The following is a 115343-nucleotide window of genomic DNA, read 5'->3' on the forward strand; positions in this document are numbered from 1 at the left end:
GACGTTGGTTTCACTAAAACCAAACTCATCTTCAACCAATTCACAGACCTGCATTATTCTGGATTCATATACGGTTCCCCGTAACACCGGCGATAACTCAATTTTAATTTGCACGCCTGCATGATTCACGATCAGTCGCAATGCATCATTTTTATCTTCATAAGAACGAATAAAGTTGCTGCCGACCAGCTTGGTGCTTATTTCTTCAGCAATTTCATCAAGTGCCCTTTTTATCGCGGCTAATGCTGCGATGCGATTTAATGCTGGTAAAAACACGAGATCGATATCCACAGATAAACGAGGTAATTCCCGGATGAAAAGATTGATGGCTGTTCCACCTTTTAAGGCGAAGCAGTTATGCAGAGAGACCAATGGCAGAATTTGCAGCAGCAGTTGTACCTGCCGATAATAGATACTCGTTCTGTCCATCGATCACATCTCCTTTGGCACTGTAATGTTCCACTTATTATCAAGTCGGCCAGCTTTGGCAAGTTCACGTTTTCCGCTGCCAAAATCATATGCCTCCGGATGCAGGTGTTTAAGCCAGGCATGATTATGTCTTTCCGCCAGCCACATAAATAATCGCTTTGCTTTAATACTGGAGCAGGCTCGCAAAAGTGCGCCTATTTTACGCGGTGACAGCGTTGAGAGTCCTTGCATAAGTTGATCGGCATGTTCAAAGCTGATCGTTTTGGGTACGTCGTTTAACACTTCCAGCATGGCTTTTTCGGGTCCGGAATAGTGCAAGGCTGGCAAAGAGTCATGCCACACCTCTTCGCGGAGGAATTTCTTCTCATGCATGAGTGATTCTGGCCAGATTTTACGCGTACTGTGGTAATCAAAATGCGTATTGATGCCGAGTTTGTTTAACCAGGTCGGCATCGGCGCCGCCGAGTAGAGCTGAACACTGGCTAACTTGCCACGCGACTGATAGTGCGCCAAACCGTCTAACTCCAGAGCGGTTAATCCGCCGACATGAACCGGATGTTCCTGCATTCTTTGCAACGAAGTCACCACGCCTTTCCACAGTAGAGGTGCAGGTTCACGCATATAAACACCGGGTTTAAGCGATATCAACGTGCCGCTCTTCACTGCATTATCAATGAAGTGCGGGTTTAATTCGTTCTCCTGCAGCCATGTTTTCGTCGCGATTAAGCCAGCAGGAATCAAGCTTCTCAGCCGCTTTCTACTTTCAGCATTCAGCATAAGCCACCCGTTTGCGAATCATGTAACTGGCGGCGATTATTGCCGTCGATATGAAATAATATAAACCAATGATACAAAAAAGTTTATCATTTTACGATTCAACGGCAATCATCGCCGTTAATACGGAATATTTTAAACTTAATGAACAGCCTTATTCCGCCACGCGCAGTGCCATAACTTAACGGTCTTGTTCGTGCTATGTTCAGGATATATCCTGTATTTTTCCTTGTTGAGAATCCCTGCCTGATGACTAACGCGCGCTTGCTCTCGGTTGAAAATCTCTCGCTGCACACTCACGATCAGCGCTTGCTGGTGGATAACATCTCTTTTCATCTCGATCGCAAGGAAATCCTGGCGTTAGTTGGCGAATCGGGATCTGGCAAAACCTTGACCTCGCTGGCGCTGATGAGTTTGTTGCCGGCGGGCGTGCAGCAGAGTGGCGGCCGCGTGGTGTTCAATGGCGAGCCGCTGGATGCGCGCACAACCCAGCAATTGCGTGGTTGCCGCATCGCCACGGTGTTTCAGGAGCCGATGACCAGCATGAATCCCACGCTGCGTATTGGTGAACAGATTGCCGAAGTGCTGGTGCGGCATCGTCAGTTTGGCTGGAAACAGGCGCAGCAGGAAGCGATAGCGCTGCTGGATCGCGTCGGCATCGTCAATCCGGCGCAGCGCGCGCGGCAGTATATCCATCAGCTGTCGGGTGGCATGCGGCAACGGGTGATGATCGCCAGCGCCATCAGCGGTCAACCGGAGTTATTGATTGCCGATGAGCCGACCACCGCGCTGGACGTTACTATTCAGGCGCAGATTCTGGCACTGTTGCAGGAGTTGCAGCAGGAGATGGGCATGGGGATCTTGTTGATCACCCACGATCTCTCGGTGGTGGCGCGCTACGCCGACCGCGTCTGCGTGATGCAGCAAGGGCAGCTGGTTGAGCAGGGCGCGGTGCTGAGTACGCTCGGCGCGCCAACGCATCCTTACACGCGCAAATTGATTGCTGCTTCGGCAGCGCAAATCCCCGAGGCGACTGCGCCGGTTGCCCAGCCGCCGCTGCTGGTGCTGCGCGACATCAGTAAAAGCTATCCGCTGCCGCGCCGCATGCCGCTGTGGCCGGCCAAACGGCAAAGCGTGTTGCATCCGGCGAATCTGTCGATTGCGCAGGGCGAAATTGTCGGACTGATTGGCGAATCCGGCTCCGGTAAAACCACATTGGGCAGCGCGGCGATTGGCCTGATTACGGCGGATGGCGGCGAAGTGCATTTTCAGGGGCAGCATTTGCAAGGACGTCAGCTGCATAGCTTACGTCGCCACACGCAGATTATTTTCCAGGATCCTTATGCCAGCCTGAATCCGAAAATCCCGGTTGGTGAGCAGATCGCCGAACCGCTGCGAGTCTGGCAACTGCGCAAAGGCGCGGCGGTGGATGCGCGAGTCAAAGAGCTGCTGGCGTTGGTGGGATTGAAAGCCGAACATGCCACCCGTCTGCCGGGCGCGTTCTCGGGCGGCCAGCGTCAGCGTATTGCCATTGCACGCGCGCTGGCGATGGAGCCGAAGCTGCTGGTGGCGGATGAAGCGGTAGCGGCGCTGGATTTATCGGTGCGCGGGCAGATTCTGGCGCTGTTTAATACGCTGCGCCACAAGCTGGGATTATCGGTGCTGTTTATCAGCCACGATCTCGGCGCGGTGCGTCAGTTGTGCGATCGCGTGGTGGTGATGTATCACGGCAGGATTGTGGAGTCCGGCGCGACCGCCAGCGTGATTAACCATCCACAGGACAATTACACCCGCCAACTGCTCGCCGCTGCGCCGGACGTGCAGCAGGCGCTGGCGCTGCGATCAGCTGCCGTGTAACAGCGGCAGTTCGTGGTGCTCGGCCCATTCGTGCCAGGAACCGACGTACACCGAAACATGGGGATAGCCCGCCAGTTTTAACGCCGCCAACACCGTGGCGGCGCGGGCACCACGATGGCAATAAACCTGCAACTTCGCGTTTTTACTCAGTCCTGCCGCCGCGGCGCGTGCGGCAATCTGCGGCGCTGATAAGAAATGGCCGTTGGCGATGACATCTTCCCAGAACAGTAGCTGAGAATGCGGAATCCGTCCCGCGCGCTGACAGCAGGCATGCGCAAAGCTGCCGTCAAACTCGCTGGGGCGACGGGCATCCACGTTGATCACCGCCACGCCATCTGCTGCCAACACCTGTTCCCGGCTGCACACCAGCTCGCGATTCCACGTGGGTGCGTTGGCTGCCGGTGGATGCGCCACGGTGCGGCTTAATCCCAATCCCGGCGCGAGTTCATAGCCTGCCGCAATCCACGCATCCACGCCGCCATCCAGAATCAGCGCATCATCACGCTTGAGTAGCCATGCGAACCAGGCGCCGCGCGGCGAACGCATGCCGACCTGCTGCTCGAAAAACACCGGCGTGGCGTTGGGATACGCGGTAAACATCGGCTGCAGCGCGGTGGCGGCTTCGGCTGCCATCACCGCTAAACCTGTCTCGCTGCAATCCTCAATAAAATAGTCGTAGACGTTACAGTGCTGCGCGCCAGGCAAGGTGGCGCGTTGCCAGTCGGCAAATTCGCGGACATCGATCAGCAGAAACGCTTCGCCGTGCGCCTGGCGCTGATGCAGTGAAAGCACATCAATGATCATGCAGAACTCCTGAAAACAGCGACTGCAACGAACCGAGCTCGTCGTGCTCGGCGGCCTGCAACACGCGGGCGGCGAGGGCGATATCAAACACGTTGAGGCCAAATGAGGAGAAATAGACGCTGTCATCGGGCTGTGGACGCCAGTGATCCAGCAGTAGCGCGGCGAGATCGGCCGCCACATCCTGCTCAGCAAACTCCCCGGCGCGGAACATCTGGAACAGGCTTTTGGCGCTGCGCTGGGAAAAATCGCCCCACGCATCCACCACCACCTTGCTGCTGGCTTTGATGGCGGCAAAACTTACTTCGTGACAACCGACCTGCAAAATGATCCTGCCGGGACGTACCGCTGCGGCGTCGACAATCGGCTGGTCGGCGCTGGTACAGGTCAGCACGGCGTCATAAGGCTGCGCCAGAGCGAGCGGCAGATCGGTTTCGATCTGCACTTCGCGCAACGCACTGAGTTTAAAAGGGGAGCGATTCCACACGCCAATCTGTTCCAGCTGCGGAAACAGCTGCTGCAGCATGCGTAGATGCGCCTGAGCATGTAAACCGGCGCCGAGCAGCAGCACGCGTTTTACCGGACGCGGTGCGGCCAGCTGTAACGCCAGTGCGCTCACCGCCGCAGTGCGCGCCGCGGTGAGTGCCCCGCTGGCCAGCAAGCCGCGCGGAATGCCGCTCTGCGCATCGTTAATCAGGGTCAAGGCTAGGGCGGCGGGCAACGCATCCGGTCGCTGTGGACGATGTGCCGTCCACTTCACGCCTGCGGCATTGTAGCTACCGCCGACGCGCGCCGGTAAGGCATACGCTTTACCGAGCGGCGTACCGAGATCGATGTGATTTTCGGCGGGCATCTGCGCTTCGCCAAGACGCATCAGCTGAATCACTGCTTTGACGTCTTCCAGCGCCAAAGCGATATCCCCGCCGCCTAATTGCGCGACGGTGGCTTCATCCAGTACACGCAACAAGGCTTCCATTACTGCTCCAGCAGGCGATCGGCGAAGGGATAGAGCGCCGGAGAACCGCCACAATGCACGAAGGTCACGCGCGATCCCTGCGGAATGCGCCCTTGCTCGACCAGCGAGAACAGGCCGTGCATCGCTTTACCGGTGTAAACCGGATCCAGCAGCACGCCTTCCAGTTGGGCGAGTTGATAGATGGCAGCGATGCCGCCGTCCGATGGCACGCCGTACGCCTGACCGACATAACCATCCTCAATCCAGATATCCTCCGGCTGCCACTGCTGCGGCCATTGCAGCAGATCGGCACAATCCTGCGCCATGCCGGCAATGCGTGGCTGGAACCAGTCGGCTTTGGCGCTGACGCTCACGCCAATCACCCGGGTATTAGGCCAATAGCGACGCGTGCCCACATGCAATCCCGCCAGTGTGCCGCCGGAACCGGTGGGCGCGACGATGAAATCGGGTGCGGGCGTCTGGCTGGGTGCCAGCTGCGCTGCTATCTCTTCCACTGCGCGTACATAACCCAATGCGCCGAGTGGTGTTGCGCCACCCAGCGGAATAATCATGGGGGTTTCACCTTGCGCGAGAGCCGCATCCGCGTGCGCCTGCATCGCACCTTCAATCTGGCTGAAATAGCCGTCGGGATCGAGGAACTGCACCTCGGCCCCGAACAGCTTATCCAGCAGCAGATTCCCCTGCCAGCTTGCGGGCGGATTGCCCCGCAGCACCAGCACCGGACGCATACCAAACTTGCGTGCGGCGGCAGCCACCATGCGGGCGTGGTTCGACTGATGCCCGCCGGTGGTGATCACCACATTCACGCCTGTTTTGCAGGCCTCCGCCATCAGATACTCCAGCTTGCGGACTTTGTTGCCGCCGCCGCCGAAGCCACTGTAGTCATCACGTTTGATCGTCAGCGTAATCCCAAGTGCCTCACTGAGCCGCGGCAGCGGCTCGTGAGGAGTGGGGAAGAAGCCGAGCGGAACGCGTTCAAACTCTTCTACTGATTTCATTATTTACAACCTTTATTTTTGTGTACTGCGGTGTTTCCCTGGTGTGGCGCGACCCGGCCAATGGCCGAATCATTGAATGCGTTGAGCCATAAGCTCATGGATTGCTGGAAGCGTTCGAGTCCCGCCAGCGTGACAAACTCATTGACGGCGTGCGCGTTGCCGCCGTGGCCTAATCCGCCAATCAGAAAGGCGGGCGCGACGGCCGCGAAAGCGTAGGCGGGCGCACAGCCCGGCGCCCACGGCCAGATTTGCGGTGCCGCACCCAGCGTTTGATAGCTGGCGATCAGGGCATCGATGCCGCTGGCGCTGCGGCTAAAGCGCACGCCGGGATAGCGATCAAACAGGTGCAGCTCGCTGCCGGCTAAATCGGGTTGTGCCAGCCGCTGCTGCACGTCGGCAATCATCGCGTCCTGATCGAAACCTGGCGGGATGCGAAACGCCAGTTCCGCGCTGGCACGGAACGGGATGACGCCGCGTCCGCCCGGCGGATCGCTGTGCAGTTCGGCCAGCGTTAACACCGCGCTGCCGAGCAGCGTTTGCAGGCAGCTCAGCGTATCGCCGGCGATCATCAGGCGCTGGCTGCGACGGAACTGCAGTTCGTCATCGATGCTGAATTCGGCGGCTAAGGTCGCCAATAATTGATTCGCCTCATCGTCCGTGGCGTGACACGCCAATACGCCGCTGTGTTCTGCTGGCGCGATGGCATCTAATGCCTGTACTAAACGCCAAGCCGGATTGGCGATCCAACCGGCATTGCTGGCATGAATCGCGGAGGACGGTCCGCCCCATGCGCCGCCGGTGACGCTGAGGCGTCCGCTGGCCAGTCCGGTAAAGCCGAGGTAGACGCGCGGTGCGCCGCCACCGTATTCGCACAGTGACGGAAACAGCACGGCTTCAGCGGGAGCAATCGGGCAAGGCTGTTGCGCCAGATAACGCCGCAGCGCGCCGCTGCCCACTTCCTCTTCGCCTTCGAGCAGGATTTCAATATTAAAATCGAGCTGCTGGCTCTGCTGCAGTTCACGTAGCAGAATCAGCAGGGCGGCGACCGGGCCTTTGTTGTTCTCTGCACCGCGTCCAACAAATACCGCGCCAACATCTTCCCAGTAACACACGCCACCGACAAACGGCGCCACATCCCAGCCGGCATCATCCGCAGGCATTACGTCATACATGTTGTACAGCACCACGGTTTTGCTGCTGCCGTTATCGATGCGTACATGGACCAGTGGCGGGACATCATCGGTTTGAGACGCCACCGGATAGACGATCGCGGCATTCAGCTGCGCCACCATCCACTGTTCCAGCCAGGCGGCCAACCCGCGCTGCGAGGATAACTGACCGGCCACGCTTGGCCAGTGCGTCAGTTCACTCAGCAGTTCAAGCGTGGCGTCAAGGCGACTCATAAACGAATCCTCGGGTTCAGCACCAGATAGAGCAGGTCGATCAGCAAATTGATCGCCACAAACACCACGGCGGCGAGCAACACAATCGCCTGCACCAGCGGGAAATCGCGGTTTTGAATCGCCTGAATCGCCAGACGACCAATGCCGGGCCAGGCAAAAATAATCTCGGTTACCAGTGCGCCGCCGAGCAGCGAGGCGAAATACATGCCTTGCACGGTGATCACCGGTATCAGTGCGTTACGCAAACCGTGGCGTACCACGATGCGCCAGGCGCTGAGCCCTTTGGCGCGCGCGGTGCGGATATAATCCTGTTGCAGCACATCCAGCAGGCTGGCGCGCGTCAGGCGTGCCACGGCGCTCATGTAAAACGCACCCAGACTGAGCGCCGGCATTACCAGCGCGGCGAAAGTGCCGTAACCGCTGGAGGGCAGCCACTGTAACTTCAGGCTGAACAGCAGAATCAGCAGCAGCCCGAGCCAGAACACCGGAATCGCCTGGCCGGAGAAGGCCAGCATACGGCATAACAAATCCCACAGGCTGTGCGGCCGCAGGGCGCTGATAATGCCGAGCAGCAGACCGAGCAGCGAACTCCATGCCAGCGCACTCACCGCCAGCAGCGCCGTCGCCGGCAGACGTTCGGCAATCAACGCTAATACCGGCTGGCTGTAGCGCAGCGATTCACCAAAATCCCCGTGCAGTACGCCGCCAAGATAGTGGCTGTATTGCCACAGCAGCGGACGATCAAAGCCCATGCTATGACGAAAAGTATCGATCTCCTGCTGGCTGGAGCCGGGCGGCATCATCAGCGCCGCCGGATCGCCCGTCATGTGCAGGCTAAAGAAAATCAGCAGCGACACGCCGAGCAGCACTAATACCGATTGGCCAAGGCGATTGAGCAGAATGTTCAGCATCTTAATCCAGCCTTGTGTGCGTGCGACGTAGCAGCGCATCGCCGAGCAGGTTGCAGCCAATCACCAGCGCCGCAATCACCAAACCGGGATAGAGCACCAGCCATTGCGACAGCAGCATGTAAGAGCGACCTTCGCCAATCAGGTTGCCCAGCGTTGGCGTGGGTGGCTGAATGCCCATGCCGAGAAAACCCACTGAGGCTTCGAGCACGATCAGGCGTGGGATATCCAGCGTTAGCAACACCACCAGCGGCGTCAGCAGATTAGGCAGGATATGCCGTAGCAGTATGCGCAGCGGCGAAAAGCCCATGGCGCGCACCGCCTGAATATATTCCAGTTCCCGAATCTCTAAGGTTTTGGCGCGCGCCACGCGGGCATAAATCGCCCAGCTGGTGCAGCCCATAATCACAATGATGTTGGTCAGTGACGCGCCCATCAGCGCAATCACCAGCAGAATCAACAGAATAAACGGTACCGCCAGCTGGATGTCGATCAGTCGCATGATCAGCGCATCAACCCAACCGCCGGCGTAACCGGCGATCATACCGAGCGCGACGCCAATCACCGCGCCAATCGCCGCCGCGACCAACACCACCAGCAGCGACAAGCGCGTGCCGGAGAGAATGCGCGCCAGCAGATCGCGGCCCAGTTGATCGGTGCCGAGCCAATGCGTAGCTTGCGCACCGGGCGAACCCGGCGGCAGGAACATCTCATTGAGATTGTTACTTAAGGCATCGGGCAACGGCAGCCACGGAGAGAGCAGCGCCGCGGCAATCACCACGATCAGCAAAAGGCTGCCGATCACCGCATCGCCGTAAATCAGGCGGCGCGGACGGCGCTGCAGCACGGTGCCCGGTGAAATCATTTCAGCCTCAGATCAAACAGCGGGATGCGGGCATCGACGCGGCCTTTGAAGTTGAGCGACGTGCTGTGCGCATACAAGGTATCTTCACGGTACAGCGGCAGCAGCGGCTGTTGTTCCGCGACGCGTTGCTGAATCTGCTCTAGCACTTTTTTGCGCGCAACGGGATCGACAATCTGACGGCTTTGGTCGAGCAGCTTATCCAGCTCTGCATCATGCACGGTGGAATAGGGCTCGCCGCTGCGCAGGATGGGGAACAGCGCGGCATCGGCATCCAGCGTCTGCGTGGATCCCCACGCCAGCATATACATCGGAGCCTGTTTCTGGGACGCGACCTGCTGGGTGTAAACCGACCATTCCGGCACCTCCAGCTCGGCTTTCACGCCAATGGCGGCTAAATCCTGCACGATGGCTTGCGCCACATCGGCGCTGGCAATATAGCGGCGCGGCGCCTGGAAGCGCAGGGTAAAGCCGTTTGCGTAACCGGCTGCAGCCAGCAGCGACTTGGCTTTCGCCACATCCTGCGCGGTGGCCGGAACCGCCAGATAACCAAAGTCATTGGCTCCGGCCATGGTGCCGGTTGGCGTGCCAAAGCCGTGCAGCAGCTGTTGGGTATAAGCCTGACGGTTCAACGCCAGCGAAAGCGCCTGACGGACGCGCACATCACTCAGCGGTTTCTCATCATCTTTAAGGCCGAGATAGATCGTCAGTCCGCCGCCTTTCACCTGTTCCAGTTCGACGTTGGGGCGATTTTTCAGCGCGGGCACTAAATCAGCAGGCACGCTTTCAATCAGCTGCACTTCACCGGTCAGCAGTGCGGTGAGGCGTGCGGTGGCTTCGGGAATCGGACGCCAGGTAACGCGATCAATCGCCGGTTTGCCGCGCCAGTAAGTTTCATTGGCGACCATCACCACTTTTTCATCCGGGATAAAGCTATCAAGCTTGTAAGCGCCGCTGCCTACCGGTTTGCGTGCGAACTCGCTGGCGCCGACTTTCTTCACGTACGCTGGCGGCACAATGTAAGCCGGGTAGCGGCTCATGCGCGTGGGCAGCAGAGGATCCGGGCCGTTGGTGTGGATCTGCACCTGATAGTCGTTGATCACGTCCACCGATTTGATGGTGCGGATATAGGAAATCGTCGGTGCGTGATTGGCGGGGTCTAAAATACGTTCGATGGAGAACTTCACCGCTTCGGCGTTCACCGGCTCGCCATCGGTAAATTTCACGCCCTGGCGCAGGGTAAATTGCCAGGTGGTGTCGTTAATCGCTTTCCACTCAGTGGCTAAGCCCGGCTGTAATGACATGTCATCGGCGCGGCGCACTAAGGTATCGAAGAGGTTGTCGACTAAGGTGGCAGATTCTTTAAGAAAGCCGGGATCCATCGCCGTGGCAGACGTGGGTTGGCCAATGGTCAATTCCGCTGCCTGTACGGCTGGCATCAGAGCAAATAGCAACGCGGTGGTGGCAAACTTCACTGCAGGTAATCTCATAACGTTTCCCAAAATTGCCAACGGCAAGGTAGTGAAAAGAGTGGATACTGCCAGAATCAAGACTGTGCTTATTTGTAATACATGATATATCCTATAATCTGGCAAGTTGGCAATAAAACATTAAAAATAACTTACCATTTGCGAAATTCAGTAGAAGGCCCTCAACGTATGATCGAAATGGATAAAGCGCAGCGCATGAGTTTGACCGCGCAGGTGGAATCGTCACTGCGCAGCGCGCTGATTGTTGGCAAGTTAAAACCTGGCGCACGGCTGGTGACGCGCGATTTGGCGGCTCAATTGGGTACCAGCATCACGCCGGTGCGTGAAGCCTTGTTGCGACTGGTTTCTGCCGGAGCATTAGACGCCACGCCAGCTGCGGCGTTTCTGGTCCCGGAAATGACGCGCCAGCGCTTTGATGAGATTACGCTGATTCGTAAGCAGCTTGAAGGTTTAGCGGTGAGGGCGGCGACGCCATTTTTGGGAAAAAAACAGATTTCCGAACTGAAAAAACTCTGCGCGCGCTTTATGCAAGCCAAACAAAGCGGTGATGCCGAGGCGGCGTTAGAAGCCAATCGCGCGTTCCGTTTTACGCTCTATGGCTATGCGCAAATGCCAACGCTGGAGGCACTGATCGAACAGCTTTGGGTGCAGATCGGTCCGTGCTTTAACTATCTCTATCCGCAGCCGGCCGAGGTGGTGAATGGGCATCATAACTATGATCACCTGCTGGAAGCGTTACAGGCCGGCGATGCGGTCACCAGTGAAAAGATATTGATGAAAGCGATTGATGATGGGGCTGCGATTTTGCATCAGCACTATTTCAATCAGTAAAAAGCAAAAGAGCGCGTGAACCTTGCCGCTACTAAGCGTGCAATTATTTGTAGCGGCGTAATGCATTGCGCATCTGATTAACCGCGCGGTCACCGCAATGACATAAAACCTTCATTTCCTTCCGCTAGCTTACCGCCATTCTGATTTCTGGATTGCGGATGCATGAGCCACCTTTCGCTTCACCACATCACTAAAGCCTGGGGCGAGAAAACCGCCCTGGACGACATCAGCTTCGACGCGGCAGAAGGCGCGTTTGTCGCGCTGCTCGGTCCATCGGGCTGCGGTAAATCGACGCTGCTGCGTACCATCGCCGGACTGGAAACAGCCGATCGCGGGGCGATCCACTTTAATCATGCCGATATCACCCATCTGCCGCCGTCGCAGCGCAAGCTATCGATGGTGTTTCAATCTTACGCGCTGTTTCCCCACCTCAACGTGCGCGAAAACCTGCTGTTTGGTTTGAAAGCGCGCGGCGAGGAGAAACTGTCGTTTGCTGCACGCCTGGATAATGTCAGCAAGCTAATGGAGCTGGATAAGCTGCTGGATCGTTTGCCATCGCAGCTCTCCGGCGGACAACAGCAGCGCGTGGCGCTGGGCCGTGCGGTGATCGCCAATAACACGCTGTGTTTAATGGATGAGCCGCTGTCGAACCTCGACGCCAGGCTGCGGCAAAGCATGCGCCGTGAAATCCGCGCGCTGCAGAAAAAACTCGGTTTGACCATGCTGTACGTCACGCACGATCAGACTGAAGCGATGAGCATGGCCGACAGCATTATCCTGCTCAACGATGGCCACATTGAACAGCACGGCACGCCAGACGATCTCTACAACAATCCCGCCAGCGTGTTTGCCGCACAGTTCATTGGCGCACCGCCGATGAACATCCTGCCGCTGCAGCGCAATGGCGCGCATCACTATCTGCTGCATCTCACCGCGCCGGTAGTGGAATACCGCGACGCGCCGCTGAGCCTTGGATTGCGTGCCGAAGATATCCAGCCGATCGCTGCAGAACAGGCGGCGCTGACCGCGCGGGTGATCGGTTCTGAATATATGGGCGCTGATACCTTGCTGGTGTGCCTGCTTGCTGGCATCAGCGAACCGCTGACCATTAAAGTGCCGGGCATGCAGCGCTTCACCGATGGCAGTGAGGTGGGATTGCAGTGGTCCGCCGCGCGGCAATATCTGTTTCATCGCGAGAGCGGTAAGCGCTGCGTGCCAGCCGAACAACAGATGTTTGCTTCACAGAAAAAATACGCCGTTTAACCGTTGTCATTTGCCCAAGGGAAAATCATGTCTGCGATTCGTTATTCACGTCTTTCTGCATTAGTTCTCGCCGTCACCACCTCAGCTTTTGCGGCTGAACCGGTCAAGCTGCAAATGTATTACCCGATCGCGGTGGGCGGCAAAGTAAGCCACACCGTAGATTCGCTGGTGGCGGATTTCCAGAAAGTGCATCCGGACGTGAGCATTCAGCCGGTGTATACCGGTGACTACGCCACCACCGTGACCAAAGCGCTGACCGCCTTTCGGGGTGGCAACGCGCCGCAGCTGGCAGTGATCGGTGATATCGAAGCGTATTCACTGATTGATGCCGGTGCGATTGTGGCGGCCAGCGATTTAGCGCAGGGCGAGGAAGGCAAAAAATGGATCGACGGTTTCTATCCGGCCTTTCTGCGTCACATTGACGGCAAAGTGTGGGGCGTACCGTTCCAGCGTTCAACCGTGGTGATGTACTGGAACAAACGGGCGTTTGAGAAAGCCGGTTTGAATGCCGATACGCCACCGGCCAACTGGCAGCAGGTGGTCGAGTTCAGTAAGAAACTCACGATCAAAGATGCCAACGGCGTCAGCCAATGGGGCATTGAGATTCCGTCCACGCCAAACGGTTACTGGAACTTCCAGGGTTTGTCCGCCACCAACGGCGGTCGTCTTGATAACGGCAAAGGTACAGCGGTGCACTTCAACACACCGGGCAACGTGGAAACGCTGCAGTGGCTGACCGATCTCGGCCAGAAAGAGGACGTGTCGCCAAAGGGTGCCATTGCGTGGGGCACCACGCCGCAGGACTTCATCAGCGGCAAAACTGCCATGATGGTGACCACCACCGGCAACCTGACCAACGTGCGTGATAACGCGAAATTCCCGTTCGGTGTGGCGATGCTGCCGGAGAAAACCCAGCGCGGCAGCCCAACCGGCGGCGGTAACCTGTATGTCTTCAAAAATGCCTCACCAGAACAGCAGAAAGCGGCGATGGAGTTTATCCGTTGGGTAACCTCACCCGAGCAGGCGGCGCGCTGGAGTATCGCCACCGGTTATGTAGCGACCTCTCCGGCGGCATGGGATACCACGGTGATGAAGGATTACGTTAAAGAGGTTCCTCAGGCATTGGTGGCGCGTGAACAGCTGAAGTATGCGCAGCCAGAACTCTCGACTTACAACAGCGTGCAGATTCAGGATGCGCTCAATCACGCGGTAGAAGCGGCGGTGACGCAGGCGAAAACGCCAGCCGAAGCGCTGGAAGACGCGCAGAAGCAAGCCGATCGTCTGCTGAAGTCTTATCAATAATGACGAGCACGATTCTCACCGTTGCGCCGGTTCGGCGGCCCCGGTTATGGTCGATGCAGCTGTATGGCTACCTGCTGATTTTACCGGCACTGAGTTTTTTACTGCTGTTTACGCACTATCCGGCGGTTGCGACCGTATGGGAAAGCCTGTTCAGCGCAGCACGTAACGGTCGTCCAGCCCATTTTGTTGGGCTGGATAACTATCTTGCGCTGCTGGATGACGACATCTTCATTCAGTCGCTGTGGAATAACCTGCTGTATGCGTTGATCACCATTCCGCTGGCGGTAACGCTGGCGCTGCTGATGGCGCTGGCGGTCAATCGTCACATGCGTGCCAATGCGCTGGTGCGCACTGCGTTCTTTATACCTTCGCTGCTGCCGATGATCGCCATCGCCAATCTGTGGCTGTTCTTCTACACGCCGCAGCTGGGTTTGCTGAATAAGCTGCTGGCGCTGTTTTCGCTGCCAGCGATGAACTGGCTCGGCGAACCGGGTAGCGCCTTGTACTGTTTGATGGCGGTATCGGTATGGCGCGAAGCGGGCTTCTTTATGATCTTTTATCTCGCCGCTTTGCAGCAGATCGATCCGCGCCTCAGCGAAGCCGCGCAGATAGAAGGGGCGTCGCGCCGCTATTTCTTCCGCCGCGTGCAGTGGCCGCTGCTGATGCCCACCACGCTGTTTGTGCTGATCAATGCCTCGATGAATGCGTTTCGCATCGTCGATCAGGTGATCGCGATGACCAACGGCGGGCCGAATAACAGCAGTAGCCTGCTGCTGTTCTACATCTATCGCACTGCCTTCAGCTTCTGGGATATGCCCGCCGCAGCGGCAATGACGGTGGTACTGCTAGTGATCCTCGCCGCGATTGCACTGCTTAAATTCAACCTGCTGGACAAGCGAGCCCATTACCAATGAAGCCGACAATCACGTTTGGTCGCCTGTGTCTGAATATGGGCATTGGGCTTGCCGCGTTGCTGTGGTTTTTACCGATTCTGGTGGCGATCTGGGTGGCGATTCATCCGGCATCCGATCAGGCGGGCTTTTCGCTTTTTTCGCCGCTGACCTTACAGAACTTCGTTAATGCCTGGCACGCCGCGCCCTTTGGTCGCTACTTCCTCAATACCAGCTTGCTGGTGCTGATGATTGTGGTGGTGCAGCTGATTCTGGCGACCATGGCCGCTTACGCGTTAGTGCGCTTCCGCCTGAAATTTTCCGGCGCGATCTTCGCGCTGATCCTGCTGCAGCTGATGATCAGCCCCGACGTGCTGATTCTGAATAACTACAAAACCATCGGCGCGCTGGGTTTCCGCGATACGCTGACCGGCATCGCGCTGCCGTATTTCTCCTCGGCCTTCGCCATCTTTCTGCTACGCCAGACCTTTAAAAGTATTCCGCTGGTATTGGAAGAGGCGGCGATTGTGGAAGGTGCCAGCCGCTTTTACATTCTGCGCAAGATTTACATCCCGCTGGCGAAGCCGATCTATGTGGCGTTTGCGCTGGTGTCGATCAGCTTCCACTGGAATGATTTCCTCTGGCCGCTGGTGATTACCGATTCGGTCAACGTGCGGCCGCTCACCGTGGGCCTGCAACTGTTCTCGGCGCCGGAGCAGGGCGTGCAATGGGCATTGATTGGCGCTGCTACGTTAATGACCACCTTGCCGCTGTTGGTGCTGTTCCTGATTTTCCAGCGTCAGTTTATTCAATCTTTTATGCGTGCTGGTATTCGCTAAGGAGTGCTTTTCGTGTCTTATCCGCATCCGCTGACTGAACTGCAGCGTGAACTGCTGGGCGATGTCGCCGAGCTCTATGCCTTGCCCGATGTGCGTTCCGCGTCGCTGAGCAGCACGCTGCGTTTTGGTTTGATTGCCGATCCGCAATATGCCGACATCGACGCCGATATGGCGAAAAATCTCTACTATCGTCACGCGCTGCATAAGCTGCCGCAGGCGATTGCGGTGTTGAATCAGCAGCCGCTGGATTTTGTCGTTACGCTGGGGGATTTAGTCGATCGCGACTGGAACAGCTACGCGGCGATATTGCCGATTTACGATCGCCTCGAACATCCACATGCGGTGGTGCTGGGTAATCACGATGCGCAGACCATCGCGCAGCATCTCAACGAAGCCGCTGCGCTACCCAAAAGCTATTACGCCTTTGGGCTGCAGGGCTGGCGTTTTATTGTTTATGACGGCAACGACATCAGCCTCTATTGCAACACGCAGAACGGTGACGATCGCAAGCAGGCGGAGGCGATGCTGGTGGACCTCACCGCGCGCCAGCAGCCGCAGGCGAAACCCTGGAACGGTGCGGTAGGAACGCAGCAACTGGCGTGGATTGAGCAGCAGTTGCAGCAAGCCCAGCAGCAAGGGGAGAAAGTGGTGGTGTTTGGGCATTATCCGCTGGCGCCGCATAACAGCCACAACTTACTCAACGGCAGCGCGCTGGCAGAGCTGCTTTCTAGTTACAACATACAATGCTGTTTCTCTGGGCACGATCATCGCGGCGGCTTTGCGCGCATCGGTCAAACAGGCTTCTATACGCTCAAAGGGATGCTGGATGGGGCAGAAGAGGTGCCGTTTGCGGTGGTTGAAATTGAGGGCGATGAAGTCATCGTGAAAGAATATGGTGTCGAGTCGCCATTTATGGCGACCACTCATGATGATGCCGGCATCTGCCCGCGCTGACGAAGAGTCGCAATCTCTTCGGCGCGTTGCAGCAACTGCTGCAAATCATCCTCATCGATATCCAGCACTTCACCGCTCTCCAGCGCCAGATGCAGATCTTCACGCGTAATCGCTACGTCGATCACCACAGGCGGCGCTTTGGTTTCCGCTGCCGCCAGCGGATGCGGGTAACGGCGTCCGGCGAGATTGTTAAACAGCAACGCCAGCAGCGCGAGACACACCGAGTTCAACAGCACCGGCGTCAGAATAAAGTGGTAACCCAGTTGCTGGACGCCGTTACCGCCCAAAATTGCGGTCAGCGCCACCGCGCCGCTCGGTGGATGCAAACAGCGCAGTTGAAACATCAACGCAATCGTCACACAGGCCGCGATGCCGCACGCCAGCGCGGGATGGGAAACCCACAGCGCGGTGGTGACGCCAACAACGCCCGCCACCAGATTGCCGCCGACAATTGACCACGGCTGCGCCAGCGGGCTGTTCGGCAGACCAAACAGCAATACCGCTGAAGCGCCCATCGGCGCGACAAACCACAGATTCACTTCACCGAGCAGCCAGTGGCTGGTCAGGCTGGTCATCATTAAACCCAATCCCGCGCCAATGCTGGCGATGACCATCTGCTTTCTGCCTCCCGGTAACGGATGAGGCCAAAGGCGGGCCAGAAAGGTGCGCACGGAGGTTATCCACGTCACCGATGGCTGATTTGTCATGAGGGAATCACTCTGTCATAAGAAAAAACGATGGGTGCGAATTGTCGCTGATCGATCCGCAGACAACAACCACATTGTTAGTGTGCTGTTATATCGTGGTAAGAGAAATGCTGATGATTGTCGCGAGGCTTAACCAACGCCTAAGGTTGCTGTATAGTCCGTTTTTTTTCGGAGGAACCATGCTGCCTAACTCATCCACACGCCTGAACAAATACATCAGCGAGAGCGGAATCTGCTCACGCCGCGATGCCGATCGTTACATCGAGCAAGGCAACGTTTTCATAAACGGTAAACGCGCTGCCGTCGGTGCGCAGGTGTTTGCAGGGGATGAAGTCAAGGTGAACGGGCAGCTGATTGAGCCGCGTGACGAAGAAGATTTAGTGCTGATTGCGCTGAACAAACCGGTTGGCATCATCACCACCATGGAAGAGGGTGAGCGTGACAACATTGGTGATTTCGTTAATCACAGCAAGCGCGTGTTCCCGATTGGTCGCCTGGATAAAGATTCGCAGGGACTGATTTTCCTCACCAACCACGGCGATCTGGTGAATAAAATCCTGCGTGCCGGAAATAACCACGAAAAAGAGTATGTGGTCACCGTTGATAAACCGATCACCGATGAATTTATTGCCGGAATGAGCGCGGGCGTACCGATGCTCGGCACCGTCACCAAAAAGTGCAAAGTTAAAAAAGAGTCGACCTTTGTCTTCCGCATCATTCTGGTTCAGGGGCTGAATCGTCAGATTCGTCGAATGACCAAGCACTTCGGCTTTGAAGTGACCAAGCTTGAACGTACGCGCATCATGAACGTCAGCCTGAAAGGGATTCCGCTCGGCGAGTGGCGCGATTTGACCGATGACGAGCTGATCGATCTTTTCAAACTGATTGAAGACTCATCATCCGAAGATCAAAAAACGCAGAAGACGCAGGGGAAAAAGAAACCCGCCAGCGTGGCGAAAAAGCCCGCGACGGTTGGCGCTAAACCGGGTGAGAAAGCGGGGGCAAAACCGGCTAATCGCCAGCGTTTCGCCCAGCCAGGTCGTAAGAAGAAAGGGCGTTAATTCTCTTTCCCCGCGCACAGCGCGCGGGGAAAAACCGTCACTTGTCGTTGCCAAACCCTTGCTTCTTTAGCGCGTCCAGCACGTGCGGGAAGTAAATCTTGTGATAATAACCGCTAACGCTTTCACTCCAGCTTTCGCCATCCTCACGTCCGGTATTTTTCCAGTGCTGCACCATCTCCTGATTGTAGGCAGCGATGTGTTGCTCCAGTCCATCACGTTGATAGCGCTCTTCATGACGGAAGGTGGCCAGCGGCAGACGCGGCTTCTGATGCGCAGGCTGATCGACATGGCCAATCACCACGCCCGCCACCGGGAAAGTATATTCCGGCAAATCCAGCAAGCGGATTAACGCCTGCGCATCGCGACGAATACCGCCAATCGGCACAATGCCCAAACCTTCTGCACGCGCTGCCGCCATGATAGAACCCAACGCAATACCCACATCGGTTGAGCCCGACACAATGCTTTCGATGCTCTGCTGCGCGATCTGCTCGCGGTCGATAGCGTACATCGCCAGACGCGATTTATGCATATCCAGCACCAGGGTAATAAACACCGGCGCTTTGGCAATCCACGGCTGACCGCCAGCAATCTGGGAGATTTGTGCCCGTCTTTCAGCATCGCGCGTCACCACCAAAGAGACCTGCTGCGAGTTCACCGAGGTTGGCGCGCGATACGCGGCCGAAATGATGCGATCCAGCACCGCATCCGCAACGGGAAGGTCGGTAAAACTGCGATCGCTTTTATGACTGGTGAAAATATCGATTAATGAACTCATGGATCCTCCTGATTGGGAGGCGAGAGCGTAGCAGAAGAGAGTGTGATGTGACTTAACCGTTGTTGCCGTGGCTAACTACTTCTTTTGAATAAGCAAAGTGCGGAATGGGATAAGCGATGAGACCGGTGCATAAAGCACCGGCTAAGCGACTCTGGCTTCAGCGACAGCCGGATGAACGCTGCGATCGGGTCCGCTCAGCATCACCGGTTTACCGGAACGTAATCCGCGCTGGAACTGGGTCATGCGTTCATGGCTGATCCCGGCACCGCACCACAACAGGTGATGATCGTGGCGGCTTTCTGAACTGTACAGCATCGGTTGTGAGGTTTGATCCACCTCGACGCAGAACCCTTGTCCGGTAAGGCGAATGGCTTCCAGCCACACTTCCGTTTCATCGCCGGTGCTGACCACTTCCAGTAACAGTGGCATCTGCTGCTGACGGGCTGAAGCGCGTTTTACACAGTCGCTGTGATGAACGATCGCTTCATGAAAGCGCGTTAACCTGCGTGATGCCCCGCGACGCGTATCATCACGCAGCCAGCGGTTGAGCGGTTTCATCAGCACATTGACGAAATCGTCGCTGCTGTAGTCGCCCGCCAGATTGCGCACAGTACGCGCCAGTTCTCGATCAGAGCCTAACTCCAGCTGACGTAATAGATCGCCGCGGCGTGCCACCCAACCAGACGAAGAGTAATCGAGCCCGCAGTGTCGACCTTGATAGATTTGCCACAGCGTGGCACCACCCGAGGTCAATGCCATCATGGCGAGCACTTCATCAACCTGATGTCGGCTCCAGTCCTTATTGACGTGATTCTCAGAAATTAATCCACCGCGCAACCAGCGACGTAAATTGGCGCGGTTGGCACCGGTAATGGCGCAAACGGTTTCAGTTGAATAAAAGTTCATTACGAGCCCTCAGATAGAGGGTGAATGGCCGTGGGTGCTAATCCAGGATGAGTGACCATCCTGAACCTTATCTGTATGGATTACCAGTATCTTTACGTAACTGTGCATAAAAAACCGACAAAGCGCAGCGGGAAAAAACGCACCGAAATAGTGCGGATTGGCTATTACCAATCGCCAGCTAGCCTAAGGAGAAAATAGCATTATGGATAAAAAATGGCTGTGATAATTTTTATTTCACACGCCAGATAACAGGCGTCACACAACATTATTTTATTGTTTCCAGGGATATTAAGAATGAAAAAGCACCGCCTGGCAGGTCTGTTATTGGCTTCTCTATCACTATTATCAGGAATGGCGCACGCCGAGGATCAACCGATTCCGTCGCTGGCGGGTAAACGCATTGGCATCACCGTCGCGGGTACCGATCACTACTGGGATTTGAAAGCTTATCAGGGACAAATCGATGAGGTGAAGCGCCTTGGCGGAACGCCGATTGCGCTGGATGGCGGGCGTAAAGAGTCGCAGCAAATTGCGCAGATTCAGACGCTTATTGCGCAAAAACCGGATGCCATCATTGAAACCCTCGGCACAGCGTCGGTGCTGGAACCCTGGCTGAAAAAAATACGCGAAGCGGGCATTCCTTTATTTACCGTTGATACCGCCAGCCCATCCAGTATTAACGTCACCACATCGGATAATTTTTATATTGGCGAACAGTTAGCATTAAAACTGGTAAACGATCTGCGCGGCGAAGGCAATATTTTGGTATTTAACGGTTTCTATGGCGTGCCGGTAGTAGCAATGCGCTACGACCAGTTAAAAGCCGTGCTGAAGTGGTATCCGAAAATTAAAATTATCCAACCTGAATTGCGCGATGTCATCCCGAATACCGTGCAGGATGCGTATGCGCAAATCAGTCAATTACTGAATAAATATCCGAAAGGTTCAGTGCAGGCGATTTGGGCGGCGTGGGATGTGCCGCAAATCGGCGCCACGCAGGCGGTAGACGCTGCCGGACGCAACGAAATCAAAACGTACGCGGTGGATGGCAGCCCGGATGTGGTGTCGCTGGTTAAAGATCCCAAATCCAGCGCGGCAGCGGTGGTGGCGCAGCAGCCGTATGTGATTGGCCAAACTGCGGTGCAGAACGTAGCGAAATACCTCGCTGGCGATCGTTCGCTGCCACCCGCAACCTATGTGCCGTCGATTCTGGTGACTAAAGAGAACGCTGCCGAAGCGCAGAAAACCCTGGGTCAAACGGATGGCAAATAACGCGCCACTACTGCAACTGCATGCCATTAGCAAAGCCTTTGATGGCGTGCCTGCGCTGCAATCGGTGTCGCTCAGCGTGCATGCCGGTGAAGTTCACGGCTTGATTGGCCATAACGGTGCGGGTAAATCGACGCTGATCAAAGTGTTAGGCGGCATTCACGCCGCCGATCGCGGCAGCATCGAGCTGGATGGCCAGCCGCTTACGCTCGCTACGCCCACGCAGGCGCAACGCCAGGGCATCGCCATCGTGCATCAGGAGCGATTGTTGCCCGGCTCGCTGACGGTGGCAGAAGCGCTGTGGCTCGGCAACGAACCGCGCTTAGCCGGTACGCCGTTTATCCTGCGACGTCGTATGCGCCAGCAGGCAGAGCAGCAGCTGCAGCTGCACTTTGGTTTGCAACTCGATCCTGATGCGTTGATCGCCACGCTGAGCGTGGCGGAGCAGCAACTGGTGCAAATCTGTCGCGTGCTGCAAAACGCGCCGCGCGTGGTGGTGCTGGATGAACCGACAGCCGCGCTGGCGCGCCATGAAGTGCATGCGCTGTTCCGGGTAATTGAACGCTTGCGCCAGCAGGGCATCGCGCTGCTTTATGTTTCGCACTATCTCGATGAAATTCAGGAGCTGTGCCAACGCGTCACGGTGCTACGTGATGGCAAAGACGTGGCGCAGTTCAACGCAGATCAGCTGTCACCGGCGGCACTGATCGCGGCGATGGTAGGCGACGCGCGCCATGAATTGGCACCGCGTCAGTCGCGCCGCGCCGGTGCGCAAGTACTGCAGGTTACTGCGCTCAGCGCGCCCGGCAGTTTTCACAGTGTGTCGTTCACCGGCCGACAAGGCGAAATCATCGGCATCACCGGCTTGTTAGGTTCCGGCGGTAAAGCGCTGATTCGCGCGCTGTTCGGGCTGGAAAACGGCGTCAGCGGCAAGGTTACGCTGGGCGAAGTGATCGGCGTGCCGGCTTCTCCACATGCCGCAGTGAAGCGCGGTATCGCCTTTGTACCGGAGGATCGCCGCGCCAACGGCGTCGCGTTAGATTTGTCATTGCGTGACAATGTCACCTTAACCACGGTGCAGCGCTTACTGCGCTGGGGCGGTGTTTCGCGTCAGGCGGAGAGCGAACTGGTGGCGAAGAACATTCAGCAACTGGATATTCGCACGCCGGGGCAGCTGGCGGCGCTGCGTCAGCTTTCGGGCGGCAACCAACAGAAAGTGGTGCTGGCCAAATGGTTAAACACCGGTGCGCGTCTGTATTTGCTGGATGAGCCCACGGTGGGCGTTGATATTGCGGCTAAGGCGGCGATTTATCACACATTGCAGCAGTTGGCTGATGACGGCGCCCTGATTCTGGTGTTCTCCACCGATTTACTCGAACTGCAAACGCTGGCCGATCGCATTATGGTGCTGGCGCGCGGCGAACATGTCGCCACGCTGGAGGCACAGCACACCAGCCATCAGGAAATTCTCTCCTGGGCTTCGGGCACCGGCGCGTTAACGGAGCGTGCTTCATGAGTGATGTTACCCAATCTGCACCGCTTGTAGCACCGCGCAGCGTGCGTGGTCAGCAGTGGCTGCAACACGTTTCGCTGCTGATTATTGTGCTGGTTTTAGCCGTCTTTGCCTGGCTGTCGCCGATTTTCCTTACGGTGATGAATCTCGGCAACGTGCTGCAGCAAACCGCGGTGGTTGGCACGCTGGCGCTGGGCTTAACGCTGGTTTTGAGCGGCGGCGGCTTGCAGGGCATTACCGGCGGCATTGATCTGTCGATTGCCGCCAACCTTGGCCTAAGTGCGGCGGTGTTTGCCAGCCAGCTCAACGCCGGTCAGCCCATCGCGATTGCCTTGCTGCTGACGCTGTTAACCGGTGCGGCTGTGGGTTTGTTTAACGCGCTGGCGATTGTCTGGCTGGGGATTTTGCCGCTGCTGGCAACGCTCACCAGCATGAATATCGCTATCGGCCTGGAAATGGTGCTGACCAGCAACGCCTCGGTGTCAGCCAGCAGCGATCTGCAAAATCTGTTGTTAAGCAACGGTCCGCTAGCGGTGTCGTGGCTGGGCTGGTCGTTTCTGCTGCTGGCGTTTGGCGTGATAGCCTTGAGCCGCCTGACGTCCTTTGGCCTGCGCTTGCAGGCGGTGGGCAGCCATCCGCAGGCGGCGAATGCGGCGGGCATCGGCGTTAAACGCTATCAGGGTTTGAGCTACGTGTTGTGTGGCGTCAGCGCGGCTATCGCGGCAATTGCGTCGGTGTCGCTACTAAGCGGCAGTTCGCCTGGCGCCAACGACAATCTGTTGATGGTGATCGCGGCGGCGCTATTGGGCGTGGTGTTTTCCCGTCGTCTGGTGCCGACACTTGGCGGCGCACTGATTAGCGCGCTATTTCTCAGCCTGATTGCCAACGGCTTTCAGCTGATCAATGTCTCAAGTTACTGGATAAACGGCGTCGAAGGCGTGTTGATCCTATTAGTGGTGGCGTTAACCGCGCTGTTACGTCGTCGCCAGTCAAGGAGAACGCAAGGTGTCTGATTCTTTGTTATCACCTGTCGCGCCACGCCCGCGCCAGACCGGCTGGCTGCGCGCCATCATCGTGCTGACCTTTGTAGCGCTGCTCGTGTTCTTTATTGTCGCGGCGCCCGCTTTTGCCACTGTCTCCAATATTCGCAGTGTGTTGCTCAATAACGTCGCGCCGCTGGCGATCGTCGCCCTGGCGATGACGTTGGTGACACGCATTGGCGCGATTGATCTCTCGGTGGGCACGGCGATCGATATTGCCTGTCTGGTTTTGGTGACACTGGTGCTGCATCAGGTCAGTTTGCCAGTGGCGCTGTTCGCGGCATTAATTGCCGCGCTGCTGGTTGGCGTGTTTAACGCCTTTTTGGTGACACAGTTGGGCGTGGAGCCGTTTCTCGCCACGCTTGGCACGCTGTTTATCGGACAAAGCGTGCAGCAGCTGTCGTCAAATGGCGGACAACCGGTTTATCTGCTGAGCCAGAAACTGCCCGATGGGTTTTCGGCGATAGGTCACGGCGCGCTGCTCGGCATTCCGCTGCCGTTGTGGCTATTGTTGCTGGTAGCGCTGGCGCTCTATCAGTTGCTGCATCGCAGCGCCACCGGCCGTTCATTGCGGGTGATGGGCGAGCAGTACAGCGTTGCGCAGCATTCGGGCGTGCCAGTGAAACGACTCACTGCGCTGGCGTTTATTCTCGCAGCGTTGATTGCCGGTATCGTCGGTTTGATTCTGGCGGCCAACGTCAAAGCCTGGGTGCCGCTGTCGGGCAATGCCTATCTGCTGAATGCGATTGGTGCCAGTTTTATTGGCGCCACCTTCGCGCCATCACGTCGGCCCAATGTGTTAGGCACGCTGCTTGGCGTGGTGCTGCTGAGCTTTATCGCCAACGGCTTGCTGCTGGTCGGCTGGAATTTTTACTGGCAACAGGTCGCCACCGGCGGATTAATTTTCATTGTGCTGGCCGTCGGGGCTCTGCGCGCGCGTCGTCACAGCTGAGAGAGGTCAAAGATGAGCCGGGCACCGTTTTTACTGTTTGGTTTTATGATGAATGTGCCGGGCCACATCTCTGCAGGATTGTGGCGGCATCCGCAGGATCAGGCTCATCGCTATACCGAACTGCGTTACTGGACCGATATTGCCCTACAGCTGGATCGCGCCGGGTTTGATGCGCTGTTCATCGCCGATACGTTGGGCCAGCTGGACGTGTGGCAAAACAAGCCGGACGCGGCGTTGCGTCTGGCGACACAAATGCCGGTTAACGATCCACTGTTGCTGGTTTCTGCAATGGCAGCGGTGACGCAACATCTGGGCTTTGGCATCACCGTTTCTACCACCTACGAACAGCCGTATCTGCTTGCGCGCAAATTCACCACGCTTGATCACCTGAGCAACGGGCGCATCGCCTGGAATGTGGTGACGTCAATGCTGGATTCAGCGGCACGTAATCTGGGGCTGACGCAGCAAATTCCGCACGATGAACGCTACGATCGCGCGCAGGAGTTTCTCGATATCACCGGCAAGCTGTGGGAAGGATCGTGGGAAGAGGACGCGGTGCGGCGCGATAAGCAAAACAGCGTGTATAGCGATCCGGCGAAAGTGCATGCTATCAAGCATGCCGGGCGCTGGTATCAGGTACCGGATGCGCACCTAAGCGAGCCCAGTCCGCAGCGCACGCCGGTGCTGTTTCAGGCGGGAACCTCCAGTCGCGGGGCGCAATTCGCTGCACGCAACGCGGAAGTGATATTTCTCGGCGGCGTTACGCCGCAGGCCATTGCTGCGGATATCCAACGCATTCGCCAGTTAGCCGCAGCAGAAGGGCGCCATGCGGCTTCGCTGCGTTTCGTCACAGCGATCACGGTGATCACCGCAGAGAGTGATGAAGCCGCGCAGACTAAATATCGCGATTATCAGCAGTACATCAGCGAAGAGGCCGCGCTGGCACTGTTCTCTGCGTGGACCGGTATCGACTGGTCACAGGAGGATTTGGATACGCCGCTGGCGTTTCGTGAAACCGATGCCTGTCGCTCAGCCTTAGCCAGCCTGACGCGCATTGACGATCAAAAACGCTGGACGCTGCGTGATGCGGCGCGCTACATCGGCATTGGCGGATTGCATCCGCTGCTGATCGGCGGCCCAGAGAGCATTGCCGATCAGCTGGAACAGTTTGCCGCGGAGTCGGGTGTTGATGGTTTCAATCTGGCGTTGGCGATTAGTCCCGGCAGCTTTGAGGATTTTATCCAGCATGTGATGCCGGTGCTGCGGAGCCGAGGGCTTATCCGCGAAACGCCTGCGCACGCCGTAACCTTGCGCGAACGGTTGTTTGGTCAGCCGCGACTCACGGCTGACCATCCAGCGGCACGTTTTCGCCACCGTTAACTCCAGGCATGGCGCGGCGGCGGGGTGCCATTGAGGTAATAATTGCCAACATGGTAATACTTCCAGCGCACCGGATCGTGCAAGGTGTGGGTGCGCGCGTTGCGCCAATGGCGATCGAGGTTGAACTCCTGCAGCGTTGAGCGCGTACCCGCCAGTTCGAACAGCTTATTACCTGCCAGAATAGCGATTTCGGTGGTTAACACTTTGGCTTCAGCGGTAGCAACCGTTGCTGCTGCAACCGTGCTTTCATCTGGTTGCTGCAGCGCCAGATCAATCGCTTCGCCAGCGCGCCACAGTAAGGCTTCAGCGGCGTGCAGGCGAATTTTCAAATCCCCGACTGCCGCCAGCGTAAAGTGATCATCGGATGCGCGCTCCTGGCCGCTATCAATCCACGGACGTGACCGCTCGCGCACAAAATGCAGCGTGTCTTCAACAGTGCCGCGAGCAATGCCCACATCCACCGCCGCCTGAATAATCTGCGAAATCGGACCGGCGGCAGTCGGGCGCTCAAACGCCTGATAAGCCGGGATCACGCGGGAAAGCGGGGCGCGCACGTTCTCCAGCAGCACGGTGCCCGATGCCGTGGTGCGCTGACCAAAGCTCGACCAATTGTTAATGATGGTCACGCCCGGCGTGTTGCGGTCTAGCACGATCAGATGCGCGCGATCCTGGTCGTCGAGCGCCACCGCGTGAATCCGATGCGCCAGCAGCGCGCCGGTGGCGTAGAATTTCTCGCCGTTGATCACAACGTCATCACCTTCACGCTGAAAACGCGTCTGGAAATCGGCGACGGTGCGCGAATTCTTCTCGGAGAAAGCGTTGCCCCAGCGCAAGCCAGCCAGCACTTCGCCTAGTAGTTCTTGTTTCTGCGCCTCGCTGCCATCCGCCACCAGATGCGCCACGCCGGCTAAATGGTTCTGCGGTAGCTGACCGAGCGCGGAATCTGCCGCCGAAATGATGGCGATGACTTTCGCCACCGTCACCCAGGATACGCCCGCGCCGCCATAAATTTTAGGGATCGCCATCGCCCACAAGCCACTTTGTGAGAACGCATCCAACTCGTTGAGCGGCAAGATGCCTTCGCGGTCGCGCAGTGCGGCGTCACGCGCAAAGTCTGTGGCCAGACGTTGAGCAATTTCAATGGCTTCGGCATCATCACGAATGATATGCGCCGGTTCAGCAGGTAAGGGAATGGGTGCTTCAGGCTGTTGGGAATTGACCTTCAGGATGTGGGTTTGGCTGAGCGACATGAGAACTCCCGATAATGACGATGTAGGGAAAATATCTTCTCATGCGCTCAGCGCGCGCCATATCTCAATTGCGGCTATGCAAAGTGAAAAATAGCGTTAACACAACGGTTTACTGCGCGACTTTCACCACGGTTTTACCGAAGTTTTTGCCTTTTAGCATATCGAAAAACGCCTGCGGGGCATTTTCCAGCCCGTCGATCATGTGCTCGCGGTAGTGGATTTTTTGCTGCTCCACCAGCGGCGTCATCGCTTTGAGGAATTCAGGATAACGATCGCCGTAATCCTGGAAGATGATAAAGCCCTGCATGCGAATACGACGTTTAAGAATGCCGCCCATGATTTGCGGGGTGCGATCCGGGCCCGGCGGTAATTCGCGGCTGCTGTAACCAGAAACCAGGCCACACACCGGCACGCGCGCTGCGGTGTTCAGCAACGGGAATACGGCATCAAACACTTTACCGCCAACGTTTTCGAAGTAGATATCAATGCCGTCCGGGCAGGCAGCCGCCAGTTGTTCCGCAAAGTCGTCACGATGGTGATCGATACAGGCGGAGAAACCGAGCTTCTCAATCGCATAACGACACTTCTCTTCACCCCCCGCAACGCCGACGACATGGCAGCCTTTGAGTTTGCCAAGCTGACCCACCGTTGCACCGACCGGGCCGGTAGCCGCCGCGACCACCAGGGTTTCACCCTGTTTTGGCTGGCCGATATCCATCAAGCCCATATAGGCCGTAAAGCCCGGCATACCGAGAATGCCCAGCGCCCAGGAAGGATGGGGCAGATCGCCCAATTTCGCCACGCCGTTTCCGTCCGAAACCGCATAGCTTTGCCAGCCGCTTTGCGCGAGGACCACATCGCCTTGCTGGAAATCCGCGTGTTTAGATTCCACCACTTCGCTCACCGTGCCGCCAACCATCGGTTGGTCGAGTTCAGCAGGTGCAGCATAAGATTTGCTGTCATCCATGCGCCCGCGCATATAGGGGTCAAGCGACAAATAGAGCGTGCGCAGCAGGATTTGGCCGTCCTTCACGTCAGGAATGGGCTGCTCCACCAGGCGGAAATTCTCTTTTACCGGTTCGCCATGCGGGCGTGAGGCTAATAGCCAAGCTTGATTACGTTGATTAGATTGCGACATTTTTACCTCTATTAGCGTTTCCACGTGAGGCAAGTGTAGACGAGGAAAAGGCATTAAGGCCGCCTGTGCAGAACTTAAGTGTTGCTATATGATAACGTTTTGGTAAAAATATAGACATTGTTATCATATACCAACAATAGAGGTTTTATGTTGCCTGGTTTGCAAGCAATAGGCGCTAAATGTCAGGAAAGGCGCAAGGCTAACCGTTGGACTCAAGCCGACGCTGCGACGCGTGCAGGCATTCATCGCACGGTTATTTCACAGATTGAAAATGGCCATTACGCGGGATCGTTGAAAGCATTTACTCTTTATTTGACGTCACTGGGATTGAAACTTTCAGCCATTGATTTCTCATTTCCACAGCTAGAAGACCTGGACACTTTATTTGATGAGGGTTGACCTCATCCTTGCATGAATTTTCAATATGTAACTTTTGAAGTTACTTGCTTTATCGGGAGGATTTGTCCTTCAGGTAAATTAATTATCTACATTATCTTAGTTTTCATAGCTGTAACTACCCGAATGTCTTCAAATAACAACTTCTGAGAAAGCACTTTATGGAACCTGGGCCATTTGTGTACCAGGTCACCATAAATGGTGACCCTAGGGGATTTATAGCGATGGTGATTCAAATTAATGCATTGATGCAGCAGCGCGGGTGTTGAGGCGACATCCCAAACCGCTGAACGAATGAGGGATTCCAGGGCGAGCCGCATGGATGCGGCGAGAGGCGGCGCTGAGCAGGAGCGAATCGGCGCCGGTCCGTCAGGAATCGTGAATGAGTGAAGGTACCGCGCAGCGGCGGATTGGGCTGGCGCAAGGCCCGGGAGTGCAGAGGGCGCGGCCAGGCGCCCTTTGCTCGGTCGCCGCACGGCAAAACTGAAACAATTTGAGCCTAGGGCGAACGAAAGTCGCTCAGTTTAATGTGAGGTATGCTCAGGCACGGGGCCCGTAGTGAGCCAGCGCACAAACCAAGCGTAAACTTTTCGACGCGAATTAATATAACACCATGAATTTTAACAATCATAGGGCATTTGCCTAAGCGGTATCGGGCAATGCCACATACACCTGGCCACACTCTGCTGCGTATACCTATAGCGATGCTTTTCTCCCTACAGGTGACGCATGACACAACAACAATACGTATTATCGCCCGATCATGACGCGCATATCGCCTCGGCTATCGGCAAGTTCTTCCGCCGCATCATTCCGATGCTGGCGCTGATGTTAATTGTGAACCAAATTGACCGGGCTAACATTGGCTTTGTAAAAGCCGAACTGCAAACGGATGCGGGTATTAGTGCGGCCGCCTTCGGCTTAGGCGCGGGGCTGTTCTTTATCGGCTATGCGCTGTTTGAAGTGCCGAGCAACATGATGCTGAAGAAACTCGGCGCACGCGTGTGGCTGACGCGCATCATGATTACGTGGGGCATGGTGGTGGTGCTTACCGGTTTTGTGAGTACGCCGCTGCATTTCTATCTGCTGCGTTTCCTGCTCGGCGTGGCGGAAGCCGGCTTCTTCCCTGGCGTGCTGTTCTATTTTCGTCAATGGGTGCCGAATGCGTGGCGAGGGCGAGCTACCGCGATGGTGTTGAGCGCCACCGCCAGCGCTTTTCTGTTCTCCGGTCCGCTCACCGGCGCCATTCTGATGATGCATGATGTTGGCGGGATCGCGGGCTGGAAATGGGTGATGTTTATGGAAGGCGGCGGATCGATGGTGATCGGCTTGCTGGCAGCCTTTGTGCTGGTATCCAAACCGCAAGGCGCGAAATGGTTGAGCGATGCCGAGAAACAGGCGCTGGCGCAGCAGTTAGCGCTGGAAGATGATGCGCGCGAAGAGCACGCGGTGAAACACGGCCGCTGGGGCTTGATCAGCGATCGCAGCCTTTTGTCTTACTGCCTGATCTTCTTCACCATGACCATGACCGGCTACACGTTAGTGTTCTGGCTGCCGCAAATCATTCAGCGTATTCAGGGCTTCAACAGCTTTGAAACCGGATTGCTGACCGCCGTGCCGTGGCTGTTCGCTATCGTCGCGCTGTTTCTGCTCGGCAAAGCCACCGACCGCTATCGCGATAAACTGGATAAAGGGCTCGGCATCGCCATGCTGATCGCCGCGTGCGGCACCTTTATGGCTACGCTGGGTACGCCGTGGTTTGGCTTTGTGGCGATGATTGTGGCCTGCATCGGATCCAAAGTGAGCGCGGCGTTCTTCTGGCCGATGCCGCAAAGTGAATTACCCGCCTCGATTGCCGCGCCCGGCATTGCGCTGATCAACTCGATTGGCAACCTCGGTGGCTTCTTTGCGCCCACGGTATTCGGCTACCTCGAAATGCACACCGGCAGCACCACCGGCGGACTTTACGCGCTAACCAGCGTGTCTGTGGTTACCGGACTCTATTTGCTGCTGCGTCGCAAACCTGTTCCACCCGCTTTCGGTCACACGGAGAGAAACCATGTCAGACAGTCCAGTCATTAAATCGATGCGCATCGTGCCGGTTGCCGGTTACGACAGCATGTTATTGAACATTGGCGGTGCCCATAACTGCTACTTCACGCGCATCATCGTGATATTGACCGATTCCGCCGGACATACCGGCGTTGGCGAAACGCCGTGTCATGCATCCACCTTGCAGTTGCTGGAACAGTTTCGCCCGCTGATAGAAGGTAGTTCGCTGCTGCGTCTCAACGCGACGCTGAGCCAGTTGTTCAGCAGCGAGGCTCGTCAGCAACAAACCTCGCACACCAACGACATTCATATCCCGCAGATGAATCCGGAGAAGTTTTATAACGCCGCCGCCGCCATTGAAGCGGCGCTGCTGGACCTGCAAGGCAAGCTGTTTAACCTGCCGGTAGCGGACCTGCTTGCCAGCGGTAAACAGCGTGACCGCATTCCGGTGCTCGGCTATTTGTTTTATATCGCCGATCGCAAGCGCACCAACATGCACTATCGATCGGGAGAGCATGAACAAGATGGCTGGTTCCGTCTGCGTCATGAAGCGGCGATGGACAGCGATGCCGTGGTGCGACTGGCCGAAGCGGCAGTTGAGCAATACGGCTTCCGCGACTTCAAGCTCAAAGGCGGCGTGCAGGCAGGTGAAGTGGAAGTGGCAACGGTGGAAGCGCTGCTGGCGCGCTTCCCTGAAGCACGCGTCACCGTCGATCCTAACGCCAGCTGGTCGCTGGATGAGGCGATTCGCTTTGGCAAGCAGCTGGCGGGAAAGGTGCCGTATCTGGAAGATCCTTGTGGCGCTGAACAAGGCTATTCCGGTCGGGAAACGCTGGCCGAGTTTCGCCGCGCCACCGGTGTGCCGGTCGCGACTAATATGATCGCCAACGACTGGCGCCAGCTGCATCATGCGCTGCAACTGAATGCCATTGATATTCCGCTCGCCGATCCGCACTTCTGGACGATGCGTAACGCCAACGTGGTGGCGCAGCTGTGCAACGAATGGGGGCTGACAACCGGCTGCCACTCCAATAACCATTTTGATATTTCGCTGGCGATGGTGGCGCACTTGGGTGCCGCCGCGCCTGGCGATCGTCAAACCGCCTTTGACACGCACTGGATTTGGCAGGATGGTCAGCAGCTTACGCGTCAACCGCCGCAAATCCGCGATGGTTATCTGGAGTTACCACCGGGGCCGGGATTGGGCATCGAGCTGGATATGGATCGCATCGAACAGGCGCATGCGCTATATAACGCGCTGCCGGATAAAAATCGCAACGATGCGCTGGGGATGCAGTTTTTGATCGATAACTGGCGCTATGACGCCAAACGTCCGTCATTGGTACGCTAAGGAAGCAGCATGAAGAACCTATTACGCGCGGCGACGCTTTTAGCATCGTTGGCCGCCAGCGCGCCGTTGCTGGCGCAGACTTTTGTCTACGTTTCAGAAGCCGATGATGGCACCATCGCGCGCTACGCGCTGAATGGGCAAACCGGTGCATTGCAACTATTAGGACGCACTCAGGTCGGCGGCAAAGTGATGCCGATGGCGTTGAGCGCCGATCATAAACATCTGTACGCCGCGATTCGCAGTAAACCGCTGCAACTGGTGAGCTGGAACATCGACAGCAAAACGGGCGATCTCAGCCCGTTGAATAGCGTATCCGCTGCGGCCAGCTATCCCTACATCAGCACGGATCCGCAGGGTCGTTTTCTGCTAGGCGCTTCCTATGATGGCGATGTGGTGCACGTTTATCGACTCAATAGCGACGGCAAGCTGATTGCGCCGCCGGTCGGGAGTTACAAAACCGGACATGCCGCGCACTCGGTGATTGTTGATGCGAGCGGCGAGCAGGCTTATGTCGGCAATCTCGGCACCGATCGCGTGCTGCAATTGAAACTGAGCGCCGAGGGCGAGCTTTCGGGGTTAGGCAACGGCTATGTTAAAACGGCGACAGAAAACGGACCGCGCCATTCGGTGTTGTCGCCGGATAATCGCTATCTCTACAACATCGGTGAAATGGGCGGCATCATTACGCAGTTTCGTCGTGAAGCCAGCGGTGAGCTGGTGAAAGTGGCGGAGACGCCAAATGCGGTAGCGGAAAAATATCAACTGCAACACGGCAAAGAGCGACCGCCGGGCTACAGCGACACCACGCCGCGCATCTGGGCGGCCGATATTCGTCTAACGCCGGATGGCCGTTTTCTCTATGTCAGCGAGCGGACCAGCAGCACCATCAGCGGATACCGGATTAACAAAGCAGACGGCAAACTGACGCTGATTGATAGCTGGCAAGTCGAGAAACAGCCGCGCGGCATCGCGATCACCGCTGACGGACGTTGGTTGATTGCCAGCGGCGAAAAGAGTGCGGTGACCGGCAGCTATGCCATTGATCAAGAAAGCGGGGCGCTAAAGCGCGTTGGCGAAGCACCGGCCGGCGGTGACGCCAATTGGGTGACGGTGGTGAGTTACAAATAATCCCTAAGGATTGCCATTAATGGCGACCAGGTGCGCCTTACAGTTGCTTATATTTCTCGTTAGTTAAAGTGTAGCGGTGGGCTGGCTGAATGATAATGCGCTCAAAGTCGCAAGCACTTGTGAGCGCGATTCATTAATATGACATACGTGACAATGTCACTGATTGGGGTAAGCAGAGTGCGACAAAGTCCCTCGACGATCGACCTTTCTTGCGGCTAACCACAACAGTGCGGTGACAATCCAGCCAATAATCCACGACACATCATTACCGGCAAAAATCCAGGTTAACGAACCGTGATGCAGTGGATTATCAATGAACGGCAACTGTACCAGCACGCCGCAGAAGTAGACAATTATGCCCGCCCAGTTCCAGCGACCGTAACGTCCGTTGGGCTGAGAGAGTGCCGGTACATCGACTTTACCTTTGGTGATCAGGTAGAAATCAGTCAGGCTGATTGCGCTCCACGGCACAAAAAAGGCCAGTAAAAACAGCAGGAAATGGGTGAATGATTTCAGGAAAGCGGGTTCGCTAATCAGCGCAATCACACAAGAAATCGTCACCATCAACACCACAAACAGAATGCGGCCGCCACGACTTAATGCGGTTTTCTGACGGAAGCCAGAAACGATGGTGGTGAGTGACATAAAGCTGCCGTAAGCATTCAGCGTGGTGAAAGTGATTTTGCCGAAGCAGATCGCAAAATAGATCACCATCGCCATCGTAGCGCTGCTGCCTAAACTGACAATATAGCCAACCTCGTTGCCAGAGAAAGCCTTACCGACAATCGCCGCGACAATTACACCCAACGTCATTGAAGCCTGCGTTCCTAAAACCGTGCCGAAGAAAACGCAGCTGAAAAGTTTTTTGGCTGAGACGTTAGCCGGTAAATAGCGCGAATAGTCAGAAACATACGGGCAAAATGCAATCTGCCATGACGACGACAACGAAACCGCAAGCAGGAAGTTAGCGACCGTGAAATGCTGGTTCTGCCACACCGCGGACAGATCATGGGTTGAGAGCAGCGTGATAAACAGGTAAACAAAGGCAAGCACGCCAATCACGCTGGCTACTTTACCGAGCTTGTGAATCACGCGATATCCCAGCACCGCGATGACGACGATAATCGCACTGAACAGGATCATGCCTGACGCATTGCTGGTATTAATCAGTTTGGCGAGCGCCTGTCCGGCCAACACCGTGCCGCTGGCAGAGAATCCGACATACATGATGCACACCAACACCAACGGAATTACCGCACCATATACGCCAAACTGCATGCGGCTGGTGATCATTTGCGGCAATCCGAGACGCGGTCCCTGAATGGCATGCAGTGACATGATCGCCGCGCCCACAACTTGCCCAACCAGCAAGCCGATGATCGACCACACCACATCGCCGCCCAACACCACGGCCAGCGCGCCGGTTACGATGGCGGTGATCTGCAAATTGCCACCAAACCACAAGGTGAACTGGCTGAAAGGATGTCCGTGGCGTTCGCTCGGAGGAATGTAATCAATGGATCGCGTTTCTGACAGGCGCTGTTTCTCTGCGCCGGCGTAATCTGCTGCAGGTGATTCGGCTGACATAGTTTCCTCGCTAAAACGGCTAAAGATGGGAAATTATTGTTAGTATGATGTGGCTTCTCTTGGTGGTACATGTATATACATGTAGCGATATTGTCATGCAGCATGGAAACTTACAATACGATCGGTCATTGGAAAATGTGATGACGCGGGCAAGGTTGGGAAGTTATGAAAGTGACAGAGCGGAGGATAAATGGGAGAACTTATATGATGTCGCTACGTGAATTCTGCAAAAAGAGCAGGGTGGAAGTTGCCGAGAATTCACGTAGCGCTGCCGGTTTTGTCGCCAGAAATTACTGATCTTTGCCCATAGTCCAGGGATTTGGCGCGGAATCATCTGCCTTATCCGCAGCAAAATCATCCAGTGAATCCAGATACAGTGCTTCAACCTCAGCGCGTGCCCAGGGTGTGCGGCGTAAAAACTTCAGGCTCGATTTAACGCTTGGATCGCTTTTGAAGCAGTTGATATTAATGAGCTTACCCAGTTCGGCCCAGCCATAATGGGCGACCAGCGCATTAATTTGCATCTCAAGCGTGACGCCGTGCAAGGGATCTTTGGAGCGATGATCGTTCATAGGAAATCCTTAAAATGTTGACGGCAAAGGTTACAAGAAAGCCACGTAAGCGGCAATGGTGCGATCTTCATTGCCGGTAAATGCTGTACACTTGTTGCCAGAAAATCACTATTGGACGGTACGCTATGAACGACAAGAAAATGATTTCCATCGATCAATTCAATCTCAGTGAACGCGTTGCAGTAGAAGAAGCGTTTAAGGGATTGATGGAGAAGTATCGCCAGCGCACTGGCAAAGAGCCGGATGCAAAGAAAGAGAAAGAGTTCACGGCGGAAGCCCGGCAGCAGATTATGACGACGAAACTGGCCAAAGAGAAAGCGCTGGCTGAAAAGGCAAAGAAAACGCCAACGCGCAGGAAGAAACCTGAATCGTTGAAAGAGAGCGAAGTCAGTGATTTCAACTGGAAGGCGTCGGTGATTAAAGGGCGCAGATAACGGCAACGTGCGTTCAACAATCCGTCGCCGGGATGATCGCGGGTTACGGATTGTTGGTGACGGAGGTGAAAGAAGGCAGGTGATGAGCGGATAATGGTTGAAGTGCGCAATGAGATACTTCATTTAACATAATATACATTATGCGCCCTTTGGTTGTTACTCCAAAGCGCTAATGTCGTACGGAACAATTCACAGATGTCGTCCCTGAACTAACCTTAGATCTCCTCAGGCTTAGCTCAGGATGCAGACTTTATGTTGGTGACTATGACAGATAAAGATCTATACCGGCTCGGCATCATCCAGCGCGTTCACGACCACACTCTGCTGCAGCGTGAAGCTGCTCGCCTTCTTGAACTTACCGTTCGTCAGGTGCAACGTGTTTTACGTCGTTACCGTGAACACGGCGCGGCGTCGGTTGTTTCTACCCGGCGCGGTCGTCCCGGCAATAACCGCATTCCCGAAGATTTACGCTGCGCTGCTTTGCAACTGATCCGGCAACACTATGCGGATTTTGGTCCGACGCTGGCCACAGAGAAGCTTCTTGAACGACACGGCATTCCGGTTTCCGTTGAGACAGTCCGTAACTGGATGATCTCTGACGGACTCTGGCGGCCACATTCACGGCGTCAGGTTCACATCTATCAGCCCCGACACCGGCGCGACTGCCTCGGCGAACTTGTTCAACTGGACGGCTCACATCATGCCTGGTTTGAGGAACGCGCGCCGAAGTGCTGCCTGCTCGTGTACATTGACGATGCCACTGGCCGCCTGATGCACCTTCGCTTTTGTGACTCTGAGTCTGCGTTTGATTATATGACGGCTACGCGTGAATACATTGATTTACATGGAAAACCTGTCGCATTCTACAGCGATAAGCACGCCGTATTTCGGGTCAACGGCACGGACGCGCGCCGCAGCGGAACCACGCAGTTTGGACGTGCGCTGCGCGATCTGAGCATTGAGCTTATCTGTGCCAACAGCAGCCAGGCCAAGGGACGCGTTGAGCGCGCTAACCAGACGTTGCAGGATCGGCTGGTCAAGGAGATGCGGCTGCATAACATCAGCTCCATTAGCGAGGCGAACCGCTGGGTTGCAGGTTTTATCGATGACTTTAACCGGCGTTTTTCGCGGCCGCCAAAGTATCCGAAGGATTTGCACCGTCCGGCTGATTTAGCGCCGGAAGAACTCGATGATATCTTTGCCTGGCAGGACCTGCGCAAGCTCTCAAAAGCGTTGACATTTCAGTATGATAAAATGATATACCTCATTGATCCAACAGATGAAAACACCCGGATCGCCGGCGAAAGAGTCACGGTCTACGAGTATCCGGACGGCAGAATCGCCTTCCGGTATGCACACAGGCTGCTGCGCTATCAGGTCTTTGATCGTCTTGCCTGTGTGGATCAGGGGGCGATCGTTGATAACAAGCGACTGGGCGCGGTTCTGAGGCTGGCACTGGAAAAGCAGGACGAACAGGAGGCCGAAGGTCAGCGTACACGAAGTAAAAAAATGCCGCGCAGGCGGCTCAGGAGCGTGCGCTTGAGGAGTTGCGGGCAATCAACCCCGTGCTGGTCAGCCCCGAAGACTTTGTTCCGAGCCTGAAGCGCTGACGTCTTTCCCCTGCCCGCCTAACCGCAGGCAGCGATAAGAGGTGAATGCATGAATGAATTTAAACCACTCGTCCTGCTGCGTGACCAGATGCGCGCCGACCTCATCGAAGCGTTTCTGGCACGGGATATCTCGCTGGCCGACGCCGCCGAATCGATGGAGCTGAGCCGCCGGCAATGCCGTCGCCCGGTTAAGCGGTATCGCGAAGATGGCCCGGAAGGACTGATTAACAGGCGTCGTGGTAAACCCGGTAACTATCAGCTGAAAGACGACCTGAAAGCTCAGGTGATAAAGCTTATCCGCACCCGCTGCCGCGGTATGAGCCCGACTGGCGCATGGCGATTACTCAATGCCGGTTTTGGTCTGAGCATCTCAAAGGAAACCGTCAGAAAACTGATGATTGCCGAAAATACGTGGGTAGCTCACCCCAGAAACACGCCCAGATAACCAGACTCTGTCCATGTAAAGAATGACACTTTAACTTAGCCAGATAGACGACATCTTAATAATGGATAGACATTGGTTGTAGTGGCTAAATTCAGATGTCCGCCTCGGAGATGCGGATGTTTTGTTGGACTGGTTATGTTGAGATCCTCAGATGCTGCCGGTACTTCACCGGGCTCATTGCACCTAATGAGATTTTAATACGCTCCTCGTTATACCAGCGTATGTACCTGTCCAGGAAGCACATAAAATTTTCCAGCGTTGCGCCCGCCCAGTTTCTACCGTAGTACATTTCATTTTTGACCCGCCCGAAGAAGCCTTCGCACGCTGCGTTATCCGATGAGCAACCTTTGCGCGACATGGACCTTATAAGTCCCGACGCGTTGATACGTCAAGCCAGCCCGGCCATCGATAATGACTGCCTCTGTCGCTGTGTATTACCGGCTTTTCATTTTCTCTGAGCGTATCCCGGACTGCTGGCACTGGCGAACCGCCGCCGTGGATTTTGCGCGGTAATCGGCAGCTTGTTCATGGCCTTGCTGAACTTGCTCTGGGCATCATTCGAAATAATTACGCCGACTTTGTTCCGACGCTCGCCTGCGAGAAGCTGGCCGAACTCCATGACGTTGTGCTGGCTAAAGAGACCGTGCGTCAGCTGATGGTTCGCGCCGGACTCTGGATCCCCCGGAAAATGCGTGCGCCGAGGATCCAGCAGCCGCGCTATCGTCGCGCCTGCGTTGGCGAGCTGATACAGATCGACGGCTGCGATCACCGCTGGTTTGAGGAACGCGGTCCTGCCTGCATGCTGCTGGTCTATAGTGATGATGCAACCAGCCAAATCATGGAGCTTCTGCTCGTCAAGACGCCTACCATTACCCTGACGGGAAAAAAGAACCCCGTCTAAACGGCATTGCTCTTCCCTGCTCCACTTACGATCGGCTTTCAGAGATTGATCAGGGCGCGGTCGTCGACAATAAGCGGCTTAGCAGAGCGCTTGAATTTACCCAACTGGTACAGGAAAACGGGATGATACCCACTCCCGGTCCGTGCCTGCCGGTGATGGTCCTTAACGCAGGAGCGCAAAGACTGCCGGTAATGCCGCACTGGAGCTGGCGGCGGATAAAGAGCGTGCGGCTAAAGTCCAGCTGGTTTTTTGAAGGATAACCGGAGAGAAAGCCTCTCCGGTTATTTCCTGAAACGGACTAAATCCTTCAGGGTGGCGTGTTCGAATTCGGGTAAAGCAGCAAAAATGCCATCACCTTTCATGTCATAAATTTGCTGAAAATAAAATTTTGCGCCATCAATTGCACCCAGAGCATAGAGCGCACGCGCAAGCGTCATTCGGGAAAGTATTTGGTTGAGTTGCGCTTCCCTGTCGAGGGCTTCTTTCGCCGCTTCAATTGCTTCTTGATAGCGCTGACACTGGATTAATATTGCGCCATAGCCGCTCATAATCCAGAAATAGATATCGTCATCTCGCAGATGCGCTTTGGCTAATTCAGCGGCTGCACCCCATGAACAGGCTGCAGCCTGATGCTCACCCAGCGAATCAAGTGAAATACCTCGATTCGCTAAATCGAAGGCTTTCTCATGCCAGTTTTTACGGTGGAACTCCATGTCATCACCTCATTTTGCGATAGGAACAGTATTGATATCCTATGCAGCATAAATGAGAGTGAAATAAAGTTCATAGTTACGCGAGAATATTTCCTTACCTGCTAACTTCGTGTCCGATTAAACCACCGATCGCCGCGCCACCCAATGTACCGAAGGTGCTACCACCGGTAAGTACCGCACCGCCTACCGCACCAACACCGGCACCAATCGCGGTATTCCTGCCACGATGCGACATGCCACAAGCGGTAACAGAAAACATGACCAGTACGACAATAGCAATATTACAGCTGCGTTTTAAAAGCATACAAAGCCTCACTGCCATGAATAGATGGCATGCAAAAGTGTTTATTTGATTGTTGTTAAAATACCCAATCTGTTGTGACTGGTACTGCTCGTCGGCGTGAATTTAAGGTGTTTTATGATGAGACGGAAGGTAAAAATTCTTATTTGCGGCTGGCACTAGCGAGGCGGCGAAAAAGTCGCCGCCTTGCACACGCTCCATCATGTCAGGAAGCCGCCCGCTTTACCCGTGCCACCGTTCTCACCATCGCCAATGTGGCAACAATCAGCAGTATGCCGCCGACCATCGACATGGCTTTGAAACCTAGATGTTTAAACATCATCAGGCCGACAATCCCGCCGATCAGGAAGGAAAATATCGTGGTCAGATGCGTCCACAGCTGACGTTTCTGGCCCGAGAGTTGTTTCGACGGATCGCGGCGGAACAGAGCGGCTAATACCGATGCCAGCGAAATTCCGGCATCGGTCAACGTGCCGGTAATATGGGTGGAGCGCACGCGACCATTGGATAACTGCGTAGAGGTTGAATTATGCACGCCCATCAGGAAGCCCAGAATGACAATAACTTCCCGGTTGTTGGCTGACGAATAAAAGAACATTTCAAACAGCGATAACGCTATTAAGGCCAGCCCTTCAACCCACAATATTTGGCAGAATATAATGCGATTGCCATTGGCTAATCCGCTGATCACCACCATTCTCGCCGTGACCGCACCACAAACAAAGGCAAACAGGATGGTGGCTAAAAAGGTGATATCACGGAAATTAACGTTCGATACTTCGCTGGATAATTGAGAGGTATTACCTGACATATGCGAGGGGAAAAAGCCAAACGCCCCCAAGGCGATTGCATTGAGCACGCCGGCGGCCGTGGCGAGCCACATTGCCAGATTCCTGTCCTCATCATGCGTTCGTGTGCGTTTAAGTTTAATCAGCATCAGATACCTCATTATTCTGAACCAGGGCCGAATAATAACCATAGAGCACTACGCAGCGTACATAACCAGGAAATCCCCGAATAAGACCCTGAGCAGATTAAAGAAAGTAAAAAAAATCAACGAGGCGGGATATATTTAAATTAATGTAAAGATTGGCACGTCATATAAAGGTCCCCATTTAGGATGCCCGCCTTTTCAGGAATTAACCGAATGATTTATTTTCATCGGGGCGACCACCACATTCACGCCTAAATCCTGCATACGCCGCAAAATAGGCACTGGCGTGCCCTGATTAACAATTACCACATCGAATTCACTCAGATGCGCAAAACGGTGCAGCGCCCGGCGTTCAAACTTGGTGTTATCCATCATCAGAATGCGCTTCTGCGCGGCATCAAACATCGCGCGTTTGGTCTCCACCGTTTCTGCGGATTGGTGGAACACTGCATCATCGATAATCGCTGACATGCTGACGAAAAACACGTCGGCGCGCAGGCTGGCAATTTCATCCCGCGTCATGCGGCCCATAAAAGCATTGCACCAGTGATAGAACTGCCCGCCGAGGCCCATCAAAGTGATATCGCGGCCATTGCGCAGCTCGTTCATGAGGGTCAGGGAATTGGTGATTACCGTTAGCGGCGCGCGCGCCGAGAGCAGCCGCGCCATCTGCTGCACGGTGGTGGAATCATCGAGGAAAATCGCCTGTCCCGGTTCGAGGTAGGTCGCGGCGACATCGGCAATCGCCTGTTTCTCCTCCAGCTGACGCGTGGCGCGATAGATATCGCTGGATTCAACCAGGCTGGTTGGCGTCGCAGACACCACGCCGCGCGATTTATGCAGCAGGCCACGCTCAACCATTTCGTCGATATCACGATGGGCGGTCATCAAACTGATGCCGAAGCGATCGGTGATGTCTTCGATGCGAATCGCCCCTTCTGCCATCACCGCTTCGGCGATTAACTGGCGACGGGCCAGTTGACGCGCCTGGCGGCTATCGCTGGGTAAGGTTTCGGCCATAAATACGCCAAGTGAAGAGTCCTGCGGGTTATGCGCCATATTTCATCCGGGAAAGTGAAGCGAGAAGCGTTTTCGGCACTCATTACAGCGTTTAATACGGATTTTGGCAAATTGCGACTAACGTTACACTGCGTGATAAATCGCGCCGCTACGAATACGTGCGTTTCAAAGGTGGTTGTTATAAAAAACGCACATAGCGTAGTGGCGCAATTTATTGCGCCACTTTTACTGCTTCAGAACAAACGGTGAAGCAAAGTTACCGGCGTTCTCTTTAGTGATCAGGATGCAGTCAAACAGCTGCTTCTCGGAGGCCGCACCGGTCTTACCGGTTTTCAGGAAGCTATCCGCCTGCTCTACCGCTTTCTGCGCGAACTGCGCCACCGGCTGCATCACAGTGTAGGCCAGCGTACCGGCTTTCACAGCGTCAACCGCATCCGGTGAACCGTCAAAACCGCCGACTTTGATCTGATTCAGCTTGCCAGCTTCTTTCAACGCAGCGATCGCGCCCAGCGCCATTTCGTCGTTGCCGCTGATCACGCCTTTGATGTTGGGATTGGCTTGCAGCAGTGACTGCATTTTGTTGAAGCCTTGTGTGCGATCCCAGTTAGCCACTTCCTGACCGACTTTCTTCAGCGTGGGATATTGCGACAGCACCGTATCAAAACCGTTGGCGCGGGTAGCGGCGTTATTATCCGACGGCGGGCCGACCAGCTCGACATAGTTCGCACTATCGCCCACCTGCTTCACCCACTCCATTGCGCCAACCGCCGCGCCCTGCGCGTTGTTAGAAACCAACTGCGCTTTGGCGAGCCCGCTCTGGTTCAGTTCGGCATTGATGATAAATACCGGAATATTGGCGGCGATGGCCTTTTTCACCGAGCCGACCGAACCATCGGCGTTCGCCGGATCGAGAATAATCGCCTTCGATTTATTGGTGATCGCCGTATCAATCAGCTGACTTTCGGTATTGGTATCGCCTTTGTGCGCACTGACTTTGGCGCTGTAGCCCAGCTTTTCCGCCGCTTTCTGCGCTACCTGGCCTTCCGTTAGCCAGTAAGGGTTGGAAGGATCGTTAACGATGATGGTCATTAACCCGTTATCTGCCCAGGTGGGTGCAGCAAAAGTGGTGATGGCCATAGCCGCAGCCGCGATGAAGAGACGTTTAGTGAACATAGTTGGTGCTCCGTTATTATTTGGGGTACAGGTTTTACGGATATCCGCGCGCTGCTGAAACAGCGCGCGTGAGTTAGCGAGCGCGTCGTCCGTATTGCAAGGTGTTGAGCAATACCGCCAGCACGATCACGGCACCAGTGAACACCGTCTGCCAGTAAGCAGAGACGCCGATAATCACCAGGCCATCAGAGAGAAAACCAATCACGAACGCGCCAAGCAGCGTGCCGCGCACGTTGCCGCGTCCACCGGTCAGGGCCGCGCCACCAATCACCACTGCCGCAATCGCAGTCAGTTCATAAGTGGTACCAGCGGTTGGGCCGGCCGAGGTGAGCTGTGAGGAGAGCACCAGCCCGGCGAGTGCCGCGCAGACGCCAGACAACACATAGACGCTGATTTTGATGCGCTTCACCGGCACACCCGACAGATCGGCCGCACGTTCGTTACCACCCGACGCGTACAGCCAGCGACCAAACGCTGAGCGGCTAAGCAGGAAACCACACGCCAGCGCCACCACGCCCAGCACCAGCACGCCAACCGGGATATTGAAGAGGCGATTAAAACCGAGCCAGTCGAAACCGGTATTCCCCAGCGCTTCGCTGCCGGAGAGTTTGTTGTAGGTCAGACCATTAGTGATCAGCAGCGCAATGCCGCGCGCCACATACATGGTGCCGAGCGTGGCGACGAAGGCCGGAACGCGGAACCAGGCGATCAGCACGCCGTTGACTAATCCCACCAGCGCGCCCACCACCAGCGTCAAAATCGCCACCGCCCACACTGGCAGATAGAGCACCACGCCGAGCGCTTCCAGGCTGATGCCCTGCATCATAAATCCGGCCATCACTCCAGCGAGACCCAGCGTAGAGCCCACCGATAAATCAATGCCGCCGTTGAGGATCACCAGCAGCATGCCGATCGCCGGCAAACCGAAGATCGCCACGTGCGACGCCATGGTGAGAAAGTTAGCGCCGGTAAAGTAGTTGGGCGACAACATGGAGAAGGTAGCGATAATCACCAGCAGCGCGATAAACGCGCGCCCTTCCAGCAGCAGACGCGCCACATTCAGCTGCTTGTCGTTTTTTTTCTTGTTGACCACCGGCGGCGTGTCCAGCGTTTGGGTTCTGTCAGTCATACTTTTTGCTCCACTTTTCATGTCATGCCACCAGAGACTCGCCTGAAGCGGCCATAATGCGTTCTTTACTGACGCTTGCGTCGAAGATGGCGGAGATGCGCCCTTTGCTCATCACCACAATGCGATGGGCAATACTCAGGCATTCGCCCACTTCCGAGGTGGTATACACCACCGCCAGCCCCTTTTTGGCGTTCTCCGCCAGCAGGCGAAACACTTCCGCTTTGGCGCCGATGTCGATGCCGCGGCTCGGCTCATCCAGAAGTATCACTTTGGGACGGGTGGCGAGCATTTTGCCGATCACCACTTTTTGTTGATTGCCGCCGGAGAGCGATCCAATCGCCGCATCGCCACCAGCGGTTTTCACCGTCACGTTACGAATGCTGTCGTTGACCAGCTGTTTTTCCCGGCTTCTGGAGAGCACCAGTCCGCGTACAAAGTCGCCGATGCTGGCGAGCGACAGGTTTTCTCCCACCGTCATGGTTTGTACCAGGCCATCGCGCTGCCGATCTTCCGGCACCAGCGCCAGCCCAATTTGAATGCGTTGTGAGATGGTTAGCGCGGAGATATCGGTGTCCTGCAGCAGAATGTGACCGCTGCTTTGTTGCAGACGTCCGGCGATGCACTCCAGCAGCTCGGTGCGCCCCGCGCCCATCAGCCCGTAAATGCAGACAATCTCCCCGGCTTGCACCGCCAGCGATAAGTTGTCCACCAGCCGAATACCGGTTTTACTTTTCACCGTCAGATCTTTCACCGTCAGCGCTGGCAGCCCGAAGTCGTAGCCCTGCGGCGGCGATCCCAGATCAAAGTGATCGCCCACCATGTTGCGCACGATCCATTCGAGATCGATCTCATCGCGTTTGGCATAGGCGGTCATCACGCCATCGCGCAGCACCACCGCCCGATCGGTAATCTCCAGCGCCTCCTCCAGATGATGTGAGATATAGACAATCGCCACGCCCTGGCTGGTTAAATCACGGATCACCTGAAATAGCACCGCCACTTCTGCCGCGCTCAGAGCCGAGGTCGGTTCATCCATGATCAGAATCTGCGAATTCACCGACAGCGCGCGGGCAATCTCCACAATCTGCTGCTGTCCCAGACGCAGGTTTTCCACCGGCGTCAGCGGATCGATCTCCTCCTCCAGCGCCGCCATCAGGTGCGCCGTCACGCGCGCCTCTTCGGCATAATCGACGCCGCCCGGCTTCATGATTTCGCGGCCCATAAAGATGTTGTCGCGCACGTTCATATTCGGCGCGAGATTCAGCTCCTGATGGATAATCGAGATGCCACAGTCACGCGCTTCGGTGGCGGATCGAAAGGTCTTCTCCTCGCCGTGTAACAAGATTTCCCCGGTTGTTGGCGTAATTACACCAGACAAAATTTTCATCAGCGTCGATTTACCCGCGCCGTTTTCACCAAACAGCGTGGTCACTTCGCCACGACGAATTTCGAAATTGACGCCCTTCAGCGCGTGCGTGGAGCCGTACACTTTGCTGACGTTGCGCGCTTGCAGGATCACTTCGCCTTTCAGCAAGGCGGGATTGAGGTTGAACGGTTTCATTTCACCTCCATGCTGACCGGCGTCACCATCCAGTTTTTCGCGTTGAGTAAGCGGAACACGCCAACCACCTGCACGGTTTTTCCCGGCAACGCATCACGATCCAGCTTGTCGAGCACCGCGCTTTTCATCGCACGATTGATGGCGGAACCGGCATTTTGATATTCGATTTGGTTCGTGAAATCACCGAACTGGATCTTGCCGTTAGCGTCACGCAGATCGGTGCCGGTAATCGCCGGACCGGTTTGCAACCGCACCTGCATATCACCTGCTAATCCATCGATTTTCAGCGGGAAGATGCCCATCTGCCCGGCTTGCACCACGCCGGAGAACTTGACGGCAAAGACCGGCAGCGGTGCGCCAACGCCATATTTCTGCACCGCTTCCTGCTGATTAGTTTGCAGCGCATCGGCTAACGTTTTGGCGTCTACTGCGCGTGATGCCACATCCTGCTGGATAGTCGGGAAGGTTTTCTGGCCGTAACTCTCGGGCGAGAAGCCTTGCTCCTGCGCATCTTCGGCGGAGCCAATTTTTACCACCTTGGTGTCGAGCGCCATCGCCGCGATCAGCGCAATCACCACCACGCCGAGGGTGGCGTAGCGCCGCACGCGCTTGCGGGAAATTTGCTGGGCCTGAATTGAGACATCGGACATAACGTGACCTCTCACTGACATCAGCTGCGATAATCGCGCCGATAATGTTATAAATGTGATAACTTGTGTGATGAGAATTGTGCTGATGTGACTAAATTGTCAACAGGTGACGCGCAATTTTTTCAGGAGAGCGATCTGGATCGCTTAATTGATGTCGACCCCATCACAAAGTGCAATAAACCCCGCCTTATCAGCCTGTTCGCCGTGTTATCTCATTTCTACCTGTAAGGTTTTGACGCCTGATTCGTGATCACAATCGCTATTTCAGGTGAAATTTATTGGTTTTATCGAAAAATAATACAGTTGATATGTTATCTCAGTGAGAAGTGGTGTAAGACATTATTTAGCAAATTCATCACAGCCCGTTAACACCTTTCGGTGTTGGCGGCGATGAATTTAACTCTTCTTCTTTCGGAGGTGTATGTGGACAGTGGCGATATCATTCTGGGTCTGGATTCCGGCACCTCGGTGGTTAAAGCGGTGGCGTTTGATCTGGAAGGCACGCAACTGGCATGCGCATCGGTGCGTAACCGTTATTACCGCAGCGAAGGCGGCGCAGCGCAGCAGTCAATGAGCCAAACCTGGCAGGATGCGGTCACAGCGATACGCAAACTGGGTGAACGCGTCGACAACCTGGCCGCGCGGGTGGTTGCCGTGGCCGTCACCGCACAAGGCGACGGCAGCTGGCTGGTGGGTGCCAACAATCAGCCGGTCGGCGATGCCTGGATCTGGCTGGATGCGCGTGCGGCACCAACGGTTGAAAAACTCAATCAGCACCCGTTAGCCGCCGCGCGCTTTCGCGCTACCGGCACCGGACTCAACACCTGTCAGCAGGGATCGCAGTTGGCGCACATGGATCACCTCTATCCCGAGCTGTTAGCTAACAGCGAAGTGGCGCTGCACTGCAAAGATTGGCTTTACCTCAATCTCACCGGCATCCGCGCCACTGATCCTTCTGAGGCCAGCTTTACCTTTGGCAACTTCCGCCACCAGCGCTATGACGATCAGGTGATTGCCGCGCTGGGGCTGGAACAGCATCGTCATCTGCTGCCGGAGATCATTGAAGGCACAGACGCCACGCATCCGTTAACCGCGGAAGCCGCGCAGGCCACCGGTTTACGGGCTGGCACGCCAATCTGCCTCGGCTATGTCGATATGGCGATGACCGCGCTTGGCGCTGGCGTGCACACCGGCGAAGCCAATACCGCCTGCTCGATTGTTGGCTCGACCGGCGTACATCTGCGCAGCGTCACCATTGGTGAGGTGTGGCTGAATCCGGCACAAACCGGCTACGTGATCCCGCTGCCGTGGCCGGGCTATGTCACGCAGGTGCAAACCAATATGGCATCAACGCTCAATCTTGACTGGCTACTGAATCTCGCCAGCGATCTGCTTAACAGCTTTGGCTGTGAAATCGATCATGCCCGTTTGGTGGGCCATATCGATCGCTGGCTCAACGCGGCGAAGCCCGGCAGCCTGCTTTATCACCCGTATATCTCGATTGCCGGTGAGCGCGGGCCGTTTGTTAATGCCGAGGCGCGCGCCAGCTTTACCGGCCTGAGTTACACCCACAATTTTGGCGATCTGGTGCGGGCGGTCATTGAAGGCATCGGTTTTGCGGCGCGCGATTGCTATCAGGCGATGGGCAGTTTGCCGGGAGAAATTCGTTTAACCGGCGGCGCGGTGCGTTCGAAGCCGTTACGCCAGATTTTATCTGCCTGCATTGGTGCGCCGGTGCGCATCAGCCAGCGCGACGAAGCCGGAGCGGCCGGTGCCGCGATGATGGCGGCGGTGGCGATTGGCGCGTATCCGTCGATGGAGAGCTGCGTCAAAACCTGGGTGATGCCGCTGCTGGATGCGCCCGAAGCGCCCGCGAGCGAACTGATGCAGCGCTATAACCAGCTGTTTCCCACCTATCAGCAGCTGCGTAACGATCTTCCTGCCGCCTGGCACGCGCTAAAACAGTTTTGAGGAGTAAATCATGAGTGAACACATGCTGGATCTGTTTGTGATTGGCGGCGGTATCAACGGTGCTGGTATCGCGCGTGACGCTGCCGGTCGCGGATTGTCGGTAATGATGTGTGAGAAAGATGACCTCGCGCAGGGCACCTCATCGCGCTCCGGCAAGCTGGTGCACGGCGGGCTGCGTTATCTGGAGTATTACGAGTTTCGGCTGGTGCGTGAGGCGCTGATCGAGCGCGAAGTGCTGCTCAACGCCGCGCCGCATATCATCTGGCCGATGCGGTTTGTCTTGCCGCACAGCCCAACCGATCGCCCGGCGTGGCTGGTGCGCCTCGGCCTGTTTCTTTATGACAACCTTGGCGGCCGTCAGAAACTGCCGGGCACGCGTTCGCTGGATTTACGCCGCGATCCTGAAGGTGCGCCGCTGCTGGACAGTTACAGTAAAGGATTCGAGTACTCCGATTGCTGGGTGGATGATGCGCGGCTGGTGACGCTGAATGCGCTGGATGCCGCCGAGCGCGGCGCCACCATTCTGCCGCGTACCCGCTGCGTAGCGGCGACACGTCATAACGGCAAGTGGGAAATCACCCTGCAGGATGCCAGCGGTACCTCACGCACCGTGTTTGCCAAAGTGTTGGTCAACGCCGCCGGACCGTGGGTGCTGGATATCGTTAATCAGGTGACACACACCAAAAGCAGTCGCAACGTGCGGCTGGTCAAAGGCTCGCACATCATCGTGCCGAAATTCTGGGAAGGTCAGCAGGCGTATCTGGTGCAGAACACCGACAAGCGGGTGATCTTTATCAACCCGTATGAAGGCGATAAAGCGCTGATCGGCACCACCGATATTCCGTGGCAAGGCAAAGCGGAAGCGGTCACCGCTGACGACAGCGAACAGCAATACCTGATCGACGTGGTGAATCGCTACTTCAAGGTGAAACTGCGCGCCAGTGATGTGATCACGCGCTTCTCCGGCGTGCGTCCGCTGTTTGATGACGGCAAAGGCAATCCGTCGGCGGTGACGCGTGATTACGTGTTTGACCTCGACGATCAACAAAATGCCCCGCTGCTGCATGTGTTTGGTGGCAAGATCACCACCTTCCGCAAGCTGGCTGAACATGCGATACAAAAACTGGCACCGTTCTTCCCCAACATGGGCGCGGACTGGACGCGGGGCGCCACCTTACCGGGCGGCGATATGCCACACGCCGATTTCGACAGTTTCTTAGAGCAGGTCAAAGCGCGCTGGCCGTGGCTACCGCAGGCGCTGCGTAAACACTATGCGCGGCTGTATGGCACGCGTATCGATAAGCTGATCGGTCATGCCAATGCGCTGGGCGATCTTGGCCGCCATTTTGGTGGGCAGCTGTACGAAGCCGAGGTGCGTTATCTGGTGGAAAACGAGTGGGCGCAGCAGGCCGAGGATGTGTTGTGGCGCCGCACCAAGCATAAGTTGCACCTCGATGACGCGCAGCAACAGGCTTTCACCCAGTGGTTCAACGCCACCTTTGCTGCTCCCGCGCCGCTGCGTGCGCATGCCGGATAAGAGGTGAATCATGCCGTTAACGCTGTCACTGAATACTAATCCGTTGGTGAACCGCTTTGCCGACCCGCAGGATTTGATTACCACCGTGGCGCAGCAGATCCGCATCCGTGATGTGCAGCTCACCCATGAATTTATCAATCCCGGCTGGCCTGCTGCGACCCTCACGCGCATGACGCGCAAGATGCAGCAGGCGCTACGCGCCACCGGCGTGCGCGTGACCTCCGGCATGACCGGACCCTATGGTCGCCTCAACCATTTTGGTCACCCTGATGTCGAAGTGCGCCGCTATTATGTTGACTGGTTTAAAATCTTCGCTGATATCACCGCCGAGCTGGGCGGCGACGCGGTAGGTTCGCAGTTCGCCATCTTTACCCAGCAGGATTTCAACGATGTTGCGCGCCGCGACGCACTGATCGACATTGCCATTGATTGCTGGGCCGACGTTGCCGAACACGCCAAAGCCGCCGGATTGAAATACCTGTTTTGGGAACCCATGAGCGTGGGCCGCGAGTTCGGCGAAACCATTCCGGCCTGTCTGGCGCTGCAGCAGCGTTTGAGTGCTGCCTCAATGGCGCTGCCGATGTGGATGATGGCGGATATCGATCACGGAGATGTCACTTCCGCCGATCCGCGCGATTACGATCCTTATGCGTGGGCCGAAGCGGTGCCGCGTTACTCGCCGATTATCCATATTAAACAGAGCATGCTGGATAAAGGCGGACACAGACCTTTTACATTGCAGTACAATGCCGGCGGTCGCATTCAGCCGCAGCCACTGCTGGACGCGCTGGCGCGCGGCGGGGCGCATGATAATGAGATCTGCCTTGAGCTGAGCTTTAAAGAGCGCGAGCCAACCGATAGCAACGTGGTGACGGAGATCGCCGAAAGCGTCGCCTTCTGGGCCGGGCATATTGATACCGGCGTGCAGGATCTGCATTTGGCGGAGTGAGGGCCGCGGTTTCCCCCTCACCCTAACCCTCTCCCGCAAGCGGGCGAGGGAACTGTGCGCGCGCGCACGCTGCTCGATCGGCCCCTTCTCCCACTTGTGGGAGAAGGTTGGGATGAGGGCTTAAGCGCACCATATAAACCAAAGGACAACCCATGAAACCGGCACCAACCTCGACTGAACGCGACGAATCTCTGGCGCTGCGCGCCGCATGGCTGCACTACGTCGGCGGTTTAACGCAGGCGGAAGTGGCGAAACGACTCGGGCTGCCGTCGGTGAAAACGCACCGCATGATTGCGCGCATGGTGGCGGAAGGCGCGGTGAAGGTGTCGATTGATGGCGATATCGTCGCCTGCGTCCAATTAGAAGATCGTCTGCGCGCGAAATTCGCGCTTAACTTCTGTCATGTCGCCCCCGATCTTGGCGAAGAAGGCTTGCCGGTGCGCGCGCTGGGCATGGCGGGCGCGGATTACCTGCGTAACCTGCTCACCGCGTCGCCTTCTACCACCTTGGGTCTGGGGCATGGCCGCACCCTTTCCGCCGCCATCCATCAATTGCCACGTATTGATGCGCCGCATATGCGCTTTGTCTCGCTGCTCGGCTGTTTAACCCGCAACTACGCGCTCAATCCTCACGACGTTATGCACCGCGTCGCCGAGAAAACCGGTGCGCAGGCCTACATGATGCCCGTGCCTTTCTTTGCCAATACCCAGGAAGATCGCCAAGTGTTACTGGCGCAGCGCGGCGTGAGCGAGGTGTTTGCCATGGCGGCGCAAAGTGAAGTCAAACTGGTGGGAATTGGCACCGTGGAACCCGCGGCTCAGCTGGTTGAAGCCGGCATGATTGATGAAGCGGAGATCAACGATATCTCCTCATCCGGCGCGGTCGGCGAGCTGCTGGGCCACTTCTTCGATGCCAACGGACAGATGATTCACACCAACTTAACGGCCCGCACGTTGTCGGTGGATCTCGATCTCTCGCATCGCGCAGAGATTGTCGCCCTGGCGGGCGGCGCCAGTAAGGTCGCCGCGATTCGCGCAGTGCTGGCCAGCGGTCTGGTGACCGGTTTGATCACGGATGAGGTCACCGCGCAGGCATTAGTGGATTGAAGTATAGTAATGAAATGTTCACTGTGTAGTACCAATAAGCGTAATTGGTACTACACAGTGAACATCTCTGACATTATGCGCCGTTGATAAAACCCTTCACACCAGGCTATGATGTTCCATATATAGTACATATAACGTTTATTGGTACCCTGTATGGAACAAGTCATGGCTTCTATCACTTCACCCACCTCACGCTATGCTCAGGAAGCGATTGCCCTATTAGCTTCCTTGATTCGTGCTGAACGTATCGAGAAGCAAATTCCAGTATCTGAGTTAGCAGAAAGAGCCGGTATTTCGCGTGGGACTTTACATCGCATTGAGCAAGGCGACGTGAAATGTCAGATTGGCAGTTATTTCGAGATTGCGGCCATATTGGGCATTCCCCTGTTTGATGCAGAGGTGAGTTTGCCATCATTGGTCAGTCATCGAAATCGTGTTGAAGAAAAGCTCAAGCTGTTACCCAAACACACCAGTAAAAAAAAGAGTAGCAGGAAGGTGAAGGATGACTTCTGAAGCGCGTTTTAGAGACGCTTACGTATGGATATGGCTGCCTGGTGAAACATCACCAGTGGTGGCGGGCAGGCTTGAGGCTGAAGGCGGTACGCTGCTTTTCAACTATGGTCGTAGTTATCTGCAGCGAGAAAACCGCATTCCGCTCAATCCCAATGAACTTCCTCTGCGGACTGGCGTTATTCCGCCGCTGAATGGGTTAAACATTGCGGGATGTATCCGTGACAGCGCACCTGATGCCTGGGGACGCCGTGTCATTATCAACCGTCGAATGGGACGGAAAGGCGCGAACGTCGATACCGGAATACTCGATGAGCTGACGTATCTCATTGAGTCCGGTTCAGATCGCATTGGTGCCCTGGATTTCCAGCACTCGGCAACGGAATACATTCCGCGCTCAACTGCAAATGTCACCCTTCCTGAATTACTGGAGTCGGCTGATCGGGTTGAAAAAGGCGTGCCGCTAACACCCGAACTGGATCAGGCGCTTTTCCATGGGACGTCGATCGGTGGCGCGCGGCCAAAAGCGCTGATCGAGGCCGAGGGAAAAAAATACATCGCGAAATTTTCTGCCAGTGCGGATATCTGGAACGTGGTGAAAGGCGAATTCCTGGCGATGCGGTTGGCGCAGTTGGCAGGATTGCATGTCGCTCCGGTGAAGCTAGTCAAAGCCGCCGGACGCGATGTGATCATGATTGAGCGCTTTGACCGCGAACATAAAGCCGATGGATGGACGCGAAAGGTGATGCTTTCGGCGCTGACCCTTTTTGAACTCGACGATATGCTGGCGCGCTATGCCAGCTACGAAACACTCGCTGAAATTATTCGTCAACGTTTTGCCGCGCCCAAAGAGACTTTGCTGGAGTTGTATAAACGGCTTTGCTTCAATATTCTCAGCGGCAACACCGATGACCATGCCCGCAATCATGCCGCCTTTTGGGATGGTAACAGCTTAAGTCTTACGCCTGCTTATGACATTTGCCCACAAGGTCGCGCTGGCAATGAAGCCTCGCAGGCAATGCTGATTAGTGGCAACAATAATTTGAGCCGCTTAAGCAGCTGCCTGGATGCAGCTCATCACTTTGCTTTGAGTCGCGCTGACGCGCATGCGCATTTCATGCTGATAAAAGCGTCGATTGAAACCTATTGGCATCATGTTTGTGATGAAGCCGATTTGAGCAAGGTGGATCGGGAAAGCTTGTGGCACAGGCAGTTCATCAATCCTTTTTCACTTGAATAGCTGATTGCGTGAGCTAGACCAAACTCACTTCCACGCCCTTCTCACGCAGCGCTTTTTGATAGCTCGCCTCCAGTTCGGCATCGGTGATCAGTTGGTTAAACGGCTGAAGCGGTGCCAGCGCAAACGGATGAATCTGGCCAAACTTTGAGGAATCCGTCAGCGCGATGGTGTGTGTAGGTTTTTCCATGATGGCGTTGACCACGTCACAGCGCAGCATATCGCGGCCGGTAAAGCCGGTGACTGCATCCCAGCCATCAATGCCGATAAACGCCTTATGGAAATTGAGGTGCTGAATACACAGACGCGTCAGCGGTCCCACCACCGATTCACTGCTTTTCTGGAACAGGCCGCCGAGGATGATCACATCGCCGCCCTTTTCGCGCAGCAATCCGGCGATGTAATGGCTCACGGTAATAATGGTGATGTCGTTGCGTTCACTCAATTCACGCGCCAGCAAGGCGTTAGTACTGCCGCCTTCGATAAACACCGTTTCACCGCTGTTCACCAGCGCCGCTGCGTATTCGGCCAATCGCTTTTTCACCGCGAAGCGGGTTTGCATACGCGCGCCAACATCATCACTTTCTGGCGCCACGGCGGAACCGTGCACGCGGCGCAGAAAGCCGCCTTTCTCCAGAAGATTGAGATCCTGACGCACCGTCACTTCTGAGACGCCGGTGGTGTGCGCCAGCTCATTTACGCTGACGCTGCCGCGCTCGCTGACCAATTGGATAATCTGCTGATGACGTGCGTTCATAACACCCGCTGCTGTGAAATTTTTGTCAAGCTTACCAGAAATTTAGCCCAATCCCAGACTGCGGCGACCATTGGCATTCAGCGCGTCGAGGGTGAAGCGATCGCGCCACTGCGTTTCATAATCCTCCTGCGGGAAATCGCCAGGCGACGCACCGCTGGCCAGCGCCTGCGCCACTTTCGTCGCGTAGGCGGCATTTTTCTCACACAGCGGTGCGGCGGGAATGTACATCACATTGCCCCAGCCTTGCTGATCCTCTACCGGCGCGACCGAGTGGATCACATCACAATGCCACCAAACCGCATCGCCCGCCTGCAGCGCGGGAATCGAACACAAGCCCTCAATCAGTTCCGGATGCCACTGCGCTGAAACCGGCAGCACTTTGCCCGGCGCAACGCCGCAAAGCTCATCTTCCGGTACATCTTTCAACAACGGACGCAGTAACAAATAGGCCATCGCTTCCGGCACCGGCACCACATGCAGCAAGCCCTGACCAATCTGCATATCCGACAGCGCGGTCCAGCCCTGGAAGGTACGGAATACCGAGCACTTGGTGGTAGTCCCCGATTGATACTCATTCACTTCAGTGCGATGCGCCGCATCCCAGGGATCGTATTGATCAAACTGGTTGGTGAAAATTTTGCTGAACACCTGTTGATACGCCGGCAGTAACCAACGCTCCAATGCGCCTGAATCAGTGTGCGCGCCAAGACCTTTGGAGGTGGTGCCCGGCAAGCGGCGACGAATACGATCGGGATAAATGATGCTGACGTCAGGATCAAACCAGCGCGAGCCGCGCGACTCAAACGTCCACAAGCGATTGAGGAAAGATTGCGTCTGGGCCATGGCATCGCTTTGGCGCGCGGACATCTGCGCATCGCTCCAGTAAATCGGATAGATTTCCGGACGTGACGCATCAAGATTGCCGAAGAAGTTATCGCCCGGCCCTTGGTAGACGTTGTCGAAATCATTGTCATCGAGGTATTTGAGCATTGATTCATCCCAGGCCAGCGCCTGATCGCGCGGGAATGTCTGCTTCACTACCACACAACCGCGTCGACGAATATGATCCTTCACCTCATCGGTGATACGTCCCGCCGCAATATCCTGCAGACTCACCTGCGGCCACGCGCTGCCGTTTTGCGCCTCTTCCGCGCGAGCGGCGGCAATTTCGCTGACGATTTTGCTTCTGACTTGTTCAAACAGACCTTCGACATCGCCGATCTGCTCTCTTAACACCCTTTTCATCAGGCGAACGTTATGTTTGAAATCATCAGGTTGTTGCAATGAAGTGAAAGTAGTATTCATGACATGCTCCGATTCGTTAACTTGCTAGTTTCATTCGAAACTAATATACTCTTCATTCATAACAAATGCGCAGCAATAAACAATCATGCAACCGCCGAATCCGGAGGTTGATCACATTAAGATCGAAGGATGGGTTTCAGGTGAAAGTGGCGGCATATTAAATGCCGCCACTGAAAGATCAGGATTGGGAGGTTTTCGGCAGCGCTTGCAGAATGGCATCCACGCACTGCTGCGCCGAGAGCAAGGCGCTATCAAGATGCAAATGATCGCGCTCCCAGGCTTGATATTCGCGCTGTTCAACTGCCTGCCAATCCGGCAGCTTCAAACCTTTAATATCGGAAGCGCGATTTTCGACGCGAAAGCGATGTTTGTTACGATCGGAACAGATTACTTCGACTTCCAGCAGCGGCGCACCGCTCAACAAGGCGATATCGCGATAAGCGTTGCGGATCAGTTGCAGGTCGTTAACCGAGTCGGTAATAACGGTAGAACCGAGCAGCAAATTGTCGCGCGCCAATCCGTAGATGACAAAATACCCTTCCGGCCCGATCGCTTTCTCGCTCTCTTCACCCGATCGCAACGCCTGTTCGATAGTATCGACGCGTAAATACACCGCGCCGATCTGCTGCGCTAATAAGCGCGCAATGGTGCTTTTGCCGGTGCCGGGTAATCCACTAAACGTGATGAGCATTAATTAATTCCTATTTTACATTGATGTTCAATCGTGATTAGCCTGACGGTGAATGCGATTTTTATTATCACTGCAGGCCAGGTTTCCTCTTTCCTGGCTGAACGTCCCAGTTGGCACGTTTGCAGCGCTGGATGCGTAAATAGCTTTCGTCACTAAATGTGTAAAACGGTAAGAGCCCCTTGCGCAATTAGTGAACGCACTCACAAGTCAGAAACAATTCATTAACCAACGTTTGATCTTTTCCCCGCCAGCTTTTATACCTTTTGAAAATTATTTCATGCATAAGAAATAATTTTCAAGGTCAACCCCGGCTCGTTTTTCCGCGTTTTGTCGTCACGGCTGAGCCATACACATTCAGCGTCAGTTCCGGGGAATAAACATGAAAAAAATCACTGTTCTACTCGCCAGTTTGTTCATGGCGGGCAGTTTCACCAGCATCACGCAAGCAGCGGATGCGCCTCAATTTCGCTGTAAACCCGGCGAAACTTACTACATGAACGTGATGGTGACAGGCGTAGAGTATTGGTTCCCGGTTTACGAAATGTTCAAGCAGGCTGCGCATCAGCTGGGCTGTAAGACCGTATACGGTGGCACACCCGCTTATGACGTTAACCAGCAACTCTCAAGCTTTGAACAAATCCTGGCACAAAAACCCGCCGGTATTTTTCTTCATCCGATGAATCCTGACCCCTTTATTGAGCCCATTAATCGTGCTGCTGAAATGGGCATTCCAGTGGTGACGTTTGCCGCCGATTCACCTAACAGTAAACGCGTTGCTTATATCACCTCAGACAATTTCCGTGAGGGTAAAGCCGCAGCCGACGAACTAGGGAAAGCAATGGGTAAAGGTGCCGAATTTGCGGTGCTGGAAAACCCCGGTCAGGATAATCACGATAGGCGTGTCACTGCGTTTATTAATGAGATGAAAACCGCCTTTCCTGACAGCAAATTAGTCGCACGCGCTGCGACGAATCAGGACCCTTCGAAAGCCTATAACGCCGTACTCTCAATGTTGCAGGCGAACCCCAATCTGAAAGGCATCTTTATGCCGGAAGCCAGCTCTGCGATTGGTGCTGCGCAGGCAGTGGCTGAAAACGGCGGCAAAGTGAAAGTGATGACCGTGGATGTCAACGCTAAGGTGCTGGATATGATTAAAAGCGGTCAGGTATTTGGCGCAATCAATCCAAATCAGGGCATCCAGGGCTATATGGGTTTTATGACCTTGTTCCTTGCTGCTCATCCTGAACTGATCGATCCGATGAATGACGCCAAACGCAACGGGACCAATCCTTTTGCCTTCCCAATCCTTGATAACGGTTATGCGGTGGTGACTAAAGACAACGCCGATGATTTCCGCTGGGATGCTTATCTGAAACGCCGCGGCACTAAAGGCATCAATGAGTAAGGCGACGATTATGACAGCACTATTGGAATTACGTGGCATCACTAAAAGTTTTGGCGCGGTACGGGCTTTACAGGGGGTAGATCTCACCCTCCGCGCGGGAGAAATTCATGCGCTGGCCGGAGAGAATGGCGCTGGAAAATCAACGTTGATGAACATTATTGATGGCATTTTGCGTCCAGATGGTGGCGAGATATTGCTTTGTGGCAAGGCCGTGACCATTCGCTCACCACGTGAAGCACAGAGTCTTGGCATTGGTCTGGTACATCAGGAAATTGCTCTTTGTCCTGATATCAGCATTTATGAAAACATTTGGATGGCGCATGCCGCTGGCCAGCGCGGCGTGCTCATGCCGCATAAAATACTACGTGAAAAAGCGCAGCAGGTGATGAATCGACTCGCGCCGATAGCGGTGACTAAAAAAGTGGGTGAACTTTCTCTCTCTCAGCAGCAACTGGTGGAGATCGCCAAAGCGCTGACGCTGGATTGTCGCCTGCTCATTCTGGATGAACCCACCGCCGCGCTAACCGAACCAGAGGCTCAAACGCTGTTTACGATTGTGCGCCAGTTGCAGGCGCAAGGTATTTCAGTGGTCTATATCAGCCATCGCATGGCAGAGATTTTTGCGCTATGCCAGCACGTCACCATTCTGCGCGATGGCCTTACGGTACACAGTTCATCGCTGCAAAACATGACGCCCGATGAAGTGATTACACGTTTGGTCGGACGAGAACTGTCGCAACTCTATCCTGATAAACGCCCAGTTAGCGCCGCTTCACCATTGCTTGAAGTGCGTGAGCTTGGCGATGGCAAACACTTCCACGATATCAATTTTGATTTGCGTCCCGGCGAAATCCTTGGCATTGGCGGTTTGATGGGGGCAGGACGCAGCGAAATTGCGCAGGGTATCTGCGGTTTACTGCCCATCAAACGTGGCGCAATCCGTATCAAGAGCAAAGCTGTGACATTGAGGGATTACGCCGCGAGTATTGCGCTGCGCATGGTCTATTTGTCGGAGGATCGCAAAGATGCCGGACTTTTTTTAACGATGCCGATCGAATGGAACATTTCGGCTCTGGATGTCAACGCAGTCAGTCATCATCGTTTGTTGATCAGTCCGCAGCTTGAGCGTCAGCAGGCAGAGGCGCTGGCAAAGCAAGTGAAACTCAAGCTTGCCAAATTAAGCGATCCGGTGTCGTCGCTATCAGGTGGGAATCAGCAGAAAGTCGCGCTAGCACGCGTATTATCGGTACAGCCGGAAATTGTATTTCTTGACGAACCAACACGTGGCGTGGATGTCAGCGCCAAGGCTGAGATCTACAGTATCCTCGCCAAACTGGCGGCCAGCGGTGTGGGTTTAATCGTGATTTCATCAGAGTTACCGGAACTCATTGGCCTGTGTGATCGCATCATCGTGATTCATGAAGGGCGCATGAGCGGAGAAGTGACCGGTGAGGCAATGAATGAAGAGAACCTGATGCGGCTAGCGGCTGGCATCATTCCAGAAGCGGAGGCTGTATGACAATGAATACCACCTTGCCTACACTGCAAAAATCGCGTTGGTCTCTTTTTGGCGGCATTCACAAACAGCGCGAAGTGGGACTGATTGCGATCATTGCACTGATCTTCATGGTGATGAGTTTCACTTCCCCCTACTTTCTCACCTGGGCCAACATGAAGGCGATGCTACTGTCGTTTTCAATTGAAGGCATTGTGGTGATTGGCATGACTATTCTGCTAATAGTTGGCGGTATCGACCTTTCGGTTGGCGCAGTGGTTTGTCTTTCAATGGTGGTCGCTGGGCAGCTATTTCTTAGCGGCGTGGATCCCTGGCTGGCTGGCGTAGGCGGCATTGCGGCGGCGGCGCTGACTGGCTTTTTAATGGGGCTGACGGTAACAAAAATCGGCCTCAGTCACTTTATCGCTTCGCTGGCGGCGATGGTTATCGTGCGCGGCCTGTGTATGATCGTCACTCAGGGAACGCCGCTATCATTATTTACCCTGCCCGTGAGTTTCAAATTTATCGGCCAGGGCGCTCTGTGGGGCGTTCCGTTCGTTATCCTGCTGTTCTTCGTGCTGGTCGCACTGTTCGACTTCTTGCTGCGTAAAGCCACGTTATTTCGCAAAGTGTTCTACACCGGCAGTAATGAACGTGCCGCCGCCTATTCCGGCATCAACATTAATCGCATCAAATTGTGGGTCACAGTACTGACCTCTACGCTGGCAGGACTCGCCGGCATTATTTATATGGCACGTCTTGGCTCTGCAACGCCAACCTTTGGTGTCGGTATGGAACTGAATGTCATTGCAGCGGCGGTCATTGGCGGCGCGAGTCTGAAAGGTGGCACTGGCTCAATTCTTGGCGCGGTGCTTGGTGTTGCATTGCTGTCGATCGTCACCAGCTCGCTAATATTAATCAACGTCTCCGTTTACTGGCAGGAGTTGATTAAAGGTTTGATTTTACTGGCCGCCGTCTCAATCGATCACTTACTGAATAAATACCGTGCTGCATAAGGAATTATCGCCCATGGAATTCGCTAATGAGCACCCTGCGTTTCATAGCGCGCGTCAGATTTACCAAGTTCTGGTGATGTATTACCTCGATGGCAAGAAACAGTCGGAGATTGCGGTTGAAACCGGCTTATCGGTTGCCAGTGTTAATCGTCTGATACGTCAGGGCAAGGAGAGCGGCATGGTGGAAATCACCATCAAATCCCCTTGGCTTTCAGCACATCAACTGGAGAGCGATCTGGCTGCCCTCGGTCAGTTGCAACAGGTGGTGGTGGCGCCGAACGTTGCACGCAGTGAGGATCATAGTCTGCAAATGGTCGGCGCAGCGGCGGCAGAATATTTGTTATCACGCTTAAAGGATGGCGATGTCATTGCTATTACTGGTGGCAAAGGTGTAAGTGCGCTGGTTGAAGCATTACAACCCTCACGTAAATACGATGTTCAAGTGGTACCCGCGCTGGGCTGCGTGCAAGGCAAACATTACACCGACGTCAATCATGTGGCCTCGGAAATGGCGGCGCGTCTTGGCGGACACGCATGGCAGATTCACGCCCCGCTTTTTACTGATTCTGCCGATGAACGCGACATGCTGATGGGCATTAGCGCCGTCGACCAGGTGCTGGATAAAGCGCGTAACGCCACGTTAGCGGTAGTGGGTTTAGGATCAATTCATAGCGACAACTCCAGCTACTACGATCTTAACCTCTCGGCGCGCCATGCTTCCTCCAGCATTGAAACCAGCGGTGCGCGCAGTGAACTGTTAGCCTGGCTGCTGGATGCTAACGGCCAACCGGCTCCGTTCGATGCCAACCGGCGTTTGGTTGGCCTGACGTTGCCTGAACTGCAACGCATTCCCTTCTCAATGGCGGTGGTGGCTGGTCGTGACAAAGTGGACCCGATTGACTGCGTGCTGCACGGTCAGTGGCTGAAAGGCATGGTCACTGATGAATCGACTGCGGCAGGCGTACTGGAATTGGCCCTGAGCCGAGGAGCATCTCATGGATAACATTAAAACCCGCGAACAACGTCTGAGCGCCCTGCGCCTGCGTTCATCGACACCGGTGTTGATTGTCGGCGGCGGCATCAACGGTATCAGTACGTTTCGTGAGCTGGCGTTACAGGGCATTCCGGCGATTCTGGTGGAAAAAGGCGACTGGTGTCAGGCCGCCAGCGGTGCGCTGTCGCGCATGATTCATGGCGGTTTGCGGTATCTGGAAACCGGTGAATTCACGCTGGTCAAAGAGTCGGTCACCGAGCGCGATCGCCTGCTGAAAAATGCGTCGCACTATGTTTTCCCCCTACGCACCACGGTGCCGATCGATAATCTCGCTGGCGGCTTAGTGAATGCTACCCGCCGTTTTCTACGCCTGAGCGATAAACCGACGCGGCGCGGGGCGTTGCTGATCAAAACCGGGCTTAGCCTGTATGACATTTACACCCGCCAATATGGATCGATGCCGAAGCATCAGGTGCGCAATGAAGCCGCCACGCGTGACCGCTGGCCAGGATTCGCGCCCTGGGTGAAATACAGCGCCAGCTATTACGATGCCTGGATCAGCGCGCCCGAGCGGCTGGGATTTGAGCTGATTGATGATGCCGAAAAAGCCTGTCCAGAGGCGCTGGCGCTCAATTATCTGCAGCTGGTCAGCGCCGAGGGCGAAACGGTTATTTTGCAGGATGCGTTGAGCGGTGAGCGATTTAGCCTGCAACCGCATGTGCTGGTGAATGCCGGTGGCGCATGGATCGACCAGCTTAACCAACGCATCACCTCCAACCGCGATCTGCCAAAGCTGATTGGCGGCACCAAAGGTTCGCATCTGATCCTCGATCATCCTGAATTGCTGCAGATGCTGGACGGCGAAATGGTCTATTTCGAAAACCAGGAAGGCCGCGTCTGCATCATGTTTCCGTGGTTTGGCAAGGTGCTGGTGGGTTCCACCGATATCCGCGTGGACGATCCCGATGCAGTGGTGTGCGAAGAGGAGGAAAAGAGTTATATCCTGGAGTCACTGCGCTTCGTCTTCCCGCATATCGAGGTGGCGGATTCCGCCATCGTTTACACCTTCTGCGGCGTACGTCCGCTGCCCGCCAGCGAGGCTAAACTCAACGGCCAAATCTCGCGCAATCACTCGTTAGTGGTGTTGCCAGCTGACGCCAATCGCGCCTGGAGCACGCTCTGTTTAGTCGGCGGCAAATGGACCACTTTCCGCCAGTTTGGTGAAGAGGCGGCAGATCGCGTGCTGCGGCTGCTCGGCGAAAAACGGCAGGTCTCCAGCGGTGATGTGCCGATTGGCGGCGGACGTGATTTCCCCAAACCTTCAGGACAAACCGCGTGGCTGGCGCAACTGGCGCAGCGTTATGGCGTGCCGCTACCGCGCGTGATGCAACTCGCCAAACGTTACGGCAGCCGCGCCCTGCCGCTGCTGGCGCTGATCCAGCAGCACGGCGAGCAAATGTTGCAGCATCACGCCGCCTACAGCGATGTCGAATTGCGGTATCTGATTGAGCACGAGCAGGTTTGTCAGCTGGAGGATTTGCTGGTGCGCCGCACCTCGCTGGCGATTTGCGGTGAACTTAGCGCGCCGCTGGTGCAGGAGATCGCGCAGATCATGGCCGCGACGCTCGGCTGGAGTGATAGCGAACGCACGCAGCAGCTGCAGCGCGGCTGCGCCAATTTGGCACGGTTGCACGGGCTTACCGGCCTTTACCCCACGGTTTTTCAGGAGGAAACACGACATGTTAGTAACCAATAAAGTGCGCATGCAGCGTCTGTTTCAGCACGGTAAATGTCTGGATGTCGCCATTGATCACGGTATCGCCAACGAGCCTGATTTTCTCATCGGACTGGAGAATATTGAGGGCGTGATGGATAACCTGATCGCCGCGCAGCCGGATGCGATTCAGGTCAACTATGGTCAGGCCGATCTGCTGCAGCGTGTGGCGGGACGCAAACCGGCGCTGGTGATGCGCACCGATGTGGGCAATGCCTACAACGCGGCGCGTCACCGGGAAATGTGGGCGGTGCTGCACAATCCGGATGAACCGATTCTTGCCGCGTTGCAGATGGACGCCGCCGCAGTGGTAGTGAATCTCTATCTGATCCCGGATGAACCGGGCATTTTCCGCATGTGCGTCGAAAATATTGGCCGCTTGCGCCAGGCTTGCGATCGCTACGCCATGCCGCTGATGATTGAGCCGCTGGTGATGGCCCCCGCCGGACAAGGCGCGGCTTACGGCTCACTCGGCGATGTCGAGAAAATTGTGCCGCTGGTGCGGCTGGCGCGTGAGTTAGGTGCCGATATCATCAAAGCCGATCCCACTGAGAACGTGGAAGATTTTCATCGCGTGGTGGAAGCGGCGCGCTGTCCCACGCTGGTGCGCGGCGGCGGCAAAGGTGAACTGGCTGGCGTGCTGACGAAAAGTGCTGCGCTGATGGCGCAAGGTGCCAGCGGGATGGTGTATGGCCGCAATGTTTATCAACACGATAATCCGTCACGCGTGGTGAAAGCGCTGATGGCGATTATTCATCAGGGCGCCAGCGGCGCGGACGCCCTGGAAATCTATCAGCAGGGTTGAGCCTTACCTGCACCGGCGCTTAAGCGGTGCGCCGTCTTCGCCAGTTGCACGGAGTCGGATATGAAGATTGTCGGTATTGATGCCGGAAACACCATGATCAAAGCGGTGCTGTTTGATCTCAGCGGTCGCGTATTGTCGGTGGCCGAGTGCGCGGGAGAAACCCATCGTCCGCAGGAAGGCTACGCCGAACGGCCGGTGGCGGATATCTGGCATGGCGTCAGCGATGCGGTGAGCCGTTGTCTGCAGCAGGCGGAGACGCCCGCCAGTGATGTGATTGCGGTTGGCGCGGCCGGTCACGGCAACGGTTTGTACGCGCTGGATAAGCATCAGCAGCCGCTGTTTGGTATTCAATCTATCGATCATCGAGCTTGTGACAAGGTGCACGCGCTGGAAATGAGCGGCGCGGATAAGCGCATCTACCAGATTTCGCTGCAAAAACCCTGGCCTGCGGCAACACCGGTATTGATCAGCTGGATTAAGCAACATCAACCCGAGCGCTGGGCGCAAATCGGACATTTATTGCTGGCGAAAGACGTTATCGCCCATTTTCTCAGCGGTGCGATTAGCGCTGATTTTTCAGATGCCGCCGGTGCCGGCTTAATTGATTATCGTGCGCGCAGCTACAGCCGTGAATTGATGGCGCTGTACGACATCGAAGAGGCGCTCGCCCTGCTGCCCGAACTGCGTGAATCCTGCGAGGTGGTTGGTTATGTCACAGAACGTGCATCCCAACTCACCGGATTACCGGCGGGCATTCCGGTGGTGGCGGGCATATTTGATGTGGTGGCCAGCGCCGTGGGTTCTGGCGTGGTGAACAGCGGTGAAGCCTCAATTGTCGCCGGTACGTGGAGCATCAATCAGGTGGTGGTAGATAAACCCGATTATCTGCGCCCGGTATTTATGAACTCCATTATTGAGTCCGACCGTTATATGGCGATTGAGGCCAGCGCCACCTCGGCGGCGAATCTCGACTGGTTCCTGCGCGAATTTGACGATGGTCGCGGCGGTCAGGGCGCGGCGCGCAGCAGCGATAGCGTGGCGCACGTGCAACCCAATGCCCAGCTACCGCTCTATCATCCTTATCTTTATTCCGGACGCAAATCGGAACCGGCCAAGGCCGGGTTTTATGGCTTAGGCGGCTGGCATACGCGCGCCGATATGCTGTTTGCGCTGTTTGAAGGCGTGACCTTTGCCCATCGGGCGCATATTGATCGCTTGCGTGCGGCAGGCATCCCTTTTACGCAGGCCATTTTGTCGGGCGGCGCGGCGCGCAGTTGCATCTGGCCGCAGATGTTTGCTGACGTGTTAGGCATACCGATTCGCGTGGCGGAGTGCAAAGAGACCGGCGCGCTGGGCGCCGCCTTGTGTGCCGGTGTGGGCGTCGGCGCGTGGCGCAATCTTGCCGAGGCCGCGCAGCAGGCGGTGCAGATCAATCCCGGCGAATTGTTGCCGCGAGCGGATCGCGTTGCGTTTCACGACGTACGTTATCGGGTGTTTAAAAAGCTGGAGCTGGCGATGCGCGAGATGTGGCAGGAAGCCAGTTGATTATTGTTTATTAACAATGCATTAGTTTTAAGGTCGTATAAAAAATGACAACCCCTGCGCAGTGATGTACACTTGAGCTATCAAAATGTTCAAATGAACATTGTTCAGGAGGTTGTTATGACAACTGCATCCCCATTCAATCACGGCAATGCCGCACGCGTCTTCGATCCCACGCTGATCCAGCACGCTCAGCAATCGTTTATGGATCAAATGGGCTTACCGCGTAATCCGCTGAAAGCGCACCAGTTGATCACCGAAGGTCTGGATGTCGGCATCGTTGAACGCGCGGCCACGGTGCTGAAAGCAACGCCGCTGGATGTGGCCCAGATGGTCTCTATCGATCGCAATACCTATCGCCGCCGCGAGAAAGCCGGATCGCAACTTTCGGTGGAGCAAGGTGCGCGCGTGTATCAGGTGTTCGAAATTCTGGATGCCGTATTGCAATTATTTGCCGGTGACGTTGACGCTGCCATGCACTGGATGTATCAACCTGCGTTGGCACTGGATGATGCATTGCCGATGGAGATGCTGAGCACGCCTGCGGGTTGTGATGCGGTGTTAACGCTGATTGGTCGCCTGGAACACGGAGTAATTGTGTAATGACGCAACGGAAGGAACCGGATGCTCCCTATCGGCTGTTTTATCGACTCGTGAAAGAAGAGTACGCCAGCGAGGCATTTAGCGGCGCTGGCGCTGAAAAATGGGGCGGACGCTGGAATCCGCCCGGTATTAAGACGGTGTATCTCAGCAGTTCAAAGGCGCTCGCCACGCTGGAACTGGTGGTGCATGCCGGTAAAGCGATGCTGGAGAAGAGCCGCTTTGTGATTTTTACTCTGCCGATCCCTGAGAGCGAAATCATGGCGCTGGACAGCAATAAACTGCCCGACGATTGGCAAAAGTATCAGCAGCAGGAAGAGACACAGGCGATTGGCGCTGCGTTCCTCGATGTGCAAGGCGGCTTTCCTTTGCTGTTAACGGTACCCAGCATTTTGACCGGCGAAGACAACGCCATTCTCAATCCCGACCATCCCGCCGCCTCAGCCCTATTTGCACAAGCCACGTCATCGCCCTTCGCGCTTGATCGTCGGATTAAAGGATGAAAAGGCTTACGCAGGATAGCCATTCATGGCGAGAGACCCATCAACGCGCCGGTTTCGCTAAAGCAAAAGCCGCCGTTAAATCGACACGTTGCCAGAATGACTGATCCGCACTGTTGCCAGACAGCGGATAACCGTTTGGCAGCGCGCTTTTCACCATCAGGCTACGAATCTGCGCATCAGACAGCTGCGGCAACGCGGTTTTCAGCAGGATCTCCGCGCCCTGCGGGACTTTAACAGGCGCGTTCTGCACATTGGCTTTTGGCAGGTTATAACTCATGGTGAAACGATAGAACTGCTTCATCGCCGGTGAGCGATACGGATCGTCCTTGCCATTGCTGCGCGCACACTCTGCCAGCGACGTGCCGCACTCTTTTTCCAGCGCAGCACGCAGCTGATCGCGCGCTTCGCTAAACAGTGCCTGATAGCGCGCATCATTGAGATAATTCGCCACGTTGCGCTGCGCTACCATGCGCGAACCCATCACATCCAGCGGGTAATGCACGCCCAACACTAAACGCGAATAACCGTAGCGTGCGCCGCGCGTCACCAATGCTTCAAAACGTTCCGGCACCATTTCGGCTAACAACAAGGCATCGGTATAACCGGTGTTGGTATGGCCGCTCGGGAAAGAGCCGCCGTCGGCGGTGTAACGCACGTTGTCTTTGACCACCACATCGTCCGGCACCAGATGAATGCTGTTGCCCGCGCGCAGGAACGGTCGCGGATAGTTAAAGTGCTTTTTCGCCGCGCTGGCGCTGACTTCACTTGCTTTGATCAGCGCGGCGGCTTTGCCGATCTCACCTTTGTCGTAAGCGGCGAGGAAGGCTTTGCCAAGGCGCGGACCAAGCGCATCAGAGAGGAAATAGAGATAGCTGATGGCTTCTGCATCGGCCAGGGCCTGATGACGCACATTTTGCGTGGCGTTCAGGTTGATGTGGGTGACGGTGGCCTGGCTGGCATCAAGTACGCTGGCGGGCAACGTGCTAAAGCCCGAAAGCAGAGCAATTCCGGCCTGCTGGTTCTCTTTCATTTTGAAATCGTAGCCGCTGTTTTTCAGCCACTGCGTATCAGCTTGTTTCGCGGTCTGTTTGACTTTTTCCAGTTGCTCGCGCGTCAACGTGCTGCTGTCACCTTGCAGCGCCTGACGTTCAGCCTGCAGCGATTGCTGTTCGAGATCGCTATAAGCGGAGGTGGAACCGGTGGAGGTTAAGCCTGCCAGCGCGGCCGCATCGGGCAGTGAAACCGCATGTGCCTGCTGTGCCAGCAGAATAACCGATGCAATCAGTGTGAAGCGGGTTTTCATTATTTTCCCCTGTTATCAAAATATTACCTTGCCGGGGAAACACGCTAGCACTCGGTTATGACAGATTTATTTCATTTAACGACACTGACTGGCACAGTTTTGTACGCAAATTTGTGCCAGCGAGCCGCAGCCGCCGTTATTGTCATTTTTACACTGTGATTGCTGCACATAGCAGTTTTGCTGACAGGCTGAAACATCGCACTTCGCGGCAATCGGCGTCAGCTGCACCACCGGTGCTTTTCGCTCCGGCTGCCATTGCGGTTGTGCCAGCACGCTGGCGCTGAACAGCAAGGTAAAAGCCATTATCCATTTCATGATTGAGTCCTCGCAGAACGGGTGTAATGAGTATGGCTGCTGAGGGGCCAATTACCATGCTGAAACAATCGATTCACTCTTTCACAGAAGCTGCTCTGCTGCAGTGCATGGGCGTGCGCCACTGTAGTGCAGAGCGGCAAGATCAGATGCTGCTTCGTTGATTTTAAATCAATGAGTTAGCCTCCATTCGGCCAACCCTCCAACCTGGTACAAAAGTTGCAGTCTTCAATGCATAGCAAAGGAGATGGATATGAAAGCGATTGTGATTGGCGCGGGCATTGGCGGTATGAGTGCTGCGATTGCGCTGGAGAAAGCGGGTTTTGACACCGCGGTGTTTGAAGCAGTGAAAGAGATGAAGCCGGTGGGTGCGGCGATCTCTATCTGGCCCAACGGCGTGAAATGTCTCAACGCGTTGGGCATGAAAGAGCCGCTGCGCGCACTGGGCGGCAACATGGCGTTTATGGCCTACAACGATGCGCACAGCGGCAGCACGCTCACCCGCTTCAGCATGAAACCGCTGGTGCAGCAGGTGGGGGAATATCCCTATCCGGTGGCGCGCGCCGAATTGCAGGCGATGCTGATCGATACCTACGGACGTTCGCGCATTAGCTTTGGTAAACGCGTCACGCAGGTTGAGCAAACCGAGCATGGCGTCACCGCATGGTTTGATGACGGTAGCCAGGCCGAAGGTGATTTTATGATTGCCGCCGATGGTACGCACTCGGTGATCCGCCACTATGTGCTGGGTGAAAGCGTGGAACGTCGTTACGCCGGTTACGTCAACTGGAACGGCCTGGTGACGATTGATGAAGCGATTGCGCCCGCCGATCAATGGACCACTTTTGTCGGTGAAGGCAAACGCGTGTCGCTGATGCCGGTTAGCGATAACCGCTTCTACTTCTTCTTTGATGTTCCGCTGCCAAAAGGCTTGCCGGAAGATCGCGCAACGTTGAAAAATGATCTCAAAGGCTACTTCAGCGGCTGGGCCGAACCGGTGCAGCGTCTGATTGAACGCCTCAATCCGGAAACCACCAACCGTGTGGAAATCCACGACATCGAACCGTTTAGCCGTTTTGTAAAAGGTCGCGTGGCGTTGCTGGGCGATGCCGCACACAGCACCACGCCGGATATCGGGCAAGGCGGTTGTGCGGCGATGGAAGATGCGGTGGTGCTGGCGCAGACGCTGGCGTCACACTCTTTAGGGATTGAGGATGCGTTGTTGCGCTATGAAGCCCGTCGTGTGGATCGCACCAAAGATTTGGTGTTGAAAGCCCGTAAGCGCTGCGATGTGACCCACGCTAAAGACGCGGAAGTGACGGCGGCGTGGTATGCAGATTTGAAAAACGAAACCGGCGAGCGCGTGCTTGCCGGCATGTGCGATACCATTGAAGGCGGTCCGCTGGGTTGAACCAGGTCGCCATCAATGGCGGTTCTACGACTCTAATCCACGATTTTTCAGCATAGGGCCGATCTCCGGCTCTTTGCCGCGCCACGCCAGCCACAGATGCTGCAAATCGGTGCTGTTACCGCGTGACAGAATATGTTCGCGGAACTGCTGACCGTTTTCACGTGTTAATCCACCACGTTCGACAAAGGCTTGATAGCCATCATCGGCGAGCATCTGCGTCCAGATATAGGCGTAATAACCGGCTGCATAGCCGCCGCCCCAGATATGGCGGAAATAGCTGGAGCGATAACGGGGCGGAACCGTCGGCAGCGCAATGTTTTCGGCGGCCAGCGCCTGCAGCTCGAAGTGGCTGACGTCCTGCGGATTGTCGTGCGTGGTCAGTGAATGCCACTGCAGATCCAGCAGCGCGGCGGCCAGCAGCTCGGTCATGTCGTAGCCTTTGTTGAACTTCGCGGCGCGCACCATCTTGTCACGCAGCTCAGCCGGCATCGCCTCTCCGGTTTTGTAATGGCGCGCATAGTTGGCAAACACCGCTTCGTTGCTGGCCCAATGCTCATTAATCTGCGACGGGAACTCGACAAAGTCGCGCGGCGTGGCGGTACCCGACAAGCTCGGATAGCGTTGCGTGGCGAACAAACCGTGCAGCGCATGACCAAACTCGTGGAACAGCGTGATCACTTCATCCCAGCTCAGCAGCGCCGGCTGGCCTGCCTGCGGCTTGGTGTAATTGCACACGTTGTAGATCACCGGTTTGGTGCCGAGCAGCGTGGTTTGGTCGACGAAATTACTCATCCACGCGCCGCCGCTTTTGTTATCACGCTTAAAGAAATCGGTGTAGAACAGCGCCAGCGGCGTGTCGTCGGCATCGAAAATCTCGTAGACGTTAACGTCCGGATGATAAACCGGCAGATCGTGGCGCTGGCTAAAGCGAATGCCAAACAGCTGGCTGGCCGACCAGAATACACCTTTTTCCAGCACGTTATTCAGCTCAAAGTACGGGCGGATTTGGCTCTCATCCAGCGCGTATTGGGCTTTACGCACCTGCTCGGCATAAAAACTCCAGTCCCAGGCGCGCAGCGGAAAACGGTGATGCGCGGCTTCAATGGCCTGCTGAATGTCGGCGGCTTCGCGTTTCGCGCGGGCCCGCGCGGCAGGGACAATATTGCGCATAAAGGCAAAAGCCGCCTCCGGCGTTTTCGCCATCTGATCCTGCATGCTCCATTCGGCATAGGTTTTGAAGCCGAGCAAACTCGCCTGCTGCGCGCGCAGTTGTGCCATGCGTAACACGATGTCGCGCGTGTCGTTATCATCGCCCTGCTCGCTGCGTGTTAGCGCCTGCTGGAACAGCGCTTCACGCGTGGCGCGCACTTCCAGCACCTGCAGCGCCGGTTGCTGCGTGGTGTTTTGCAGCGCAATCAGCCATTCGCCGTGCAAGCCGCGTGCTTCGGCCGCCGCTTTGGCATGCGCCAACTCTTCCTCACTTAATCCGGCCAGCGCCGCAACATTGCTCACCACGTAAGCACCGGCTTTGGTGGCCGCCAGCAACTTATTGCCGAAGCGGGTGCTGAGGCTCGCCAGCTCCTGATTGCAGGCGCGCAGCTGGGATTTATCCGCTTCGTTCAGGCTGGCACCGGCCAGCTGGAAATGCTGCCAGGTGACTTCCGCCAGACGCATCGCTTCGGCATCCGGGCACTGCGAACCGCGATGCTGGTAAACGGTATCGAGGCGAGCAAACAGCTGGCTGTTCAGGTAGATTTCATCATTGAGCGCGGTGAGTTGCGGGGTAATCAGTTCATCGATTTCCTGCAGGCGATCGCTGGTGTTGGCGGAAGTCATGGCACCAAACACCAGATTCACGCGCTTCAGCAACTGGCCGCTACGCTCCAGCGCCTCAAAGGTGTTGGCAAAGGTTGGCGCGTCAGGATTGCTGGCGATCGCCGCCACTTCGCGCCGTTTCTCTTCAATCCCCGCCTCCAGCGCCGGCAGAAAATCCTCTTCCTGAATCTGGTCAAATGGCGGGGTTTGATACGGCAAGGTGCTGGCGGTGAAAAACGGATTAGCTCGTGAATTCATTATCGCTCCTGATAATCAGCAACGCCGCACGGTGGCGGCGGGATGGTTCTATCCTGGCAGTTTCCTCGTCACTCAACAACTTATCGCCTGCTGCTGATAAACGCTGATGATTTCTCCCGCCACCGCGACGGCAATTTCCGCCGGTAACTTGCCCTTCACATCCGCCAAACCAATCGGGCAGCGCAAACGTGTGAGGGAATCTGCCGCAATGCCTTTGCCCTCTAAGCGATAGCGAAAGCGCTGGGCTTTAGTGGCAGAACCAATCACACCGGCATAGCGAAAATCGCCCCGGCGCAAGATCGCTTCGCTGAGCGCCAGATCGAGTGGATGATCGTGCGTCATCACCACAAAATAGCTGTCGGGCGCGGCTTCCTGCACGCAGTCAATCGGATCCTCAACCTGACGCACCGTCACGCCGGGCGGCACGGCGCGAAACTGCGCGGCGCGGCTGTCAATCCACGTGATGCGGCACGGCAAAGTGGCAAGCAGATTTACCAGCGCCTGGCCAACGTGACCTGCACCGTACACCTGGATTTCCGGCTGCTGCTGCATCAGCGGTTCAAACAGCAAAGTGGCGTGACCACCGCAGCATTGGCCGAGACGTGCAGCCAGCGCAAACTCTTCACTGCGCGGTTGAGTGCAGCGCTGCTGCAGCATCTCTCGCGCCTGAGCAATGCATTGATATTCGAGATGGCCGCCGCCAATGGTGAGAAAAGTGTCAGTGGCGCTGACCACCATTTTGCTACCGCGATCGCGCGGCACGGAGCCCCGCTCGCTGAGCACGGTAATCAGTACGCAGCTTTCGCGTTTTTCCCGCAGGCTGTGCAACACGCTGATCCAGTCATGATAAATCATGGTCCGCTCCTGATAAGCGCTGAATCCCCCAGAATACTCGCTCCGGCGTGGCGGGTGCGTCCAGCTGCGGATGGCGACGATAGTTATCAACGCTGGCAACCGCATCCTGCAATGCGCACCACACGGCGATGCCCAACATGAACGGCGGTTCGCCGACGGCTTTGGAGTGGAACACCGTGTCCTGCGGGTTTTTGCGGTTCTCAACCAGCGTGACGCGCAAATCACTGGGCACATCACTGATCGCCGGGATTTTGTAGCTGGCCGGGCCATCGGTGAGCAATTTGCCCTTGTCGTTCCACACCAGTTCTTCGCAGGTGAGCCAGCCCATGCCCTGCACAAAACCGCCCTCAACCTGGCCGATATCAATGGCCGGATTCAGCGACGCGCCCACGTCATGCAAAATGTCGGCGCGCAGCAAGCGGTATTCGCCAGTCAGCGTATCCACCAGCACTTCACAGCAGGCCGCGCCGTAGGAGAAGTAATAGAACGGTTTGCCGCGTCCGGCGGCGCGATCGTAATGGATGCCCGGCACTTTGTAGAAACCGGTGGCAGAAAGCGGCACCTGATTAAGCCACGCTTGCTGTGCAACCTGGGCGAAGGTGAAGTGCTTCTCGCCGACGCGCACGATACCGTTGCTGAAATGCACCGCGTCTGCCGCGCATTGATGTTGCTGACACAGCATCTCGGTAAGGCGATCGCGCAGGATTTGTGCGGCATTTTGCGCCGCTTTGCCGTTGAGATCGGCCCCGCTGGACGCTGCGGTTGGCGAGGTGTTGGGCACTTTGCCGGTATCGGTGGCGGTCACCTGAATCTGGCTGATATCAATCTGCAGCACTTCCGCCACAATCTGCGCCACTTTGGTGTTTAAGCCCTGGCCCATTTCGGTGCCGCCGTGATTGAGCTGCACCGTGCCATCGGTGTAAATCAAAATCAGCGCGCCGGCCTGATTGAGGAAGCTGGAGGTAAATGAGATGCCGAATTTCACTGGCGTCAGCGCCAGTCCGCGTTTCATAAAACGGTTGCTGGCGTTAAATGCGCTGATGTCACGACGCCGCGCGGCGTATTCGCTGCTGGTTTCTAATTGCTCCGTCATCTCATCCAGCAGATTGTCTTCCACCTGCTGGTGGTAATGGGTGATGTTGCGATCGGTTTTGCCGTAATAGTTACGTTTGCGCAGTTCGAGCGGATCTACTCCTACTTCGCGCGCAACGTGATCCATGATCTGCTCAATCGCCACCATGCCTTGCGGCCCGCCGAAGCCACGGTACGCGGTGTTCGAGGCGGTATGTGTGCGGCAGCGATAGCCGGTAATCAGTGCATCGCCGAGGTAATACGCGTTATCGGCGTGGAACATCGCACGATCGACAATCGATCCGCTGAGATCGAGTGAATAACCGCAGTTGCCGGCCAGATCGATCTTCACGCCGCAGAAGCGACCATTGTCATCGACGCCGACATCGTAGCGGACAAAAAACGGATGGCGTTTGCCGGTGATCTTCATATCGTCGCGGCGCGCCAGACGCATTTTTACCGGTTTACGCAGCTGACGCGCGGCGATGGCACACAAACACGCCACGCCTGCCGCCTGCGTCTCTTTGCCGCCAAAGCCACCGCCCATGCGCCGCATATCAATGGTGACTTTGTTCATGGTGATGCCCATCACTTCCGCCACCAGCTTCTGCACTTCGGTGGGATTTTGCGTCGAGGAGAACACCTGCAAGCTGTCATCTTCGCCGGGGATCACCAGCGCCGTCTGGGTTTCCAGATAGAAATGTTCCTGACCGCCGATGTGAAATTCGCCCTGAATACGGCGTGACGCCCGCGCCAGCGCAGCGTCAGCATCACCGCGTTGGTGAATGTGCGGTTGCTGTACAAAGAAACGCTGTTCCAGCGCTTCACGCACGTCGAGGACGGCCGGTAGCGCTTCGTACTCAACAATCGCCGCTGCGGCGCCGGCACGCGCCGCTTCCGGTGAATCAGCGGCGACGGCAATGACGATTTGACCGAAATATTCGATTGTGTCCTGCGCCAGCAGCGGATCGCCCGGTTCGAGCGGACCGACATCGTTGAGGCCCGGCACATCGCGCCACGTCAGCACGCTGACTACGCCCGGCACCGCGTAACATGGCTGCACATCCAGTTTGGTGATGCGCGCATGCGCATGCTCGCTCAGACGCGGACAGAGATGCAGCAATCCCGGCAGATCCGGCTTGTCGTCGATATACAGCGCTTCACCGGAGACATGCTTGTCGGCACTTTCATGTTTATTGCTGCGCCCGACGCCCGTTTGCATGTCGGTGGCAAACTGGGCTTTCAGCAGCGTTTCGTTCAGTTCCGGACGGTTATGAGACATAGCGCGATACCTCAGTAATGGTCAGCTCGCCAGACGCTTGTGCGTAGTAGCGGCGCAACAGATTGCGCGCCACCTGCAGGCGATAATCGGCGCTGGCGCGGAAGTCGCTTAGTGGCTGGAAATCCACACTTAGCGCGGCGCAGGCTTTTTCGATGGCGCTGAGATGCAGCGGCTGGCCCAGCAGTTGTGCTTCAGCCGCCAGCGCGCGTTTCGGCGTGGCGGCCATACCACCAAAGGCGAGCCGCGCTTCCACAATTACCCCTTCCGCGATGTGCAGATTGATAGCGGCGAAAACTGCGGAAATATCATCATCCAGCCGTTTAGCCACTTTCCACGCCGCAAAGTTGGGTGACACCGTCACTTTAGCGATGGTGATGCTGCGAATGAATTCACCCGGCAGCAAGACCGTTTGGCGATAGGCGGTAAAGAATTGATCGAGCGGGACTTCTCGCCTCTTTTCACCCTGCTGCAAAACCAGATGCGCATTTAAAGCCAGCAGCATCGGCGCGCAATCACCAATCGGCGATGCGTTACTAATGTTGCCGCCGAGCGTGCCCTGATTACGAATTTGCAATGAGGCAAAACGCTCCAGCATGCTGCTAAACGCTGGAATGTGCTGTGCTAAAAACTGATAGCAATGCTGCAATGAGGCGGCAGCACCGAGATAAAGATGCGTTTCATCTTCGTGGCAGACCTTCAACTCATCAATCTGCTCCAGCGCGATCAGCAGCGGCAAGCGCTGATATTGCTGAGTGATTTGCAGTGTCAGATCGGTACCGCCAGCCACCAGACGGGCTTCAGGATATTGCTGATAGAGCTCGGCGAGTTGCGCTACTGTTTTCGGCAGGTAGCAGCGGCTGCCCGCGGCTTCGATGATCTGTACTTCATTGTTGCTGAGCGCCTGTAAACGCTGCACTAGCGCGGGTGCATTAGCACGGAAGGCATCCGCATCAGGTTGTTCACACGCCTGCTGCGCCGCATCCATGATCGGACGATAGCCGGTGCAACGGCATAAATTACCCGCCAGCGCCTGTTCCGCCTGATGACGATCCCAGCCAGCGCTGTTTTTCTGCAGAGTAAACAGCGACATCACGAAACCCGGCGTGCAGTAGCCGCATTGCGAGCCGTGGCAATCCACCATCGCTTGCTGCACGCTGTGCAGTTCGCGGCCCTGCTTGAGATCTTCCACGGTAATCAATTGCTTGCCTTGCAGGCTGCTGACCAGCGTCAAACAGCTGTTCACCGCCTGATACTGCATCTGCCCATCGACGACTTTACCGAGCGTGACGGTGCAGGCACCGCAATCGCCAGACGCGCAGCCCTCTTTGGTACCGCGACGCTGCTGCTGGCCGCGCAGGTAGTTAAGCACGGTGAGATTGGGATCAAGCTCGCATTCGGTGATTAAACGATCGTTGAGTAAGAACTGGATCATGCGATTTGCTCCTCACTTTCGCGCTGCCAAACCGGTTTGCCGCTCACCCAGGTTTGCGCGATGTTGCGGTCGTCGCCAAGCGTCATCATTACAAACAGCCGCTCCCAGATGTCTTTGCTGTTGGCATTGCGCAGCTTCTGCAGCGGCGACACCGCCGCATCGAGTACCACGAAATCGGCCTCTTTGCCGGGATTGAAGTTGCCGATAACGTCATCCAGATCGAGCGCGTGCGCGCCGCCTAAGGTGGCGTGATAAAACGCTTCGCAAGCGCTGAGTTTGTATTGCTGTAGCTGGCCGACTTTGTAGGCTTCGCCCAGCGTTTGCAGCAGATTAAAGGTGGTGCCTGCGCCAACGTCGGTGCCAATGCCCATGCGCACGCCCTGCTGCCAGCAGCGTTTGATGTTGAATAATCCGCTGCCGAGGAACAGGTTTGAGGTCGGGCAGAAGGCAATTGATGAATCGGTGTCATGCAGGCATTGCCACTCTTGATCTTCCAGATGCAGGCAGTGCGCGAACACGCTGCGTTTGCCGGTAAGTTGGTGATGATGATAAACATCAAGATAGCCTGCGCGCTCCGGGAATAGCGCTTTTACCCAGGCGATCTCCTGCGGATTTTCACTTAGGTGCGTGTGCATCCAGACATCAGGAAACTCCTCGCGCAGCTGACGCACTTTATCCAGCAATTCCGGCGACGAGGTCGGTGCAAAGCGCGGGGTGAGCGCATAGCTCAGGCGACCGCGCTGATGCCAGCGCTCAATCAGTTCACGCGTATGCTGATAACTCTCTTCCGGCGTTTCGGTCAGGTATTCAGGCGCGTTGCGATCCATCATCACTTTGCCCGCGATCAGCCGCATATCCAGCTGCTGCGCGGCGCTGAACAGCGAGTCGACCGACTGCTTATGCACGGTGCCGAACACCAGCGCGGTGGTGGTGCCGTTCGACAGCAGCTGGTGCAGGAAGAACGCCGACATTTTTGCCGCGTGATCGGGACAGTGATATTGGCTCTCCACCGGGAAGGTATATTGGTTGAGCCACTCCAGCAGCTGTTCGCCAAAGGCGCCGATCATCTCGGTTTGCGGGTAATGAATATGGGTATCGATAAAGCCGGGCACGATCAGTTTACCGCGCAGATCGATGACGCGAGTGGGATCAACGCGCCCTTCCGCGATTTGCCAGCTTTCCAGGCTGACCACTTTGCCGTCACGCAGCGTTAATAAGCCATCTTCGAGATAGCGCGCATTGGCAGCGATGTCGTCTGGCTGCGCGGCCAGAGCGGTGAAATCAAAGAAGCTGGCGCGCAGCAGCGTTTCGGGTGCGTAAGGCATAATGGTTCCTTGGTGCTTTTTTATGAGTGCAGGTGATTGCCTTAAAGATAGATTGCAAAGCGCATGCCAATGCAAAGAACAAAAAATACTTTTTACTTTCAATATAATAGGTTGTTCTGATGCGTTTTTGTGTCAAGCTTGACGAGCAAACGTATGCGCAACCGGTTGCCTGCTATCGCAAACGGTTGCGATTTAACATTGCGGCGAGTTTTACTGCGCATGGCGTGATTATCGCCTGTTGAGATGCGTCTTTGTGGTGCGCCATTGCACTCGTAATGTGCAGGAAAAATCCTGCAACACGCTGCTTTGGGTTTTCATGAGCATGGGTTCGAGGTTAATGCTAAGGTGTGGCTGATAACCTGAAATCGTATAAGGAACAGTGAGATGATTATTTTTGTTACTGGCGCAACTGCTGGTTTTGGTCAAAGTATCACCCGCCGCTTCATTGCTACAGGTCACAAAGTGATCGCCAGCGGACGTCGCGCTGAGCGTTTAAAAGAGCTGAAAGATGAGTTGGGCGACAATCTGTATACCGTTCAGCTGGACGTGCGTAATCGCGCCGCCATCGATGAAGCGATCGCCTCCCTGCCCGCTGAATGGCGCAATATTGATGTGCTGGTTAACAATGCTGGCCTGGCGTTGGGTGTGGAACCGGCGCACAAAGCCAATATCGAAGACTGGGAAAATATGATCGACACCAACAACAAAGGTTTGGTGTACATGACGCGTGCGGTGCTGCCGGCAATGGTTGAACGCAATGTTGGTCATATCGTGAATATCGGTTCGATTGCCGGTAGCTGGCCTTATTTGGGTGGCAACGTGTATGGCGCGACCAAAGCGTTCGTGCGCCAGTTCAGCCTGAATCTGCGTACCGACCTGCACGGCACCGCGCTGCGCGTGACCGATATCGAGCCAGGTTTGGTGGGCGGCACCGAGTTCTCAAACGTGCGCTTCAAGGGCGATGACGATAAAGCGGGCCAGGTTTATGAAGGCACCACCGCGCTGACGGCGGAAGATGTCACCGAAGCGGTCTATTGGGTGACGACGCTGCCGAAGCACGTCAACATCAATACGCTGGAGATTATGCCGGTGACGCAAACCACCGCGGGACTGAAGGTGCATAAAGGTTAATCGCGGTTACACGCTGTTTGATCGAAATACCCGGGGCGACCATCCTATGAGGCGCTCCGGCGGCTTTTGCCGCGACGACCGCATCGGGATGTTTCCCCTGATCTCGCACGCCGGTGTGGCCGATGATTACGCGCGGCCCCAACCGGTTACGATAATCAACATGCCGCTCAAGGCGACCAGCGCGCCGACCCAATCCCACGTACTCAGTTTTACGCCATCCACCACGCGCAGCCAGATTAGCGCCGTCAGCACATATACGCCGCCATAGGCCGCATAAACGCGCCCGCTCGCGGCGGGATGCAACGTCAACAACCAGACAAACAGCGCCAGACTTGCCGCGGCTGGCACCAGCAGCCACGCCGTCATGCCCTTCTTCAACCACAGCCACGGCAGGAAACAGCCAACAATTTCCGCTATCGCAGTGATAAAAAACAGCAAGGCGGTTTTGACCAGCATAGAAAATCTCTCGCTAAGCTAAACAAAGCGCTCACCGCTGGTGAGCAAAGAAGCAGCGATGATATACTAGCGGCCATGGTTGTTACAGCCGCGATCCCGGCTGTGCTGGTGTTAACTGAAGGAAATGACGATGAAAAAACTGTTTTCCGCCCTGCTGGCTACCGTGGTGACGTCGAGCCTGTTAATGGCTGCGCCCATCGCTGCGGCCAAAACCGATCGCCTGATTATTGAAGATGGCAGCAGCGCCTCCAGTAATGAAGCCGCGCGCCAGAGCAAAGAGCAGTGGAACGATACCAAAAACCTGCGTAATAAGGTCAATACGCGCGTTGAGAAAGAGTTCGATAAAGCGGACAAAGCCTTTGATACCCGCGATTCCTGCGAAAAGAGCTACAACGTTAACGCCTATTGGGAACCGAATACGCTGCGCTGCCTCGACCGCCGCACCGGACGTCCAATTGCACCTTAATCGTTTATCACTGCTATAGTTTTGACAGGATTTCTGACCAAAGGAGTGAATGATGAAAAAACGTAATGCAGTTCTGCTGATGGCGATGTTGTCGCTGCCGCTATTGGCGCAAGCTTCTTGTGAAAGCGTCAAAGCGGACATCAGCAAAAAAATCATTAACAACGGCGTCGCCGAATCGGATTTCACGCTGGATATCGTGGCCAATGATCAAGCCGATCAGGTCGGCGGCCAGGTTGTGGGTCATTGTGAGAACGACACACAGAAAATCGTCTACAAGAAAAATGGCCGTGATGGTGACAGCACCGTGCCAGACAGCGCGGGCAGCTCTCAGGATACGCCAGCGCAGTAAACTTTCGGGCGGCTCTCTGGCCGCCCTGCTTTTACTCCACTTCCGGCCTTTGCCGCGGCATTATCCACGCCACCCACAACGTTAGCAGCGCAATCAGCAACGACACTACAAACACCCAATGTAAAGAACTGGCGATTTGTCCGGTCCAGTCATGCAATGTCGCCTCCGACAGCGCCTGACGGCTTTCAGGCGACATGATTTTCTGCATCGGATCGTCGGCCTGCGGCAGACGCAGCGACAAATTGAGGTTCAGCACCGCGCCCAATAACGCGGTACCAATCGCCGAACCGATCATGCGGCTAAACATAATTGAGGCGGTGCAAATGCCGCGAATGTCGTAATGCGCATGGTTCTGTACCGATACCAGAAACGTGGTGCTGGTCATGCCCATGCCGGTGCCAATCACAAAGGCGGTGAATCCGGCCTGCACGATTGAGCTGTCGCTGCGCAGTAGCAGCAGTAATGCGCTGCCCGCAATCAGCAGCAGCGCGCCCAACTGCGCGGTGAAGCGATAGGAGGTGATAAGCATCAACCTACCGCTCAATGTACTGGCCAGCGGCCAGCCAATCGACATCATCGCCAGTGCGCTGCCGGCCTGCAGCGGCGTGCCGCCGGTGATGCCCTGAATCCAGGTTGGTAGAAAGGCGCTGATGCCCATCATGCTGGCACCGATGATCAGGTTGCCAATGTTGCCAGCGACGATAAGCCGGCTGCGCCAGATTTCCAGCGGGAACAGCGGCGCATCAGCACGCTGTTCATGCTGTTTTAAACGCCAGGCAGCAATGACCGCCAGCAGCAGGAACGGCACCAGCCAGAAACCGAGCACTTCTGCCTGCAGCAGCGCGACCAGCAACGCCGTTACGCAGATCATCAGCCAGCAGCTGCCGGTGAGATTGAGCGTGGTGGCCTGATTTTGTTCGCGCGATGGAAGAAAACGCGCCAGCAGCAGCATGGCGATGGCGCCAATCGGCACGTTGACCCAGAAAATCACCGACCAGCTAAAGTGCTGCACCAGCCACGCGCCGCTCAGCGGACCAATGATTGCCGCCACGCCCCAGACGCTGGAGAGCCAGCCCTGGACGTTGGCGCGTTCGCGCGGCGAATAGACGTCCGCCACAATGGTGGACGTTAGCGGCATTATCGCCCCGGCACCTAACCCCTGAAAAGCGCGAAACAGGATCAGCCACGCCATGCTGTGGGCAAATCCGCACAGAATCGATCCCAGTAAAAAGAGCGAAACACCGATAAACAACAGCCGTTTGCGGCCCCACATATCTGCCAGTCGGCCATACAGCGGCACGCTAACGGCTTGCGTCAGTAGATAGATGGAAAATACCCAGCCAAACTGCGAAAAGCCGCCAAGATCGGCAATAATGGTCGGCATGGCGGTGGCTACGATGGTGACTTCAATCGCCGCCATAAACATAGCGAGCATGCAGCCGATAAGAATCCAGTGGCGATGTTCCGTGTTCAATTCTGCAGTTTCAGTCATACGTCTCCTTAATTTCTAACAAGGCTAGCTGAAAATTCACCAAACCAGTTTCCTCTACGTGCGCCCCATCTGTTACGACGTCACTTATTTCGATGAAAATTTTTTATTGTCGGATGATGCCTTATTCCACGCGGGTTAGATGGCGTTTTTTATTATTTCTATCTGTCTGATTTTGCCGCAAAAACTAGCGCTTATCGACAAGCATTGCTATAAGTCTAAGCGGTGCTTTCCAGATATTCACTGAAAAAGCATCTGATAACAGTCATTTTAACTGCAATTTAACGGGGTGAAGGATTTTCGTGTGTGTGCGTTTTAACACTGCGCCGTCATCCTGGGAATGACATTACCTATCGAACGATTTCTTGAATCAGGGAGACACTGGCTATGCAAAATGCATCGCTCGCCCGCCGCGCTGGGCTGGCTCTGCTCGCGATTGTTGCGGTGATTGCCCTGCTGGTTTGGGGGCTGGGGCTCAATACGCTGCGCGACCGGCGGGAAGATTTGGTTTATCTCGGGCAGCAGCATCTGTTTTTAGTGTTTTGGTCAATGTTCTTTGCGTTACTGGTGGGCATTCCCAGCGGCATCCTGCTTAGCCGTCCATTTGCTCGTCGCTGGGCAGAGTACGTGATGCAAATCTTCAACGTGGGTAACACGCTGCCTCCGCTGGCGGTATTGGCGCTCGCGATGGTGATTGTCGGTATCGGCGATCGTCCCGCGCTGATTGCCCTGTTCCTCGCCTCGCTGCTGCCGATTGTGCGTAATACTTTTGCCGGTTTAAGCGCGGTACCGCCGTCGCTGATTGAAGCCGCCAACGGTATAGGTATGACGAAGTTTCAGCGTTTGCGTCAGGTGGAAATTCCCAATGCGCTGCCGGTGATTCTGGCAGGCGTGCGCATCGCCACGGCGATTAACGTCGGTACCGCGCCATTGGCGTTTCTGATCGGTGCCAGCAGTTTTGGTGAGCTGATTTTCCCCGGCATCTACCTCAACGACTTCCCTACGCTGATCCTCGGCGCTGTGGCCACCGCGCTGGTTGCGCTGGTGCTCGACATGCTGCTCGCGGCATTGGGACGTTATCTCAGCCCGCACTCTGCGGCTTAACACAAGGAGATTTGTGATGGCCACTGCCAACAAACTGGCGCGCTGGGTTAAACGTACTGCGCTGGCACTCACCGCGACGCTGGCAATCAGCCAAAGCGCCGCGGCTGCAACACCGATTACCATGGCAACCAAGAGCTTTACGGAGCAGCACATCCTCTCCGCGATGACGGTGATCTGGTTGCAGAAGAAAGGTTTTCAGGTGATCCCCAAGACCAATATCGCCACCACTATTGGTCGTAACGCAATGATCAATAAACAGATTGATATGACATGGGAATACACCGGAACTTCGCTGATCATCTTTAACCACATCAATAAGCCGATGTCGACCGAAGACGCGTATAAAACGGTAAAACAGCTGGATGCGAAATTGGGCCTGGTGTGGCTTAATCCTGCACCGATGAACAATACCTATGCGTTTGCCATGCAACGCGATCGCGCAGAGAAAGAAGGCATCAACACCATGTCGCAACTGGTGGCGAAGCTGGAAGAGGTACGCAAGAACGATCCGGATCATAACTGGAAACTGGGTTTGGACCTGGAATTCTCAGGCCGCTCCGATGGTCTTAAGCCACTGCAGAAAGCCTACAACATGCCGCTCGATCGTCCGCAGATTCGCCAGATGGATCCCGGCTTGGTTTACAACGCGATTCGCGATGGCTTTGTTGATGCCGGTTTGATCTACACCACCGATGGCCGTGTGAAAGGGTTCGAACTCAAAGTGTTAGAAGATGATAAGCACTTCTTCCCAAGTTACAACGTCACGCCTGTCGTGCGCCAGGATGTGCTCGAGAGCCATCCGGGTTTGGATACGGCGCTTAATCAGCTCTCCGCGTTAATTAATGACGAAGCGATCACCGAGATGAATAAGCGTGTCGATATTGATCATCAGTCGCCGCAACAGGTGGCGCGTGATTTCCTTCAATCCAAGAACATGCTGTAAGGAGGCGCTGTGGATACCTTGCATTACATCATGAATAACTGGCACACCTTGATAACGCTCACCTGGCAACACACATGGCTGGTGCTGGTTGCGGTCGGTTTCGCCATTATCGTTGGCGTACCGCTGGGCATTTTGATTGTGCGCTTTAAGTGGCTGGCCACGCCGGTGCTCGGCATCGCCACCATTGTGTTAACCATTCCCACCATCGCGTTGTTTGGTTTGATGATTCCGCTGTTTTCTATGATCGGTCAGGGCATTGGCGCCCTTCCCGCCATTACCGCCGTGTTTCTCTACTCGCTGTTACCGATTGTGCGTAACACCCACACCGCGCTGGAGAATTTGTCTCCCGGACTGCGTGAAGCCGGTCGCGGGATTGGCATGACCTTCTGGCAGCGTCTGCGCTGGGTAGAAATTCCGATGGCGCTGCCAGTGATTTTTGGCGGTATTCGTACAGCGGTGGTGATGAATGTCGGCGTGATGGCGATTGCCGCCGTGATTGGTGCGGGCGGTTTGGGCCTGCAACTGCTCGACGGGATCAGCGGCAGCGATGTGCGCATGCTGATTGCCGGTGCCTTGATGATTTGTTTGCTCGCGATTGTGCTTGATTGGCTGCTGCACCGTTTGCAGTCGGCGCTGACTCCTAAGGGGATTCGATAATGATAAAACTTGAAAACCTGACGAAAACCTTTACGCAAAAGAACGGCACATCACTTAATGCCGTGGATAACGTCAGCCTTGAAGTGCCTGCCGGGGAAATGTGCGTGCTGCTCGGCCCATCGGGTTGTGGCAAAACCACCACCCTGAAGATGATTAACCGTTTGATTCCCTCCTCAAGCGGCAGGATTTTGATCAACGGTGAAGACACCAGCGGACAAGATACCGTCACCCTGCGCCGCAATATTGGCTATGTCATCCAGCAGATTGGTCTGTTCCCGAATATGACCATCGAGGAGAACATTACCGTGGTGCCGCGCATGTTGGGTTGGGATAAGAAGCGCTGCCGTGAACGCGCCACGGAATTGATGAGCATGGTGGCGCTCGATCCGACCAAGTTCCTGCATCGCTATCCGCGCGAAATGTCTGGCGGTCAACAGCAGCGTATTGGCGTGATTCGCGCGCTGGCTGCGGATCCACCGGTTTTGCTAATGGATGAACCTTTCGGTGCGGTCGACCCAATCAACCGTGAAGTGATTCAGAACGAATTCCTTGAGATGCAGCGCCAGTTAAAGAAGACCGTGATGCTGGTTAGCCACGATATTGATGAAGCGCTGAAGCTCGGCGACCGCATTGCGGTGTTTGGTCAGGGGAAAATTGTGCAGTGCGCCAGCCCGGATGAGCTGTTAGCCAAACCGGCGAACGACTTTGTTGGCTCCTTTGTCGGTCAGGACCGTACGCTGAAACGTTTGTTGCTGGTGCAGGCCGGCGATGTCACCGATCAGCAGCCCACCATCACCGTGCAGCGTAATACGCCACTGCAGGAGGCCTTCGCCACCATGGACGATAACGATATGCGTTCGGTGACGGTAGTTGATGAAGATGGCAAGCCACTGGGATTTGTGAAGCGGCGTGAAGCGCGCGGCGCTACTGGCCGCTGCGAAGAGATGCTGCATACCTTTAAAGTGACCGGCAAAGCGGAAGAAAACCTACGCGTGGTGCTGTCGAAGCTGTATGAGCACAACACGGTGTGGATGCCGATCGTCGATGAGGAAGGTCGTTATAGCGGCGAGATATCGCAGGATTACATTGCCGATTATCTCAGTTCTGGACGTACGCGCCGTCGGTTGAATCCATAAACCGCACAATGCTTGAAACGCAGGAAGAGGCGGCAGAGGAGTAAAGTGTCCCGCGCCATGGATGGCGCGGGCCAAGCCCCAGGGATGGTTTATGGCGTCTTTACGATCTGCCGCCTCTTCTTGCGTATGCACCCTGCACGTTAGTGCGACTCTTCAGCCGTTTTTGCCGCCACTGCTTCGCTGCGCTCTGAAGGCAGCACGACATTCAAAATAATCGCCAGTATCCCGCCGGTAGTCACCGCGTGACCAAACAGGTTGCTAATTAGCGTCGGGAACTGTTTCAGCACCTCAGGCACCGCTTCGACACCCAAACCGATACCAAACGACACGGCAACAATCAGCATCTCGCGACGGCCAAGCGGCGTTTGCGTCATCACGCGGATGCCGGCCGCCACCACGCTACCAAACATCACGATGGTCGCGCCGCCCAGTACCGGCGGTGGAATCTGCTGCAGCATGTAGCCAATCGCCGGGAACATACCGAGCAGCACCAGCATCACGCCGATCACCATGCCAACATAACGGCTGGCAACGCCGGTCATTTGGATGACGCCATTATTTTGCGCAAAAGTGGTGTTGGGAAAGGCAGAGAACACGGCGGCGAGCAAGCAGCTGATGCCATCGGCGAAAATACCGCCCTGCATGCGGCGCTCAAACGCTCCGCCTTCAATCGGCTGCTGCGACAACATGCAGTTCGCCGTGAGGTCGCCCACCGCTTCAATCACGGCTATCACCGATACCAGCGCGATGGGAATAAAGATGGTCCAGTCAAAGGCAAAACCAAAACGGAACAGCGCCGGCATTACCAGCCACGGCGTATCATCCATTGGCTTAAGGGTGAGATGGCCGGTTAACGCTGCGGCGATACAGCCCGCAGCAATGCCGGCCACCACCGCAACCAGCCGCGTCCAGCGATTTTGCGAACGGTTAAGTACGATAATCACCAGCAGCGTCAAGGCACCGAGCGCCAGATTGCCGGGCGCGCCAAAATCGCTGGCGTTATGGCCGCCAGCCCAATCGGTGATGCTGACTTTAATCAGGCTGATACCAATTAAGGTAATAACGGTGCCGGTAACCACCGGCGTCAACACTTTGCGTAATGGCGCGATGCAGCGGCTGATCAACATCGGAATCATCGCCGCCACCAGGTTGCAACCAAAGATCATCGCCATGATCTCTTCTGGCGAACCGCCGCGCGCTTTGACCATCAATCCGCCCGACAGAATCACCCCGAGAAAGGCAAAGCTGGTGCCCTGCAGGCAGATCATGCCTGCGCCAATGCCCATAAAGCGGCGCGCCTGCAGGAAAGTACCGAGACCGGAAACGAGCAGTGACATACTGATCAGATAAGGGATCCATGCCTGTAATCCCAACACGGAACCAATAATCAGCGGCGGCGTAATGATGCCCACTACGCTGGCCAGCACATGTTGCAGTGCGGCACAAAATGCAGGCAATGGACCGATGCGGTCATTCAGCCCATACAACAAACCTTTCTCATCTGATTGCGACATACAGGTGCTCCGGCAAGATATTCATCAGAGCTGCTGATGCATGAATCACGCCAGAACAAGGGGTTTATTAAAATTTGTAAGTAAGATATTGAATATTATGGCAATTAATTCAGTAAAGAGGAGGGCTGAACCTGAAATCTTAGATTCAGCCATTGATCATTTGCGGCCTTTTGTTTCATCAGGCCGCAGGCTTTGCACTGTTGTCGTGCGTAAAATTGTCATCGAGCAGTGAAATATCCAGATAACCACTCAGTTCCCGCTGTTCTGCGCGCGGCAGATAAGGCAACTCGCCTAATAAAGGTGCACCTAACTTGTTGCTCAAAACATCAATAATTTCAGCGTAATGCGCCAGACCGGGATTAATACGGTTGGCTACCCAACCCACGAGTCGCAATCCATCCTGCGCAATCGCCTCGGCGGTCAGTAAAGCGTGGCTGATGCAACCTTCTTTAATGCCGACTACCAACACAACGGGTAAATGTTCCTGCCGCACCCAGTGGGACAAAGGCTGTAAGTCGTTCATTAAACTGCGCCAGCCGCCGGTGCCTTCTACCACCACGCGCGCGGCGCGCTGCTGCAAATCGTTTAGACTGCGGCTGAGCAACGGATAATCTATACGCTGCGACGCGCTGGTGCTGATTTCATCCTCTTGTAAGGCGATAGGATTGACGGCGGAATAATCGAGAGCGAGACCTGAAGCCTGCTGTAATAACAGGGCATCTTTATTACGTAAGCCTTCAGATGTGAGTTGCGCGCTTTTGGCGACAGGTTTGAAGCCTGCGGCGCACAGATTCGCCTTGGCAAAGCACTGCAATAATGCGCGTGATACCACGGTTTTACCCACCGCGGTGTCGGTACCGGTGACAAAAAGCGTTTTCACCATTCTCCTCCTTCATTAAAGCGATGTGTAACGTGCGAAGGAGGCAGTTTAAGGAAATGTTTTCGCGGGCAGATTGCGTTAGGACAAACTTAAGGTGAGCTGTAATTATCCCTGCAACAGTTTTACCAATAAATGGCCGCTATAGAGCGCGTCTTTTATCAGTGCGGCGCCGCCAAAGGTGCCGGGATCGCTGAAAGCCGTTGGTGTGAGCTGGATTTTACTGCTGTATGCGGGCAAGGCTTGTTGTCGAATGGTACTGCTCACCGCAGGGAACAGCACATCGGCGGCCTGATTCAGCGGCGAACCGATAAGGATTTGTTGAGGATTAAAGATGTTTACCATCATCGCCAGCATGCGGCCAATATGATGTCCGACGCCCGCAATCACATCACGCGCCAGGCGATCGCCCTGCTGCGCGGCTGCGCATAAGCTCTCAATCGTCAACGGCGTCTGATGCAATACACTGTCCGGCTGCGACGGCAAACGCTGGGCGGTGAGAGTAAGCAGGCTTCCGATGCTGGCGACGGTTTCCAGACAGCCATTATTGCCGCAATAACACTGCTGGCCGTAAGGATCGATTTGCGTATGACCAATCTCCACCAGCGTACGACCATTTTTGTGCAGCAGTTGTCCGCCGCTGATCACGCCTGCGCCGACGGTTTCATCAATCACAATCTGAATCACATGTTGCGCGCCACTGGATGCGCCAAACAGCGCTTCGGCTAACGTCCAGGCGGAAATATCATGCTGCACGAACACCGGCAAACCGGTGCGCTGCGCCAGCGTTTCTCCCAGCGGCATATCCTGCACGTCATAACCCGGCATGCGATGGACCACGCCAGAAGCGGCGTTAATCAATCCCGGCAAAGTGATGGCGATGGCGGTCAAACGCTCCAGCTTGCTTTGATGGCGAATAAAGAAGTCATTCACTGTCTCGTGCAAGGTTTGTAGCAGTGGTTTGTCGGCGCTGGCGTGCAGCGGCAGGCGATCTTCCTGCAGCGCGCGGCTGCTGAGATCGCGCAACGTCAGCGTAATGAATCCGGGCTGAATGCGAACGGCGAGATAGTGCCAGGCGAGCGTATCGAGGATCAAACCAATCGCGGGACGACCGCGACTGCCTGGCTCCTGAAATTCAGTTTCCTGAACCAGATGGGCATCGAGCATTTCACGCACGATTTTGGTAATGCTGGCGGGGGCTAACTGGGCACGTTTAGAAAGCTCAATACGCGAAATCGGGCCGTAAAGGTCAATCAGTCGGTAAACCACACCAGCGTTGGTCTGTTTTATCTGATCAATATGACCAGGTTGACTGTACAGATTCACGCCCTGCTCCCATTATTTTCGCGCTTCTAAATAAACAGCAGCTATGGTGATGCAGATTGCCCTGCAGCGTCAAATATTTGATTAGAAATGTGATTTATCGCACATAAAGTTTGGGCCCTCATTCAACTGCGGACTCAATTCTCTGCATTTTGCAGCATCAGCGACATCATATTGCTCATTTGCGCCGTTGGTTCTCGCGTCGCTGACCAGACCAGCCAAACTTCAGAAATCGCGTCGCTCTCCTGCAACGGGATCCACACCACATCGGCCAGACGTGCACGGCTGAATGACGCCGGCAGAATCGACACGCCGAGTCCGGTCGCCACCAGACCAAGGATGGTCATCGCCTCGCCCACCTCCTGCGTAATAAAAGGTTTGATTTGATAGCGATGCAGCAGCGCCAGGATTTCACCGTACAACGCAGTGCCGCCTTGCGGATCGAAAAATACAAACGGCTCGTTGGCTAATGCCTGAATGGAAATCGACTCTGCATCGGCCAGCGGATGCGCCCAATGCACTACCGCGCATAGCGGCTCACGCAGTAACACGCGGTGCTGCAGATCGCTGGGCAGCGGCGTATTGCGCATCACACCGAGGTCGAGCCGATCGTCATGAAGTGGCGCAAGCTGCTGCCGCGTATTGTTCTCCTGCATCTGAATGTGCACTTCTGGCCAACGCTGACGGAATTGGTACAGCGCGTCAGAAACCAGACCGGTAAACGGCGCTGAGGAGGTAAAGCCGATGCGCAACTCGCCCTCCTGCCCGCTATGCACGCGTGCGGCGCGGCGGGTGGCCTGCTCCACCTGTAACAAAATGGCACGCGCATCCTGCAAAAACAGCGCGCCGGCGGGCGTGATCTGTACGCTGCGATTGGTGCGGGTAAACAGCTGGGCGCCAATTTCCTGCTCCAGTTGCTGGATCTGCTGACTCAGCGGCGGTTGCGAAATATTCAGGCGCTGCGCGGCGCGGCCAAAATGCAGTTCCTCCGCGACGGCAACGAAATAGCGTAAATGACGCAACTCAACATTCATACTTTAAACGTCTCATTTGAGATTATTAATATATTGTACAACCTATTCGCCCTTTCCTACAGTAACGGCATGATTGTTCAAACGAGGATGTTCCGTGAGTCGCTCTTCTCAGGCGGTGATACTCGATGAAGACGAGTTGTCCGTAAAGCCTGCTCCAGCTGCAGCCCCTTCAGAATGGATTGAACGCGGATCGCCGCAGTTTATGCGCGTGACGCTGGCGCTGTTCTCTGCCGGTCTTGCCACTTTCGCCCTGCTGTATTGCGTGCAGCCCATTTTGCCGGTGTTATCGCAACAGTTTGGTGTTTCTCCAGCGCAAAGCAGTATTTCTCTCTCGCTATCGACCGGCTTAATGGCATTGGGATTGCTGTTTACCGGGCCGCTGTCGGATGCGATTGGGCGTAAATCGGTGATGGTTACCGCGCTGTTGCTCGCGGCTATCTGTACCTTGATTTCCGCCACCATGAGCAGTTGGCAGGGGATTTTGCTGATGCGCGCGCTGATTGGCTTATCGCTGAGCGGGGTTGCGGCGGTTGGCATGACCTATCTGAGTGAAGAGATTCATCCACGCGTTATCGCCTTTTCCATGGGGCTGTACATCAGCGGTAACTCGATTGGCGGCATGAGCGGACGCCTGTTGACGGGCGTATTGACTGATTTCTTCTCGTGGCGCGTTGCGGTGGGCGTGATTGGCTGTTTCGCGTTGGCGGGCGCGCTGATGTTTTGGAAAATTCTGCCTGCGTCGCGTCATTTCCGTCCAGCTTCGCTGCGTCCGCGTAGTTTGCTGATCAACTTCCGTTTGCACTGGCGCGATAAAGGATTACCGCTGCTGTTCGCTGAGGGCTTCCTGCTGATGGGCGCGTTCGTCACGCTGTTCAACTACATCGGCTATCGCCTGCTGAGTGCGCCCTGGTCGCTGAGCCAGGCGGTGGTGGGATTGCTGTCGGTGGTCTATCTGACCGGCTCCTGGAGTTCACCGAAAGCCGGCGCGATGACCAGCCGCTTTGGACGCGGTCCGGTGATGATTGGCGCAACTGCGATTATGCTGACGGGATTGCTGCTGACGGCGTTTAACTCACTATGGCTGATTTTACCCGGCATGATGTTGTTCACCGCCGGATTCTTTGCGGCGCACTCCGTTGCCAGCGGCTGGATTGGCCCGCGTGCGCGTCGGGCTAAAGGCCAGGCATCGTCACTCTATCTGTTTAGCTATTACGTTGGATCCAGCGTGGCGGGTACATTGGGCGGCGTGTTCTGGCACAGCTATGGCTGGATGGGCGTTACGGCATTCATTAGCTTGCTATTATTAATGGCTTTGCTGGTCGGCTGGCGATTGCAGTGCCGGAAACTGTAATACCTTTCATCTGTTAAACGGGGCTAATGCGCCCCGTTCTCTCATCAAGTCCACGCCATCCGGTGATCTCACAGTCCCAGATAAAACAAAACGGCCATTCGTCGCTATAATTCATTCCATTCCAACAATAGTTAGACTTTTATTATTTCACAGCAATGAGGACGATAGATGGGACTCTATTATTACGTCGATAAGCAAGCCGGCTATAACGACAACCATGTAGTACATGCAACGGGATGCCCGTACTTACCCGCCGATGAGGCACGCCGTTTCCTTGGGACTTTCTACACGCCAAATGCCGCCATTCAGCAAGCGCGTAAATTTTATGCCAGCGCGCTGGGCTGCGAGCACTGCTGTCCGGTGGGGTTAAAAAAAAACATGACGACTCAAAATAGTGTGGCACTAAAACACATGGTGCGACTCTGATAATCATGATGTGAGAGTGGTCAGCAGACTTAACTCTTTTGTTAAGCAGCACTGCGGCGTTTCATAATAACTATAAATTTAAGTGTAATAATAACTGGACCTTAAGGCGCTCAAAGTGGCGTCAGGTCCAGTCGCCTCTATCTCCCCGTTTTTGATCTAGTTCGCGCTCGTATTGATGACAGAAAGCGTAAAAACGTAAGGCTATTAATTACGCCACTCTTGATAAAAAATATTCAGTAATAAAAGCCCGACAAACGGTTTCCCTCCGCTCATTAATGCTCCACAATAGCGGCAATTTGTGACTCCGGTCACTTTCTGGGGTGCTTTTTGCCCTCTCATTTGCCGTCTGACTGATTTGAACTCCATGCAATCTACTACTGTTTCACGTAAAACGGCCTGGCTACGCGTTGTACTGCTGGCTATTGCTGCTTTTGTCTTTAACACCACAGAATTCGTGCCTGTCGGTCTGCTGTCGGATATCGCCGCCAGCTATGACATGAAGACTGCCGATGTTGGCATTATGCTGACTATCTACGCGTGGGTTGTCGCGCTATTGTCTCTGCCGCTGATGTTGTTAACGCGCAATATTGAGCGCCGCCTGCTATTGGCCGTGTTGTTCATCGTGTTTGTTGCCAGCCATGTGCTGTCATCTTTGGCATGGGATTTCACCTCACTGGTTATCTCGCGCATCGGTATTGCCTTAGCGCACGCCGTGTTCTGGTCAATCACCGCTTCGCTGGCCATTCGCGTGGCGCCTGCAGGTAAGAAAACTCAGGCGTTGAGTATGCTGGCAACCGGTACCGCGCTGGCGATGGTGCTGGGCGTGCCGATTGGGCGTATCGTCGGTCAATATCTTGGCTGGCGCACTACTTTCGGCATGATCGGCTTGTCTGCTTTGGTGTTGCTGATTTTGCTGATGCGCATACTGCCGCGTCTGCCGAGCGAGCACACGGGTTCACTGAGCAGCGTTCCGATGCTATTCCGCCGTCCGGCGCTGGTGGCAATGTACGTACTGGTTACCGTGGTGGTGACGGCGCATTATACCGCTTACAGCTACATCGAACCGTTTATGCAGGTGGTGGCTAATGCCGATGATAATTTCACCACGCTGCTGTTACTGCTGTTTGGATCAGCGGGTATTCTCGGCAGCGTGCTGTTTAGTACGCTGGGCAATAGATTCCCTTCTGCGATGCTGATCGCTGCAATTGCGATGATCACACTAAGCATGGGCTTGCTGGTGTTTGCCGCAGTACGTCCCGCTGCAATCACCGTGCTGTGCATCGTTTGGGGCATGGCAATGATGATGATTGGTCTGGCGATGCAGGTGCGCGTTTTGGCGCTGGCACCGGATGCCACCGACGTCGCGATGTCCCTGTTCTCAGGTATCTACAACATCGGTATCGGCGCGGGTGCGCTACTGGGTAATCAGGTCAGTTTGCATATGCAAATGTCTGATGTCGGTAACGTCGGCGGCATTATTGGCCTTGCCGCACTGTTCTGGTGTATCGCTATCTTCCGCCGCTATCCTCAGCTGCGTTCAAACGGATAAGAAAAAAGGCTTCAGAAGGTTATCTTCTGAAGCCTTTTATTCACTTCCTGCGGAATGCTAAATTGCCCTCCGCTCAATTCTCTTAGTTATAAATTACTGCTGTGCCATTTAGCTTGTTGTTGCCAGAGGTCGAAGTGATGCGGAATGACTTTGCTCCGGCAGCACTGGCCTTTTCCGCTAGCTGATTCTCCAGCGATGTCAGGTTAGTGCTACCTGATGCGCTAACCACACCAATTTGTTGTTGATTCAGCGGCGCTTCGTTTACTAAGTCTGCAGCCATGCTACCAAACGCGATTGAAGACAATGCTACAGCGGCCAAAGTCAGTTTGATGCTTTTCATAATTTTGCTCTCTTAAACAGATGAATTGGGGTCGGTCGCGATTAAGTTAACAACCGTTAATTAAATGCTACTGCCGAATGGGTCCGCGCGTCAATTATTTTATTAACGGTCATTATTTTAATCGGAAGTGGCGTGATTATGGGCTTCCCAGCCCTTTTTGACTTATCCATTTGGGTGCTTTCGCCAGCCAAAAGCACAAACGGGCAATGACGAATAGACTCATTCCGGGCTGCGCTTGCATATTTATTTAATGATCGGTAATTTAATGGGGTGTTTTTACGCTTTGAGGTGCCCAATGACAGAAGTTATCGATGTGGTGAACAGGAAAACGCGCGGCCGTCCGAAAGTGTTTGATCGCAACGATGCCCTGGACAAGGCATTGATGTTGTTCTGGGCGCATGGCTATGAAGGCACTTCGTTGTCCGATTTGGTTAACGCTACCGGCGCTAAAGCCCCAACCCTTTATGCTGAGTTTGAAAATAAAGAAGGGTTATTCCGTGCGGCGATGCAGCGATACATTGAAACGTTCAGCGCGCAACGCAACGCCGTGCTAAATGATGATGCTTTAGACGTGAAAACGGCCATTGAAGCCTATTTTCGCGCAACCGCCGCATGCTTCACCGCATGTGATAAGCCTGCTGGCTGTTTCTTCATTTGTACCTCGAGCGCGCTCTCTTCCGGCTCAGAAGAAGTGGCGCAAATGCTGGCTCAGCAGCATCACGCGCAGGAATCAGCGTTAAAAGCATTTCTTGATACCCGGCAGCAGCGCGGCGAGTTACCGCAATGTGCCAATAGTGCAAGGTTAGCCCGCTACCTGGCGTGTTTACTGCAGGGCATGTCGGTGCGTGCGCGTGAAGGCGCTAATCGTGAGGACCTTGACCAGATCGTGGATACGCAGATGGCAATCTGGCCCGCTCTGGCGGGATATTGTGAATTGAGCACCAAATAAAATTCAGGCCGACTTCCGTGTCGGCCTAAAATTATTGCCTCCGTACAAATACTGAGGTGAGCGAGCGTTAAGGCAGGAAAAACATCGGTTTCAACGCTGCACTCACCGGACTGTTATCCGGATTCGATGGCATTAAATCCTTCATCGATGCCCACCAGCGCTGACACACTTCCGTTTTTGCCACTGCTTCCCAGCGCGCTTCAGACTCAATTTCCACGCTGGCAAACAGCAGATTGCGTTCAGCATCCAGCCAGATAGCGTAATTGTGCGCGCCATGCGCTTTTAGCGTCTCAGCCAGCTCCGGCCAAATTGGCGTATGACGGCGCAGATACTCATCGTGGCAGTGTGCATGCACCTGCATCACAAAGGCTTTACGCAACATCGCTGCGCTCCGCCTGCAGCGCGGCTTGCCACGGCTTAACGTTGAAGCGTTCACCCAGCGCGATCAGCTGCTCAGTGGTGATGCTTTGACGAATGCCGCCCATTGACAGCGCTTTTACCATCACTTCGGAGGATTTCTCCGCCGTATCGATCAGGCCGAAAGTCTCGTCAAGGTTTGGACCCGCGCCAAAGATGCCATGGAACGGCCACATCACAATGCTGTGATTTGCCATTGCGTCTGCCGTTGCCTGACCAATTCCATCGGTGCCGGGCACCATCCACGGCAGAATACCTACGCCATCCGGGAACACCACCAGACATTCGGTGCTGCCTTCCCATAACAGGCGTGTGAAGCGTGCGGAATCCAGATCGACCACATAGCTCAGCGCCATAAAGTTGGTGGCGTGGCAATGCATGATGACGCGATCAATGCCGTTTGAGACCTGCTTGCGCACGCTGTGCGACTGGAAGTGAGCTGCCAACTCTGATGTTGGCAGGCCACCGTTACTCAAACCCCAATGGATTTTGTATGACAAGCCTTTGTCATCCACCTGCAGCAGCGCCAGACAGTCGGCCGGGTCGAGCTGAACGTTACGGAAAAACTTCCCCGACCCGGTGACCAGGAACCAATCATTGGCCAGCGCTGGAGCAGGTTTGGTCAGCTCAATACAGCGCGGCTCGGCATAGAAATCACCGGCGAAATCATTAACTTCTTCCGGCAGTAAACGTAAGCTGACGTTGCCGCCATTACGCTCATCCCAGCCTTTCAACCACATGTCGCTGGTCGCTTTAACCATTCCCTGAACAAAAGCGGAAAAGAGGATATTTTGCATGGTGTGTACCTTAACGTTGACGCAGTGTTTGTTGTTCATAATGACGGACTTCGCTCAGCCAGCTGGCATCAGCAGGGACATCGTGGCGCAGACACCAGGCTTCCCACACCGCTTGCCACGGCAACGATTTTTGTTCTTCCAGCATCGCCAGGCGGCCGGTGTAATCCCCTTCGTTCTCCAGCTTGCGTAACTGGTCGGTAGGTTCCAGCAGAGCACGCAGCAGCGCTTTTTTGGCATTGCGTGTCCCAATTACCCACGCCGCGATGCGGTTGATCGACGCATCGAAGAAGTCGAGACCGATGTGCACCTTGTCGAACAATTTGTGGCGCGCGATCTCGGTAGCGATGGCCTGGGTTTCATCGTCGAGAATCACCACGTGATCGCTGTCCCAGCGCACCGGACGGCTTACGTGCAGCAGCAGGCGCGGCACATAGAGCATGGCCGTGGAAATTTTGTCGGAAATCACTTCGGTTGGATGGAAGTGGCCGGCGTCCAGAGTCAGCGCGGTCTGGCGGCTGCTGGCATAACCCAGGCAGAATTCATTGGAACCCACGGTGTAGCTCTCTGCGCCGATGCCAAACAGTTTGCTCTCTACCGCATCAATGTGGTGCGCAGGATTGAGTTTTTCACTGATCACTTCATCAAGCGCACTCGCCAGGCGTTGACGCGGTCCTAAACGATCGACGGTGAGATCTTTCATTCCGTCCGGCACCCAGATATTCATAACGGATGCGGTACCCAGTTGCTCACCAAAGTGTGCAGAGATACGACGGCTGGCCTTGCAGTGATCGATCCAGAACTGACGAATCCCTTTGTCGGCGTGTGACAAGGTAAAGCCATCGGCGCTCAGCGGATGGGAGAAACAGCTTGGATTAAAATCGAGGCCCAGCTTGTGCGTTTTGGCCCATTCCACCCAGTTGCTGAAGTGTTTCGGTTCAATCGCATCACGGTCGACCGGCTTATCGCTCTCCAGATAAATCGCATGCAGGTTGAGGCGTTTAGCACCCGGAATGAGTGACATCGCTTTTTCAACATCAGAGCGCAGCTCATCAGCATTACGGGCGCGTCCCGGATAGTTGCCGGTAGCCTGAATACCGCCGGTCAGTTCACCGTTCGGATTTTCGAAGCCGCGCACGTCATCACCTTGCCAGCAGTGCATCGAGACCGGAATGCCATCCAGCTGCGCCATTACCTGTTCCACATCCACACCGATGGCGGCGTAACGTTGTTTGGCCAGTTCGAAGGCCTGTTCAATCAGCTTAGTCATATGCAAGTTCCTTAGCAGGTTGGCTGAGCGCGGCAAAGCGTGCCTGATGGGCAGCGAAGGCGCTGTTGTTCAACGGTTCAAATTTTTCTAACGGGAAGTTTTGGCTAATGCAGCGGCGTAAATCGCTGACGTCACGCAGTTCGCCCAAAGCAATGAGCTGGCAGCCGACGTTGCCGAGCGTCGAGGCTTCAATCGGCCCCGCCAATACCGGCAGCTGACAGGCATCGGCACACAATTGATTTAACAGCGGGTTCTGACTGCCGCCGCCCACCACATGCAGTTGACGCAGCGGTGCCGCGCGCAGTGTGCCGAGTTCGCCAATAACCTGGCGATAGAGTAAGGCCAGACTGTCGAAGATGGTGCGAGCCAGCGCAGCCGGCGTCTGCGGTACGGGCATGTTCTGTTCGGCGCAGGCGTTTTGAATCTCCTGAACCATGCTGTCTGGATTGATAAAACGGCTGTGATTGGGGTTAACCAGCGTACGACAGGCGGGCTCTTTTGCGGCTTCTTTGATCAGCGAACAGAGATCGGTAATTTGCAGCTCAGTGCAGACACGTTGCAGCAGCCACAAACCCATAATGTTTTTCAGAACGCGATAGCCTTCTGCTCCACCTTCATTGGTTACGTTGGCATTGAGCGCCGCCGTGCTGACACAAGGCTGCAAGCTCTCAATCCCCATCAGTGACCAGGTTCCCGAGCTGAGATAAGCGGCATCATCCTGCATTAACGGGGTGGCCAAAACCGCGCTCGCCGTATCGTGAGTCGCAACCGCGATCACCGGAACGTGGTTGCCGCTGGCGCTGGTCCAGTTACCGACAGTGTTACCTGGCGATGTGGGTTTGCCGAACCACTTAGCCGGCACGCCAGCCCACGCAAGCAAATCGCTGTCCCATTCGCCGCTGTGAATATTGAGCAGTTGTGTGGTGGTGGCGTTGGTGTATTCCCAGTTCATCTGGCCGGTAAGGCGATAGTGCAGATAGTCAGGAATCATCAGCGCATACTGCACTTTTTCCTGCCAATCTGGTTGCTGCTGATGCAGTGCGTGCAGTTGATAAAGGGTGTTGAACGGTAAGAATTGAATGCCTGTGCGCTGATAGATTGCACCTTTGCCGAGATCGTTAATGGCCTGAGCCATGTGCCCTTCTGTGCGCTTATCGCGATAACTTACCGCCTCGCCGACGCGTTCACCGTTGGCATCCAGCAGCACCAAATCGACGCCCCAGGTATCTATGCCAATGCTGTCCGGCACAATGCCGTCATCATCAAGCTGGGCCAGCCCTAAACGAATCTCCTGCTCCAGTCGATCCAAATCCCAACAATCATAATCTGCACGGCGCACACGCTGATTGGTGAAGCGACGCACTTCGCGCAGGCTGATCTGCTGATTCGCTGAACTCCATTGTGCGAGCATCACGCGCCCGCTGGATGCGCCTAAATCAATGGCAACAATGTTACGCATACTCATGGCGTGTTCTTCCTGTAATGAGATGCCTACAGATTAGAAATCTCCGCTTTTTGCCACCTTCCCCTTACTGCCAGTGCGTAATAGTCACTGGCAGGCTGACAAAGAAGTTCGTGAGAAAGCTCACAGAACCACACAAGTGGCGAGATGTGAGCCTTGCCGCATTTCTGTCAATCGCCGGTGAGATCTTGAAAAATTAGCCATTTTCCTGCGTCACTAAGATGAAAATTCAAGGTAAGGTGCGGGGCGCCTGCGTAGACTCGGCAACGGTTGAGTTAATTAAGAGGCGAATCATGACCGTTCTACATAGCGCAGATTTCTTCCCTGAAGGGAATTACGCCATCGCCATCGAGCCGCGCGTGCCGCAGCAGGCATTTCCGGAGCACCATCATGATTTCCATGAAATTGTGTTGGTGGAACACGGTTCTGGCATTCATGTGTTTAACGGTCAGCCACAAGCTTTATCCGCAGGATGCGTGTGCTTTGTGCGCGATCACGATCGTCATCTTTATGAGCAAACGGAAAATTTGTGTCTGACCAACGTGTTGTATCGCAGTCCGGCGTCATTCCGTTTTCTCTCGGGTTTGCAGGCGCTCCTGCCGCGCGAAGAAGAGGATCACTACGCGTCGCACTGGCGCATCAATCACAAGGTGATGGCGCAGGCGCTGCAAATCGTTACGCAGATGAAGCAGCAAGATGTGTGGTCGCTGGAACGTCACGCACATCAGGAGCAACTTTTTCTGCAACTGCTGGTGTTGTTGCGCGAAGCGGCTCACAACGATCAATCACAGGATCAGGAAGCACGCTTACATCGGTTGCTCGACTGGCTCAATGAGCACTACAGTGAAGAGATTGTGTGGGATGCATTAGCCGATCGTTTTTCATTGTCGCTGCGCACTCTGCACCGCCAGATGAAGCAGCAAACCGGTAATACACCGCAGCGTTACCTTAATCGGCTTCGCCTGTTACAGGCGCGGCATTTACTGCGTCATAGCGATATGCGCATAACAGACATCGCCTACCAGTGTGGATTTGGTGACAGCAACCACTTCTCCACGCTGTTCCGGCGGGAATTTGGCTGTGCGCCCAGAGCGGAGCGCCAGCAGATGCTATAACTGGAGCGTTTCCTCATGTCGCTGATCTTAACGCGCGAAGACTATTTTCCGGCCACCAATCTGCCGATTGCGGTGGCCGAGCGCATGCCGCAGCCCTCCTTCCCTCCGCACCGTCATGAATTCAGTGAAATCGTTATCGTCTGGCGCGGTAACGGCCTGCATGTGTTGAACGATCGTCCATGGTTGATAACCTGCGGCGACGTTTTTTACATTCACGATAACGACTGCCACAGTTATGACAGCGTCAACGATCTGGCGCTGGATAACATTCTTTACTGCCGCGATCGCTTTCGCCTTGGCCTTGACTGGAACCAGTTGCTGCCGCCGCAAGAAGAGGATTCGCCAGGCTGCTGGCGTTTAACCACGCGCGGGATGGCGTTAGCGCGCGGCGTGATTAGCCAGTTGGAGCGCGAAAGCCGCAAAAGTGATTCGCTATCAATTCAACTCTCTGAAGCGCTGTTTTTGCAACTCGCGCTGATTTTACGCCGTCACGGCTATGCTGCCGATCGACCCTGGGCATTACCTGAGGGTGAACAATTGGATCTGCTGATGTCGGCGCTGCAAGGTGCCATCAGCCGTCCATTCGATTTGGCGGTGTTCTGCCAGCAGAATCAGTTAAGCGAGCGTGCGTTGAAGCAGCTTTTTCGCCAGCAAACCGGTATGACCGTGGGACACTATCTGCGGCAGCTACAGCTGTGTCAGGCGAAGTATCTGCTGCGGACGCAGGATTGCTTAATCAGTGAAGTGGCCGCGCGTTGCGGCTTCGATGACAGTAACTACTTTTCAGTGGTGTTTACGCGAGAAACTGGTTTAACGCCGAGCGCGTGGCGGCAGCGTTTCCTGCCGCATCGCGAACTCTCAGCTGAGAAAGTGAAAGCCTGACGCGCAGTAGCGGCGTCAGGCTTTACATCAGGCTGCCATGCCTAATCCAACAATGTTGGCAGCAATGATAATCACCACACAACCCAGTGACAGTACGCGAACCGGACGTTGACCCGCCGATTTCCACTCTTTCAGTACCAGACCAACCAAACCACCACACAGCACGTAGAGGCTCATATGCAGCATCCAGCTGATGAAGTCATACTGTGCTGGGATTTTGGCGTGTCCCCAGGCGTAGAAGAAGAACTGCAAATACCACATGGTGCCGCCCAGCACAGCAAACGCGATATTGGCCAGCAGCATTGGTTTGGCGACGGAGAAATCACGGCGTACAGAAATATCGGTTTTTACCGCCAGACGGATAAAGCAGTAAGCCAGATTGATTAACGCACCACCGCCCATAATCACCACATAGCTTGGCAACGCAACATAGAGTGGATTGATACCCAGATTGGCTGCAGCTTCATGCATCGGCTTGGCGGCATCCATCGCAAACGACATGCCGGCCGAGAAGATGCCGCACATCACGGCCAGAATCAGCCCTTTTTTCAGGTTGAACTCTTCGGCATTGATGCCCAGCGCCCGCTCTTTTAATAGACCGGCACGCGATACAATCCCCACGCCGATCAGCGCAACTAACACGCCGAGCAGCGTCATGCGTCCGCCGGGTGAGCTGAACAGCTCGACAAAGCGGCCTTGTAGTAGCGGCGTCATCAGGGTTCCCACCACTAACGTGATACCGATGGCAATACCAATGCCCATCGACATCCCGAGGTAGCGCATGGTCAAACCATAGTTGATGTTACCGATGCCCCACATGGCACCAAACAGAAATACCGGCATCAGTTGAGAGAAACTAAAGCTGCCGTAATACGCCCAGAAGTTCGGCAGTAATACCGCACTGACTGCCCAGGGAAGAATCAGCCACGACATAACGCCGCCTACCGACCACATCGTTTCCCAGGACCACTTTTTCACCTGCTTAAATGGAGCATAAAAACAGGCGGCACTGGCGGCACCCACCAGATGCCAGAAAATACCTGCAATGATGGCACTGTTCATTGTTATTCCTTCGTAAGGTTGAGGCCAACAGGAAACCGGCGGTTTCCCGATTACCGGCAGTCTACGGTGGGCAGCTTTTCGTCAGCCTTTGGATGGCTGCCGGAAAGCGGAGGTTGCTGGCAAAATTCGGTGGGTCGTCAACATAAGGATCACAAAATCGCATTCGCAGGCAGGTCACGGGGTGATTTTTATAAGTGGCTTATTCTTCAACATATTTTTCTATTATGCTGTGCCGATCAGCACAGTTTTTGATTCACTGCCACTGCAACAGTTAACATGGCAGTCACACAAAGCCGCGTACCAGACTTTCCCCGCAGGCGTTTAATCCGTATAACGTTGGGAAAATCATCAGGACGAAGGATTGAGATGAATACCAAAAGATTGCGGCTGTTGCTGTCACAATCGGTGAGCCGCGTGATGCTGGATGACATCCGGGCCATCGTGCCGGCGCAGGCGCTGAACGTCTTTATTAATGGATTAGATGAAGCACATTACGCCACGCTGGATTGCGTGCAGAGCGAGGAGAATTGCGCCCTGCTGGCTTCGGTGATTGTGGTGTGGCGACAGCTGGGTCACGTTCATGCGATTCATTATCAGAAAGGTGAGCATCTGCGTCAGGTTGACGACGCCACGCAATTCCAGCTGTTCAGTATGATGAAAACCCATCGCGCGATCGTGCAGATCGCTTAACTCTCGGGATGACTATGAAAATTGGACTGCTTTTCCCTATTGCCATCATCATTGCTGGCGTCAGTTTTTTGGCGTGGTTTATTGTCAGCGGCGCGGCGATGCCAGGTTCCTGACATTTTTTAACATACCTTAAATCACTACTAAGCCGCTGAAAGCGCGGCATTTCGCCAGGAATGCTGCGTCTGTCGTGTTGTTCTTCCCTTCTTTGCCATCCCTCAAGTTGCATTGGCAATAGCAAAAAGGTGCTATGCCCTGATCTGTTTCACTCTGCAATTCACAAATCTTTAACGAAACCGATCGCGGAGAACCTGCACATGACAACACACCATCAACATTATATTAATGGCGCGTTTGTTGCCGATCAGAACGACAAGTGGATAGAAGTGATTAACCCGGCAACTGAGGCATTACTTTCGCGCGTGCCGGAAGGCAGTAAACACGACGCCGCGCAGGCCATCGACGCTGCTGAAGTGGCGCAGCCGGATTGGGAAGCGCTCCCCGCCGTTGAACGCGGCAACTGGCTGCGCAAAATTGCCGCTGCTATTCGTCAGCGTGAACCAGAACTGACCGCCACTATCGTCGCCGAAGGCGGAAAAACCCAGGGTCTGGCGCAAACTGAAGTACTGTTTACCGCTGATTATCTTGAGTACATGGCCGAATGGGCACGCCGTTATGATGGCGAGATCGTTAATAGCGATCGTCCCAACGAAAACATCTTTGTGTTCAGGAAAGCGATTGGCGTCACCACCGGCATTCTGCCGTGGAACTTCCCCTTCTTCCTGATTGCACGTAAAGCCGCGCCCGCGCTGGTAACCGGCAATACCATTGTTATCAAGCCAAGTGAGCTGACGCCTAACAATGCGGCGATTTTTGCGCACATCATCCATGAAATTGGTCTGCCAAAAGGCGTGATCAACTTTGTTTACGGCTATGGGCCGGAGATTGGTCAGGAGCTGGCAGGCAACCCGAAAGTCGGCCTGGTCAGTCTGACCGGCAGCGTCAACGCCGGTATCGCCACCATGGAAGCTGCAGCGAAAAATGTCACCAAAGTATCACTGGAGCTGGGCGGAAAAGCGCCGGCCATCGTCATGGATGATGCCGATCTCGATCTGGCGGTTAAAGCGATTGTTAGCTCTCGCGTGATCAACACCGGACAGGTGTGTAACTGTGCTGAGCGCGTTTACGTGCAGGAAGGCATCTACGATCGCTTTATCAGTGCGCTGACTGCCGCCATGCAGCAGGTGAAATTGGGTAATCCGGCCGAGCAAAACGATATCGATATGGGCCCGCTAATTACTGCGGCCGCGCTGGAACGCGTTGAGCAGAAAGTGGCGAACGCGGTCGCGGATGGCGGCAAAGTAGTGCTGGGCGGGAAGCGTGCAGGCAGCAAAGGCTTCTATTTTGAGCCAACCATTATCACGGGCGTGCGTCAGGATATGGAGATCATGCAGCAGGAGATTTTTGGTCCGGTGCTGCCAGTAATGACCTTTAAAACCCTTGATGAAGCCATAGCGCTGGCGAATGACTGTGAATATGGTCTGACCTCATCGATTTACACTCAGAACCTCAACTCCGCGATGGTTGCCCTGCGTAAGTTAAAGTTTGGTGAAACCTATATCAACCGCGAGAACTTCGAAGCGATGCAAGGCTTCCATGCGGGCTGGCGTAAATCGGGCATTGGCGGCGCTGATGGCCGTCACGGTTTGGAAGAGTTCTTGCAGACGCACGTGGCGTATTTGCAGTTCTCGTAGATAGTGATCTCCAGAAGCCATGAACAGCGAAATGCTTGTTAGTAAGAAAGCATTTTTCTTCAGGATTGCTATTCGTGCGGGCACTGACACATCTGCTGCGTCACGGGCCGTCCTCGCGCCGCTAACGCGGTACCTTCGGCTTCCACGTTGTGCCAACGGACCGTTCGCGGATCGGCCATCCATGGCCGGCCCCGAACTGCCTCACGCATCCCTGCGTGAGGCTCCTGGCCCAACGTAAAAGCCTCAGCGCTGCGAATAGCCCTTTTGCCGCAGCAGACGCGCCAGCGCCTCTGGCAAATGAGCCCTTTTCAATAATACGCACTGAAGTTGATGAGCAGGCCGGGGCCGCTTTTGGGCCGGCAATCCGCAGCGCTGAACGAAGCGAGGAAGCCAGGAGAGCCCGCAGGACGCGGGCGAAAGGCGGAGCCGGGACAAGGACGTCCCGTCTCCGCCGGTCCGTCAGGCAGACGAGTGAAGTGAAGGTACCGCGCTAGCGGCGCGAGGACCGCCGGCCCAAAAGTGGCCCCGGCCAGCACACTCGCCGTTGCCTTAGCTGACAAGCATTACGCCATAAGTGGCGACCTGTAACCCTGAAACCTTTATAAAACCCGCTTCTGGCTGCGCAGCAGCGCCAGGCCGCTTAACACCGACATCGCCATCAGATAATAACCGGGCGCCAGACTGGTGCCGGTCACGCTAATCAACAGTGTACAAATCAGCGGGGCAAAGCCACCAAACACCGTAACCGCCACGTTATAGCTGATCGCCATGCCGCTGGCGCGCGTACCCATCGGGAACAGATCCGCCATCACCGACGGCACCGTTGAGAAGTAGATCGACTTCAGCAGCGCCATCCAGCACACCAGCAAAATCAACGTAGTCGGCGTGGTGTGATCAACCACCAGCTTAAACGCCGGATAGATGGTGACGATCAGCAAAACCAACGATCCCCACATCAGCGGCACGCGCCCCACCCGCTCGGCCCATAACCCCATAATGGGCGTGACCACCGTCAGAATAACGCCCGCCAACAAGGTAGCAGTAAACGCCACGCTGCCCGACAGGTGCAGATTTTTGGTAGCGTAAGTCGGCACATAGTTCAGCATGTAGTTCACCGCAGTCGAAATCACCATTAGGCCGATCGCCAACAGCATCAACTCCTTCTGGCGACCAAACAGACTTTTCAGCGGTGCGGCTTCCGGTTTGTGCTCAGCAAAGCTCGCCGGTTCATGTACGTGACGTCGGATATAGATCCCCAGCGGGCCAATCAGCAGGCCGAAGGCGAAGGGAATACGCCATCCCCAATCCTGAATCTGGCTTTCGCTGAGAATCTGCGTCAGTCCGAGTCCAAATGCCGACGCCATCAACGTACTGGCGCCCTGCGTGGCGAACTGCCAGCTGGCGATAAAGGCTTTGCGCTCCGGGAAGTGTTCAACCAGGAACGCCGTCGAGCTGCCAAATTCGCCCCCGGCGGAGAAACCCTGCACCAGACGCGCCAGCAAAATCAGCAGCGGTGCCATCAGGCCAATGCTGCTGTAGCTCGGCATAAAGGTGATGACCGCGCCGCCGAGCATCATCAGGTTGATCGATAACAGCAGCGCTTTTTTTCGACCGTGACGATCGGCATAGTTGCCCAGCACAATCGCGCCCAGCGGACGAATCAGGAATGACACACCAAAACTGCCAAAGGTCAGCAACATTGAAACCGACGGATCGCTGGTAGGAAAGAAAGCATGCGCAATGTAGCTGGCAAAAAAGCCGTACACGGCGATATCAAACCACTCCAGCGCGTTACCGATACAGGTCGCGAACAGCGTTTTGTGCAGATTGGGCTTCGCTGCGTTCAACGGCATCGTGGTATTTAATGTACTCATTGGCCACCTCCAACGTGCGCACGATGCTGCGCCACCAGTTCCGTTCCCTGCTCGCCGAGATCCCACAGCAGACGCGTCATAATCTGCAAACCTTCGCGGGCAATCGATTTCAACATATGCTCATTGACGCCATGCTGGCCGCAAGCTGGATACGAGTGCGGCACCCATAAGGTTGGCAAACCGAGAATGTCAGAGAACACGTCATTGGGCAGCGAACCGCCGAGGTTAGGCAGCAGCGCCGGTTTCTTGCCGCTGGTTTCCGCCATGCTGGTCAGCACCCAGTTGACCAGCGGATCGGTGGGATCAAGGCGTGTCGCGGGCGATCCGCGCATAAACTCCACGTCAACATAGCCAAAACCGTGCTGATGCAGATGGGCGCGCACATGCTGGGCGAGATTTTCCCAGTCGGTACCCACCACAAAACGCAGCTGACACACGGCGGTGGCGCTGCCCGGAATAGCATTCATTGGACGCGCCGGATTGCCGGTGAGAAACGACAACACTTCCAGCGTGTTCCAGCCATACAGGCGTTCGGTTGGCGTCAGTCCCGGCTCGCCCCAGTTCACGTCGATATCGGGATCGCCCGGCATGCCGCCCACATCGATATCGCCGAGAATATCGCGCACCTGCGGCGTCAAAGAGTTGGGTTTCAGCGCCTCAACCTGCAACACGCCCTGCGCGTTGACCAGCGAGGCGATGGCGTTGGCCAACTGCGTACCCGGATTGCTCAACAATCCGCCCCAGTTGCCGGAGTGATAGGCGTTGTCACGCGCGTTAACGGTCAAACGGAAATTAACCGCGCCGCGTGAGCCCAGGAACAGCGTTGGACGAACTGCATTGAGGCGCGGACCGTCTGAAGCAATAAACAGATCGGCTTGCAGCAGTTCGCCATGCTGCTGGCACAACTGCGCCAGCCCTGGCGAGCTGATCTCTTCACCCATCTCAAACAGTATTTTGCAGTTAAAGCCCAGGCTGCTGCCGCGCAACGCAAACACCTGCTCCAGCGCCGCCAGATTAACGCAGTGCTGGCCCTTATTATCCGCGCTGCCACGCGCATACCAGCGATCGCCCTCTTCAACCATCTGCCATGGTGATAAGCCGTCGCGCCAGTTTTCATCATCACCAAACACCACATCGCCGTGACCATAGCTGAGCAAGGTTGGCAGCATGGGATCTTCAATGCGTACCGCCACGAGGAACGGTCGATTAGCGGCTTCCGGGTTGTCGATGAAATGCAACGTGAAGCCCAGAGCGATCAGCTGCGGACCGATCTCATCCTGCAAATAGCGCTGTAATTCGTTGTCACGATCGTCGCGCTGGCTTTCGGTACGTTGCGCCACGCGACGCGCCAAAATTCGTTGAAACTCCCCGCTGTCAAAATAAGCGGTGGCTTGTTGAACCGCCTGTTGTGCTGTCATGTTTGCCCTGTCTTTTATTGTTTTGTCGTTAAGGCATCTTTGCGGAAACACTGCTTTGCCACAATTATCAATTTATCGAGTAAGATTTGCTTTTATAGCAAAGCTAGCCTGCCCGATTTCGAGGCATGCACCACCATGAGGCATCCGCATGTTAAGCAGTGAAATCCGCTATTTTCTCGCCGTCGCTAATACTGGCTCGCTCAGCGCCGCCAGCGAACAGCTGTTTGTGGCGGTGTCGGCGATCAGCCGGCAAATTCAGCGGCTGGAAAATCAGGTTGGCGTGCCGCTGTTTGCGCGTCACGCGCGCGGCATGGTGTTGAACGAAGCGGGGGAAATCTTTGCACATCACGTACGTAAGAATCTGCTGGATATGGAGTATGCGCTGGCGGAAATTAAGGGACTGAAAGCGGTGCGCCGCACGTTGATTCGCGTGGCCTGCACCGATGGGCTGGCGTTTACGCTGCTACCTCGTTTAATCGCAGATTTTCGCAATGACAATCCGGGCGTGCTGTTTGATGTGAAAGTCGCCAGCACGCAAGGCGTGGCGGAAGCGCTGCGCAACGGCGAGTGTGACGTGGCGCTGCAATTTAGTCTTCACGCTGAGCGCGGTGTGGAAGTGATGGGTTCATGGCCGGCACCGGTATTAATCGTGATGCACCAAACGCATCCGCTGGCCAACGCGCCGCAGGTCACGCTCGCCGATCTCAGTCACTATCCGCTGGCCTTGCCGCAGCAAAACACCACCGTGCGGCAACTGTTTGAGCTCGCCAGCCATATGAACGGCAGCCTGGTTGAGCCGGTGATGACCTGCGATACCTTTTCGATGTTGTTTCAATTCCTGCTGCGCACGCCGCAGGCGGTGACAATTTGCAGCGCCTTTACCGTGCTGCAGGAAGCGGAAACGCACGGTTTGATTTTGCGCTCGGTAGGCATCGATCAGCTGAGCCAGCGCACCTTGCAGCTGCAGACGCAATCAGGGCGACCTCGCAGTGCCGCCCTGAATGTGTTTCTCACCTTTTTGCTGCAACAGCTGGATGCGTTAGAGGAACCGCTGCGCCAGCGCTGGAAGCCGTGACTCAGTTCTTGATATCCACCGGGTAGAAGATGTGTTTACCGAACGGATCGACCTGATAACCACTCACCGATTTGCGTACCGGCTCGAAAATGGTTGAGTGAGCAATCATCACCGCTGGCATTTGGTCATGCATAATCTGCTGCGCTTGCTGATACAGCGCCACGCGTTTGTCGTGATTTTGCTCGGCGCGCGCTTCGGTAATGATCTTCTCAAACGGCTGATAACACCATTTTGACGAGTTGGAGCCGCCATTCGCCGAGGTGCAGCTGTAAAGCGGACCGAAGAAGTTATCCGGATCGCCGGTCGCCGTGGTCCAGCCCATCAGCGCCGCCTGATGCTCACCGCCTTTCACGCGCTTGAGGTATTCGCCCCACTCATAACTGACGATATTGGCTTTGATACCCACGTTGGCCCAGTCCGCCTGAATCATCTCCGCCATTCGTCGCGCGTTTGGATTATACGGTCGCTGTACCGGCATCGCCCACAGGGCGATTTCGGTGCCTGGCTTAATCCCCGCCTCCTGCAGCAGCGCTTTGGCTTTCTGCGGATCGTAGTCGTAATCCTTCAGATCTTTATCCGCACTCCACACGTCCGGCGGCAGGATGTTTTTCGCTACCGTGCCAGTACCTTTGAAGATGGCATCAATGATCGCCTGCTTATTGATCGCCATCGCCAGCGCCTGACGCACCTTGACGTTATCCAGCGGTGCTTTGGTGGTGTTGAACGACAGGAAACCGGTATTCAGGCCTGATTTCTGTTCCAGCGTTAAATCGGGATTGGTGCGCATCTTCTCCAGATCGGCCGGATTGGGGAACGGCATAATCTGGCATTCATTTTTCTCCAGCTTGGCATAACGCACCGAGGCGTCCGGCGTGATCGAGAAGACAATACGATCGAGCTTCGCCTTGCCCTGCCAGTATTCCGGGAAGGCTTTATAGAGAATGCGCGAATCTTTTTGATACTGCACCAGCTCAAACGGCCCGGTGCCAATCGGCTCCATATCGACCTTCTCCGGCGTGCCGGCTTTCAACATCTGGTCGGCGTATTCAGCCGAATGGATCGAGGCAAAATACCAGGCTAAGTCGGCGAGGAATGGCGCTTCAGCGTGAGCTAGGGTGATGCGCACGGTATTGTCATCGACCTTCTCAATGCTGGTGATCAGCTTCGCCAGCTCGAGGCTCTCGAAGTTGGCATAGTTACCGCCGGAGACATTGTGGTAGGGGTTTTTGGCATCCATCTGGCGCATAAACGAGAAGATTACGTCGTCGGCGTTAAAATCGCGCGACGGCTTAAATAGCTTGTTGCTCTGGAATTTCACCCCTTTGCGCAGATGGAAGGTGTAGACCTTACCATCCGGGCTGATATCCCAGCTCTCGGCAAGGCTCGGCACCAGTTCGGTGGTGCCGGGCGTGAAGTCCACCAGGCGGTTGAAAATCGGTACCGCGCTGGCATCGACGCTGGTTCCCGACGTGTACAACTGCGGGTTAAAGTTCTCTGGCGATCCTTCTGAACAGTACACCAGCGTTTTTGCCGAAACCCCGCCCGCGACCGCCAAGCCGATTGCAGTGAGAGTGAGATTTGCCATCATTTTTTTCATCATGATCCTCGCTTTTTATTGACTTCCATGAGTCTGCTTCGTTATGTAATGTTCATCTGATTAATAAATAACATGATTTAACCAGCACGCGTACTACAGACGCCGCAATGCTAATAAGGAATTGTGATGACAGACCAACTTGCCAGCCAATTGACCCAGCGTTTCTACCGTTATCTGGCGGTTTCCAGCCAGAGCGATGCCAAATCAACCACGCTGCCGAGTACGCCGTCCCAACATGCGATGGCAGAGTTACTGGCCAAGGAGCTGGACGAATTGGGTTTACAGGATATCGTGATTGACCAGCACGCCACGGTCACTGCGGTGAAACCCGGTAATCGCCCTGATGCGCCGCGTATCGGTTTTATCACCCATATTGATACCGTGGATGTTGGCCTGTCGCCGGATATCCACCCGCAAACCCTCAGGTTCACCGGGGAAGATCTGTGCCTTAACAGCACGCAGGACATCTGGCTGCGCGTGGCGGAACATCCGGAGATCAAACCTTATCTCGGGCAGGAGATTATCTTTAGCGACGGCACCAGCGTGCTGGGCGCCGATAACAAAGCAGCGGTGACGGTGGTGATGACGTTGCTGGAGAACCTGCGCGGCGATCACGGTGATATCGTGGTGGCGTTTGTGCCCGATGAAGAGATTGGCCTGCGTGGCGCAAAAGCACTGGATCTGGAGCAGCGCTTTAACGTCGATTTCGCCTGGACTATCGACTGCTGCGAGCTGGGTGAAGTGGTGTATGAAAACTTCAATGCCGCCGCCGCTGAGCTGGTGTTTACCGGCGTGCCGGCGCATCCGATGTCGGGCAAAGGCGTATTGGTCAATCCGCTACTGATGGCGCATGACTTCATCTCCCGCTTCGATCGCTTAAAAACCCCCGAACATACCGAAGGCCGCGAAGGTTATATCTGGTTCAACGATATGAATGCCAACGCCAGCCGCGCGGTGTTGAAAGCCTCGATTCGTGATTTCGATTTGCAGGGTTTTGATGCGAAGAAACAGCAACTGGTGGAAGTGGCCGATGAAATCGCCGCGCGTTATCCCACCGGCCATGTAGCGCTGACGATTAACGATACTTACAGCAATATCAGTAATGCAATTGGTGAAGATCGTCGTGCGATTGACCTGATTTTTGCCGCGTTAGAGCAAGTGGGCGTGGAACCCAAGGTGATCCCGATGCGCGGCGGCACCGACGGTGCAGCGCTGTCAGCGAAAGGGCTGCTGACGCCGAACTTCTTCACCGGCGCGCACAACTTCCATTCGCGTTTTGAGTTTTTGCCGGTTCCCTCGTTTGTGAAGTCGTATCAGGTGGCAGAAGCGTTGTGTTATTTAGCCGCGAAATAAAAAAAGGTCGCCATTCATGGCGACCTTTTTTAGGTTATTTGCTCGCTGAAACATCAATCCCAGGGAAGAATTTCGCCGCCAGCTTAGTGACGGTGCCATCGGCTTGCACCTTGGTGATTGCCGCATCCAGCTCTTGTTTCAATTTGTCATCGCCTTTACGCAGACCAAAACCGATACCGGTGCCGAGAATGGTGTCATCTTCTACCGGCTTGCCGGCAAAGGCGAAACCTTTACCCTGCGGCTTTTCGAGGAAGCCCGATTGACCGGCAGCTGACATCACCAGCGTGCCGTCAAGACGACCGGCAACCATGTCGTTGTAAACCTGGTTCTGATCCTGATAAGAGGTCACCGTAACGCCCTGCGCTTCCCAGTGTTTCTTGGCATAGGTTTCCTGGATCGAACCCTGCAGCACCCCGATGTTTTTCCCTTTCAGTGATTCGGCGGTTGGCAGCAGCTTCTCGCCCTCTTTCACGATTAACATGGTCGGAATGCGGTAGATCGGCTTAGTGAAGTCGATGCTTTTCGCCCGCGCTTCGGTGATGTTCATTGCGGAGTTAATGGCATCAAATTTTTTCGCCTGCAGCGCCGGAATCAACGCATCAAAGCTGCTTTCCACCCACTTACAGTCGAAGTTGCCTACCTGACAAATCGCTTTACCCAGTTCGATATCGAAACCTTCCAGTTCGCCCTGCGCGTTGCGGCTCTCAAAGGGCGGATACTGCGATTCCAGACCATAGCGTAAGGTTTCCTGCGCCAGCGCGTGCGCCGAAGTCAGCATGCCCAAAGCGACAAACAGTGCGTTCAATTTTTTCATTATATTTACCCCTAAGTTACCCTTTGACCTGGCAGAGCGCTTCTGCACCGGCCTGAAGTGTTGCGTCGTCTTTTGCGAATGACAGGCGAATTAATTTATTGTCAGTGCCGTCCATATAAAACGCCGACAGCGGAATGGTGGCCACACCGTGATCGACGATGAGACGTTTTACCATTTCGCTATCACTTTCGTCACTGAAATGTCCGTAGCTGGCCAACATAAAGAACGAACCCGCGCTCGGCAGCAGTTTAAACGGCGAATCCTCCATCAAGGTCAGCAGGCGATCGCGCTTCTCCTGATAGAACGGCGACAGCTGCAGATAGTTCTGCGGATTTTGCAGATAGTGAGCAAAACCGACCTGCATCGGCGTATCGGCGGCGTACATCATGAACTGATGGACTTTGACGATCTCTTCCATCAGCGCTGCCGGTGCCAGCGCATAACCCACGCGCCAGCCGGTGACATGGAAGGTTTTACCGAAGGAGGAAACCACCACGCTGCGCTGCGCCAGTTCCGGATGCGTTGCCATGCCGCAGTGCTTACGGCCATCAAACAGGATGTGTTCGTAGACTTCGTCAGACAGCACCACAATATCGGTGTTGCGCGTCAACGCGGCTAACTGATCCAGATCCGCAGCTGACAGCACCTGCGCGCTGGGATTGTGCGGCGTATTGATAATGATCATGCGGGTGCGCGGCGTAATGGTGGCGCGCAGTTCCTCCCAATTGATGGCGAAATCCGGCACCTGCAACTTCAGGCCAATTGGCGTAGCGCCCTGCAGACGGACCACCGGCGCGTAGCTGTCAAAAGCCGGTTCGAAGAAGATCACTTCATCGCCTGCGTGGACCAGCGCGGAAATCGCCATGTAAATGCCCTGGCTGGCGCTGCCGGTGATCAGCACTTCGCTGCCGGCATCATAGTGCTGGCCATACAGCGTGTGAACTTTCTCCGCCAGCGCTTCACGCAGCGACGGCAGGCCGGTCATTGAAGCGTATTGGTTATGACCGTCACGCATCGCCTGGCTGACCAGCTCAACCAGCTGGGGATCACACGGGAAGTTGGGTGCGCCTTGCGACAGGTTAATGGCTTTATGCTGCGCCGACAGCTGGCCAATGACGCTAAAAATCGTCGTGCCGACATCGGGCTGTTTGGAAGAGATGTTCACACTGCTGTTCAAGGTCATCGGTGCCTCGTAAGGTTGCATAACCACGTATCGAAAGTAGATTTCTATTCAACGGTGTGCGGCTTGAGTCGACAAGCGAATTGTTGTCATAATAGCCATGATTAAAAATCATAGCTTGAGGTTGTTATGTCCCGCTCTGCTCTGCCGCTCAATGCCATCCACGCGTTTCTGGTCACCGCGCGCCATCTCAATTTGACGCGTGCCGCCAGCGAGCTGTGCATCACCCAAGGCGCGGTGAGCCGTAAAATCGCCACGCTGGAGAGTTGGCTGGGCTTCGCGCTGTTTACCCGCCACGCCCGTGGTCTGCATCTCACCGAACAAGGTGCCGCGCTGCTGCCGGAATTGCAGCAAGGTTTCGCCATGCTGGTGAATGCCACAGAAAAAGCCAGCCGCAGCAACGCCTCGATTCGTCTGAAAGCGCCTACCTGCGCCATGCGCTGGCTGGTGCCGCGTCTGGTGGCGCTGGAACAGCAGCGGCCAGATATTCACGTAGCGTTGACCACCACACTCGATCATGGCTCACAGCTCGATAACTTTGACGCGGCGATTGTGTTTGGCCCGTCGCCAGCCGGTTCGATTTGCCTGTTTGAGGAGCGTTTAACGCCGGTGATGGCCAGCAGCGTCACGCCGCCCACGCAGATTGGCGAACTGGCGAAGTTTACTTTTCTGCATCCCACGCCGGATTCACGCGACTGGCAGCTTTGGCTGGCCGGGCTGGATGCCGCGTTGCCAATGGCGCGCAATCAGCATTTCGCCACCATGGATCTCGCGATCAGCGCTGCGATTCAGGGTTTTGGCGTCACGGTGGCGGATGTCACCTTGGTGCAGAACGATGTGGTGAATGGGCGACTGATTGCGCCGTTTGCCACCAGTGTGGCGACCGGCGCAAGCTACAGCCTGTTACAGCGGGCGGAAAAAGATGCGCCACCGTTCCTGCCGGAACTGGTGGCGTGGTTATCTGAGGTTTAGAACGAGACCCATTCGTCAGAGGCTGATTTCGGCTGTGCGAGGCCTGCGCCGGTCAACACCGGCCGACGCAGCGCGGTTGGCGATACCACGACCTTATTCACAGGCGCGCTGTCCGATAGACGGAATTTCGCCACCGAGGCCTGCAGCTCTTGCGTCTGGCGCTCCAGCGCGCTGGCAGCGGCAGAAACTTCCTCAACCAGCGAGGCGTTCTGCTGGGTGACGCTGTCCATCTCGGTGACGGCGGTACCGACCTGCGAAATCCCTTTGCTCTGCTCTTCTGACGCAGCAGCGATGTGCTTCATGATTTCATTCACATCCTGCACCGACTTAAGAATGTCGTGCATGGTGCTACCCGCGCTGCTCACCAGCGCCGACCCTTTTTCCACGCGCTGCACGGAATCTTCGATCAGTGTGGCGATCTCTTTCGCCGCACCGGCGCTGCGCTGCGCCAGATTGCGCACTTCACTGGCCACCACGGCAAAACCGCGGCCCTGTTCACCGGCGCGTGCGGCTTCTACCGCGGCGTTCAGCGCCAGGATGTTGGTCTGGAAAGCGATACTGTTAATCACGCTCGTGATCTCAGCGATCTTCTTCGAGCTGCCTGAGATGCCTTGCATGGTGGTAACCACTTCGCCCACCAACCGTCCGCCCTGCTGTGCGGTGCCGGTAGCGGTTTCAGCCAGCGAACTGGCCTGACGCGCGTTGTCGGCGTTGAACTTCACGGTGGCAGTTAA

Annotated in this window: 106 protein-coding genes and 3 pseudogenes (2 of these 109 only partly in view); 56 read left to right on the plus strand and 53 right to left on the minus strand. The window is 55.6% G+C overall.

Translation table 11 applies throughout. The features are described 5' to 3' along the window. Window positions 1-429 carry the beginning of a nucleotidyl transferase AbiEii/AbiGii toxin family protein gene (locus PO881_RS09385; protein WP_280172822.1) on the minus strand. 489 nt of this gene lie to the left of the window's left edge, so 429 of the gene's 918 nt are visible here — the first part of the coding sequence; its start codon is at window positions 427-429; its stop codon lies off the left edge, out of view. Window positions 430-432: 3 nt separating this feature from the next. Next, on the minus strand, window positions 433-1206 hold the full coding sequence (locus PO881_RS09390) for a type IV toxin-antitoxin system AbiEi family antitoxin (RefSeq protein WP_280172823.1): 774 nt from the start codon (window positions 1204-1206) through the stop codon (window positions 433-435). A gap of 246 nt (window positions 1207-1452) precedes the next feature. On the opposite strand from PO881_RS09390, the gene PO881_RS09395 reads away from it, so the two are divergent. Further along, complete coding sequence (locus tag PO881_RS09395; RefSeq protein ID WP_280172824.1) at window positions 1453-3060, plus strand: ABC transporter ATP-binding protein; 1608 nt, start codon at window positions 1453-1455, stop codon at window positions 3058-3060. Here the strand turns inward: PO881_RS09395 and PO881_RS09400 are convergent. From PO881_RS09400 to PO881_RS09430, 7 genes are read right to left on the minus strand one after another with little or no spacing between them, the layout of a single operon-like run. After that, entirely contained in the window at window positions 3046-3864 is an 819-nt protein-coding gene (locus PO881_RS09400) for a rhodanese-like domain-containing protein (RefSeq protein WP_280172825.1), read from the minus strand. The two genes, PO881_RS09395 and PO881_RS09400, sit on opposite strands and share 15 nt — an antisense overlap. Continuing rightward, complete coding sequence (locus PO881_RS09405) at window positions 3854-4837, minus strand: ornithine cyclodeaminase (protein WP_280172826.1); 984 nt, start codon at window positions 4835-4837, stop codon at window positions 3854-3856. Before PO881_RS09405 ends, PO881_RS09400 begins: the two co-directional genes overlap by 11 nt. Continuing rightward, entirely contained in the window at window positions 4837-5835 is a 999-nt protein-coding gene (locus PO881_RS09410; protein WP_222182024.1) for a D-cysteine desulfhydrase family protein, read from the minus strand. The genes PO881_RS09405 and PO881_RS09410 overlap by 1 nt, the downstream gene beginning before the upstream one ends. Further along, window positions 5835-7238, minus strand: coding sequence for a M20/M25/M40 family metallo-hydrolase (locus PO881_RS09415; RefSeq protein WP_280172827.1), 1404 nt, complete (start codon window positions 7236-7238; stop codon window positions 5835-5837). Before PO881_RS09415 ends, PO881_RS09410 begins: the two co-directional genes overlap by 1 nt. Further along, on the minus strand, window positions 7235-8149 hold the full coding sequence (locus tag PO881_RS09420) for an ABC transporter permease (protein ID WP_280172828.1): 915 nt from the start codon (window positions 8147-8149) through the stop codon (window positions 7235-7237). The genes PO881_RS09415 and PO881_RS09420 overlap by 4 nt, the downstream gene beginning before the upstream one ends. Window position 8150: 1 nt before the next feature. Further along, window positions 8151-9011 carry an ABC transporter permease gene (locus PO881_RS09425; RefSeq protein ID WP_101764420.1) on the minus strand — a complete coding sequence of 287 codons (861 nt, stop codon included), beginning with the start codon at window positions 9009-9011 and terminating at the stop codon, window positions 8151-8153. After that, complete coding sequence (locus PO881_RS09430) at window positions 9008-10498, minus strand: ABC transporter substrate-binding protein (RefSeq protein WP_280172829.1); 1491 nt, start codon at window positions 10496-10498, stop codon at window positions 9008-9010. Before PO881_RS09430 ends, PO881_RS09425 begins: the two co-directional genes overlap by 4 nt. Window positions 10499-10666: 168 nt before the next feature. Here PO881_RS09430 and PO881_RS09435 point away from each other — a divergent pair, with 168 nt between their 5' ends. The 6 genes from PO881_RS09435 to PO881_RS09460 all read left to right on the plus strand — a co-directional run bounded on the left by PO881_RS09435 (window position 10667) and on the right by PO881_RS09460 (window position 16577). After that, on the plus strand, window positions 10667-11329 hold the full coding sequence (locus PO881_RS09435) for a GntR family transcriptional regulator (protein WP_101764418.1): 663 nt from the start codon (window positions 10667-10669) through the stop codon (window positions 11327-11329). A 162-nt stretch (window positions 11330-11491) separates the two neighbouring features. Then, window positions 11492-12592 (plus strand): ABC transporter ATP-binding protein, encoded by a 1101-nt coding sequence (locus PO881_RS09440; RefSeq protein ID WP_192411850.1) that lies wholly within the window; start codon window positions 11492-11494, stop codon window positions 12590-12592. 27 nt (window positions 12593-12619) lie between these two features. Continuing rightward, window positions 12620-13894 (plus strand): ABC transporter substrate-binding protein, encoded by a 1275-nt coding sequence (locus PO881_RS09445; protein WP_280172830.1) that lies wholly within the window; start codon window positions 12620-12622, stop codon window positions 13892-13894. Continuing rightward, complete coding sequence (locus PO881_RS09450; RefSeq protein WP_192411848.1) at window positions 13894-14808, plus strand: sugar ABC transporter permease; 915 nt, start codon at window positions 13894-13896, stop codon at window positions 14806-14808. The genes PO881_RS09445 and PO881_RS09450 overlap by 1 nt, the downstream gene beginning before the upstream one ends. Next, window positions 14805-15623 (plus strand): carbohydrate ABC transporter permease, encoded by an 819-nt coding sequence (locus PO881_RS09455; RefSeq protein ID WP_280172831.1) that lies wholly within the window; start codon window positions 14805-14807, stop codon window positions 15621-15623. Before PO881_RS09450 ends, PO881_RS09455 begins: the two co-directional genes overlap by 4 nt. A 12-nt stretch (window positions 15624-15635) precedes the next feature. Continuing rightward, complete coding sequence (locus PO881_RS09460) at window positions 15636-16577, plus strand: metallophosphoesterase (RefSeq protein WP_280172832.1); 942 nt, start codon at window positions 15636-15638, stop codon at window positions 16575-16577. Here the strand turns inward: PO881_RS09460 and PO881_RS09465 are convergent. Continuing rightward, a complete protein-coding gene (locus PO881_RS09465) occupies window positions 16547-17284 on the minus strand; it encodes an HPP family protein (RefSeq protein WP_280172833.1) in 738 nt (245 codons plus the stop codon). The two genes, PO881_RS09460 and PO881_RS09465, sit on opposite strands and share 31 nt — an antisense overlap. A gap of 179 nt (window positions 17285-17463) precedes the next feature. Here PO881_RS09465 and rluF point away from each other — a divergent pair, with 179 nt between their 5' ends. After that, window positions 17464-18345: a 23S rRNA pseudouridine(2604) synthase RluF gene (rluF, locus tag PO881_RS09470; RefSeq protein WP_280172834.1), complete on the plus strand. Its 882-nt coding sequence runs from the start codon at window positions 17464-17466 to the stop codon at window positions 18343-18345. Window positions 18346-18382: 37 nt separating this feature from the next. On the opposite strand, the gene PO881_RS09475 is transcribed toward rluF, so the two are convergent. Further along, window positions 18383-19123 carry a nitroreductase family protein gene (locus tag PO881_RS09475; RefSeq protein ID WP_277974866.1) on the minus strand — a complete coding sequence of 247 codons (741 nt, stop codon included), beginning with the start codon at window positions 19121-19123 and terminating at the stop codon, window positions 18383-18385. 141 nt (window positions 19124-19264) lie between these two features. After that, complete coding sequence (locus PO881_RS09480; RefSeq protein WP_110866144.1) at window positions 19265-20029, minus strand: hypothetical protein; 765 nt, start codon at window positions 20027-20029, stop codon at window positions 19265-19267. Window positions 20030-20323: 294 nt separating this feature from the next. Between PO881_RS09480 and PO881_RS09485 the strand changes: the two genes are divergently transcribed. The 5 genes from PO881_RS09485 to PO881_RS09505 are packed head-to-tail and all read left to right on the plus strand — an operon-like array spanning window position 20324 to window position 26183. After that, window positions 20324-21301 carry a sugar ABC transporter substrate-binding protein gene (locus PO881_RS09485; protein ID WP_101764408.1) on the plus strand — a complete coding sequence of 326 codons (978 nt, stop codon included), beginning with the start codon at window positions 20324-20326 and terminating at the stop codon, window positions 21299-21301. Beyond that, on the plus strand, window positions 21291-22814 hold the full coding sequence (locus PO881_RS09490; RefSeq protein WP_280172835.1) for a sugar ABC transporter ATP-binding protein: 1524 nt from the start codon (window positions 21291-21293) through the stop codon (window positions 22812-22814). The genes PO881_RS09485 and PO881_RS09490 overlap by 11 nt, the downstream gene beginning before the upstream one ends. Beyond that, on the plus strand, window positions 22811-23824 hold the full coding sequence (locus PO881_RS09495) for an ABC transporter permease (protein ID WP_192411843.1): 1014 nt from the start codon (window positions 22811-22813) through the stop codon (window positions 23822-23824). Before PO881_RS09490 ends, PO881_RS09495 begins: the two co-directional genes overlap by 4 nt. Then, window positions 23817-24803 carry an ABC transporter permease gene (locus PO881_RS09500; RefSeq protein ID WP_277974868.1) on the plus strand — a complete coding sequence of 329 codons (987 nt, stop codon included), beginning with the start codon at window positions 23817-23819 and terminating at the stop codon, window positions 24801-24803. Before PO881_RS09495 ends, PO881_RS09500 begins: the two co-directional genes overlap by 8 nt. Window positions 24804-24815: 12 nt before the next feature. Next, window positions 24816-26183: an LLM class flavin-dependent oxidoreductase gene (locus PO881_RS09505; protein ID WP_192411842.1), complete on the plus strand. Its 1368-nt coding sequence runs from the start codon at window positions 24816-24818 to the stop codon at window positions 26181-26183. On the opposite strand, the gene PO881_RS09510 is transcribed toward PO881_RS09505, so the two are convergent. Together PO881_RS09510 and PO881_RS09515 are read right to left on the minus strand one after the other, a co-directional pair. Then, window positions 26180-27433, minus strand: a complete 1254-nt coding sequence (locus tag PO881_RS09510; RefSeq protein ID WP_192411841.1) for an SfnB family sulfur acquisition oxidoreductase — start codon at window positions 27431-27433, stop codon at window positions 26180-26182. The two genes, PO881_RS09505 and PO881_RS09510, sit on opposite strands and share 4 nt — an antisense overlap. A 109-nt stretch (window positions 27434-27542) precedes the next feature. Then, window positions 27543-28571, minus strand: a complete 1029-nt coding sequence (locus PO881_RS09515) for an NADP-dependent oxidoreductase (protein ID WP_192411840.1) — start codon at window positions 28569-28571, stop codon at window positions 27543-27545. 147 nt (window positions 28572-28718) lie between these two features. Between PO881_RS09515 and PO881_RS09520 the strand changes: the two genes are divergently transcribed. From PO881_RS09520 to PO881_RS09535, 4 genes are all read left to right on the plus strand, one after another. After that, window positions 28719-28970 carry a helix-turn-helix transcriptional regulator gene (locus PO881_RS09520; protein ID WP_101764402.1) on the plus strand — a complete coding sequence of 84 codons (252 nt, stop codon included), beginning with the start codon at window positions 28719-28721 and terminating at the stop codon, window positions 28968-28970. Window positions 28971-29696: 726 nt separating this feature from the next. Next, complete coding sequence (locus PO881_RS09525; protein WP_101764401.1) at window positions 29697-31049, plus strand: MFS transporter; 1353 nt, start codon at window positions 29697-29699, stop codon at window positions 31047-31049. Further along, window positions 31027-32370 (plus strand): enolase C-terminal domain-like protein, encoded by a 1344-nt coding sequence (locus PO881_RS09530; RefSeq protein ID WP_280172836.1) that lies wholly within the window; start codon window positions 31027-31029, stop codon window positions 32368-32370. Before PO881_RS09525 ends, PO881_RS09530 begins: the two co-directional genes overlap by 23 nt. Window positions 32371-32379: 9 nt before the next feature. After that, complete coding sequence (locus tag PO881_RS09535) at window positions 32380-33498, plus strand: beta-propeller fold lactonase family protein (RefSeq protein WP_110866148.1); 1119 nt, start codon at window positions 32380-32382, stop codon at window positions 33496-33498. A gap of 156 nt (window positions 33499-33654) precedes the next feature. Here the strand turns inward: PO881_RS09535 and PO881_RS09540 are convergent, their stop codons facing one another. Both PO881_RS09540 and PO881_RS09545 read right to left on the minus strand, forming a co-directional pair. After that, window positions 33655-35085 carry a cytosine permease gene (locus tag PO881_RS09540; protein WP_280172837.1) on the minus strand — a complete coding sequence of 477 codons (1431 nt, stop codon included), beginning with the start codon at window positions 35083-35085 and terminating at the stop codon, window positions 33655-33657. Between the two features lie 290 nt (window positions 35086-35375). Beyond that, window positions 35376-35657 carry a VF530 family protein gene (locus PO881_RS09545; protein WP_110866150.1) on the minus strand — a complete coding sequence of 94 codons (282 nt, stop codon included), beginning with the start codon at window positions 35655-35657 and terminating at the stop codon, window positions 35376-35378. Between the two features lie 125 nt (window positions 35658-35782). Here PO881_RS09545 and PO881_RS09550 point away from each other — a divergent pair, with 125 nt between their 5' ends. The 3 genes and pseudogenes from PO881_RS09550 to PO881_RS09560 all read left to right on the plus strand — a co-directional run bounded on the left by PO881_RS09550 (window position 35783) and on the right by PO881_RS09560 (window position 38146). Beyond that, window positions 35783-36091, plus strand: coding sequence for a hypothetical protein (locus tag PO881_RS09550; protein ID WP_110866151.1), 309 nt, complete (start codon window positions 35783-35785; stop codon window positions 36089-36091). A 264-nt stretch (window positions 36092-36355) separates the two neighbouring features. Then, window positions 36356-37701: pseudogene (locus PO881_RS09555) on the plus strand (ISNCY family transposase). Between the two features lie 49 nt (window positions 37702-37750). Then, complete coding sequence (locus PO881_RS09560) at window positions 37751-38146, plus strand: helix-turn-helix domain-containing protein (RefSeq protein ID WP_277974872.1); 396 nt, start codon at window positions 37751-37753, stop codon at window positions 38144-38146. Window positions 38147-38279: 133 nt separating this feature from the next. Here the strand turns inward: PO881_RS09560 and PO881_RS09565 are convergent. Continuing rightward, window positions 38280-38599, minus strand: a pseudogene (locus PO881_RS09565) (IS3 family transposase); the annotation flags it as partial. Between the two features lie 14 nt (window positions 38600-38613). Between PO881_RS09565 and PO881_RS09570 the strand changes: the two are divergent. Continuing rightward, window positions 38614-39210, plus strand: a pseudogene (locus PO881_RS09570) (hypothetical protein); the annotation flags it as partial. Window positions 39211-39328: 118 nt separating this feature from the next. Here the strand turns inward: PO881_RS09570 and PO881_RS09575 are convergent. From PO881_RS09575 to PO881_RS09610, 8 genes are all read right to left on the minus strand, one after another. Beyond that, window positions 39329-39760, minus strand: coding sequence for a hypothetical protein (locus tag PO881_RS09575; protein ID WP_192411834.1), 432 nt, complete (start codon window positions 39758-39760; stop codon window positions 39329-39331). Between the two features lie 94 nt (window positions 39761-39854). Then, the gene (locus PO881_RS09580) at window positions 39855-40064 is read right to left on the minus strand and encodes a glycine zipper 2TM domain-containing protein (protein ID WP_061718879.1); all 210 of its coding nucleotides are present in this window, start codon (window positions 40062-40064) and stop codon (window positions 39855-39857) included. A gap of 202 nt (window positions 40065-40266) precedes the next feature. Then, window positions 40267-40998, minus strand: a complete 732-nt coding sequence (locus PO881_RS09585; protein WP_192411833.1) for a YoaK family protein — start codon at window positions 40996-40998, stop codon at window positions 40267-40269. Between the two features lie 195 nt (window positions 40999-41193). After that, on the minus strand, window positions 41194-42054 hold the full coding sequence (locus tag PO881_RS09590) for a DeoR/GlpR family DNA-binding transcription regulator (RefSeq protein WP_101764389.1): 861 nt from the start codon (window positions 42052-42054) through the stop codon (window positions 41194-41196). Between the two features lie 186 nt (window positions 42055-42240). Then, complete coding sequence (locus PO881_RS09595; protein ID WP_101764388.1) at window positions 42241-43188, minus strand: D-ribose ABC transporter substrate-binding protein; 948 nt, start codon at window positions 43186-43188, stop codon at window positions 42241-42243. 73 nt (window positions 43189-43261) lie between these two features. Further along, window positions 43262-44317 (minus strand): ABC transporter permease, encoded by a 1056-nt coding sequence (locus PO881_RS09600; protein WP_225614355.1) that lies wholly within the window; start codon window positions 44315-44317, stop codon window positions 43262-43264. A gap of 22 nt (window positions 44318-44339) precedes the next feature. Beyond that, window positions 44340-45878: a sugar ABC transporter ATP-binding protein gene (locus PO881_RS09605; protein WP_280172839.1), complete on the minus strand. Its 1539-nt coding sequence runs from the start codon at window positions 45876-45878 to the stop codon at window positions 44340-44342. Continuing rightward, window positions 45875-46528, minus strand: a complete 654-nt coding sequence (locus tag PO881_RS09610) for a DUF2291 domain-containing protein (RefSeq protein WP_280172840.1) — start codon at window positions 46526-46528, stop codon at window positions 45875-45877. The genes PO881_RS09605 and PO881_RS09610 overlap by 4 nt, the downstream gene beginning before the upstream one ends. A gap of 423 nt (window positions 46529-46951) precedes the next feature. On the opposite strand from PO881_RS09610, the gene PO881_RS09615 reads away from it, so the two are divergent. The 6 genes from PO881_RS09615 to PO881_RS09640 all read left to right on the plus strand — a co-directional run bounded on the left by PO881_RS09615 (window position 46952) and on the right by PO881_RS09640 (window position 53841). Continuing rightward, window positions 46952-48499 (plus strand): FGGY-family carbohydrate kinase, encoded by a 1548-nt coding sequence (locus PO881_RS09615; RefSeq protein ID WP_280172841.1) that lies wholly within the window; start codon window positions 46952-46954, stop codon window positions 48497-48499. Window positions 48500-48509: 10 nt separating this feature from the next. Next, complete coding sequence (locus PO881_RS09620; protein WP_280172842.1) at window positions 48510-50036, plus strand: glycerol-3-phosphate dehydrogenase; 1527 nt, start codon at window positions 48510-48512, stop codon at window positions 50034-50036. Between the two features lie 10 nt (window positions 50037-50046). Beyond that, on the plus strand, window positions 50047-50985 hold the full coding sequence (locus tag PO881_RS09625) for a TIM barrel protein (protein ID WP_280172843.1): 939 nt from the start codon (window positions 50047-50049) through the stop codon (window positions 50983-50985). Window positions 50986-51137: 152 nt separating this feature from the next. Next, window positions 51138-52091: a sugar-binding transcriptional regulator gene (locus tag PO881_RS09630; RefSeq protein WP_280172844.1), complete on the plus strand. Its 954-nt coding sequence runs from the start codon at window positions 51138-51140 to the stop codon at window positions 52089-52091. 165 nt (window positions 52092-52256) lie between these two features. After that, window positions 52257-52604 (plus strand): helix-turn-helix transcriptional regulator, encoded by a 348-nt coding sequence (locus tag PO881_RS09635; RefSeq protein WP_110866164.1) that lies wholly within the window; start codon window positions 52257-52259, stop codon window positions 52602-52604. Further along, on the plus strand, window positions 52594-53841 hold the full coding sequence (locus PO881_RS09640) for a type II toxin-antitoxin system HipA family toxin (RefSeq protein WP_280172845.1): 1248 nt from the start codon (window positions 52594-52596) through the stop codon (window positions 53839-53841). Before PO881_RS09635 ends, PO881_RS09640 begins: the two co-directional genes overlap by 11 nt. Before the next feature lie 13 nt (window positions 53842-53854). Here PO881_RS09640 and PO881_RS09645 read toward each other — a convergent pair whose 3' ends face one another. From PO881_RS09645 to PO881_RS09655, 3 genes are all read right to left on the minus strand, one after another. Beyond that, entirely contained in the window at window positions 53855-54595 is a 741-nt protein-coding gene (locus PO881_RS09645; protein WP_280172846.1) for a DNA-binding transcriptional regulator YciT, read from the minus strand. A 42-nt stretch (window positions 54596-54637) separates the two neighbouring features. After that, window positions 54638-55900: a DUF1479 domain-containing protein gene (locus PO881_RS09650; RefSeq protein WP_280172847.1), complete on the minus strand. Its 1263-nt coding sequence runs from the start codon at window positions 55898-55900 to the stop codon at window positions 54638-54640. A gap of 178 nt (window positions 55901-56078) precedes the next feature. Next, window positions 56079-56591, minus strand: a complete 513-nt coding sequence (locus PO881_RS09655) for an AAA family ATPase (protein ID WP_280172848.1) — start codon at window positions 56589-56591, stop codon at window positions 56079-56081. 379 nt (window positions 56592-56970) lie between these two features. Here PO881_RS09655 and PO881_RS09660 point away from each other — a divergent pair, with 379 nt between their 5' ends. From PO881_RS09660 to PO881_RS09700, 9 genes are all read left to right on the plus strand, one after another. After that, window positions 56971-57996, plus strand: coding sequence for a substrate-binding domain-containing protein (locus PO881_RS09660; protein ID WP_101764375.1), 1026 nt, complete (start codon window positions 56971-56973; stop codon window positions 57994-57996). A gap of 10 nt (window positions 57997-58006) precedes the next feature. Beyond that, window positions 58007-59515, plus strand: coding sequence for a sugar ABC transporter ATP-binding protein (locus PO881_RS09665; protein WP_280172849.1), 1509 nt, complete (start codon window positions 58007-58009; stop codon window positions 59513-59515). Further along, window positions 59512-60507: an ABC transporter permease gene (locus PO881_RS09670; RefSeq protein ID WP_192411819.1), complete on the plus strand. Its 996-nt coding sequence runs from the start codon at window positions 59512-59514 to the stop codon at window positions 60505-60507. Before PO881_RS09665 ends, PO881_RS09670 begins: the two co-directional genes overlap by 4 nt. 13 nt (window positions 60508-60520) lie before the next feature. Beyond that, the gene (locus PO881_RS09675; protein WP_101764372.1) at window positions 60521-61510 is read left to right on the plus strand and encodes a sugar-binding transcriptional regulator; all 990 of its coding nucleotides are present in this window, start codon (window positions 60521-60523) and stop codon (window positions 61508-61510) included. Beyond that, window positions 61503-63257: a glycerol-3-phosphate dehydrogenase/oxidase gene (locus tag PO881_RS09680; RefSeq protein ID WP_192411817.1), complete on the plus strand. Its 1755-nt coding sequence runs from the start codon at window positions 61503-61505 to the stop codon at window positions 63255-63257. Before PO881_RS09675 ends, PO881_RS09680 begins: the two co-directional genes overlap by 8 nt. Continuing rightward, window positions 63241-64080 (plus strand): aldolase, encoded by an 840-nt coding sequence (locus PO881_RS09685; protein WP_192411816.1) that lies wholly within the window; start codon window positions 63241-63243, stop codon window positions 64078-64080. The genes PO881_RS09680 and PO881_RS09685 overlap by 17 nt, the downstream gene beginning before the upstream one ends. A gap of 60 nt (window positions 64081-64140) precedes the next feature. After that, entirely contained in the window at window positions 64141-65625 is a 1485-nt protein-coding gene (locus tag PO881_RS09690; RefSeq protein WP_280172850.1) for an FGGY-family carbohydrate kinase, read from the plus strand. A 117-nt stretch (window positions 65626-65742) separates the two neighbouring features. Further along, window positions 65743-66225: an antitoxin Xre/MbcA/ParS toxin-binding domain-containing protein gene (locus PO881_RS09695; protein WP_154193487.1), complete on the plus strand. Its 483-nt coding sequence runs from the start codon at window positions 65743-65745 to the stop codon at window positions 66223-66225. Next, window positions 66225-66725, plus strand: coding sequence for an RES family NAD+ phosphorylase (locus tag PO881_RS09700; RefSeq protein ID WP_192411814.1), 501 nt, complete (start codon window positions 66225-66227; stop codon window positions 66723-66725). The genes PO881_RS09695 and PO881_RS09700 overlap by 1 nt, the downstream gene beginning before the upstream one ends. Before the next feature lie 40 nt (window positions 66726-66765). On the opposite strand, the gene PO881_RS09705 is transcribed toward PO881_RS09700, so the two are convergent. Both PO881_RS09705 and PO881_RS09710 read right to left on the minus strand, forming a co-directional pair. Beyond that, window positions 66766-68028, minus strand: a complete 1263-nt coding sequence (locus PO881_RS09705) for a phosphatase PAP2 family protein (RefSeq protein ID WP_192411813.1) — start codon at window positions 68026-68028, stop codon at window positions 66766-66768. A 75-nt stretch (window positions 68029-68103) separates the two neighbouring features. Further along, a complete protein-coding gene (locus PO881_RS09710) occupies window positions 68104-68343 on the minus strand; it encodes a hypothetical protein (RefSeq protein WP_101764365.1) in 240 nt (79 codons plus the stop codon). A 250-nt stretch (window positions 68344-68593) separates the two neighbouring features. On the opposite strand from PO881_RS09710, the gene hpxO reads away from it, so the two are divergent. After that, window positions 68594-69751, plus strand: coding sequence for an FAD-dependent urate hydroxylase HpxO (gene hpxO, locus PO881_RS09715; protein ID WP_280172851.1), 1158 nt, complete (start codon window positions 68594-68596; stop codon window positions 69749-69751). A gap of 24 nt (window positions 69752-69775) precedes the next feature. On the opposite strand, the gene dcp is transcribed toward hpxO, so the two are convergent. The 5 genes from dcp to guaD all read right to left on the minus strand — a co-directional run bounded on the left by dcp (window position 69776) and on the right by guaD (window position 77789). Next, window positions 69776-71824, minus strand: coding sequence for a peptidyl-dipeptidase Dcp (gene dcp / locus PO881_RS09720; RefSeq protein WP_280172852.1), 2049 nt, complete (start codon window positions 71822-71824; stop codon window positions 69776-69778). A gap of 72 nt (window positions 71825-71896) precedes the next feature. Next, window positions 71897-72679: a xanthine dehydrogenase accessory protein XdhC gene (gene xdhC, locus PO881_RS09725; protein ID WP_280172853.1), complete on the minus strand. Its 783-nt coding sequence runs from the start codon at window positions 72677-72679 to the stop codon at window positions 71897-71899. After that, entirely contained in the window at window positions 72666-75032 is a 2367-nt protein-coding gene (xdhB, locus tag PO881_RS09730; protein ID WP_280172854.1) for a xanthine dehydrogenase molybdopterin binding subunit, read from the minus strand. Before xdhB ends, xdhC begins: the two co-directional genes overlap by 14 nt. Beyond that, window positions 75022-76464, minus strand: a complete 1443-nt coding sequence (gene xdhA, locus PO881_RS09735) for a xanthine dehydrogenase small subunit (RefSeq protein WP_280172855.1) — start codon at window positions 76462-76464, stop codon at window positions 75022-75024. Before xdhA ends, xdhB begins: the two co-directional genes overlap by 11 nt. Then, a complete protein-coding gene (gene guaD, locus PO881_RS09740) occupies window positions 76461-77789 on the minus strand; it encodes a guanine deaminase (protein WP_280172856.1) in 1329 nt (442 codons plus the stop codon). Before guaD ends, xdhA begins: the two co-directional genes overlap by 4 nt. A 384-nt stretch (window positions 77790-78173) precedes the next feature. Between guaD and ydfG the strand changes: the two genes are divergently transcribed. Then, entirely contained in the window at window positions 78174-78920 is a 747-nt protein-coding gene (gene ydfG / locus PO881_RS09745) for a bifunctional NADP-dependent 3-hydroxy acid dehydrogenase/3-hydroxypropionate dehydrogenase YdfG (protein ID WP_101764358.1), read from the plus strand. Window positions 78921-79046: 126 nt separating this feature from the next. Here the strand turns inward: ydfG and PO881_RS09750 are convergent, their stop codons facing one another. Continuing rightward, complete coding sequence (locus PO881_RS09750; RefSeq protein ID WP_192233901.1) at window positions 79047-79376, minus strand: YnfA family protein; 330 nt, start codon at window positions 79374-79376, stop codon at window positions 79047-79049. 130 nt (window positions 79377-79506) lie between these two features. Between PO881_RS09750 and PO881_RS09755 the strand changes: the two genes are divergently transcribed. Next, window positions 79507-79842, plus strand: a complete 336-nt coding sequence (locus tag PO881_RS09755; RefSeq protein WP_101764357.1) for a DUF1283 family protein — start codon at window positions 79507-79509, stop codon at window positions 79840-79842. Window positions 79843-79894: 52 nt separating this feature from the next. Beyond that, on the plus strand, window positions 79895-80191 hold the full coding sequence (locus tag PO881_RS09760) for a DUF1161 domain-containing protein (RefSeq protein WP_222233855.1): 297 nt from the start codon (window positions 79895-79897) through the stop codon (window positions 80189-80191). Window positions 80192-80222: 31 nt separating this feature from the next. On the opposite strand, the gene PO881_RS09765 is transcribed toward PO881_RS09760, so the two are convergent. After that, window positions 80223-81683: an MDR family MFS transporter gene (locus PO881_RS09765; RefSeq protein ID WP_101764355.1), complete on the minus strand. Its 1461-nt coding sequence runs from the start codon at window positions 81681-81683 to the stop codon at window positions 80223-80225. A 384-nt stretch (window positions 81684-82067) separates the two neighbouring features. On the opposite strand from PO881_RS09765, the gene PO881_RS09770 reads away from it, so the two are divergent. The 4 genes from PO881_RS09770 to osmV are packed head-to-tail and all read left to right on the plus strand — an operon-like array spanning window position 82068 to window position 85520. Beyond that, window positions 82068-82784, plus strand: coding sequence for an ABC transporter permease (locus PO881_RS09770; protein WP_101764354.1), 717 nt, complete (start codon window positions 82068-82070; stop codon window positions 82782-82784). 16 nt (window positions 82785-82800) lie between these two features. Then, window positions 82801-83727, plus strand: a complete 927-nt coding sequence (locus tag PO881_RS09775) for a glycine betaine ABC transporter substrate-binding protein (RefSeq protein ID WP_008108905.1) — start codon at window positions 82801-82803, stop codon at window positions 83725-83727. A 9-nt stretch (window positions 83728-83736) separates the two neighbouring features. Next, window positions 83737-84384 (plus strand): osmoprotectant ABC transporter permease OsmW, encoded by a 648-nt coding sequence (gene osmW / locus PO881_RS09780; protein ID WP_210080689.1) that lies wholly within the window; start codon window positions 83737-83739, stop codon window positions 84382-84384. Beyond that, window positions 84384-85520 (plus strand): osmoprotectant ABC transporter ATP-binding protein OsmV, encoded by a 1137-nt coding sequence (gene osmV, locus PO881_RS09785; protein ID WP_101764353.1) that lies wholly within the window; start codon window positions 84384-84386, stop codon window positions 85518-85520. The genes osmW and osmV overlap by 1 nt, the downstream gene beginning before the upstream one ends. A 140-nt stretch (window positions 85521-85660) precedes the next feature. On the opposite strand, the gene PO881_RS09790 is transcribed toward osmV, so the two are convergent. The 4 genes from PO881_RS09790 to PO881_RS09805 form a co-directional block, all read right to left on the minus strand. Further along, entirely contained in the window at window positions 85661-87034 is a 1374-nt protein-coding gene (locus tag PO881_RS09790; protein WP_280172857.1) for a nucleobase:cation symporter-2 family protein, read from the minus strand. A 178-nt stretch (window positions 87035-87212) separates the two neighbouring features. Further along, on the minus strand, window positions 87213-87917 hold the full coding sequence (gene bioD, locus PO881_RS09795) for a dethiobiotin synthase (protein ID WP_280172858.1): 705 nt from the start codon (window positions 87915-87917) through the stop codon (window positions 87213-87215). Window positions 87918-88019: 102 nt separating this feature from the next. After that, a complete protein-coding gene (locus PO881_RS09800; protein ID WP_277974892.1) occupies window positions 88020-89237 on the minus strand; it encodes an ROK family protein in 1218 nt (405 codons plus the stop codon). A 134-nt stretch (window positions 89238-89371) separates the two neighbouring features. After that, complete coding sequence (locus tag PO881_RS09805) at window positions 89372-90268, minus strand: LysR family transcriptional regulator (protein ID WP_280172859.1); 897 nt, start codon at window positions 90266-90268, stop codon at window positions 89372-89374. 94 nt (window positions 90269-90362) lie between these two features. On the opposite strand from PO881_RS09805, the gene PO881_RS09810 reads away from it, so the two are divergent. The 3 genes from PO881_RS09810 (at window position 90363) to PO881_RS09820 (ending at window position 93594) form a co-directional block, all read left to right on the plus strand. Continuing rightward, window positions 90363-91619, plus strand: coding sequence for an MFS transporter (locus PO881_RS09810; RefSeq protein ID WP_277974893.1), 1257 nt, complete (start codon window positions 90363-90365; stop codon window positions 91617-91619). A gap of 168 nt (window positions 91620-91787) precedes the next feature. Then, the gene (locus PO881_RS09815; protein ID WP_110866194.1) at window positions 91788-92045 is read left to right on the plus strand and encodes a hypothetical protein; all 258 of its coding nucleotides are present in this window, start codon (window positions 91788-91790) and stop codon (window positions 92043-92045) included. A 364-nt stretch (window positions 92046-92409) separates the two neighbouring features. Then, window positions 92410-93594: a sugar transporter gene (locus tag PO881_RS09820; protein WP_101764346.1), complete on the plus strand. Its 1185-nt coding sequence runs from the start codon at window positions 92410-92412 to the stop codon at window positions 93592-93594. 82 nt (window positions 93595-93676) lie between these two features. Here the strand turns inward: PO881_RS09820 and PO881_RS09825 are convergent, their stop codons facing one another. Further along, window positions 93677-93934, minus strand: a complete 258-nt coding sequence (locus PO881_RS09825) for a YdgH/BhsA/McbA-like domain containing protein (RefSeq protein WP_101764345.1) — start codon at window positions 93932-93934, stop codon at window positions 93677-93679. A gap of 295 nt (window positions 93935-94229) precedes the next feature. On the opposite strand from PO881_RS09825, the gene PO881_RS09830 reads away from it, so the two are divergent. Continuing rightward, window positions 94230-94883, plus strand: coding sequence for a TetR/AcrR family transcriptional regulator (locus PO881_RS09830; RefSeq protein ID WP_192411802.1), 654 nt, complete (start codon window positions 94230-94232; stop codon window positions 94881-94883). A 67-nt stretch (window positions 94884-94950) separates the two neighbouring features. Here the strand turns inward: PO881_RS09830 and rhaM are convergent, their stop codons facing one another. From rhaM to rhaB, 4 genes are read right to left on the minus strand one after another with little or no spacing between them, the layout of a single operon-like run. Beyond that, window positions 94951-95265 carry an L-rhamnose mutarotase gene (gene rhaM / locus PO881_RS09835; protein WP_008108878.1) on the minus strand — a complete coding sequence of 105 codons (315 nt, stop codon included), beginning with the start codon at window positions 95263-95265 and terminating at the stop codon, window positions 94951-94953. Beyond that, a complete protein-coding gene (gene rhaD, locus PO881_RS09840) occupies window positions 95255-96097 on the minus strand; it encodes a rhamnulose-1-phosphate aldolase (RefSeq protein ID WP_280172860.1) in 843 nt (280 codons plus the stop codon). Before rhaD ends, rhaM begins: the two co-directional genes overlap by 11 nt. Before the next feature lie 10 nt (window positions 96098-96107). Next, complete coding sequence (locus PO881_RS09845) at window positions 96108-97364, minus strand: L-rhamnose isomerase (protein ID WP_217546568.1); 1257 nt, start codon at window positions 97362-97364, stop codon at window positions 96108-96110. Then, window positions 97357-98829, minus strand: coding sequence for a rhamnulokinase (rhaB, locus tag PO881_RS09850; protein ID WP_192411798.1), 1473 nt, complete (start codon window positions 98827-98829; stop codon window positions 97357-97359). Before rhaB ends, PO881_RS09845 begins: the two co-directional genes overlap by 8 nt. Window positions 98830-99119: 290 nt before the next feature. On the opposite strand from rhaB, the gene rhaS reads away from it, so the two are divergent. Together rhaS and rhaR are read left to right on the plus strand one after the other, a co-directional pair. After that, window positions 99120-99941: an HTH-type transcriptional activator RhaS gene (gene rhaS / locus PO881_RS09855; protein ID WP_192411797.1), complete on the plus strand. Its 822-nt coding sequence runs from the start codon at window positions 99120-99122 to the stop codon at window positions 99939-99941. A 15-nt stretch (window positions 99942-99956) separates the two neighbouring features. Continuing rightward, window positions 99957-100823 carry an HTH-type transcriptional activator RhaR gene (gene rhaR, locus PO881_RS09860; protein WP_192411796.1) on the plus strand — a complete coding sequence of 289 codons (867 nt, stop codon included), beginning with the start codon at window positions 99957-99959 and terminating at the stop codon, window positions 100821-100823. A gap of 27 nt (window positions 100824-100850) precedes the next feature. Here the strand turns inward: rhaR and rhaT are convergent, their stop codons facing one another. Next, on the minus strand, window positions 100851-101885 hold the full coding sequence (gene rhaT / locus PO881_RS09865; protein WP_101764338.1) for an L-rhamnose/proton symporter RhaT: 1035 nt from the start codon (window positions 101883-101885) through the stop codon (window positions 100851-100853). Window positions 101886-102251: 366 nt separating this feature from the next. Between rhaT and PO881_RS09870 the strand changes: the two genes are divergently transcribed. The 3 genes from PO881_RS09870 to aldA all read left to right on the plus strand — a co-directional run bounded on the left by PO881_RS09870 (window position 102252) and on the right by aldA (window position 104326). Further along, window positions 102252-102575 (plus strand): hypothetical protein, encoded by a 324-nt coding sequence (locus PO881_RS09870; protein WP_101764337.1) that lies wholly within the window; start codon window positions 102252-102254, stop codon window positions 102573-102575. A gap of 14 nt (window positions 102576-102589) precedes the next feature. Further along, complete coding sequence (locus PO881_RS09875; protein WP_137385834.1) at window positions 102590-102688, plus strand: YoaK family small membrane protein; 99 nt, start codon at window positions 102590-102592, stop codon at window positions 102686-102688. Between the two features lie 201 nt (window positions 102689-102889). Continuing rightward, window positions 102890-104326: an aldehyde dehydrogenase gene (gene aldA, locus PO881_RS09880; RefSeq protein ID WP_280171719.1), complete on the plus strand. Its 1437-nt coding sequence runs from the start codon at window positions 102890-102892 to the stop codon at window positions 104324-104326. A gap of 599 nt (window positions 104327-104925) precedes the next feature. On the opposite strand, the gene PO881_RS09885 is transcribed toward aldA, so the two are convergent. Together PO881_RS09885 and PO881_RS09890 are read right to left on the minus strand one after the other, a co-directional pair. Further along, window positions 104926-106200 carry an MFS transporter gene (locus PO881_RS09885; RefSeq protein ID WP_110866203.1) on the minus strand — a complete coding sequence of 425 codons (1275 nt, stop codon included), beginning with the start codon at window positions 106198-106200 and terminating at the stop codon, window positions 104926-104928. Further along, window positions 106197-107618 (minus strand): M20 family metallopeptidase, encoded by a 1422-nt coding sequence (locus tag PO881_RS09890; RefSeq protein ID WP_280171720.1) that lies wholly within the window; start codon window positions 107616-107618, stop codon window positions 106197-106199. The genes PO881_RS09885 and PO881_RS09890 overlap by 4 nt, the downstream gene beginning before the upstream one ends. Window positions 107619-107766: 148 nt before the next feature. Between PO881_RS09890 and PO881_RS09895 the strand changes: the two genes are divergently transcribed. Further along, a complete protein-coding gene (locus PO881_RS09895) occupies window positions 107767-108693 on the plus strand; it encodes a LysR family transcriptional regulator (RefSeq protein WP_192233930.1) in 927 nt (308 codons plus the stop codon). A 1-nt stretch (window position 108694) separates the two neighbouring features. On the opposite strand, the gene PO881_RS09900 is transcribed toward PO881_RS09895, so the two are convergent. Further along, a complete protein-coding gene (locus PO881_RS09900) occupies window positions 108695-110290 on the minus strand; it encodes an ABC transporter substrate-binding protein (RefSeq protein ID WP_110866206.1) in 1596 nt (531 codons plus the stop codon). Between the two features lie 126 nt (window positions 110291-110416). On the opposite strand from PO881_RS09900, the gene pepT reads away from it, so the two are divergent. Next, complete coding sequence (gene pepT / locus PO881_RS09905) at window positions 110417-111643, plus strand: peptidase T (RefSeq protein ID WP_110866207.1); 1227 nt, start codon at window positions 110417-110419, stop codon at window positions 111641-111643. Window positions 111644-111677: 34 nt separating this feature from the next. Here the strand turns inward: pepT and PO881_RS09910 are convergent, their stop codons facing one another. Then, the gene (locus PO881_RS09910; protein WP_110866208.1) at window positions 111678-112457 is read right to left on the minus strand and encodes a transporter substrate-binding domain-containing protein; all 780 of its coding nucleotides are present in this window, start codon (window positions 112455-112457) and stop codon (window positions 111678-111680) included. A 16-nt stretch (window positions 112458-112473) separates the two neighbouring features. Beyond that, complete coding sequence (locus PO881_RS09915; RefSeq protein WP_280171721.1) at window positions 112474-113640, minus strand: methionine aminotransferase; 1167 nt, start codon at window positions 113638-113640, stop codon at window positions 112474-112476. Between the two features lie 126 nt (window positions 113641-113766). Between PO881_RS09915 and PO881_RS09920 the strand changes: the two genes are divergently transcribed. Next, a complete protein-coding gene (locus tag PO881_RS09920; RefSeq protein ID WP_192233938.1) occupies window positions 113767-114609 on the plus strand; it encodes a LysR substrate-binding domain-containing protein in 843 nt (280 codons plus the stop codon). Here PO881_RS09920 and PO881_RS09925 read toward each other — a convergent pair. Further along, window positions 114606-115343: the 3' portion of a methyl-accepting chemotaxis protein gene (locus PO881_RS09925; RefSeq protein WP_192411791.1), read on the minus strand. The gene runs 930 nt beyond the window's last position; only the last 738 of its 1668 coding nucleotides appear in the window; its start codon lies off the right edge, out of view; the stop codon is at window positions 114606-114608. The genes PO881_RS09920 and PO881_RS09925 overlap by 4 nt on opposite strands.

This window comes from Pantoea sp. SS70, assembly GCF_029866845.1.
In the GTDB taxonomy this organism is placed as follows: Bacteria; Pseudomonadota; Gammaproteobacteria; order Enterobacterales; family Enterobacteriaceae; genus Pantoea; species Pantoea leporis.

Excerpts from the sequence above, each read along its gene's own strand:
- PO881_RS09390 (WP_280172823.1), bottom strand. The coding sequence starts at position 1,206 with ATGCTGAATGCTGAAAGTAGAAAGCGGCTGAGAAGCTTGATTCCTGCT.
- PO881_RS09395 (WP_280172824.1), top strand. The coding sequence starts at position 1,453 with ATGACTAACGCGCGCTTGCTCTCGGTTGAAAATCTCTCGCTGCACACT.
- PO881_RS09400 (WP_280172825.1), bottom strand. The coding sequence starts at position 3,864 with ATGATCATTGATGTGCTTTCACTGCATCAGCGCCAGGCGCACGGCGAA.
- PO881_RS09405 (WP_280172826.1), bottom strand. The coding sequence starts at position 4,837 with ATGGAAGCCTTGTTGCGTGTACTGGATGAAGCCACCGTCGCGCAATTA.
- PO881_RS09410 (WP_222182024.1), bottom strand. The coding sequence starts at position 5,835 with ATGAAATCAGTAGAAGAGTTTGAACGCGTTCCGCTCGGCTTCTTCCCC.
- PO881_RS09415 (WP_280172827.1), bottom strand. The coding sequence starts at position 7,238 with ATGAGTCGCCTTGACGCCACGCTTGAACTGCTGAGTGAACTGACGCAC.
- PO881_RS09420 (WP_280172828.1), bottom strand. The coding sequence starts at position 8,149 with ATGCTGAACATTCTGCTCAATCGCCTTGGCCAATCGGTATTAGTGCTG.
- PO881_RS09425 (WP_101764420.1), bottom strand. The coding sequence starts at position 9,011 with ATGATTTCACCGGGCACCGTGCTGCAGCGCCGTCCGCGCCGCCTGATT.
- PO881_RS09430 (WP_280172829.1), bottom strand. The coding sequence starts at position 10,498 with ATGAGATTACCTGCAGTGAAGTTTGCCACCACCGCGTTGCTATTTGCT.
- PO881_RS09435 (WP_101764418.1), top strand. The coding sequence starts at position 10,667 with ATGATCGAAATGGATAAAGCGCAGCGCATGAGTTTGACCGCGCAGGTG.
- PO881_RS09440 (WP_192411850.1), top strand. The coding sequence starts at position 11,492 with ATGAGCCACCTTTCGCTTCACCACATCACTAAAGCCTGGGGCGAGAAA.
- PO881_RS09445 (WP_280172830.1), top strand. The coding sequence starts at position 12,620 with ATGTCTGCGATTCGTTATTCACGTCTTTCTGCATTAGTTCTCGCCGTC.
- PO881_RS09450 (WP_192411848.1), top strand. The coding sequence starts at position 13,894 with ATGACGAGCACGATTCTCACCGTTGCGCCGGTTCGGCGGCCCCGGTTA.
- PO881_RS09455 (WP_280172831.1), top strand. The coding sequence starts at position 14,805 with ATGAAGCCGACAATCACGTTTGGTCGCCTGTGTCTGAATATGGGCATT.
- PO881_RS09465 (WP_280172833.1), bottom strand. The coding sequence starts at position 17,284 with ATGACAAATCAGCCATCGGTGACGTGGATAACCTCCGTGCGCACCTTT.
- rluF (WP_280172834.1), top strand. The coding sequence starts at position 17,464 with ATGCTGCCTAACTCATCCACACGCCTGAACAAATACATCAGCGAGAGC.
- PO881_RS09475 (WP_277974866.1), bottom strand. The coding sequence starts at position 19,123 with ATGAGTTCATTAATCGATATTTTCACCAGTCATAAAAGCGATCGCAGT.
- PO881_RS09480 (WP_110866144.1), bottom strand. The coding sequence starts at position 20,029 with ATGAACTTTTATTCAACTGAAACCGTTTGCGCCATTACCGGTGCCAAC.
- PO881_RS09485 (WP_101764408.1), top strand. The coding sequence starts at position 20,324 with ATGAAAAAGCACCGCCTGGCAGGTCTGTTATTGGCTTCTCTATCACTA.
- PO881_RS09490 (WP_280172835.1), top strand. The coding sequence starts at position 21,291 with ATGGCAAATAACGCGCCACTACTGCAACTGCATGCCATTAGCAAAGCC.
- PO881_RS09495 (WP_192411843.1), top strand. The coding sequence starts at position 22,811 with ATGAGTGATGTTACCCAATCTGCACCGCTTGTAGCACCGCGCAGCGTG.
- PO881_RS09505 (WP_192411842.1), top strand. The coding sequence starts at position 24,816 with ATGAGCCGGGCACCGTTTTTACTGTTTGGTTTTATGATGAATGTGCCG.
- PO881_RS09510 (WP_192411841.1), bottom strand. The coding sequence starts at position 27,433 with ATGTCGCTCAGCCAAACCCACATCCTGAAGGTCAATTCCCAACAGCCT.
- PO881_RS09515 (WP_192411840.1), bottom strand. The coding sequence starts at position 28,571 with ATGTCGCAATCTAATCAACGTAATCAAGCTTGGCTATTAGCCTCACGC.
- PO881_RS09520 (WP_101764402.1), top strand. The coding sequence starts at position 28,719 with ATGTTGCCTGGTTTGCAAGCAATAGGCGCTAAATGTCAGGAAAGGCGC.
- PO881_RS09525 (WP_101764401.1), top strand. The coding sequence starts at position 29,697 with ATGACACAACAACAATACGTATTATCGCCCGATCATGACGCGCATATC.
- PO881_RS09530 (WP_280172836.1), top strand. The coding sequence starts at position 31,027 with ATGTCAGACAGTCCAGTCATTAAATCGATGCGCATCGTGCCGGTTGCC.
- PO881_RS09535 (WP_110866148.1), top strand. The coding sequence starts at position 32,380 with ATGAAGAACCTATTACGCGCGGCGACGCTTTTAGCATCGTTGGCCGCC.
- PO881_RS09540 (WP_280172837.1), bottom strand. The coding sequence starts at position 35,085 with ATGTCAGCCGAATCACCTGCAGCAGATTACGCCGGCGCAGAGAAACAG.
- PO881_RS09545 (WP_110866150.1), bottom strand. The coding sequence starts at position 35,657 with ATGAACGATCATCGCTCCAAAGATCCCTTGCACGGCGTCACGCTTGAG.
- PO881_RS09550 (WP_110866151.1), top strand. The coding sequence starts at position 35,783 with ATGAACGACAAGAAAATGATTTCCATCGATCAATTCAATCTCAGTGAA.
- PO881_RS09560 (WP_277974872.1), top strand. The coding sequence starts at position 37,751 with ATGAATGAATTTAAACCACTCGTCCTGCTGCGTGACCAGATGCGCGCC.
- PO881_RS09575 (WP_192411834.1), bottom strand. The coding sequence starts at position 39,760 with ATGGAGTTCCACCGTAAAAACTGGCATGAGAAAGCCTTCGATTTAGCG.
- PO881_RS09580 (WP_061718879.1), bottom strand. The coding sequence starts at position 40,064 with ATGCTTTTAAAACGCAGCTGTAATATTGCTATTGTCGTACTGGTCATG.
- PO881_RS09585 (WP_192411833.1), bottom strand. The coding sequence starts at position 40,998 with ATGCTGATTAAACTTAAACGCACACGAACGCATGATGAGGACAGGAAT.
- PO881_RS09590 (WP_101764389.1), bottom strand. The coding sequence starts at position 42,054 with ATGGCGCATAACCCGCAGGACTCTTCACTTGGCGTATTTATGGCCGAA.
- PO881_RS09595 (WP_101764388.1), bottom strand. The coding sequence starts at position 43,188 with ATGTTCACTAAACGTCTCTTCATCGCGGCTGCGGCTATGGCCATCACC.
- PO881_RS09600 (WP_225614355.1), bottom strand. The coding sequence starts at position 44,317 with ATGACTGACAGAACCCAAACGCTGGACACGCCGCCGGTGGTCAACAAG.
- PO881_RS09605 (WP_280172839.1), bottom strand. The coding sequence starts at position 45,878 with ATGAAACCGTTCAACCTCAATCCCGCCTTGCTGAAAGGCGAAGTGATC.
- PO881_RS09610 (WP_280172840.1), bottom strand. The coding sequence starts at position 46,528 with ATGTCCGATGTCTCAATTCAGGCCCAGCAAATTTCCCGCAAGCGCGTG.
- PO881_RS09620 (WP_280172842.1), top strand. The coding sequence starts at position 48,510 with ATGAGTGAACACATGCTGGATCTGTTTGTGATTGGCGGCGGTATCAAC.
- PO881_RS09625 (WP_280172843.1), top strand. The coding sequence starts at position 50,047 with ATGCCGTTAACGCTGTCACTGAATACTAATCCGTTGGTGAACCGCTTT.
- PO881_RS09630 (WP_280172844.1), top strand. The coding sequence starts at position 51,138 with ATGAAACCGGCACCAACCTCGACTGAACGCGACGAATCTCTGGCGCTG.
- PO881_RS09635 (WP_110866164.1), top strand. The coding sequence starts at position 52,257 with ATGGCTTCTATCACTTCACCCACCTCACGCTATGCTCAGGAAGCGATT.
- PO881_RS09640 (WP_280172845.1), top strand. The coding sequence starts at position 52,594 with ATGACTTCTGAAGCGCGTTTTAGAGACGCTTACGTATGGATATGGCTG.
- PO881_RS09645 (WP_280172846.1), bottom strand. The coding sequence starts at position 54,595 with ATGAACGCACGTCATCAGCAGATTATCCAATTGGTCAGCGAGCGCGGC.
- PO881_RS09650 (WP_280172847.1), bottom strand. The coding sequence starts at position 55,900 with ATGAATACTACTTTCACTTCATTGCAACAACCTGATGATTTCAAACAT.
- PO881_RS09655 (WP_280172848.1), bottom strand. The coding sequence starts at position 56,591 with ATGCTCATCACGTTTAGTGGATTACCCGGCACCGGCAAAAGCACCATT.
- PO881_RS09660 (WP_101764375.1), top strand. The coding sequence starts at position 56,971 with ATGAAAAAAATCACTGTTCTACTCGCCAGTTTGTTCATGGCGGGCAGT.
- PO881_RS09665 (WP_280172849.1), top strand. The coding sequence starts at position 58,007 with ATGACAGCACTATTGGAATTACGTGGCATCACTAAAAGTTTTGGCGCG.
- PO881_RS09670 (WP_192411819.1), top strand. The coding sequence starts at position 59,512 with ATGACAATGAATACCACCTTGCCTACACTGCAAAAATCGCGTTGGTCT.
- PO881_RS09675 (WP_101764372.1), top strand. The coding sequence starts at position 60,521 with ATGGAATTCGCTAATGAGCACCCTGCGTTTCATAGCGCGCGTCAGATT.
- PO881_RS09680 (WP_192411817.1), top strand. The coding sequence starts at position 61,503 with ATGGATAACATTAAAACCCGCGAACAACGTCTGAGCGCCCTGCGCCTG.
- PO881_RS09685 (WP_192411816.1), top strand. The coding sequence starts at position 63,241 with ATGTTAGTAACCAATAAAGTGCGCATGCAGCGTCTGTTTCAGCACGGT.
- PO881_RS09690 (WP_280172850.1), top strand. The coding sequence starts at position 64,141 with ATGAAGATTGTCGGTATTGATGCCGGAAACACCATGATCAAAGCGGTG.
- PO881_RS09695 (WP_154193487.1), top strand. The coding sequence starts at position 65,743 with ATGACAACTGCATCCCCATTCAATCACGGCAATGCCGCACGCGTCTTC.
- PO881_RS09700 (WP_192411814.1), top strand. The coding sequence starts at position 66,225 with ATGACGCAACGGAAGGAACCGGATGCTCCCTATCGGCTGTTTTATCGA.
- PO881_RS09705 (WP_192411813.1), bottom strand. The coding sequence starts at position 68,028 with ATGAAAACCCGCTTCACACTGATTGCATCGGTTATTCTGCTGGCACAG.
- PO881_RS09710 (WP_101764365.1), bottom strand. The coding sequence starts at position 68,343 with ATGAAATGGATAATGGCTTTTACCTTGCTGTTCAGCGCCAGCGTGCTG.
- hpxO (WP_280172851.1), top strand. The coding sequence starts at position 68,594 with ATGAAAGCGATTGTGATTGGCGCGGGCATTGGCGGTATGAGTGCTGCG.
- dcp (WP_280172852.1), bottom strand. The coding sequence starts at position 71,824 with ATGAATTCACGAGCTAATCCGTTTTTCACCGCCAGCACCTTGCCGTAT.
- xdhC (WP_280172853.1), bottom strand. The coding sequence starts at position 72,679 with ATGATTTATCATGACTGGATCAGCGTGTTGCACAGCCTGCGGGAAAAA.
- xdhB (WP_280172854.1), bottom strand. The coding sequence starts at position 75,032 with ATGTCTCATAACCGTCCGGAACTGAACGAAACGCTGCTGAAAGCCCAG.
- xdhA (WP_280172855.1), bottom strand. The coding sequence starts at position 76,464 with ATGATCCAGTTCTTACTCAACGATCGTTTAATCACCGAATGCGAGCTT.
- guaD (WP_280172856.1), bottom strand. The coding sequence starts at position 77,789 with ATGCCTTACGCACCCGAAACGCTGCTGCGCGCCAGCTTCTTTGATTTC.
- ydfG (WP_101764358.1), top strand. The coding sequence starts at position 78,174 with ATGATTATTTTTGTTACTGGCGCAACTGCTGGTTTTGGTCAAAGTATC.
- PO881_RS09750 (WP_192233901.1), bottom strand. The coding sequence starts at position 79,376 with ATGCTGGTCAAAACCGCCTTGCTGTTTTTTATCACTGCGATAGCGGAA.
- PO881_RS09755 (WP_101764357.1), top strand. The coding sequence starts at position 79,507 with ATGAAAAAACTGTTTTCCGCCCTGCTGGCTACCGTGGTGACGTCGAGC.
- PO881_RS09760 (WP_222233855.1), top strand. The coding sequence starts at position 79,895 with ATGAAAAAACGTAATGCAGTTCTGCTGATGGCGATGTTGTCGCTGCCG.
- PO881_RS09765 (WP_101764355.1), bottom strand. The coding sequence starts at position 81,683 with ATGACTGAAACTGCAGAATTGAACACGGAACATCGCCACTGGATTCTT.
- PO881_RS09770 (WP_101764354.1), top strand. The coding sequence starts at position 82,068 with ATGCAAAATGCATCGCTCGCCCGCCGCGCTGGGCTGGCTCTGCTCGCG.
- PO881_RS09775 (WP_008108905.1), top strand. The coding sequence starts at position 82,801 with ATGGCCACTGCCAACAAACTGGCGCGCTGGGTTAAACGTACTGCGCTG.
- osmV (WP_101764353.1), top strand. The coding sequence starts at position 84,384 with ATGATAAAACTTGAAAACCTGACGAAAACCTTTACGCAAAAGAACGGC.
- PO881_RS09790 (WP_280172857.1), bottom strand. The coding sequence starts at position 87,034 with ATGTCGCAATCAGATGAGAAAGGTTTGTTGTATGGGCTGAATGACCGC.
- bioD (WP_280172858.1), bottom strand. The coding sequence starts at position 87,917 with ATGGTGAAAACGCTTTTTGTCACCGGTACCGACACCGCGGTGGGTAAA.
- PO881_RS09805 (WP_280172859.1), bottom strand. The coding sequence starts at position 90,268 with ATGAATGTTGAGTTGCGTCATTTACGCTATTTCGTTGCCGTCGCGGAG.
- PO881_RS09815 (WP_110866194.1), top strand. The coding sequence starts at position 91,788 with ATGGGACTCTATTATTACGTCGATAAGCAAGCCGGCTATAACGACAAC.
- PO881_RS09820 (WP_101764346.1), top strand. The coding sequence starts at position 92,410 with ATGCAATCTACTACTGTTTCACGTAAAACGGCCTGGCTACGCGTTGTA.
- PO881_RS09825 (WP_101764345.1), bottom strand. The coding sequence starts at position 93,934 with ATGAAAAGCATCAAACTGACTTTGGCCGCTGTAGCATTGTCTTCAATC.
- PO881_RS09830 (WP_192411802.1), top strand. The coding sequence starts at position 94,230 with ATGACAGAAGTTATCGATGTGGTGAACAGGAAAACGCGCGGCCGTCCG.
- rhaM (WP_008108878.1), bottom strand. The coding sequence starts at position 95,265 with ATGTTGCGTAAAGCCTTTGTGATGCAGGTGCATGCACACTGCCACGAT.
- rhaD (WP_280172860.1), bottom strand. The coding sequence starts at position 96,097 with ATGCAAAATATCCTCTTTTCCGCTTTTGTTCAGGGAATGGTTAAAGCG.
- PO881_RS09845 (WP_217546568.1), bottom strand. The coding sequence starts at position 97,364 with ATGACTAAGCTGATTGAACAGGCCTTCGAACTGGCCAAACAACGTTAC.
- rhaB (WP_192411798.1), bottom strand. The coding sequence starts at position 98,829 with ATGAGTATGCGTAACATTGTTGCCATTGATTTAGGCGCATCCAGCGGG.
- rhaS (WP_192411797.1), top strand. The coding sequence starts at position 99,120 with ATGACCGTTCTACATAGCGCAGATTTCTTCCCTGAAGGGAATTACGCC.
- rhaR (WP_192411796.1), top strand. The coding sequence starts at position 99,957 with ATGTCGCTGATCTTAACGCGCGAAGACTATTTTCCGGCCACCAATCTG.
- rhaT (WP_101764338.1), bottom strand. The coding sequence starts at position 101,885 with ATGAACAGTGCCATCATTGCAGGTATTTTCTGGCATCTGGTGGGTGCC.
- PO881_RS09870 (WP_101764337.1), top strand. The coding sequence starts at position 102,252 with ATGAATACCAAAAGATTGCGGCTGTTGCTGTCACAATCGGTGAGCCGC.
- PO881_RS09875 (WP_137385834.1), top strand. The coding sequence starts at position 102,590 with ATGAAAATTGGACTGCTTTTCCCTATTGCCATCATCATTGCTGGCGTC.
- aldA (WP_280171719.1), top strand. The coding sequence starts at position 102,890 with ATGACAACACACCATCAACATTATATTAATGGCGCGTTTGTTGCCGAT.
- PO881_RS09885 (WP_110866203.1), bottom strand. The coding sequence starts at position 106,200 with ATGAGTACATTAAATACCACGATGCCGTTGAACGCAGCGAAGCCCAAT.
- PO881_RS09890 (WP_280171720.1), bottom strand. The coding sequence starts at position 107,618 with ATGACAGCACAACAGGCGGTTCAACAAGCCACCGCTTATTTTGACAGC.
- PO881_RS09895 (WP_192233930.1), top strand. The coding sequence starts at position 107,767 with ATGTTAAGCAGTGAAATCCGCTATTTTCTCGCCGTCGCTAATACTGGC.
- PO881_RS09900 (WP_110866206.1), bottom strand. The coding sequence starts at position 110,290 with ATGAAAAAAATGATGGCAAATCTCACTCTCACTGCAATCGGCTTGGCG.
- pepT (WP_110866207.1), top strand. The coding sequence starts at position 110,417 with ATGACAGACCAACTTGCCAGCCAATTGACCCAGCGTTTCTACCGTTAT.
- PO881_RS09910 (WP_110866208.1), bottom strand. The coding sequence starts at position 112,457 with ATGAAAAAATTGAACGCACTGTTTGTCGCTTTGGGCATGCTGACTTCG.
- PO881_RS09915 (WP_280171721.1), bottom strand. The coding sequence starts at position 113,640 with ATGACCTTGAACAGCAGTGTGAACATCTCTTCCAAACAGCCCGATGTC.
- PO881_RS09920 (WP_192233938.1), top strand. The coding sequence starts at position 113,767 with ATGTCCCGCTCTGCTCTGCCGCTCAATGCCATCCACGCGTTTCTGGTC.